This is a genomic window from Hydrobacter penzbergensis (assembly GCF_900106985.1).
Taxonomy (GTDB): Bacteria; Bacteroidota; Bacteroidia; order Chitinophagales; family Chitinophagaceae; genus Sediminibacterium; species Sediminibacterium magnilacihabitans.
The window spans coordinates 1-109,251 of sequence record NZ_FNNO01000013.1 but is presented as its reverse complement, the minus strand read 5'-3'; the positions used below and the strand labels follow the sequence as shown (position 1 = coordinate 109,251).

Sequence of the window (109,251 nt, the reverse complement as noted above, 5' to 3'; positions counted from 1 at the left end):
AGGTACTTCTCAGAAAATCTAATCCCAGCTTTAAATGCCCGCTCTCCTCTCAAAATGAAAAGCCGCCTCAATTATTGTATTGAGACGGCCTCTTTGCATTCACCCACTCATCACATTTCCAAAGTGCATAAAGTTGGGGGGCAGATTGTTTGAGTATCTTCGGACGCTTTCAAACCTCGACTAGATGAAAAAACTACTGCCGGCTATTGTCTGTCTTTGTGCTGTAACCGTTTATGCACAGAAAAAGCCATTGGATCATTCTGTGTATGACCAATGGCAATCCATCACCGAAAGAACCATTAGTAACGATGGAAAGTATGTAGCTTATACCATCAACCCGCAGGAAGGCGATGACGTGCTGGTGATCCAGGCTGTGAATGGTTCTTATAAGCAAGAAATAGCCCGGGGATACAGTGCAGTTGTTTCGAACGATAATCGCTTTGTGATCTGTCGCATTAAACCTCCATTCAAAGACACCCGCGACGCGCGCATTAAAAAGAAGAAGCCAGAAGACATGCCTAAGGATAGCCTTGGCATGATAGACCTGGTTACCGGCCGTGTTACGAAAATGGCCAGGGTGAAGAGTTTCAAAATGCCAGATGAAACAGGGACCTGGCTGGCCTACTTGCTGGAAAAAGCATTGCCGGAAACGAACAGACTGTTACCAGTCGATTCATTGACTCGTATCAACAACCTGCTGACCATGGCCGACAGCCTTGCACATGCAGCAGATAGCCTGCGCAACAAAGCCAATGCAGCCAAAGAAAAAGGCATGGGTGAGTTACAGGTAAAAGCTTCGCGTAACACAACAACTAAAACGCCGGACGAACCCATTGAAGAGGGCACCGACCTGGTCCTTACCAACCTGGCTACCGGGGAAACACGTACATTCCACCAGGTGAGTGAATATTTTTTTAACAGGAAAGGCAATGCGCTGGTGTTGGAAACCACCCGGAAAAACAATGATCCTTCACAGAAAGCATCCGTTATATATTTCAACCTCGATCAACGCACGCATCATACCATTCTTGTTGGTTTCAATGATGCCAAAGGATATCAATTCGATGAAGCAGGCAATCAACTTGCATTTGTAGCAGAGCGTGACAGCAGTAGCAAAGCCCTGCAGAAATTTTACCGGTTATATTATTACAAAACCGGCGCCGATAGTGCAGTAGTTGTGGCAGACAGGAAAACAAAAGGCATTCCCGCCAACTGGACGGTGAGTGAGAACAGCAATATCAGTTTCAGCAAAAACGGAGCAAGACTTTTCTTTGGAACTGCTCCCATATTGCCTGCAAAAGATACCAGCCTGCCTGAGTTTGAAAGGGTGAACGTAGATATATGGCATTATAAAGATGATTATATCCAGCCGGTGCAATTGAAAAACCTCGACAATGAACTGAAGCACAATTACCTCGCAAGGGCTGATCTGGTGAATAATGAAGTAATACAACTGGCTACAGATAAAATGCGCCAGGTAGTGTCAACAGGAGAGGGAGATGGCCAATGGTTTTACGGAACAGCAGATGATGGAAAACGCATCGCCACGCAATGGCAGGGCTTTAGTTTGAACGATGTATACCGCATCAACCCTGAGAGTGGTGTAGTTACGCTGATCAGGAAAGACCTGAAAGGAACGGCATTGTATCCTTCCTATTCCGGTAAATACCTGCTGTTCTTCGATGATCGCAAACAGCATTATTATGTGTACAGTGCTGTAAGCGGACAACTCCATCCTGTTGCTGCCGATATCACTTCCAAATTATACGACGAAGACAATGATGTGCCCGACGATCCCAATGCCTATGGTGTGGTGAAATGGATGGAGAACGACCAGTATGTGTTGGTGTATGATCGATATGATATCTGGAAAGTAGACGCTGAAGGAAAAGAAAAATCGATTCGCCTGACCAATGGCCGGAAAGATAAAATACAGTTACGTTATGTGAATACGGATCCCGACGAACGCATCATCAAAGATTCTCAACAACTGCTGCTGCGCCTTTATGATGAAAAAGATAAAAGCAGCGGCATTGCCCTGCTCAATCTGGCTAAACAGCAGGAAACAACAGTGCTGTTCAAGGAGCCGAAGAGCCTGGGCCTGGTTATCCAGAAAGCAAAAAATGCAGGGGTGATCAGTTACACCAAAGAATCATACACCGAATCGCCGAACCTTTATGTGCAACCTTTGCAGGTAACCACTGCGAGCAGGTTATCCAATATCAACCGTCAACAGGCAGACTATAACTGGGGAACAGTCGAGTTGTTCAAATGGAAAGCTTATACAGGAAAAGAAACGGAAGGTGTGTTGTATAAACCCGAAGGGTTCGATTCGCAGAAGAAATATCCCATGATCGTATATTTCTATGAGCGGAATAACAATACACTGAACAATTATATTGCACCGGCGCCTACGCCTTCACGATTGAACATTTCATTCTTTGTCAGCCGCGGTTATATTGTATTCGTACCCGATATCTGGTACAAAACAGGGTATCCCGGGCAAAGCGCTTACGATTATATAGTAAGCGGAACAAGGGCTGTGGTAAAACAGGGATTTGTTGACAGCACGCGCATCGGCTTACAGGGACAAAGCTGGGGCGGATACCAGATTGTATACCTGATTACCAAAACCAATTTATACGCAGCCGCCTGGGCCGGTGCACCGGTAGCCAACATGACCAGTGCTTATGGTGGCATTCGCTGGGGAACAGGACTCAACAGACAGTTCCAGTATGAAAAAACACAGAGTCGTATCGGCGCTACTTTATGGGAGAAGCCCGAACGCTATTTACAGAATTCAGCGCTGTTCTCTTTGCCCAAAGTAACCACACCACTGGTGATCATGGCCAATGATGCTGATGATGCTGTACCTTGGTATCAAGGCATTGAAATGTACACCGGCATGCGACGTTTAGGTAAGAAAGTGTGGATGCTGAATTACAACAATGAAGCCCATAACCTCATAGAAAGAAAGAACCGCAAAGACATACAGGTACGCGAACAGCAATTTTTCGATTATCTCCTCAAAGGAGAAAAACCTGCTAAGTGGATCAGCGAAGGTGTTCCTGCAGTGATTAAGGGTAGGGATTGGGGACTAGGATATTGAATAATTGTTAGATGTTAGTTGTCAGATGAATTTCTTTCTGACAACTAACATCTAACAACTACTCTTCGAGCGAAATAAACTTCACCAAGCTTCTCTTCGCTATGGGCAACAATGTCTCTTCCATTGGAATGGTGAGCGCAGTTTCTACCGAGTACACAGCAGGGTTGGGGAAGTCCGATCTGTTCTTGATCAGTTGTGCTTTGATACTTTGGTAAGAGTTGACGAAGTTCCGCTGCCATACATCTACGAACTCGGTCTTGATGCTGCGGTATTTCTCATCATGTTTTTCAAAAATACTGAGCCGGTACTGGTACACCCAGGTATTCTTACAAGCTCCTTCACAAAGCATGAAATATCCTTCTGTATGATCCATCGGCATAATACCGATGGGCTCGATGGTAAGGGTGCTTTCTACAAATTCATAAATCTGTGTGGCGCTGGTAATGGTACGTTTCATGTTGGAAGAAGCATAATTGATAATTTCTTCCAGTTCCTGCATCAATTCATCGTCCTGTACCAGCGATTCATACAGTAGCTGTAATTTTTCGATCTGGATGCCGGTCAGCTTCTTGGGAAACTGCTCCTGCAGGTATTTCTTGTTTTCCCGGAAAGCCACCAGGTTGTTATAATGGAAAATAAGATCGGCCAGTTGCGGGTAGAGTTTGTTCTGGTTGAAATAACCGTTGATCTCCTGTAAATAGGCTAGCAGGGTATATTTTTTCAGTTCGAAATCGATATACCCATCGGCAAACCAAGTCTGTGATAAGGTTTTCATATCCATTCATTTGGTTACTGAATTTACCAATAGGATGCAGGAATACCTGAATTGTTTACTAACACTATGTGAAAATCAGCCAGGTTCGCATTCTTTCTTTACCTTTGTCCTCCCTAAGCTGCCGCACAGTTTTAAAACTAATGACGCACATACGTAAGCCATTGATGAGACTTCTGACTTACCTGCCAGTGATGGTGGTGTACTGTGCTTTTTTTTGGGTAGAGAATACCTATAATTTCGATCTTATTTCCAGCTCCTTTTCTTTATTCAAAAAAGGGCATACAGCAGACACTGACAAAGCTTCCCGTCATTATACCAGTACAACGCCTAAAAAAGCCGGTGATCACAAACCCAGGCTGAACAAAAGATTCCAGCCGCAGGACATCATTGTTACTCCTTTTGTAACGGCTGAACTGCCTGTTATACATTACATCACATGTGTACATACCGGATACCAGGCGCCGGCCTATGATTTTAAACTGGTGCACTTACCACAGCACCGGGGCCCGCCTGCAATGGCCTGATTCCATTGCAATCATTCCCTTTTTTCATCTAAATAGTTTTTATGGGTTCTTTCTATAGCAGAAAGGGTTTTATGCTGTGCATAACACTCTTGTTTTTTCACACGCCGCAAGCACAACAACATTATACATTACAACAACTGATCGACAGCGCTACTGCGAACCTGCCCCTGATCTTACAAAAGAAGGCATTGGTCAACAGCAGTATGGCCGGGATCACAGAAGCACAGCACAGTTCGCTGCCCCAGATACGGTTGAGCGAACAACTGAATCTGAGCTCCGATAATTCGCTGGCAGGAAGCTACTTGCCACTGGGTGGCATACCTTCCACTTCGGGAGGTATCAGGAAAGACGGTAATTACCAGGCTGCCAGTGGTAATATGGCTGTATTATATGGAGAGTATGACCTGGTTGATTTCGGACTTCGTCAGGCAAGGATCAACCGGGCAAAATCAGACCTGGCGTTGAAACAATCTGATCTTGATCGCGACGCTTATATTGTACAACATGAAGTAGCCAGATTGTACCTGATCATTGGTAAGGACCAGTATCAACTCAAAGCCGATCAGCAGAACATAGACAGGTATGAAAATATTTTCAGAGTAATACAAGCGCTGGCTTTGAGCGGTATCAAGCCCGGAGCTGATTCTTCTCTTGCCAAAGCAGAACTGGCCAGAACAAAGATCAATTACAACCAGACGCTGGGCCGGCTCAACCAGTTGAAAGAACAATTGGGATATCTCACAGGTATACCGGGCAAAACGATCGGCATCGATTTCACGGCAGAAGAACTGCCCAACAAAATGATGTTGGATACCTTGGCCAACAATGACACCTCAGGTAACCCGTTGATCCAATATTATCTCCGCAAAAAAGAAGCGGTGGATGCAGAAGGCAAGCTCATCAGCAAGTCTTACCAGCCCAGGATATTACTGGCTGCAGGAGCCTGGGGGCGTGCATCGAGTATTGAATACAACGACCAGTATAAAGCACTGTCAGACGGATTCGCTTACCAGCGTTTCAATTACATGTTGGGAGTGGGCTTTACGTATAACCTGTTCAACAGTACATCCAAACACGATAAGCTCGCGATCAACCGCTTTCAGTCAGAAGCCAGTACACAGGAAACCAACCTGGCCATCGCCCAATTGCACAGCCAGGCAAGACAGGCTGACCTCGCTTTACAAACAACATCGCTGAACCTGGAACAGATACCGGTTCAGTTGCAATCGGCCGAAGCCACTTACCAGCAAAAACTGGCCCAATACAGGGCCGGTATGATTTCGCTGATAGATCTTACCAACGCCTCTTATGTATTGTATCGTTCACAAACGGATTATGCAACCACACTGAGCGACTGGTTCCTTTCCAGGTTGGATAAGGCAGCGGCAACAGGTTCTCTTCATTCATTCATCCAAACAATTCAATAAGCATGGTAAGAGCAGCATTAAAAAGACCCATTACAGTGCTGATACTGTTCATAGGTCTACTGCTGGCAGCCGTGCTGGCTGTCAGAAAAATACCGATCGATATATTTCCCAAGCTGAACCTACCCACGATCTATGTGATCGAATCTTATGGCGGTATGTCGCCACAGCAAATGGAAGGATTCTTTTCCACCCGTATGCAGGATCAGTTTCTATACGTGAACGGTATTAAAACTATTGAGAGCAAGAACATACAAGGACTTACCCTCATCAAACTCTCTTTCTACGAATCTACCGATATGGCCGAAGCATCGGCACAGGTAGCATTGCAAGTGAACCGGGCGTCGAAGTTCTTTCCCCCAGGTGCTTTGCCGCCACAGGTGGTTCGCTTCGACGCTTCCTCTTTGCCGGTAGGCCAGTTGATATTCAGCAGTAAAACAAAATCGCTGAAAGAAATTTACGACCTCGCGGCTACCCGTATACGACCCAGTTTTGCTGCGGTGGCCGGTTTATCGGCTCCGCCGCCTTTCGGCGCCAACGCTCGTTCAGTGGTAGTAAGTGTAGACCCGGAAAAACTCAGGCGATTTAATCTCTCGCCCGACCAGGTGGTGGAAGCGATATCCAAGAACAACGCTATGACGCCATCGGGCAACCTGCGGGTAGACAGCCTGATGTATGTAACCACCGTGAACTCTCTCGAAGAAAAAGTGCAGGAGTTTGAAGACATACCCATTGTTACCAATGGATCGGCAACAGTGGCCATACATGATATTGCTACAGTAGCCGATGCGATGGACGTAACGGTTGACTATGCGCTGATCAATGGTAAACGTTCTGTTTACCTGCCGGTAGTAAAAACAGCCGACGCTTCTACCTGGGGCGTGGTGCAGGACCTGAAATCAAAACTGCCCGAAATGCAGAACCTCTTACCCGATGATGTAAGGGTGAGTTACGAGTTCGATCAGTCGGTCTTTGTGATCAACGCGGTAAAAAGCCTCATGACGGAAGGTGTGCTGGGTGCTATTCTCACCGGGTTAATGGTACTGTTGTTCCTGCGGGACTGGCGCAGCAGTATCGTGGTGATCATTACCATTCCGGTATCGGTATTGAGTAGTGTGCTTTGTCTGCACCTGTTTGGACAAACAGTGAACATCATGACGCTGAGCGGACTGGCATTGGCCATCGGCGTACTGGTTGACCAGGCCACGGTAACCATTGAAAATATACACCAGCACCTGGAAATGGGTAAGAATAAACGACAGGCGATACTCGATGCCTGCCAGGAGATATCATTTCCATTGTTGCTGATCCTCTTGTGTATTCTCGCCGTTTTCGCGCCTTCCTTTGTGATGACGGGTGTACCCAAAGCCATGTTCCTGCCGCTTTCGCTGTCTATCGGCTTTGCCATGATCGTTTCCTTTATCGCCGCACAAACACTGGTGCCGGTTATTTCCAACTGGTTGTTGAAAGAAGAGATGTTCCAGTACCATGCGGGGCAGCCGCATGCACATGCGGGACTGGCGCTGGATAATGAGGAAATCAGGGAGATCGATGTACATACCAGTGAAGAAGAAAAGCAAGAAGCACACAACGATTTTTTCCAGCGTATTAAATTGAAATTAGCTTCCTGGCTCCGCAACAAAATGCCTGCACGTAAAAGAATCGTCAGTCTTTATTTGCTGTTGGGCTTCATCGCTGCGGGTATTTGCTTCTACATCATTGGTAAAGACCTGCTGCCCAAGATCAATAACGGGCAGTTGCAGATACGGATCAAAGAACCCGATGGTACACGATTGGAACAAACAGAAAGAACGGTGAAGGGGATACTCAATGTGATCGATAGTACGGTACAGGGACATGTATCGGTTAGTTCGGCTTATGTTGGATTGATCCCCAGTAGTTATGGTTCCAGCAACCTCTATGTTTTCAATAGCGGTACACACGAAGCGGTTTTGCAGGTGAATATCAGTGAAGAATACAAGATCGGGTTAGAAGATTTGAAGGATCAGTTGCGCAAGAATATTGGTAAAGCATATCCCCAAGTAAGGTTGTCTTTTGAGCCGGCCGAACTGACAGAGAAGATCATGGCGCAGGGCGCTTCTACGCCAATTGAGATACGCGTTGCAGGCAAGAATTTCGACCAGATCAAAACAGTTGCCGCACAGTTGACTACCAGGATGAAGGAGTTGCCTTACCTGCGCGATGTGCAGATTGCACAGCCTTTGCATTTTCCCACCATCCGGGTGAATATCGACAGGGCGAGGCTGGCGGAAATGGGACTCAGCCTTACAGAAGTAGCGAGAAGTATTACAGATGCCACTTCGTCGAGCCGTTTCACCGAGAAAGTACAATGGCTCGATCAGAATGCAGCTTATACTTACCAGGTGCAGGTGCAGATTCCCGAATACCTGATGAATTCAATGGAGCAGTTGCGATCCATTTCATTGGTAAAAGGAAAAGCGAGACCGCTTTTATCTGATGTGGCCGATATTTCTATTAATGAAGCGCCGGGAGAATACGATAGGGCAGGACCCAGGCGATTCCTGACGGTAAGTGCCAATATTTATAAGAAAGACCTGGGTACGGCTACTGCTGCAGTACAAAAGATCATCAAAGAGGCAGGAACACCACCCAAAGGCATTGTAGTGGAGCTCAAAGGGATGTCTTCCTTGTTAACAGAAACATTGGACTCATTGCAAACAGGTTTGCTGGCAGCGGTGGTAGTGATCTTGTTATTGCTGGCGGCCAATTATCAATCGTTCGGACTGGCCATTTCAGTATTGTCTACCGTGCCGGCTGTATTGTTGGGTGCTTTATTGTTGCTATTAGCAACAGGCTCTACACTGAACCTGCAGTCATATATGGGTATCATCATGTCGACCGGCGTTTCGGTGGCCAATGCGATCCTGATTGTTACCAATGCCGAAACATTACGACTCACGTATAAAGACCCGTTCAAAGCAGCCGTGATGGCGGCAAGTGTTAGGTTGCGACCCATTCTCATGACCAGTCTTGCTATGATTGCCGGTATGATACCGATGGCCAGCGGACTGGGAGAGGCGGGCGATCAATCGGCACCACTGGGCCGTGCGGTGATCGGTGGTCTCGCCGCTTCTACCTTTGCAGCGTTGTTCATTGTGCCGCTTGTTTACGCCTGGATACGCCAGCGGTCGGCATTTGAACCCGTTTCATTATTACCGGAAGATTCAACTACTAAATAATTTACAAAATGAAATACATACTCATATCCATTACTGCAAGTGTTGTGCTGGCTGCCTGCTCAACGAACCGTGCGGAAGAAAAACAGCAGGTTGCGAATATCCCTGCCCATTACCCGGTAGCCACTGTGAAGAAAGCAGGTGTTGCAAAAGAAGTGGAACTGCCTGCACAATTAAGCGCTTACCAGCAAGTAAGTATATTCCCTAAACTGAATGCTTATGTGCAGACAGTGAAAGTGGATATCGGCAGTGCTGTTAGCAAAGGTACTTTACTGATGACCCTTGAAGCGCCTGAACTGGAACAGGCTGTGGTGCAGGCAAAGGAAAAATATACGCGGGCACAGGCTGACTGGCTCATCGACAAAGAAAAATACCATCGTTTGCAGGAAGCAGCCCGCACAGCAGGTGCGGTATCTCCGCTTGACCTTTCTTCTGCCGCAGCTAAAGTGTCGGCAGACAGTGCCGTATGCAATGCACAAAAAGCCGAATGGCGTTTGCAGCAAACCATGATCGACTATTTACAGGTGAGAGCACCATTCGATGGCGTAATCACTGAACGAAATGTACACCCCGGCGCCCTGGTAAGTGCTGCTGTGAAAGACAAGCCGATGCTGGAACTGAAGCAGGTAGATCATTTGCGTTTGCAGATAGATGTGCCCGAAGAGATCGCCATATCGCTTCACGAAAAAGACACACTTTTCTTTTCAACCAGCACAGCGCCCGGCAAAAAGATAGCTGCCGTACTGAGCAGGAAATCGATGAACATGAATACCCAGTTCAGGTCTGAGCGTATTGAAGCAGATGTACAGAATAATGGCAACACGCTGGCCCCGGGTATGTATGCAGATGTATTGCTGGAATCGAAGGGTAATGAAACCGCTTTGTCTGTTCCGAGATCTGCAGTGGTTACTTCAACCGAAAGAAAATATGTTTGGGTGGTACGTAATGGTGCGCTTACGAAAGTAGATATCCGAACCGGTAATGAAACTACGAAAGAAGCCGAAATATTCGGTGATATCAAGGAAGGCGAGCAGGTGATACTGACGCCGGCAGATGATATGAAGGAAGGCGTTAAGTGGTGAGTTGTTAGATGCTAGTTGTTAGAAAGGGAGCTATATCACTCAACTCTAACAACTAGCATCCAACAATTATATGTAATGGAACCATTGCTTATTGACATCCCATTTCTCAAACTCTTTAGCCACTTCTGTTAGGAAGCTGGCGCCAATGCTGCCATCTACGATGCGGTGGTCATAGCTGAGTGAGAGGTACATCATGTGCCGGATGCCGATGGTATCGCCATTGGGCGACTCAATAACCATAGGACGTTTTTTGATGGCGCCAACGGCCAGTATGGCTACCTGCGGCTGGTTAATAATAGGTGTGCCCATGAGGCTGCCGAAAGTACCTACATTGGTGAGCGTAAAAGTGCCGCCATTGGTATCATCGGGCTTGAGCCGGTTATTGCGTGCAGCATCGGCCAGGTTATTTACGGCTTTACTCAATCCTACCACATTTAATTGATCGGCCCCTTTGATCACAGGTACGATCAGGTTGCCGCTGGGCAGTGCGGTAGCCATGCCAATATTGATATCTTTCTTGATGATGATCTTATCGCCTTCGAGCGAACAATTCACCAGCGGGAAACGTTTGATGACGTTTACAACGCACTCTATGAACATGGGAGTGAAAGTGAGTTTGGTACCTTCTCTTTGCTCGAAATCTTTCTTCACGCGCTCGCGCCACATTACCATATTGGTTACATCGGCTTCGGCAAAGCTGGTCACATGCGGACTGGTATGCTTGCTGTCAACCATGTGTTTGGCAATCAGCCTGCGCATTCTGTCCATCTCCATTATCTCGGTGCTGCCACTGAGTACCACCTGGGATGGGTCGGCCACCCTGCCGGAATAGCTAATAGCTACCGCTGGTACACTTGGAGCTGGTGTGATGGCAGTTTGTACAGGGACAGTGGTGGTTGTTTGCGGCGCCGTGTAAACAGGAATATGTCCTTCTTTTTTCTGCTGTATATATTGCAGGATATCTTTTTTGGTAACCCTTCCTTCGTTGCCGCTACCCTGTACACGTTCCAGTTCGCTCAGGCTGATGCCTTCACTGTTGGCAATATTCAACACCAGCGGGGAATAGAAACGGGCGCCGGAAGGCTTACTGGGTATTTCTACGGCATTGGGTACATAGGGTACTTCTTCGGCGGTCAGTTCCGCAACCGGTGCTTCCTGCTTCGCAGGTTGTTCTGTTGGCACAGGCGCTACAGCTTCCTGGCGCTCGACTGTAGGAGCAAAAACAGGCTCATGGTCAGCAGGCGCTTCAGCAACACCGGTTTCAATTTTAGCAATAACAGTGCCGATGGGTACTACTTCATTCACCTGGAACAATAATTCGGTAATAATCCCTTCAACGGTGGAAGGCACTTCACTGTCTACTTTATCGGTAGCAATCTCAAGTACCGTTTCATCCAACTGCACACGATCACCCACCTGTTTATGCCATTTGAGAATGGTGGCTTCCATGATGCTTTCGCCCAGTTTGGGCATCACCAGTTCCGCTATTGCCATACTATCGTACTGTTTTTAATGGTCTAAAAAAAAACGATCAAGTGTTAGTTTTGCGCAATGTTAAAACAAATCGGATAATCATCGGCCAAAACTTTTCCTGACTCGAAAAACAGGTATGCACAAGTGCTTATACCTCAACAAAAATAATGGTTCGGGTGCGATATTTAATCAACTCTTTTGCAGGATGAACTGGCGTAAAAGGTTCAGGGCATTGATAGCCGTTAATTCAATATTACGCATCCGGTCGAACCGGAAATGGAATTGCCGGGCAATGGTTTCAGAGTGGTCGCCCACAGCGATCCACACCATACCTACCGGCTTTTCCTTGCTGCCACCATCAGGCCCCATGATGCCGCTCACAGCAACAGCATAATCAGTCCGCATTACCTGCAAAATGCCCTGGATCATTTCGCGAACAGTCTCTTCGCTTACGGCTCCCTTGCTTTCGAGCGTAGCAGCCTTTACATCCAATACCCGTTGTTTGATGCTGTTGTCATAACTCACCACGCTTCCCATAAAATAAGCCGACGAGCCGGCATGGGAGGTAAGCTTATGGGCAATATAACCGCCGGTGCAACTCTCGGCAGTAGTCAATGTTTTTCCCCTTTCTTTGAGGAGATGTCCCACCACCAATTCCAGGGGAATATCATCATCGATCACCAGGTAATCTTTTACTGCTGTAACCAGCAAACCAAAATGATGGTCGATCTCCTTTTGTAATAGCTGCGAATCGTTACCAAAAGCCGTCAGGCGAAGCCGCACCATTCCATAATTGGGGAGATAAGCCAGTTTAATATGTGCGGGCAGTGCTTCTTCAATGTCTTTGATCATATCGGCCAGGGATGATTCGCCGATCCCTGCCGTAAGTAAAGTTCTGTGTTCAATATGACCGGTTTGGTACCAGGAAGATAATTGTGGTATCACCTGGTGTTCCATGATCCATTTCATTTCCTGGGGTACGCCGGGCATGGAAATAAAGCGGGTGTTCCCTTTTTTGAACAACATGCCGGGCGCAGTACCCAAAGCATTCCGCAACACCGTGCAAACATCGGGTACTTCTGCCTGTTTGCGGTTTCGCTCTGTGAGCGGTCTTTTAAAAACGCGCTCGAACAAATCTTGTACATGCAATAAGGTGGGCTCATGCAGGATCATCCTGCCTCCAAAGTAATCACAGAGCAACGACTTGGTAATATCATCGGCAGTAGGTCCCAATCCGCCTGTGATCAGCACCAGGGGCGCCTTTTCACTTTCTTCATCCAATGCTTTCCAGATATCATCCCGCACATCGCCAACCGCCACCCTGTTGCGAATCATGATCCCTGCTTTATTTAATTCCTGTGCTATCCAGGCGCTGTTGGTATCCACAACTTGTCCTATCAGTAACTCATCGCCAATCGTAATAATTGAGGCAAAAACTTTTTCCATAAATTAGCCCTGCTGAAATTTGGCACAAGGTAACAGGATAATCAATTGGATCATGAGAGGTATAATGAAAAAGCTTTTAGCAGGAACGGTCTGTTCATTGTGTATGATGGTCTTGCACGCTCAATCTGTTAAAACAAAACTGGAAACTGCAACCACTGCTTTGCTGGCCGACCCGCAAATGAAACACGCCATAATGGGTATGAAATTGGTGAATAGTGAGACGGGCGAACTGGTGTTTGAACTGAATCCGGAGACCGGGCTTGCTCCTGCCAGTTGCCAGAAGATCATTACCAGCGCTACTGCGATGGAATTACTGGGCCCCGGTTTCCGATATAAAACTGAAATCGGCTACGATGGCTACCTGATTAACAACAAGTTGAAAGGGAATATTCACATTACTGGTTATGGCGATCCCACCATGGGAAGCTGGCGTTATAAGAATACCCGAGATTCTGCCATCATGCGGCAATTGACGCAAACTTTGCAGGCGCGGGGCATCCGCCGGTTGAAAGGCGCTTTGATCGGGCATACGCAGAAATGGGAAACCAATACGGTGCCAGGCGGATGGCCCTGGGATGATATCGGCAATTACTATGGCGCTGGTACATCGGCATTGAATTGGCATGAAAACCAATTTGATATTATATTGAATTCAGGGTCACAAATTGGTGATTCTGTACATATTGTAAAATCAGATCCGGAATTGTATCAAGTACAGCTTGTCAGTGAGCTTACGGCTGCGGATAAAAGTTCCGGGGATAATTCCATTGTATACACTTCCCCTTTAAGTAACCGCGGATACCTGCGTGGAACGATCCCAGCGGGTGAGCAGGCTTTCGTAGTGGCAGCCTCCATGCCCGATCCGCCTATGCAATTATTGTCGGCTTTTGCGCAAGGGCTTGCTAAGGCTGACATGAAACCCACTTCATTCAATTATATTACGGAAGGGGTTGACACCGCCAACTACCAATCACTTTACACCTACCTGTCGCCCACGCTCGACAGCATCAACTATTGGTTCATGAAGAAGAGCATCAACTTTTATGGCGAAACATTGCTCAAAACCATCGCTTACGAAAAAACAGGGTTCGGCTCCACGGAAAAAGGATTGGAGATCGTTAAGCAGTTTTGGAAAGAACGGGGTATCGACCCAACAGGCCTGCGTATGATCGATGGAAGTGGTCTTTCTCCCCAAAATCATATTACTGTAGATGCTTTGGTAAAAGTATTGCAATATGCCCGCATAAGGCCTTGGTTTCCTTATTATTATGATGCATTACCTGTATATAATAACATGAAACTGAAAAGCGGAACCATTGGAGCGGTCAAGGGATTTGCCGGGTATCATAAAGCGAAAGACGGTACAACTTATACTGTAGCGCTGCTGATCAATAATTACAGCGGCTCTACCAACGATATCGTTAAGAAAATGTTTGTTGTGTTAGATGAATTGAAATAAAATTTGAATCATGATGTATTGGAAAAGAAAGGGGGTGTTTTTGTATTGTTTGTTGAATGGACTATTGAGCCAGGCGCAGGACAATTATGAAATACAGGTATATGGGTCGGAAACGGTGAAGCATCGTACTACCATGGTTGAGCTGCACAGCAATTATATTTTCGGCGGCACCAAACTGGTGGAGAACGGTGTGCTTCCCACGCACCATATCTTGCACGAAACCATTGAAATTACCCATGGGTTTACGCCCTGGTTGGAAGTGGGGTTTTACCTGTTCAATGCCATTGGTTCGGATAATAGAACCAGCTATGTAGGCAGCCATATACGGCCGAGGGTAAGGGTACCGGATAGCTGGGGTTGGCCATTGGGGGCCAGTCTTTCAATGGAGGTAGGTTATCAGAAACCGCAATACAGCGAAGACGACTGGAACTGGGAGATCAGACCCATTGTAGATAAGAAAATAGGGAAGACGTATCTCTCTTTCAATCCAACTTTCGAAAAGTCGCTCCATGGCCTCAACAGCAACAAGGGATTTATTTTCTCACCCAATTTCAAAGCCAGTTATGACCTGTTAAAAGTAGCCGCGGTGGGAATGGAATATTATGGCTCTGTGGGTAACCTGTTTCGTTTCGATCCCTATCCGCAGCAGCAACATCAGTTATTCGCTGTTACCGATCTCAATATATCATCCGACTGGGAATTGAATCTCGGGTATGGGTGGGGATTGACCAGCGTATCCGACCAACCCATCATCAAGCTGATTGTCGGTTACAGGATCAAACCTTCTTCGGGAAAATAAACAGCCAGCTTTGACCGGAGTTCGTGGGGGATCACCGTGCGCTTGCCTGTTTCAATACTGATGAAATACAGGGTTACTTCGCCGGTGGTGAGCAGTTTGTTTTTTTCGTTATATACTTCGTTAAAAAAAGTGATGGAATGCCCCTGGGGTAATTCTTTCAATATGGTCTTGATGGTAATGAGATCGTCGTAATGGGCCGGCCGCAGGTAGCGCGCCTTCAACTCCACCACAGGCATACGAACACCCATTGCTTCCATTTCTTTGTACGTAAAACCCAGATCGCGAATGCTTTCTGTACGGCCTACTTCGAAGTACTGGGCGTAATTGCCATAATATACAATGTCCATCTGATCGGTCTCTGCATAACGTACCCTTACCTGGCTAATGTGTTCGTACATAGAGTTATCCTGATTTGTTGACAAACTTACGGGAACTATCTGTTTTTCCACAAATCATGGAATGATGTTTGCTAAAGCAAAGCTCGTGCTACCTTTAAAACAGGTTTTAGCTTAAAGCACACCCCATTTGCTATGAATAAACTTCTCAAGATTGGTTTACTTGTCGTTGGCTGCAGTGTAGGACCATTGGTTCATGCACAAACCACGCAGGTTTTACAAGATCCGGATGCCGAATTCAAATCGGCCAAGGAATTGTACCAGAAGGAACAATTCAGCCTGGCTTATCCCGTGTTCAAAAAAATATACAGCAACGGCATTGGTAAAACCAACCTGCCTATGTCGGTACAGCTGGAAGCCGAATATTATTATATCATCTGCGGATTACAACTGAACGATGAAACAGCCGAACCCATGGCTGTGGCTTTCTCAGAATTGGAACACGATGTACCGCATGTGCAGATGATGAACTATCATCTTGCCGAATATTATTACCGTACCAAAAACCTGGGTAAAGCACAGGAATATTATCAGCAGGCTAATATTGCCAACCTGAGCAACAGTGAAATTGCCAACATGAAATTTCACCAGGGGTATGCCTATTTCAGCATGCAGCAATTCGATAAGGCCAAACCCTTGTTCAATGCTATCCGCCAGTTGCCGAAAGATCCTAATTATGTTGATGCCAACTATTATTATGGCTTCATCGTTTTCAGTGAGAAGAATTATAGCCAGGCGCTGGAGTGTTTTCGCATAGCACAGCAATCGCCCGCATACCAGAACATCGTTCCCTTTTATATTGCCGAGATCTATTATTTCAACGGTGAAAGAGACAAGGCCCTCGAATATGGAGAGCAAATGTTGTCGAAGCCCGGCCAATATTATGACCTGCAATTGAGGCAATTGGTTGGACATATCCTCTTTGAAAAGAAACAGTATGCGCGTGCACTGCCTTACCTGGAGCAGTATGTATCTAAAAAAGACAAAGTAAGGCGCGAAGATCTTTATGAATTATCCTATTGTTATTATGAAGCCGGTAACTGGCCAAAATCCATCGATGGATTCAAACAGTTGGGAGGAGGAGAAGACTCCCTGGCGCAGAACAGCATGTACCTGCTGGGCGATGCTTACCTGAAGACAAACGACAAACCGAATGCGCGCAATGCTTTCCTTTTCTGCGCTTCCAATAACAGCAATGCGGTGCAGAAAGAAGTATCGCAGTTCAACTACGCGAAACTGTCTTACGACCTGGGTTATATGGACGCAGCGCTGAAAGGTTTCCGGTCTTTCCTCACCGATCACCCTCAATCAAAATTTTCACAGGAAGCCAAAGAATTGTTGGTAAGCACATTGGCCAATACCAGCAATTATAAAGATGCGTTGAGCCTGTATGAAAGCCTCACGGGACAGAGTGAAAATACGGTGAAGCTGTACCCGCGTTTGTTGTATGGCCGTTCGGTAGAACTGATCAATGACCAGCAGATCACCAAGGCAGATGAATTGCTTACGCGGATCATACAGTCACCCTATAATAACCAGCAACTTCCTTATACCTATTTCTGGAAAGGGGAGATCGCTTACCGCAAAGGCGATCCGGACGCTGCGATCGGTTTCCTGAGCAATTACCTGCGCAATCCCCTGGTTAACGGAGAAGTGAATCCCACCAATGCGCGTTACAGTCTGGCCTACAGTGAACTGAAAACAGAGAATTACGAAGCGGCCCGCGGGCATTTTGAGCAGGTGGCAGGAAGCTATGTTTCCAGTGCATCTTCTGCCATTGAGCAGGATGCTTATTTGCGAGCGGCCGATTGTTATTTCATGACCCGTAATTACAAACAGGCTTTGCGTATGTACGAACAGGTGCTCAGTCAGCGTTTGCCGGGTGCGGATTATGCACTGCTGCAAAAAGCAGTCATAGCCGGCGCTTCAAGCAAGAACACGGAGAAAGTAGGTTTGCTGCAATCACTGGAACGGCAGTTCCCTGGGTCTGCTTATACAGCCGAAGCCAATATGGAGATTGCCAATACCTATATGGCCGATGAAAATTTCCAGGCTGCACTGGCGCCGTTGAAACTGGTGTTGGATAACAACAAAGCCACATCTCTGCATCCGCAGGCTTATTTGAAAATGGGCATTGCGTATTTCAACCTGGATAAGAACGCCGAATCGTTGGAACAGTTTAAAAAATTGGTGGCTTATTATCCCAATACACAGGAAAGCAGTGATGCAGTGGAATATATCCGGAGCATTTTTGTAGCCAATCAAAAGCCTGGCGATTTTGTGGCTTTCATGCGTCAACAGGGGAAACCGGTAACTTATAATGAAGAAGATTCACTCACTTTCCGTTCTGCCATGATGCGTTATGATGCAAAGGATGTGGCAGGAGCCAAAGCAGGGTTTGCCGATTACCTCTCTAAATTCCCCGATGGACGTTACAATATAGAAGTCAATTATTTCACCGCAGAATTGTACATCGCTGCTAAAGACTACAACAAAGCGCTTCCTTATTATACAGCAGTTGCTGCCAAAGGACAGAGCCAGTATGCCGAAAGAAGCCTGTTGCAGGCGGCACGCATTTATTATTTCGATTTGAAAGATTATGCTTCTGCAGAAAAATATTTCACCCAACTGAAAGAGCTGGCCAGGCAACAGGAAAACAAACTGGAAGCCATGCGAGGGCTTTTGCGTTGCCAGTTCAAAGCACAAAAATGGAAAGAAGCGGCGCCCAATGCGCAGGAGTTGTTGCAGGAGAAAGGCATTGCTACAGACGACAGGATGATGGCCAATATGGTGGTTGCTAAAAATCACCAGTTGAACAATGAACCCGATCTGGCGCTGGCTGCATACAAACAAGTAGTGGCTGCCGGTAAATCTGAATGGAGCGCCGAAGCGCAATACCGTTCTGCAGAAATACTGTTCGCAGAGAACAAATTACCCGAGGCGGAAAAAGGAGCTTTTGAAGTGATCAAGAAACTGGGTTCTTATGAATACTGGGTTGCCAAAAGCTATATACTGCTGGGTGATATCTATACCAAAGAAAAAGACTGGTTCAATGCCGAAGCAACTTTTAAGAGTATCGTTGAGAATGCTACGATCACCGAATTGAAAACAGAAGCACAGCAAAAACTGATACAGGTGCAGCAGGAGAAGAATAAAGTCAATAAAGTAGAACAACCCTAAAGTATTACATACATGCATTATTGTAAGAAAATATGTTGCTTTCTTTTGCTTGTATCGTTGACAACGGCAACGGTACAGGCCCAGCATAAAAAGAAGGGTAAGAAAAAAGTACAGACAGCGGCGCACAAAAAAGCGCCCGCGAAAACAAAAAAGTCTCACACGGCTGCTACGCCTGCGAAGAAAAAGACGGCCGTTTTCAGTGCGGCCGAATCTACGCCGGCAAAACTGAATCGCGAAGGCTTGGGAGACACTACCGCGCCCCGTGTAGTAACCGTGACTTCTGCATTCAAGCCTTCATTGAAGAATGCGGCCAAAGTGAATTTTACCGCTGCTTCGCCGGTGATAGACTCATCACGCGTACCTGTGCTGTATAATATTCCTGCGCAGAACCTCCTGTTCTCTTACCAGCCGGTACCCATCAAACCACTGGCCCTGCCGCAGGATAGTGGGTTGGCATGGGTGAATGACCATTACATAAAAGCAGGTATCGGTAATTATACTACAGGATTGGCCGAAGGCGCTTTCTCCTTTGGAGACGGTAAAAAATCCATCACCAACCTGCGCGCCAATTATTTAACCACCAAGGGCAACCTGCCGGCACAACAATATTCGAAATTCGGCATGAATGTGATCTCTATTCTGAATACCAATCACAACAACGAATGGACCACCAAAGCCTTTTATGAAAACACCACGCGCTATTTTTATGGTTATGAACCGGCTTCGCTGAATTATAAAAAAGACAGCTTGCTGAACCGCTTCAATACTGCAGGGATAGAAGTAGGATTGCAGAACAAGGCCCGCAACGATTTTAATATTACTTACCATCCACAGGTGCAGTTGCGCTATTTTGCCGATAACCGCGATAATAAAGAATACGCGCTGGTGGCCAAAGCAAACATCAATAAAGGTTTTGCAAAGATCTATGCGTTTGACCTGGGGCTCACAGCTGATATTTCCAAAGCCACTTTCTTCCCCTCCACGCCGAACCAGCGTACACTGAAGAACAACCTTTATTATGTAAGTCCTACCTTGCAATTCAACACCCCCAATTTCAAACTCTACCTGGGTATTCAACCTTCATGGGATAACCAGAACTTTTCAACCCTGCCCAATATCACGGCAGAAGCGAGGATCAAGGAGAGCGCCCTGGTGGTGGAAGGCGGATGGACAGGTTATTATAACAAGAATACTTACTATTCCCTCGCAGGATTCAATCCCTGGTTAGCAGCGCTTACAGACCTGCAGAATACCAAAGCGATAGAAACCTATGCAGGCATCAAAGGCTCAGCAGGAAATCATTTCACATACAAAGGACGCGTGTCGTTCATCAAGCTCAATAACCAACCGCTTTTTGTGAACGATCTGCTCGATGGAAAGACATTCAACGTACTGTATGAACCTAGTATGCAACTGATGAAGCTGCATGGAGAAGTAGGGTATAATGTACAGGAGAAATTCTCCTTCCTGGCCGGCGCTACTTTCCAAAAATTCTCTTCCCTGGTGGTGAATGAACAGGCATGGGGACAATTGCCTTTTGAAGTGACGGGCACCCTGAAATGGAAAGTGCTGAAAGACCTGCAGGTAAAAGCAGATGCATTCTTGTGGGACGGACCTTATTACCGCAGCAAATCGATGCAGGCCATGAAGCTGGATCCCGCTGCCGATCTCAACCTGGGAATAGAATTTGCAGTGATGCCCAAGCTCAACCTATGGTTCCAGGTGAACAACCTCCTCAATAACAAATACCAGCGGTGGAACCAATACCAGGTATTGGGACTGAATGTGTTGGGAGGAGTTGTATATTCGTTCCGGTAAAAAAGCAAGATGGACGAACACCTGTATAAATACCTGGTATTGCATCGCCGGTTAGATATCCCGGGCCTGGGCCGCTTCCTTATTGAAAACAGGCCTGCCCGGATGGAAGAAGGGGGTAAGCTGATACAGGCGCCGGTTCCCGTGATCAGTTTCCGTCAGCAGGCGGTACAGGCCGATAAACAGTTCTATGATTTTCTTGCATGGGAAATGGATACAGATGAAGTAGATGCCATTAACCGTTTCAGAGACTATACCGAAGAGCTGAAAACCAAAGTAACCAGTGAATCAGGAGTTGAATTGAAGGAAGTGGGCCATCTCTTTATACGGGAAGATGGAACAACTGAATTCCGCGCCGTTGCCAGTCCGCATGAGTTATTACCGCCTGTATCACTGCCGGATGGCATTGTTTTTGAGCATACAGCATCCATGCCACATGCACTCAAAACCAACGAAGCAGCTACCAGCAATGAATATGCAGAAGCTGAACCAACTTCAGCTTCCAATAATAAATGGTGGCTCTATGCCGCTATCTTGTTATTGATCGGTATAGGAATCATTCTTTTTTACTACGCATAATCTCTTTTCTTTGCATCCGGTTCGATCTATTTTCAGATGATCATGAGCGACAAAAATTTTATCAATCATACCCTGTGCCCTTTTTGCCAGAGTGCTGCAATACAACCCGTATTGGGAGTAAAAGACCATACGGTGAGCAAAGAGCTCTTCGAAATATGGCATTGCGACGGATGCGCTAACCGGTTTACACAACTGGTGCCCGATGCTGCATCTATTGGTCTCTATTACCAATCCGCCGCCTACATTTCCCATTCAGATACCAATAAAGGACTTATCAACCGTCTTTACCACCTGGTGCGTAATTACACGTTGCGCAGCAAAAGAAAATTGATACAGCGCGTTACAGGTAAAGAAAAAGGATTATTGTTGGATGTGGGCGCCGGCATCGGCGCTTTTGCAGATGCGATGCGCGAGGCAGGCTGGGAGGTAACGGCATTAGAGCCTGATGAAACGGCAAGGCAGCGGGCCAAAACGAAATACGGACTGGAGCTGCAAGCACCGGAAACATTGTATACACTGCCCGATGCCCGTTACGATGCGATCAGCCTCTGGCATGTGCTGGAACATGTGCACGACCTGCATGGGTACCTGCAAACATTTGCCCGCATACTGAAGCCGGGAGGGAAACTGGTTATTGCCGTACCTAATTATACCAGTTACGATGCTACGGTGTACCAACAGTATTGGGCGGCTTACGATGTGCCCAGGCACCTATATCATTTCTCTCCTGCAGGAATGGAATTACTCGCACAACAAAAAGGCTTCAGGCTGGAAACAACTTTACCTATGTGGTTCGATAGCCTGTATGTATCGATGCTTAGTGAACAATATAAGAATGGGAAATCCAATCTCCCCGGGGCGCTGCGTACAGGCATCTGGTCGAATGTCAAAGCATTCTCTAATGCAAAAAAATGCAGCTCGGTGATCTATGTTTTTTCAAAAACAGGCAGTGTTTAATTGAACTTCACTTCACAGAGGATAGGCCATCTTTTCCCGGTAATATAAAAGCTGTTTTTGGCAGCATCATAAGCAATGCCATTCAAAACATAACCAGCATCTACCTGTCGGGGATCATAAGTGGCACCTGCTTTTTGTAATAAACTCGACATATCGACCTTGCCATCCACATGGCCTGTTTCCGGGTTAATCTTGATAATATAGTCGGTTTCGTAAACGTTAGCATAAATACTACCATTAACATATTCCAACTCATTCAGGTTGGGTACATACCCATTATTATCACTTACGCCAACAGTTCTTTCGATGTGGAAGTTTTCAGGGTTTACGAAATACAGGTTGCTATCACCGGTTGAAATAATTAGTTGTTTACCATTTGTGGTGAGTCCCCATCCTTCGTAGGGCCACTCAAATTCCTGCAGTTTTTTGAAACTGGATAGATCGTAAACGTATACTTTGTGTTCTTGATAGGTAAGTTGATATATCTTGTTGTTTAATATAGCGATGCCTTCACCAAAAACGGTATCAGGCAGTGATATTTGCTTGATGGGTTTACCCGTATTGATATCTACAGTGCGCAGCTTACTAACCCCACGCCAGCCTGTTCCTTCGTACATGGTATTGTTCTGCCAGATCAGTCCCTGCGTATAAGAACTGGTATCATGCGGGTAAACTTTTACCAGACTGTAATTGATCACTGCCGGAGCAAGAATGGCAGGAGCCGATGCATCGTCGCTTTTGTTGGTATCACGACAGCCTGCTAATAAAGCAGTGGCAGCAATAAATGCAAGAAAGGTCTTTTTCATGGCTCCAATTTACACATTAAACCTGAAGTGCATGATGTCGCCATCTTTGACGAGATACTCTTTTCCTTCTATGCGCAACCTGCCGTTGTCGCGCGCTGCGGCTTCACTTCCGAATTTAACAAAATCATCATAAGCGATCACCTCAGCCTTGATGAATCCTTTTTCAAAATCGCTGTGGATCACACCGGCAGCCTGTGGCGCTTTCCATCCTTTGTGAATGGTCCATGCCCGTACTTCCTGTACGCCGGCGGTGAAATAAGTGTCGAGGTTGAGCAATTTATAGGCAGAGCGGATGAGGCGGTTCAAGGCGGGCTCAGTCATTTTGTACTCTTCCATGAACATCTGCTTGTCATCCGGCGATTCCATTTCGGCGATCTGTGCTTCAATATTGTTGCACATTACAATCACTTCGGCGCCTTCGCCTTTCACACCGTCGATCAGTATTTGAGAGAATTTGTTGCCGGTATGCATGGATGCTTCGTCGACATTGGCTACATACAACACGGGTTTATCGGTGAGCAGGAAAAGATCGGCTACGGCTGTCTTTTCTTCTTTACTCAATCCCAGTGAGAAGATGCCTTTCCCTTTTTCCAGGTGTTCTTTACAACGTGTCAGTACCTCGAATTCTGCTTTGGCCTTGGCATCGGTACCTACACGGGCCATTTTTTCTACGCGCTGCATTTTCTTTTCCACGCTCTCCAGGTCTTTCAGCTGTAGTTCCGTATCGATGATCTCTTTATCGCTCAAAGGGTTGATGGCGCCTTCTTCGCGCAATACGTTCTCGTCTTCAAAACAGCGTATCACATGAATGATGGCGTCCACTTCACGGATATTGCCCAGGAATTTATTACCCAAACCTTCACCTTTACTGGCGCCCTTTACGAGTCCGGCGATGTCCACGATCTCCATTTGGGTAGGTACGGTACGATTGGGTACTACCAGTTCGGTCAGCTTGTTCAGGCGTTCATCGGGCACGTCTACCAATCCAACATTGGGTTCAATGGTACAGAACCTGTAATTGCTTGCCTGCGCCTTGGCGCTGTTGCTCACGGCATTGAACAAAGTCGATTTTCCCACATTGGGTAGTCCCACGATTCCTGCTTGTAAAGCCATATTACTTCAAAATTTGAGCCGCAAATATAGCCCCATTCCTTATTTTCACCTCATTAATTGCAGGCTATGGCATTAAACTATGTTTGGATATTTTTCTTCCTGATCGGACTGGCGATCGCTTTGGTGAAACTGATCGTTTTCCAGGATTATGAAATATTCAAAAAACTGGTGGAGGGAATATTTGATGCCTCCAAGTCTTCAGTGATGGAAATAGGCCTTCCGCTGGCCGGCGCCATGATGTTTTTCATGGGATTGATGAATATTGGAGAGAAGGCCGGTGCCGTTAATTTCCTGGCGCGTTTGCTGAATCCTTTTATGAAGCGGTTGTTCCCGGAAGTACCTGAAAAGCACCCGGCTATGGGACAAATGGTGATGAATTTCAGCGCCAATATGTTGGGTTTGGATAATGCAGCCACCCCATTCGGACTGAAAGCCATGAACAGCCTGCAGGAACTGAATCCTGCCAAAGACACGGCCAGCAATGCACAGATCATGTTCCTGGTGCTGCACACGAGCGGACTCACCCTCATTCCTTTGTCGATCATTGCCTATCGCGCCGGGGCGGGCAGTGTCAATCCAACCAGTGTATTCGTGCCCCTGATGGTAGCTACCACTGTTGCAACGATGGCCAGCATCATCATCACCATTGCATACCAGCGCATCCGGATGGATAAGGTATTGCTGTTGTGGTTGGGTGGTATCATTGCCAGTGTATTATTATTTGCATGGTTTATAGATGGATTGCCTTCGAAAGCCGCTGCGGGCAGCTCCACGCTTTTTGCCAAAGAAACATTCACCAATGTGCTGGGTAACCTGATATTGTTTCTCATCGTGGCTTCTTTCCTCATCGGTGGCTGGGTGAAAAAGATCAATGTCTTTGAAGCGTTCATTGATGGGGCCAAGCAAGGTTGGGATGTGGTGATCAAAGTCATTCCATACTTAGTAGGGTTGCTGGTAGGCATTCGTGTATTCCGCGACAGTGGCGCTTTGGATGCGATCATCAACGCTATTACCTGGTGTTTTACGGCCAGCGGTATGCGGGGCGATTTTGTACCGGCCCTGCCGGTTGCCATCATGCGGCCTTTCAGCGGTGGCGGCGCCCGGGGGCTGATGCTGGATATCTTCAAAACGCATGGCCCTGATAGTTTCATTGGCCAGTTGGCTTCTACATTCCAGGGCAGCGCCGATACTACTTTTTATATTGTTGCGTTGTATTTCGGTAGCGTAGGCATCAAGAGAGTGCGTTATGCCATCTGGGCCGGTATGCTGGCCGATCTGATAGGAGTGATAGCAGCGGTATTCATCGGGTATATCTTTTTTAAATAATAAGTTGTAGCTTTATAGTAGCAGAAACACTTCAAGGAAAATAGAAAGTATATGTCTGTTCCTTATACACTCTGGATGCTGCGTTTTTTCGGCCCTGTTATTTTAATGGTGTTGTGGGTATGCTATCAACTTTTTATCAGAAAAAAACCGCTCAAATCATTGACCAATGATGCATTGGCTGCTTTTTTCTTTGTGGCAGTATGGATAACCCTTTCTTATTTCGGCTTGCATAGCTGATGACCGATTGAATACGGTTCTTCAATTGTATATTCCTGATCTGATTTATTGCTAAAAAAATCACGTACAAACTCCTGTTTTTTTGCAAGCTGCTTACAGTAAATTTGTAGTATGACTGATCAAGATATTAAAAGGTTAATAGACATGTTTAAGAAAAAACTGTCTGAAAAGCGTACAAAAGAACAAGCGTTTGCGTCTCTTGTTTCCGCAGGTATCCTGACGAAAAAAGGTAATTATACCAAACCATATCGGAATATTGGCAGGTTCATGAGAAAAGGGGTTACAAAGTAACCATGTACTATTCGAGGCCAGGGTTGATTATTGCTTTTCATGGATGCGAGGCCGCCATTCGGAACAAGCTGTTATCAAATCCGGATTTTATTAAAAAGAGTGAAAAACCTTATGACTGGCTGGGGCATGACATGTATTTCTGGGAAAACAACATTGATAGGGCTCTTGAATGGGCAAAAGATAAAAAACGAAGAGGTGAGATTGATACCCCTGCTGTAATCGGAGCAGTATTGGATTTAGGGTATTGTTTTGATCTTTCTGATTCGCGATTTATATCAATGATTAAGGGATCTTATTCATTACTGGCTCAAACCTATAAAGATGTTGGTGAAACACTCCCCCAAAATAGAGACATCAAAACAGATCACCATAAAGATAAAATCCTACGTGAACTGGATTGCAAGGTGATAGAATTTATGCATGATCAAATTACTAACTGGGTTGCTACAGATATACAACTGAAAGGGTATAGTAAATATAGAATATTCGATTCGGCAAGAGGGGTATTTACCGAAGGCGGCCCTGCATATACCGGGGCTGGGATCGCTGAAAAAACGCATATCCAACTTTCTATCAGAAACCCTAACTGCATCAAAGGTTTTTTTCTTCCACGACAAGAAATTGACTTTCTAAAATCTTCCCTACCTAAAAATTAGGCCAAATACTGAAGGTGTTATTTCATCTCAATCTCCTTTACTCCCAACACTGCATATAATTTATCCCGGAAAACTATTTTATACCTGCCTTTGCGTAGATAGAGGTAGTAATAACCGTTTGGTGCATTGATATAAGTTTGATCGGCTGGCACTACCAGGCCGGCGGTTTTATCATTGTATTCATTGGCATAATAAGCCTGTACAAAGAAGAGGGATTGAAATGCCGGAGGTACGGGCAGTTCTTTTTTCCATCCATCCATATTAATCCATTGCGGGCGGCCGTTATGAAATTTTGTTGCCGGATGGATCACGTAAACATCATACAACTTATTGCCAAAGGGATCGAATGCGGTATCACTTTGCAAAGGAACTACAGGAGCTGCAACGGGGCGAAGCTTGAGCCATGTTTCATAAAAACTGGCTTTGTCATTCGACGTGCTTCCTTCGCACAGAGAAGTCTGGTCAATGGTCAGCGGATCGATGCCGGAGATCACGCTAAAATATGCGGCCATAGGAATATAGTCTTCCGTAGCCACTTTCGATATATGCCCGTAACCGGCATGTACCAGTATTTTAGCAGTGCTGTCTTTTTTCAGGATCGCATTGATATTCGACGCCTGTATGTATTCGCGTTGATTGGGTCCGTGTTTGTACGCCAGAGAATCTTCATAAGCCACCAGTTTATAACCTATTTCCAGGGCCTTTCGCACCAATTCCCCACCCATAGGTTCGCAGGTATAATGACCGGTGTACATATTCAACCGGGTAAGCGGTGTGTTGCGATTCGTGTTCAGGGTTTCCATGGCCAGGTAGCGGAATCCCTGTTGGTACAGGCCTTCCAGCAAAGAAGCGGTGAAAACCCTGTGCAAGGGCTTGTCGTGTGCTTCATTGATCATCACAGCGCGGCTGGCAGCCGCCTTTTTCAAAATATACTGCCTGGCATCAGTGTACTGAATCGATTTTACTATTTCTGCTTGCTTGTTGGAAAACCCTATAGCCGTGTCACCCACAGGATCGTGTCCCAGTTTGCTCAATTGCAAAACGCTTGCATAATCACCCACAAAAGCAAGGGCCTGCGAAAGCTGGTCGTAATAACTAGCAGCATCCGTGGCCGCAAGGATTGTTTTTTCTTTTTGAAAAGCTTTATACAACGGGTAGAGGTAGTGCAGTTCTTTGTGATAATATGGATAAAGCGCCGTGCTGCTATCGGTTGGCAAATTGGTTTGCTTGCCCGTAAAAGTTTTGAGTTCCAGGTACTGTTCACTCAGTTGAGCAGTAGCGGAAAGTGCAATAAACCAGGAAACGAAAAGTAAACCAACCCTCATGCAATGAAATTTGTGCAAGATTATAACAGCCGATGTTAGCAAAAGTCTAAAGATACGCCGCCAGCTTGTTTTTTAACAATTGTACCCCTTCCGAAGCAGGAGCTTCGATAGCAGTTACATTGTATAACGATGGGGAAGAAGGGATATGTTTGTCGACAATGAATTTAGGTACGCCATAAGGCACATAATTGACAAGCCCTGCCGCGGGATAGACTACCAATGAAGTGCCGATGACTGCAAAGAGTTCTGCTGTCCGTGCTACTTGTATAGCCGCTTCGATCATAGGAACGGGTTCATCGAACCAAACGATATGGGGCCTGAGTTGCCCGCCATCGGGCGCTTTGTCGCCCAAACGGATATCCTCACGGATGGGATAAGTAATGTTTTCATCGAGCACACTGCGCATTTTGAATATCTCGCCATGCAAATGCAATACCTGCGTACTGCCTGCCCGTTCATGCAGGTCGTCGATATTCTGTGTGATGATGTGGACATCGAAATCCTGTTCCAACGCTGCCAATATTTTATGCGCAGCGTTAGGTTGTGCAAGAGCTACATCCCTGCGGCGCATATTGTAAAAATCGAGCACAACCTGTGGCGCCTGCTGCCATCCGCGCGGAGAAGCCACTTCATATATATCATATCCTTCCCATAAACCATCACTATCTCGGAAAGTTTTCAGTCCGCTTTCTGCACTGATGCCTGCGCCCGTCAACACCACCAATCTTTTTTTCATGCTTGAAGCGGTTTGATGAGGTAGTACACACAAGTGGTGAAGTAGTTGCGGATATAAGGGATATCACGCAAAACAGGCAACTGCGCTTTCGCGTGCCAGCCGAATTTCCATTCATAGATGGGATTGATAAGGTAATGTAACCTGTGATCAATCTTGTAACCTGCCTGCTTCGCTATACGCTCAAACCTTTCAATAGAAATGCGTGTATCCCTGATCTCCAGCAGATCGGCAACAGGTTCTTTGTAGCGCTGTAAGATGGCCCTGTAAACTGGAAGCGGCAATAAGTGATAGTAGGGGAGTTTCGACAGCCATTTATTTCTGCACAATTGCTGGTGACCGCCAAAAGGCATTTGCCATGGCGGGAAACCAAAAAAGATAGCGCCTTCTTTGGTAAGAAAATGTTTCATCCAGGCAATCAACCTGGGTTGATCGTGTATATGCTCAATAACATCCTTCAACACAATAAGGTCGAAACTGCCGCCCAATTCTGTTTCCACATCCACCTGGTAAATGTCTTTGGCTACAAACCGTATCCTGCCGGCAGCAGTATCATCGGCCAGCCAAACCACACCGTTGTCGATACGTGGTTTATCTAGTTCCACCCCTACACCTGTACATCCCTTATTGACGAACGCCTTCAATACACCTCCTTCTCCACAACCAATCTCCAAAACACGCATGCCAGGCTGAATAGGGAAGGTTTTTTCAATAAAGGGAATGACATATTTCTCAGTATTCCATACCTGAATATCGAAATATCTTTTTCTGTCCTTATGGAATTCGAACATGATGCCGGTTTTGCGAAGCTGCAATATATCTTATCTGATTTGAAAATGGCTCAATGTGCCATAGTGCAATGAAAAAGGCCATCCCGCCAGATGGCGAATGGCCTTTTGGATTACTTTATTTCTGCGTCTTAATAGCGTTCCAGCTTAGAAAAGAAGAAATCGCCTTCAATGACTGCATTTTCATCACTGTCGCTACCGTGTACAGCATTTTCTCCTACAGAAGCGGCAAATTGCTTACGGATAGTGCCTTCTTCTGCCTGGGCAGGATTGGTGGCTCCGATGAGCTTCCTGAAATCAGCTACAGCATTGTCTTTTTCGAGGATGGCCGCTACGATCGGACCACTGCTCATAAAATCAACCAGTTCACCGAAAAAAGGACGCTCGCGGTGAATATCATAAAAAAGACCGGCCTGTTCTGTGGTTAGACGGGTCCATTTCATAGCTTTTATACTGAAACCAGCTTTGATGATCTGGTCGAGAATAGCCCCTGTATGCCCCTTGGAAGTAGCATCGGGTTTGATCATGGTAAATGTTCTGTTGCTCATATATACTGATAAAATTTCGGCCGCAAAGCTAAGCATTCATCCCTTTTAATAGGGTATTGCGACCTGTTTTTTGTTAAAGTCCCCTAAATTGATTTGATAGAATAAGCCGGAAACTGCAATTTTGCCGCGACTCTATGCAAGCAATAGACCTGTTTTACCCCCGATTGAATACCCCTGCCAAAGTGGTCATTACCATGCACCAGAAACCCGATGGAGACGCTATGGGGTCGGCATTGGGACTGTACCATTTCCTCACGGCGCTGGGGCATGAAGCAGTCGTGATTTCCCCCACGAACTGGGCTAATTTTCTTGATTGGATGCCGGGTGTGGACCGGGTCATTGATTTTGAACGCTATCGCGACAAGGCAAAAAACCTGATCCAGTCGGCCGAAATTATTTTTTGTCTGGATTTTAACATCCTGCATCGCACCAAAAACATGGAGCAGCCGCTCACCGAAGCTACCTGTACCAAAATATTGATCGATCATCACCAACAACCTCAGGAAGAGGCTTTTGCCTATGGTATCAGTGATACCTCTAAGAGTTCTACCTGTGAAATGGTGTATGATTTCATCATCGCATCGGGTCATGCTGATAAACTGAACCTGGACATGGCAGCGTGTTTGTATACGGGGCTGATGACCGATACCGGCTCTTTCCGTTTTCCGTCTACTACTGCGGCCGTGCACCGTATGGCAGCCCACCTGAAAGAACTGGGCCTCAACCATACCCACGTGCATGAGATGATCTACGATAATTTTCTGGAGGGAAGGTTGCGCTTCATTGGCTATGCGCTCCTGAACAGGATGGAAATATTGTACGAATACAATACGGCGCTGATGCATATTACCCGGCAGGATCTGCAACGATTCGACATTAAAACGGGTGATACAGAGGGATTGGTCAACTATTTGCTAACGATACAAGGCATGCGGCTCGGTGCCCTGGTCATCGACCGCGATGAAGAACGGAAATGGAGTTTCAGGAGCAAGGGAAATTTTGATGTGAACCTTTTTGCCAGACAACATTTTGAGGGAGGCGGCCATCAGAACGCGGCCGGTGGAAGGAGCAGCGACAGCCTGGAAGCAACCGTACAAAAATTCAAAACGATCATAAAAACTTATCAACAACAATTACAATAACAACCATGATGAGAACAACAACCACCCTGTTGCTGGCAATTGTATTGCTGGCCAGTTGTAGCCAATACCAGAAAGCGCCTTCCGGTATGAAATACAAGATCACAAAAGGAGGCAGCAAAGAAACCCTGAAGCAGGGACAGTTTGTAAAATTCCATATTGAATACAAGCTTTCTCCGAAAGATACCGTACTGAATGTTTCATTTGGTCACGTTCCGGCTTATTTCGTAATCGATACAACCCGCCTGGGTAAATACAATTTCACAGAGTTCATTACCAAAATGGCGCCGGGCGATAAAGCTGAATTTGCACTGAGCATTGATACCCTGAAAAAAATGCAGATGATCGATCCCAACAGTCCTGATTTTCATAGCGGAGATATGATCAATGGCCGCATAGAGATTATCAAAACATTCCCCAACCAGGAAGCGATGATCGCCGACCACAAAAAGGAAGTAGAGGCAGAAAAAGAAAGGGAAGTGAAAGAGTTGGCTGACTATACCACCAAACAAGGCATCAAAACCCAAAAAACAGTTTCTGGTGTGCTGGTGGAAATACAGCGTGCGGGTGAAGGACAAAAAGCAGATTCCGGCTTCCAGGCTTCTGTGATGTACAAAGGATATTTTACCGATGCAAAACGCAAGTCTTTTGATTCCAATAACGAAACGGCCAGTCTTCACAAAGATCCGCTCCAGGTAATCATTGGTTCCCCCGGCATGATCCCCGGAATGGACGAAGGTCTGCGCCTGTTTGCCAAAGGTGGTAAAGGAAGGCTGTTTATCCCCTGTATGCTGGCTTATGGCGAGAGAGGTATGCCCCCGGCCATCAGACCCTGGGATAACCTGGTGTTCGATGTGGAAGTGACAGATGTTGCCAAGCCCGCACCAGCTCCTGCTGCCGTTGCGCCTGCTCCGGCACCGAATGCCGCTGCTGCCGCCCAGCCCAAAAAATAAGATTGGATATATAACATTACTCTTTGCCTTTTGCCCCGGGCTTAAGCCCGGGGCAAAAGGCAAAGTTTTATTGTGTAACAAGCTGTAGGGCCTGCACAGCTTCTTTCACATCGTGCACCCGTAAAATATTGGCGCCATTGAGCAACCCCATGGTATTGAGAACCGTAGTGCCATTCAGGGACTCTTCGGGTGTAATGCCCAGCGTACGGTAAATGGTAGACTTACGCGATACCCCCAGCAACAAAGGACATTGCAGCATTTTCAAAAGCCCCAGCTCTTTCACCAGTTGAAAATTCTGCGCAGTGGTTTTGCTGAAGCCAAAACCAGGGTCAATGATCACATCGGTAATGCCTGCATCGCGACAGGCCGCAATGCGTTGAATGAAATGATCGAGCAGGTACTGCATTAATGAAGGATAGTCTGCTTTTTGGTGCATGGTCTGCGGTGTTCCTTCCAGGTGCATGCATACATAGGGTACTTTGAGTGCGGCTATGGTTTGTAACATACCGGTATCAAAACTGCCGCCGCTGATATCGTTCACCATGCAGGCACCCGCTTCAATTGCACCCTGTGCTACCTCTGCATAATAAGTATCAATAGAAATATAAGCCTGCGGAAACGCTTTGGCTATCGCTTCTATAACCGGCGCTACCCGTTGCAGTTCTGCTGCTGCTCCTAACTGTTCACCGCCGGGTCTTGTACTCTGACCGCCGATGTCCAGTATGGCAGCGCCTTCTTCCAGCATCAGCGCGGCTTGCTTTAAGGCGCCATCAATGGTCTGTTGCCTGCTGCCGCTGTAAAATGAATCGGGTGTGCTGTTGATGATACCCATGACAACAGGTTTGTCGAGCGCCAGCAGCCTTCCCTTGCAGTTAAGTGTGAACATTCTGTCTATTGATTTATATTGCATCCGCATCAAAGATATTCAAAGCCTTTAACCTTTGTTCCGATAATGAACCAGACCGACCAGCAATTCAACCAGGCCATCGCACAGTGCAGGGATATTTTTCTCAAGAAGACAAAAGATTATGGCACAGCCTGGCGTGTATTGCGCACCATTTCCGTGGTTGACCAGATCTTCATCAAAGCGCTGCGCATACGCAACCTGCAGGAATTGGAAACGCAGAAAGTGCAGGATGATATTCCATCTGAATTTATGGGCATCGTGAACTATGCGGTCATTGGGTTGATACAACTGGAACTGAACGATGCCATGGTGGAGGAATTACCCCTGGAGCGGGTAGAAAAACTATATGCGCACGCTGTGGGCATGGCCCGTCAAACCATGCAGGATAAAAACCACGATTATGGCGAAGCCTGGAGAGAAATGAGCCAGGAAAGCTTTGCCGACCTCATTCTCATGAAACTCATGCGCATCAGGCAGATACTGAACAACGAAGGAAAAACACTGATCAGCGAAGGCATCGATGCCAATTATGTAGACATTGTGAACTATGCTGTTTTTGCCCTCATCCTGATAGCTGAAGGGAAGCACTAACCAAAACCATAAAACCAACAGATGAAACGAGTATTGACCATTATCCGCTGGCTGGTGGGACTGCTGTTCATTTTCTCCGGCCTGGTAAAAGCCAACGACCCGCTCGGACTCAGTTACAAAATGCAGGAATTTTTTGAAGTGTGGGGGTGGAATGGTTTTCACGATTATACACTGAGCCTTTCCCTCATCATGAATACATTCGAAATAGGAGCTGGTGTTGCGGTGATCGTAGGATGGCAGCAAAAACTGGTGAACTGGTTATTATTGTTGCTCATTATTTTCTTCAGCTTCCTCACGGGCTATGCATTGCTCTCGGGCAAGATCAAAACCTGCGGATGTTTTGGTGATTGTATTCCGCTTACACCTGCACAATCTTTCGGGAAAGACCTGGTCTTGTTGTTATTGATCCTTGTACTCTTTTTTTCTACTGTTGCCGGTGGCCGCAACAAGGTAGCAGGATTTGCGGTGTTCGTAGCGGTGTTGTTTACTTCGGCTTTGCAATGGTATGTGTTGAAGCATTTGCCATTGGTTGATTGTCTGCCTTATAAAGCAGGGAATAATATTGCGGAACAAATGAAACAACCAGCAGGCGCTGTGCCCGATAGTATGTCCATCGTATTCACTTACCGGAAGAATGGAAAAGAACGCACATTCGACCAGGATCATTTTCCGCCCGATTTCGACTCTACCTACCAGTATGTTGGCAGACAGGATAAAATAGCCAGAAAAGGGAATGGCCTTCAACCGGCGATCCCAGAGTTCGCCATACAAACCATCACTGGCATGGATACCACTTCCGCCTTGTTTGCTTCCTCCGGCAATTACCTGCTGGTAATGACCAAAGACATGAATGGGGTAGATCAATGGAAGGCAGCGCTTGAAACAGTAGCCGGCAAAGCTTTACAGCAAAAAATACCGCTGTTCCTGGTTACAGCGGAACCCGAAAAAGCAACGGTACTCTTCCCACAATATCACATTTTAAAATGCGATGCCATTGTGCTGAAAACAGCGGCGAGGGTAAGACCTACCTTCTTTTTAATGAAAGGAGCTACCATTGTTAAAAAACTGGCTTATAGCGATGTAGGTAAAATTTGGTAACACAACTCCGGCTTTTGGTTAAATTTACAGGCTGTCGCCCCAACTAAAACCCACGGAGTATGACTTCAACATTAACTGCCCAGGTAAAAAATAAACGCGTTGAATCGATCGATCTGCTGAGAGGCTTTGTCATGCTGGTCATGGCCCTGGACCATGTAAGGGATTATTTTCACCAGGGAGCTTATCTCTTCGATCCCACGGACCTTACACACACCACGCCCGCATTATTTTTTACAAGATGGATCACACATTTCTGTGCACCCATCTTTACTTTTCTCGCAGGCACGGCTGCATACCTGAGCAAGAGCCGCAAAACAACCAAAGAACTTTCTTTTTTCCTTTTTACAAGAGGCCTTTGGCTGGTAGTACTGGAAATGCTGGTGGTAACACCGGGATGGACCTTCCATCCTTATGTAATACTGATCTGGCAAGTGATCTGGTCCATCGGCATCAGTATGATCTGCTTGTCGCTACTCATTTATTTTCCCATGCCGTTGATACTGGTTATAGGCTTGCTGTGCATGACAGCCCACAACCTGCTCGACAATGTGCATGTTCCCGGAGAAGGGGGGAATGCATTCTTCTGGGCCTTCCTGCACGAGCAACGCCTGTTCAGTTTTTCGTACATCGATATATTTGTCGGCTATCCGATCATACCCTGGATAGGAACCATGGCCACGGGCTATTGTTTCGGCAGATTGTATGCCAGTGATGTAGACCCCGCACGAAGAAAGAAAGCGCTGATCAGGCTGGGCGTTGGGGTTACCATGCTGTTCATCATCGTACGCACGCTGAACATTTACGGCGATCCCCACGCATGGGCGCCGCAACACAATTCTGTGTTTACCCTGCTTTCATTTTTAAATACCACCAAGTACCCGCCTTCCTTCCTGTACCTGCTCATGACATTGGGACCTGCCTTCCTGTTCCTGGCCTACGCAGAGCGGCCGTTGAACGGATTCTCTAAGAAAGTATTGGTATTCGGAAGGGTGCCGCTGTTCTTTTACATCATCCATATTTACTTCATACACCTGCTGGCCATCGTTGGCGCTCAAATATGCGGATACAAATGGACCGACATGATCATCTCTACATGGGTAACGTTAAGTCCGGGTTTGAAAGGATATGGCTTCAGCCTGGGCATCGTATACCTCATTTGGATAGGCGTATTGGTTGTGATGTATCCCCTGTGTAAATGGTATGATCGGTATAAAAGCAACCACAAAGAAAAGAAATGGCTGAGCTACTTGTAAGCTTTGTTGTTACATTTGGATCATGCTGTTGCTCATTGCCCGTAAAATGTTGTATGGCCTGCTGGTACTCGCCGGTGTGATCGTGGTGGTGTTCTTTTTGTTCCAGGGCTTTGGCGATCCGGCAAGGCTGGTACTCGGACAAACCGGCGATAAAGCCACTATTGAAAACATCCGCAAAGAACTGGCGCTGGACAAACCCAGGTGGCAACAATTCCTGCTTTATTTGAATGATGTGTCGCCAGTGGGCATACACACAGAAGAAGAGATCAGGGCCAAGGGTCTGAAAGGTTTTTTTATCGGGGGAGAAACCAAACTGGGCTTGAAAATACCTTACCTGCGGCGCTCTTACCAGACTAAAAAAAATGTGGGTGAAGTATTGATGGATGCCCTGCCGGGTACGCTGATCCTGGCTGTTGCCGCCATGCTCATGGCAACGATCGTGGGTATCCTGTTGGGCATACTGGCTGCCGTGAAGCAAAATACCTGGATGGATACCGGCTCTGTATTTGCGAGTGTGCTGGGTATTTCGGCGCCTTCTTTTTTCATGGGCATTGTACTGGCTTATGTGTTTGGTTTTGTGCTCAGTCGTTATACGGGTTTGCACATGACGGGTAGCCTGTTCAATATAGATCCGTTTACCGGTAAATCATTACAATTGAAAAACCTGGTATTGCCTGCACTCACTTTAGGTATTCGTCCGTTGGCTATCATCACCCAGTTAACGCGCAGCGCCATGCTCGATGTGCTGGACCAGGATTTTATCAGAACGGCTTATGCAAAAGGATTGAGCAAAAAAAGTGTGATCTTCCGGCATGCTCTGCGCAACGCGCTCAATCCCGTGATCACTGCCGTTACCGGCTGGTTTGCCGAATTGCTGGCCGGCGCTTTTTTTGTGGAATATATTTTCGGATGGAAGGGGATCGGTAAGGTAACAGTGGATGCACTGGAGAAACTCGATTTTCCCGTGGTTATGGGAAGCGTGTTGGTAACGGCCAGTTTTTTTATACTGGTAAACCTGATGGCCGATATACTCTATGGTATAATAGACCCGCGTGTCTCGTCATCCTGAGCGAGCGAAGCGAGTCGAAGGAGCCCCTCGAATATTCAGGCAGATCCCTCGGCTGCGCTCGGGATGACGATCGACGGGTTACTCACTGTACTATCACTTCCGTAATCACTTTCTCCCCAAACGCTTCATTCACTCTTTGTATGATCTGCTCTTTCTGGTAGATTAACTCATTTTTCAGCGGACCAACAGCGGTATGGATGAATAGTTTGTGGTTGATGATCTGTATTTTGTCGGTGTATTTGGCAATGGTTTTACCCATCAGATTCTCCCATATCTCTTCTATCTGCACAGCACGTATACCGTTGCGCAGTGGACTCTTCTTCAAAAATCCTTTCAGTGCATCGCCGATGTGAAATTCACCCATGGTATAAAGGTAGCAATTAATTCTGAACGTCATCCTGAGCGAGCGAAGCGAGTCGAAGGAGCTGTCCGAATATTCAAGCAGATCCCTGGGCTGCCCCTTCGACTCGCTTCGCTCGCTCAGGGTGACGTTGCTCGGGATGACGATTAAAAATACTTGGGATGACGGTTAAACTAGTTGAATGATTTGATAAGGCGTCCTTGTTTTATTCAAGTGCTCTTTCAATCTTTCCTCGTGTGTATCTGAAATGAACACCTGCCCGTCGTTCTCAGCACAAACCCAATGCAGCAACTGCTGCATGCGCTGGGCGTCGAGCTTTTCAAATACATCATCGAGCAAAAGAATGGGCGTGAAGCCTTTTTTTTCTTTCAGTACCTGCCATTCGGCCAGCTTGAGTGCGAAGAGCAGGCTCTTTCTTTGCCCTTGTGATGCTTCGGTCTTGAAAGCCGCATGATCCATCAGGAATACCAACTCGTCGCGGTGAATGCCTACCGTGGTTCTTTGTAAAGCAAGGTCTTTGTGATAAGCCGTTTTGAGCAGGCTTTTCATATCGGCATGCAGTAACTGGCTTTCGTAGCGTATCTGCAAGCCATCGGCTTTGCCGGCAATACGTGTATAGACCGCTTGAATGGCTGGAAAAAATGTTTCCAGGAAAGTTTTTCTTTCTTCAAAAATGAATTGCGCCCTCGAAATCAATTGTTCATCCAGTACCTGCATCAATGCCGTATCGGTACTGCCTGTTTCGGACATTTGTTTGAGCAGGCTATTCCTTTGCTGGATGATCTTGTTGTAATCGATCAGTTGCTGCATATAAGGCTGACTCAATTGCGAGAGCAGCGTGTCGGTAAATTTTCTTCTTTCTTCACTTCCACCGGTGATCAGCACAAGATCATCGGGAGCGATCATCACACAGGGAAAACGGCTGATGTGGTCGGATACTTTTTTATACGCTTCGTTGTCGAGAATGATCTCTTTGCGGTTGGTTTCCCGGAGAATGCAGGCGAGCCGGTGGTCTTTTTCGTTCAGTTGATAGTCGCCATCTATGCGCATGCCGATGCTGCCATGGTGTACGTTCTGCGAATCGGGCCGGGAAAAATAACTCCTGGAAAAACTGAGGTAATAGATGGCATCGAGCAGGTTGGTCTTGCCCGATCCGTTGAGACCGGAAATGCCCACCACACGTTCGTTGAAATCGAACTGCGCTTGCGGATAATTGCGAAACTGTAACAGGGTTATGGATCGGAGCCTCAACATCGGGGGCAAATTAAAGCACTGCGGGCCGAATTATTCGCATGTTCTCGGGGAAAGCATTTATTTTTATTCTAAAATTCAGGTTTGAAGACGATCTTATCCGAACAACAACTGGCACTGACCGTTAAAAGGCTGGCCCACCAGATACTGGAAAATAACTTGCAACTGTCGAATACCGTCATCATCGGACTGCAGCCCCGCGGCGTGTTCCTGAGCAACCGCATCGTAGCCGAACTGAAAAAGATCGTTGGGGAGGCCGCCATCCATTACGGGAAACTGGACATCACTTTTTATCGCGATGATGTGCGGAAAAGCCTGCACATTGCCAATGCCACCGATATTCCTTTCAGCATCGAAAACAAACACGTGGTGCTGATCGATGATGTGCTGTACACCGGCCGCACCATCCGCGCAGCGCTGGATGCCCTGCTCGATTTCGGCCGTCCATCCAAAGTATCGCTCTGTGTGCTGATAGATCGCCGCTTCAACCGGGAATTACCCATACAACCCGATTACACCGGCAAGACCATCGACACCATCGTATCTGAAAAAGTGAAAGTGTGCTGGAAAGAAAGAGACGAACGGGAAGAAGTAGTGTTGTTATAGGATTTCCTCAAAACGCTTTATCTTTGCCCTTTAATGAAACTATCTACCAAACACCTACTTGGTATCAAAGACCTGAATAAGGAAGATATTCAGTTGATTCTCTCCACCGCCCAGCAGTTCAAAGAAGTTTTACAAAGACCTGTAAAGAAAGTTCCCTCACTCAGGGATGTGACGATTGTGAATCTCTTTTACGAAAATTCCACCCGCACGCGCATGTCTTTTGAGTTGGCGGAAAGACGCCTCTCGGCCGATGTGCTCAATTTTACGGCCAGCAGTTCTTCTGCAGCGAAAGGAGAGACCTTGCTCGACACAGTGAACAATATCCTGAGCATGAAGGTAGATATGGTGGTGATGCGGCACAGCGCTTCCGGTGCGCCGCATTTTCTGGCGCAACATATTCCCGCTGCGATTGTGAATGCAGGAGACGGTATCAATGAACATCCCACGCAAGCGCTGCTCGATGCCTTTTCGATGCAGGAAAGATTGGGTAAACTGGAGGGACTTAAAGTGGCCATCATCGGCGATATCATGCACAGCCGCGTGGCTTTGAGTAATATGTACCTGCTGAAGAAAATGGGAGCCGAGATCATGGTAGCGGGGCCGCCTACACTGATACCCAAATACATTACCGAAGCCCTGGATGTGCGGGTGGAGTATAATGTGCAACGAGCCCTGGAATGGTGCGATGTGGCGAATGTGCTGCGCATACAACTCGAAAGACAGAACCAACCCCTGTTCTCATCGCTCAGGGAATACAACCTGGCCTATGGTATCAAAAGAAAATTACTCGACGGCCTGAAAAAAGAGATCGTGATCATGCACCCGGGCCCCATCAACAGGGGTGTGGAGCTGGACAGCGATGTGGCCGACGGACCACATTCGATTGTGCTGAACCAGGTGGAGAATGGGGTAGCAGTGCGTATGGCGGTACTCTATCTGCTGGCCGGCAGGGAAAATTAAACCATGCTTATGAAAAGAATCTGCCTGTTTCCCGGAACCTTCGATCCTGTTACATTAGGACATATCGATATCATCAACCGTGCGTTGCCGCTCTTCGATAAAATTTATATCGGTATTGGTATCAATGCGGCTAAAACGCCCATGTTCAGTCCCGAACAACGCCAGGAATGGTTCAAAGAAATTTACAACGGAGACTCTCGCGTGGAAAGTGTGATCTATGAAGGGCTCACGATAAATTATTGCAAATCGATCGGAGCGGGGTTCATACTCAGGGGTATCCGTTACGTGAGTGATTTTGAATACGAAAAAACCATTGCCGACGCCAACCGTACGCTCGACAAAAACATCGAAACAATTTTCCTTACCGGTGAGCCTAAGTACACATCAGTAGCTTCCACCATTGTGCGCGATATCCTGCGCAATGGCGGCGACGCTTCTCCTTTCCTTCCCGACGTTGTGATCCGATCGATACATCATCGATAATAGCATCAGCAGTAAAAATAAACCCCGCGTGGATACGCGGGGTGTTAACCAAAACCAACTGCTTATGAAACAAAATCTGTTGGCTCTGTGCCAATGATTTTTGTAATAGGATTATGAAATAGTAATTTGCTTGGGAGCTGTTTTCACTTCCTCTTTTTTAGGAAGCAACAGTTTCAACACGCCGTTCTCATATTTGGCCTGGATAGCATTGGCATCGATGTTTTCATCGAGGTTGAAGCTGCGTTTAAAGCCCTGGTAGCTGAATTCTTTGCGGATGGTTTTATACTCCTTGTTCTCAGTTTCGGTTTTCTTTTCGTAACTGATAGTGAGCAAACCATTTTCCACATCGATCTTAAAATCTTCTTTGTTGCGGCCCGGCGCATTCAGTTCTACATGATAGGCATCGGCAGTTTCATGGATATTCACTTTGGGGTTACCGAAAGCGGCTTGTATATCCTTTCCCCAGTTAACGGGGTAATTGCCAAAGAACTCATCGAATAAGTTGCTGAAATGGGCGGGGCGATGTTTTACAAGTGTCATGGTATTCAATTTTTGAGTTTTCAATTGTTTCTATAACCCGTTCAAACCCTGTACCACCCGATTTTTACGAGCAAAACATGCCAGTAAGGAGGGAATTGCCCATTTTTAAACGACAAAATGTCTATTATTGGAGTTATCAAGCGTCACTTTGTCGTTTTTAATGCTTCTTTAGTGTTCCAACTTTATCGTATCTTTGCATTCTAATAATGAAATGACATGTACCCAGCAGAAATAGTGTTACCCATGAAGGCCGAACTGACCGATCATGGTTTTGATGAGCTGGTATCGGCCCGGGAAGTGGACGATACCCTGAAGCAGAGTGGCACCACCCTGGTGGTGATCAATTCGGTTTGTGGTTGTGCAGCAGGCGCTTGCAGGCCCGGTGTGCTGATGGCTATTCAGAATGCCGGAAAGCGTCCGGACAGGCTGACCACCAGCTTTGCAGGTTTTGATGTAGAGGCTGTGAACCAGGTTCGCCAGCATTTACTGCCTTATCCGCCCTCTTCACCCGCTATTGCCCTGTTCAAAGACGGGCAGTTGGTGAGCATGGTGGAACGGCACCAGATCGAGGGTCGCCCGGCGCAAATGATCGCCCAGCACCTGATCGCTGTTTTTGATGAGTATTGTAACTGATTTTACCTTAGTTTTGTTTAGAGATGGGTTAGTAAGTATGGGCTCCGCTTCTGCGGAGCCTTACTTTTTTACAGCAATTTCACTGCTAAATATTTAACCATTATCTTGCTGCCATGTATCCCAATCTCTACTACGCATTCAAAGATATTTTCGGAATCGACATAGCTGGACTGAAGCTGGTAAACACCTTCGGTTTTTTTGTGGCCCTGTCTTTCATCGCTTCGGCCTGGATCCTTACCATGGAATTCCGCAGGAAAGAAAACCTGGGTCAGTTTGTGTATACAGAAGAGACCATCACCATTGGTGCACCTGCAAGCTTGCAGGAGTTGCTGGCGAATTTTATACTGGGATTTGTGTTTGGCTTTAAGATCATCGGCGCTTTTGTAACCAGCAATGCGTTGAACGATCCGCAATCATTCATTCTTTCCACGCAAGGGAGCTGGCCGCTGGGAATATTGCTGGGACTGGTTTTCGCAGGATTGAAGTGGTGGGAGAAAAAACGCCATCAACTCGCGAAACCCGAAAACAGAGTGGTAAGAATATGGCCGCACGACAGGGTAGGAGACCTGGTGATCTATGCTGCGGCATTTGGTTTTGTAGGCGCCAAGATCTTCCATAACCTTGAAAACTGGAACGACTTTGTAAAAGATCCTGTTGGCGCACTGATATCTTTCAGCGGACTTACTTTTTACGGCGGACTGATCTGCGCCGGCATCGCCTTTATTGTGTATGCAAGAAAACATAAGATCGGTATTGCACACCTCTGCGATACGATGGCGCCTGTGATGATGTTCGCTTATGCGGCCGGAAGAATTGGTTGCCATATGAGCGGCGATGGCGATTGGGGCATTGTGAATACCCATCCCAAACCTTTTAGTTGGATGCCCGGCTGGTTGTGGGCTTACAATTATCCTCACAACGTGGTAGGTGAGGGCGTACCCATCCCGGGATGCAGCGGCCCCTATTGCAGCCAACTGGTACCGCCGGTATTTCCCACACCTTTATACGAAATCATCGTTTGTTTTATCCTCTTCCTCATATTGTGGTCGGTACGCAAAAAGATCAAAGTACCCGGCCAACTCTTCGGGCTATACCTGGTGATGAACGGTGTGGAGCGATTTTTCATTGAACTGATCCGCGTGAATACCCGTTATGAGACCCTTCCCTTTAAACCTACCCAGGCAGAGCTGATCGCCAGTTTGCTGGTCATTGCCGGCATCGTTGTGATGGCAAAGTCCAAAAAATGGACCGCAGCTACCGCTAAGTAATCCCTGAACCCCCGGTTTTCCGTTCATCCATTCCAGGAACCGCCCATGTTAAAACTATGTACTTGGTTTTGCATAGTACATAGTTTTGTTCTGTAATTAGTAACAACTGGAACTAAGTCAATCACTATAAAACTAATTGTATGAACAAATTTCTATCTATGTTGCTGGCGACGGCACTGGTTGCCTCCAGCCTCGCAGCTCAGGCGCCAGACCCGGCGGGTTCGGTGAGCGGGAGACTGTCTTCCGCTCAAAAAACGGTGGAAGCGGCATCCATTGGCCTGCTGCGCATAAAAGATTCTGCCGTAGTGAAAAGATCCGTGACCGATAAGAACGGCGACTTCTCTATGGAAAAGATCCCGGCGGGTAAATACCTGGTAGCGGTACAGGCAGCAGGTTATGCAAAATATTACAGCGATGCTTTTGAATTGTCTGCCAACCACCAGGCTCATCACCTGAACATCACTGCACTTAAACCGGTAGCCAATGAATTGGCGAGTGTATCGGTTACTTCCAAAAAACCTTTTATCGAACAGCGACTGGATAAGACGGTGATCAATGTAGATGCTTCTCCATCCAATGCAGGTACAACCGTGATGGATATACTGGAAAAATCGCCGGGTATCAGTGTTGATAAAGATGGCAATATCAGCCTGAAGGGCAAGCAGGGTGTGATGATCCTGATAGATGGAAGACCTACTTATTTAAGCGGACAGGACCTGGCCAATATGCTCCGCAATATGTCGAGCAGTCACCTCGACCAGATAGAGCTCATGACCAACCCGCCGGCCAAATTTGATGCATCGGGTAATGCCGGTGTTATCAACATCAAAACAAAAAAGAACAAAGCGCAGGGCTTCAATGGAAGTTTAACAACAGGATATGGTCAGGGTGTATATCCTAAAGCCAATAACAGCCTCAATTTAAATTACCGTACTGGCAAGTTCAATCTTTTCGGTAATGCCAGTCATTATTATTCGCAAAATTTCAATGAAATCAACCTCACCCGTATTTTCAGGAATAAATCTTCCGACACTATCTCATCTATTTTTGATCAGCGTACCTTGAGTAACCGTGAGTACCGTGGTTATAATTTCAAAACCGGGTTCGATTATTTCGCTTCCCAAAAAACAACATTGGGACTGGTTGTAACAGGTTTTGGTAATAATGGCACTGAGTACATGAGGAACAATACGCTGATCAAAGACAATAGTGGTGTACTGAATACACGCACACAATCTGCTAATGATGGCAGGAATGAATTTAAAAATGTTGGTTTCAATTTCAACCTGCGCCATGTATTCGATACAACCGGAACGGAACTGACCAGTGATGTGGATTATATCCATTATGCATCGAACAATTCGCAGTTGCTCAACAGCCTGTTTTATGATAATGCTGGCAATAAAAAAGGACCCGATGAAACCATGAGGGGACTTGTGCCTTCCGATATCGATATATACAGCGCCAAAGTAGATTTTTCCAAGACCCTGCGCGGCGATATCAAATTTGAAGCGGGTATTAAAAGCAGTTATGTAACAACAGACAACAATGCACAGTACAGCAATTTGCAAAACGGGCAATATGTAATCGATTCGGGCAGGACCAATCATTTTTTATACAAAGAAAATGTCAATGCGGCTTATGTCAATTTTGGGAAGCAGTTCAATAAAAAATGGAGCGGACAATTCGGATTGCGTACAGAGAATACAGTCATGAAAGGTAATCAACTTACAACGGGGCAAACCTTCAACCGTCATTACACGCAGTTATTCCCCACAGTGTATATTGGATATACCCTGAACGACAAGAACCAGTTCTCTTTGAATTATGGACGCCGTATCAACCGGCCCAATTACCAGGACCTGAACCCGTTCTTTTATTTTCTTGATAAGTACACTTACCAGGTGGGTAATCCTTACCTGAACCCGCAGTTCAGTCACAATATAGAACTCAGCCACATATATGGCGGCATGCTTACCACTACCATCAATTATAGTTATACTACCGATATTATCCAGGATGTTTTGGAGCAGATAGACAGTACCACTACTACCTATGTGAAGAAGAGCAATATCGCCAGCCGCTGGAACCTGGGCGCATCGATGAGTTTGGGTATGCCGCTGGCTAAATGGTGGCGTACCAATGTTTATCTCCTGTATTATTACAATCAATACAAGGGCACGGTGAACGGAGGCCCCATTTCAATCGGCGGAAATAATTTCATGGCCAACATGAACAACCAATTCACTTTTAAAAAAGGATGGGGTGCAGAGCTCAGTGGTTTTTATCGCGGAAACAGTTTGGAAGGTGTATTGGTTATTCAACCGATGGGTAGTATGAACATTGGGTTGAGCAAGCAAATACTGAATAGTAAAGGAACAATTAAGATGAACCTGAGTGATGTGTTTTATACACAACAATTCAATGGTTATAGTAAGTACCAGAATGTAGACGTAACCATTCACCAGGTACGCGACAGCCGTGTATTCAATGTCAGTTTCTCGTACAGGTTTGGTAAAGGAAAACCTGTGCAACAACAACGCAGAAGAGGTAGTGCAACCGATGAACAAAACAGGGTACAACAAGGAGGTAATGGCTCTTAATTAAGAGGAATGATCCATTTGAATAGGCGTATGTCCGTTCATCATCTTTTAGCAATTTTATCTGGTTGATTCCATCCACATTCGCAACATTAAATTTGTTTTTTCTCATGTGCATTATATAGACGGCGGCCCCGATTTCCATCGGGGCCTTTTTTATGGCTATATTTGTTAAAATTTTGTTTATGCCGTCATTTGATATTGCCAGCAAAGTAGACCTGCAAACACTCGATAATGCCATCAATACAGTTAAGAAAGAAATAAGCGGCCGTTTCGATTTCCGCGATTCGCCGGTGGTGGTGGAACTGAACAAAAAAGATTTTGTGGTATCCCTGGAAGTCGAAAGTGATATGAAGATGAAACAGCTCATCGATGTGCTCATCAGTCGCGCTATGAAGCAGGGTATTGATGCCAGTGCTTTCGATTTTGATAAAGACGCTTATCCCAGCGGGAAAGTGGTGAAGAAGGAGGTACCCGTGCGGAATGGCCTGAAGCAGGACGACGCCAAAAAGATCGTCAAAATGATCAAAGACAGCGGCCTGAAGGTGCAGGCGGCCATTATGGACGATATTATCCGGGTTACCGCCAAGAAAATCGATGATCTTCAAGATGTTATAGCCAAATGCAAGGCCGGCAATTTCGGCATCCCGCTACAGTTCATAAACATGAAAAGCTGATGCACCCAATCATTGGCAAATTTTCAAATTGGCCAATTGCCTAATTGTACTTACCTTTGCCAGCTCTTAAATAATCGTACGGCCAAATCCGTACCACCTTAAAATAGAAACCATGAAACAAGGTATCCATCCTGAAAGTTATCGTTTTGTTGTCTTCAAGGACATGAGTAACGGTTATGCATTCCTGAGCCGCTCTACTGCTGCTACCAGAGAAACCATCCAATGGGAAGATGGCAAAGAATATCCCCTGGTAAAACTGGAGATTTCCAACATGTCACATCCTTTCTATACTGGTAAGAATGTGCTGGTAGATACTGCAGGTCGTATCGACAAGTTCAAGAAGCGTTACGAGAAAAAGAAATAAACTTATCACTAGTTCTGATAATGAAATCCCGCTCTGCAGAGCGGGATTTTTTGTTAAAAACCTTATCTTGTAACGGCAAAATTGTTTACCACAAGGGTCTACATTGTTTTGAGGGTATAAAATATGAGACGGAAAATCAGGTATTACAGGTTAGTATGGCTTAAGTATGATCTGCCGGCCGGTTTATCCGTCTTCCTCGTAGCATTGCCACTTTGCCTGGGCATTGCACTGGCTTCAGGCGCCCCGCTTTATGCAGGGCTTTTATCAGGTATCATAGGCGGACTGGTAGTTGCACTAGTAAGTGGTTCACAACTGGCGGTATCAGGGCCCGCGGCGGGTCTCACCACCCTGGTGGCGGCCTCTATTATTTCGCTGGGTAACTATAAAATCTTTCTGCTGACGGTTATCATAGCAGGTCTTTTCCAGGTGCTGCTCGGGGTTTTGAAATTAGGAACCATTGCCAGTTATTTTCCATCGGCTGTCATCAAGGGAATGTTGGCAGCCATTGGCATCATCCTCATTTCCAAACAAGTGCCCATTGCATTGGGTTATGACCAGCCCGACTTCTGGACCAGCGGGTTCCTCGGACTATTCTCTTCCAAAAAACTGGCTGCCAGCTTCCGGAATTTCGGACATCATACTACAGCCGGCGTGGTGCTCCTTTCGTTTATTTCCCTGGCTTTGTTGATCGTATTGCAACAACCTTTTGCCAAAAAGATAAAGATTGTGCCAACCCCCTTACTGATTGTTGTGGTGGGTATCCTCGCCAGCATCCTGTTCAGCAAAATCGGTTCGCACCTGGCATTCAAGCCATCTCAACTGGTGAATATTCCTGCCAATATTTTTTCAAACATCTCTTTTCCCGATCTGTCGCAGGTTTTAACAAGTACGGAAATATGGAAAGATGGCATTACCATCGGACTACTCGCCACACTGGAAACACTGCTTTGCATAGAAGCCATTGACAAATTAGATATCCGCAACAGGATCACACCTCCTAACCGTGAGCTTATTGCACAGGGAATAGGTAATATAACCTGTGGTTTCCTGGGGGCCATTCCCATTACAGCAGTGGTGGTAAGAGGTTCTGCCAATGTAGATGCCGGCGCCAGAACAAAGTTATCTGCTTTCACACATGGACTTTTTTTATTGCTCTCCGTTTTACTGGTTCCCTTTGTGTTGAATGCCATTCCCTATGCCTCGCTTTCCGCCATCCTGCTGATAACAGGCTACAACCTCACCAAACCCAAACTGTACAGGAACGTGTGGAGCCTGGGTTGGAAACAGTTCCTGCCATTCATCATTACCATAGTGGTGATCCTCGCAACAGACTTGTTAATAGGTGTAAGCATTGGCCTGCTGGTTTCCACATACTTCATTATCCGTAACAACTTCAAAGCAGAATACCGGGTCATGCATTCCCAAACAAGTGGAACAGGCAGCTACCTGATTAAACTGAACTCCAACGTAAGCTTCCTCAATAAAGTGAATTTACAAAGGTCGTTGGACCAGATTCCGGAAGATACATTGCTGACCATCGACGGCAGCGAGTGTAATTTTATTGATTATGATATCCTGGAGATCATCAGTGAATACGCCAACAAAGCAGCAGACCGCAATATTTCGCTGACATTGAAAGGGATTGCCAAAGTGGATGTAACCGCTGTTCATTAACGACCTGTCTGAGGTAGTTAATGAATAACGTAGAATAGCCAGAACACCATTTGTGAAAGTTCCAAACACGGTTAGCGCCAAGTTTACACGACGTAAGTGCAAATATTTTGCTGACTGAGTGGCGAATTTTTACTAACTCAGCGGTGAATTTTCACTCATTAAGCGGCATATTCCCACTGAACAAACGACATATTTCCATCGAACAAGCGGTAATCTTTCACCAATTAGGTGGAGGCGTGTTGCCTGTTGTGCGGAGAATCTTCACTTACCATGCGAAGCTTGTTCATTGAACAGGCCAGGGGCTGCTGCTTACTATGCCGCCTGTTTCCATTAGCAATGAGCCGTATAGATGCGTACCAATTGGCACTTCCTCACCCGGTGTGCAGCGAATATCTGTTCAACAGGTGATGGTCCTTCACTTGCTAAGCGGCAGATCCCCACTTAAGTTCCAGCATATTTCTATTTGCTATGCGAAACTAAAATCACCTGCCACGCGGCGAATCTCTGCTTGCCGTACGACACATTTCTACCTGTTATGTTGTAAACTTCCACTTAACATGCAGCAGATTGCTGCCGACGGACTTATTGCGTTTCAGCCGCCTTTTCGGGCTATTTTATATACTTTTATTTCATTTTTCTAAATTATTTCATTTTCTTAAATTTGCATAAATGGTCATCATTTCCAAAACTACTATTGAACGCTATGCGAAAAAGTACCCAACAGCGGCCGACCCATTGAATACGTGGTATGATATAACGAAACGAGTGGACTGGAAAAACTTTGCCGACGTAAAAAAGTACTTCAATAGTGTAGATGCAGTGGGAAATGACAGGTACTGTTTTAATATTAAGGGGAATGACTTCAGGTTAATAACGTTGATAATATTCAAAGCCCGCACTGTTTTTATTCTTTGGTTCGGTACGCATAAAGAGTATGACAGGGTTAATAAAACTATTGGAGCGGGAAATATTACGTATAAATAAAGGGTTATGAAAATTACGAACAACAAAGAATACAAGAAGGCCTTACATGAAGTGTATGCCCTTATGAATAAGGGTGAAAAAAATATTACAACCAGGGACGCCACTAAGATTGAAGAACTGTCAAAAGCTATTGAATATTACGAAGATCACGTTTTAGAAATTATGCCTTTGCCTGTAACCGTTAATTCCATTGTTCAGAAGAAGATAGATGAAATGAATATTACGCAAGCCAAGCTTGCGGAAATGCTGAATATGGGAACGGCAAAACTTTCCCAAATACTCAATGGCAAACGAAAGCCTGATATTCCTTTCCTGAAAGCGGTACACGAGAAATTGGGAGTGGATGGAAATTTTATTTTGGAAAATGTATAAATATCTTTGCGGCCTACAATCATACTATCAATGAAATTAGATATACTGGCTTTTGGTGTTCACCCCGATGATATAGAATTGGGCTGCTCCGGCACCCTCATGGCAGCTATTGCAGAAGGCAAAAAAGTGGGGGCCATTGACCTCACCAGGGGAGAACTGGGTACCCGCGGCACTGCCGACACCCGTAAAACCGAGGCAGCAGCGGCTGCAAAGGTCATGGGCCTGCACATCCGGGAGAACCTGGGCATGGCCGACGGCTTTTTCCTGAACGACGAAGCCCACCTGCGCAAAGTGATTGCCGCCATCCGTCAATACCAACCAGAGATCGTACTGGCCAACGCACCCGAAGACCGCCATCCCGATCACGGTCGCAGCGCCAAATTGGTGGCTGATGCCGCATTCCTGGCCGGACTGCGTAAGATAGAAACAACAGACAGCAAGGGCCAGCCACAGGAAGCCTGGCGCCCCAAATATGTGTTCCATTATATCCAGGACCGCTTCATACAGCCTTCTTTTGTGATAGATATTTCGGCCTTCATGGAGAAAAAGATAGAAGCGGTGCTGGCCTATACCACACAGTTCAACAGTCCGGGTACCGATGAACCCCAAACCTATATCTCCACTCCGCAATTCATGGAAACAGTAAAAGCGCGCGCCATGATGCTGGGTAAAAGAATAGGCGTTGCTTATGCAGAAGGATATATTTCTGAGAAAGTATTAGGATTGAGGAGTTTCGATTCGATTATTCAACAAACAACCTGAATATAATTAGCCAATTCGGCAATTCGGCAATTTGATAATGTATATATTACTCAAACAAGTTGTAGAATTGGTTAATTATCTCATTGTCGAATTGCCGAATTGTCAAATTGTCAAATTGACTAATTGAAAGAATATGTCAAAAGTAAAAATAGGCCTGGTGCAAACCAGTTGTACCGCCAACAAAGCGGAGAACCTTGCCAAAGCCATTGTAAAGATCAGGGAAGCGGCGGCCAAAGGCGCACAGATCGTTTGTTTGCAGGAATTGTTCACTTCGCTGTATTTCTGCGATGTGGAAGATTATGAGAACTTCCAGTTGGCCGAACCCATACCCGGCGATTCTACCAATGCATTGAGCAAAGTAGCTGCCGAGCTGAACGTGGTGATCATTGCTTCGCTTTTTGAAAAGAGGGCGCAGGGACTTTACCACAATACAACAGCCGTGCTTGACGCCGATGGCACGTACTTAGGTAAGTATCGTAAAATGCATATCCCCGATGACCCGGCTTACTATGAAAAATTCTATTTCACGCCCGGCGATCTCGGCTATAAAATATTCAAAACAAAATATGCCACACTGGGTGTGTTGATCTGCTGGGATCAATGGTATCCCGAAGCTGCGCGCATCACTTCGCTCATGGGTGCGGAAATATTATTTTATCCCACAGCCATTGGCTGGGCTACTTCGCAGGATGAAGCCACCAATACAGAACAATACAATGCCTGGCAAACCATCCAGCGCAGCCATGCAGTGGCCAATGGTGTACACGTAGTGAGCGTAAACAGGGTAGGACTCGAGCAAAACGGCGCCATGAAATTCTGGGGCGGTTCTTTTGTGAGCAATCCCTTCGGCAGCTTATTGTACAAAGCATCGCATGATGCAGAAGAAGTGGCCGTTGTTGAGATCGATACCACTGCCACCGATCGTTACAGAACACACTGGCCCTTCATGCGCGACAGGCGTATCGATTCTTACCAGCCCGTTACCAAAAGATACATCGACGAAGACTGATTAAACTGCATCATTTGAAATCACCGAAAGAAGCCGGTTATTATTTCCCGGCAGAATTTGAACCGCACGAAGCCACCTGGCTCAGCTGGCCGCACAAAGAAGCCAGTTGGCCCGGTAAGATCCATACCATCTATCCGAACTATTCATTGTTTGTGAAATACCTCGCATTGAGCGAGAAAGTGCGTATCAATGTAACAGATGAAGCCATGAAGGCTTTTGCTGTTGAACAGTTGCAAAAAGCGGGTGTTGATATGCGGCAGGTTGAATTTTTCCTGCACCCCACCAATGATGCCTGGTGCAGGGATCATGGCCCTGCTTTCCTCGTCAACCCTCATGCCGCACAAAGAAAAGTAATCGTTGACTGGAACTACAATGCCTGGGGCAACAAATACCCTCCTTATGAGCTGGACGATGTGATACCCACATTAATTGGCAAACATTTCAACATCCCGGTATATCATCCTGGTATTGTAATGGAAGGCGGGTCAGTAGAATTCAATGGTAAAGGAACGATACTCACTTCTACTTGTTGCCTGCTCAATCCCAACCGTAACCCGCATCTCAACCAGGCGCAGGTAGAAAAATACCTCTGCGATTATTATGGTATGGAACAGGTATTATGGGTAGATGAAGGGATCGTAGGCGATGATACCGACGGACATATCGATGATACCATCCGTTTTGTGAACGAAGACACGGTACTAACCGTAGTGGAAACCGATAAGCAGGATGAAAACTACGAATTGCTGCAAACCAACCTCAAACAGTTAAAACAAATGCGCTTACTCAGCGGTAAGCAACTCAACATCATAGAATTGCCCATGCCCGATGCGGTGATCTATGAAGACCAGCGTTTACCTGCATCGTATGCCAATTTTTATATCAGCAACAAACACGTGATCGTTCCTACTTACCAGTGCAGGAAAGACGACGAGGCGTTGTCCATCATTGCAGCAACTTTTCCAAGCAGGGAAGTAGTAGGTATTGATTCCACAGACATCATTTGGGGATTGGGGAGTTTTCACTGTCTCAGCCAGCAGGAACCGAAATAATTCGACAATTTGGTAATTCGGCAATTCGACAATGGGGAATTAATAATTTAACATCCCTCAATCATTATTTAATTGTCGAATTAGCAAATTGTCGAATTGCCGAATTGAAAAATTATCCGGTTATTGTCATAGTAGAGCCGTTGATGGCTATGTTATACACTTTAAGGGCGGTGGCAGTTCCACCGTTATCAGGACCACTGATCACAGTGCCATTAGTGTTGAACTGGGAATGATGCAAAGGGCAAATAAACTTGTTTCCGCTGCTACTATAATTGATAGGAGTACCCTGGTGTGTACAGGCAACCTGCACGGCTGCGAAAGAAGAAACAGCATTTCCAGCAGCTACTCTTGCTACAATTACACCGCTCTGTACCAGTGCATCACCCACATTCGGCAATTGCGAATTAAGGTTGACAGCAAAGTTAACACCACCGCCACCACCTGGATTGCCGTTGGAGGGGGAATTACCGCCTTTACTGCAAGCGCCCAAACATACTGCACAAACAGCCAATACCGGAGAACCAAGATCGCCAATGAATTTTCTTCTGTCCATAAGAAAGGTTTTAAGGATATACGATCCTCATAAGCAACCGGTTGCTTCCTGGCGGTAATTTTATTTTTCGGCTACCAAAGCCTGGCGGGGTATAATGAATTGGATCAAATCATCGAGCTGTATAGCGGCTCTTTCACAGGCGTCCGCAATATCCTCCCTGGACACATTCGCTGCGAAAGATTTTTCTTTCAGTCTTTTTTTAACACCTTTCAGATCCATACCCTCGTAACCGCCTGGACGCATCAATGAATAGGCATGTATCAACCCTGATAACTCATCTAATGCATACAATAACTTATCCATCTGTGTTTCGGGTATCACCCCGAAATGCAAGTGACCATGAGAAGCAATAGCCCGTATGATTTCAGAATCTATCTGGCGTTGTTCCAGTTCTTCGATGATTTTTTTACAGTGCAGATCGGGCCACTGGTCCCAGTCAGCATCATGCAATAATCCTGCCAGTTCCCAACGCCATTGACCCGCTTCATCGAGCTGCTCTTTTTCGGCTGCCCAGCTACGCATCAATGCGGCTACCTGTAACATGTGCAGTTTCAATTTTGGGTTCAGTACCCAACTATTGAACAGTTCCAATGCGTCTTCACGCGACAATACCCGGCCTTTGTTGGCAGGATCTCCAAATACGGTTCTTCCCAATTGCAATGACATGGTATGCATTTTGTTTCAAAGATATCAGTACTTTTCATTTTAATACATGTTTTGATTATGAAACTGATACTGAAATCTATCACTCTTTACTTTTTACCCGTTTTTGTTGTTGCCTGTTCGCGCAATCCTTATGCTGCTACCAACAGGTCGTACAGACAACAATCAAAAGATTATGCCAGTACCCTGAACGCGATGCCGGTTGAAACGGCTTTTTCCGATTCCATGCGTGTGCCACCGTTCTGGGTAGGTACCACCAACTTCAATATGCGCAAGCCCGGTTTTGTGATCATCCATCATACCGCACAAAATTCCTGTCAGCAAACATTGCGAACGTTTACGTTGCCCCGTACGGCTGTCAGCGCACACTATGTGATCTGCAAAGACGGAACCATCCACCACATGCTCAACGATTACCTGCGTGCCTGGCATGCAGGCATTAGTAAATGGGGCAATTACAGTGATATCAATTCAGCCTCTATCGGAATTGAACTCGATAACAACGGCTTTGAGCCCTTCGACAGTTTACAGATCAACAGCCTGCTCAGTTTGCTTTCCCGTCTCAAAAAGAATTATGGTATCCCCTCTGCCAATTTTATTGGTCATGGTGATATTGCGCCCACCCGTAAGAACGATCCCAATTACCGTTTTCCCTGGAAAAAACTGGCTGAACAAGGTTTCGGATTGTGGCAGGATGAGGCGCTCGTGCCCGCGCCGGCCGACTTCAACCATATCGGGGCGCTGCGTATCATTGGTTATGATATAAGGGACACTTCCGCAGCCATACAGGCTTTCAAACGGCATTTCCTGCAGGATACCACTAAAACGATGAACGATAAAGACAGAAGCGTCTTATACAACCTGGAAAAAAAATATATGTAGCACTCATGCTAACAATTGTTAGGTTTGTGAGCGTCAATCCTTATTTTTGGGCCCTCAAATGAAAACCATGCAATTCCAGTTAAGTGAAGAACACCTGATGATCCAGAAAGCGGCCCGCGATTTTGCAAGGACCGAATGTTTGCCTGGCGTTATTGAAAGGGATGAAAAACAACAATTTCCCCGTGAGCAGGTTTTAAAACTGGCCGAACTGGGTTTTATGGGTATGATGGTAGATCCGCAGTATGGCGGCGCCGGCATGGATACGGTGAGTTATGTGCTGGCCATGGAAGAGATCAGCAAGGTAGATGCCAGCGTGAGCGTTTGCATGAGCGTGAACAACAGCCTGGTGTGCTGGGGACTCGAAGCATACGGTACCGAAGAACAGAAACAAAAATACCTCACACCGCTTGCGCAGGGCCGTAAGGATGGTGAATTATACATCGGCGCTTTCCTGCTGAGCGAGCCGGAAGCCGGAAGTGATGCCACCAGTCAGCGTACCATTGCAGAAGACAAAGGCGATCATTACCTGTTGAGTGGAACCAAGAACTGGATCACCAATGGATCTTCCGCATCTGTGTACCTGGTGATGGCACAAACCGATGCATCGAAAGGAAGCAAAGGCATCGATGCTTTCATCGTAGAAAAAAAATGGCCGGGCGTAACGGTGGCCGCCAAAGAAAACAAATTGGGTATCCGCGGAAGCGACACCCATACCATATTGCTTACCGATGTAAAAGTGCCCAAAGAGAACAGGATAGGAGCGAACGGATTCGGATTCACTTTTGCCATGAAAACACTGGCCGGCGGACGAATCGGCATCGCTTCACAAGCATTGGGCATTGCCAGCGGCGCCTATGAATTAGCATTGGCTTATAGTAAACAACGAAAAGCTTTTGGTAAAGAGATCATGCATCACCAGGCCATCCAGTTCAAGCTGGCCGATATGGCCACACGCATAGAAGCCGCCAGGCTGTTGTGTTTGAAAGCCGCGTGGGAAAAAGACCAGAACCTCGACTACAGCTTAAGTTCATCTATGGCCAAAGTGTATGCGAGTGAAACGGCTATGTGGACAGCCACTGAAGCGGTACAGATACACGGCGGATACGGTTTCGTAAAAGAATACCATGTAGAGCGCCTCATGCGCGATGCCAAAATCACGCAGATATATGAAGGTACCAGCGAGGTACAACGCATTGTGATCAGTCGCAGCATACTCAAATAATCAATCGTCGCTTCTTATATCGTCATCCTGAGCGAGCGAAGCGAGTCGAAGGACCTGCTGAGCATTCGTGCAGATCCCTCGGCTGCGCTCGGGATGACGTTCAAGGGGACTGGATGACGATCGAACAGTATTTGTTATTATTGCGTCATGTATCGATGGCCATTGATAGTGTGCTGCTGCATGTTTTTGCAAGCAACTGCAGCAGGGCAGGATAGTCTCTTTGTACAAAAGCTGCTGCAACGCATAGAGCAGTTGCAGGTGAAAGAGAATGGCATATTTCCGGGCGGATCTTTTCCTTCTTACCGTTTGTATGCATGGAATAAAGACAGGTACAAGGCCGATGTGAATCCTTTTTTTACCGGGCTCATCGCCATGACACTGCGCGACATAAAACCATGGTTGGATACAACGCAACAAAGGATTGCCGGTCGCATCATTGATCGCACCATACCGGCTTATGCCAAATTCCGCAACCGCAGTGGAAGACCTACTTATAATTTCTGGCCTACAGATACGCCTGCCATTTTTCCTCATTCGGGATGGATCAATCACTTCAATAAAAGCCAGGCATTGCCCGATGATCTTGACGATACCGGGATTATTCTCCTGGCCATGGGCGCTGCCGATTCAACCGTTAAGCAGGTACACCAATTGATGCAGTCATTCACGAACAACGATGCCGGCAAGGTGAAGAATACATTCAAAGCATACAGGAATATGGGCGCTTATTCTACCTGGTTTGGCAAGAAAATGCCGGTGGATTTTGACATCTGCGTATTGTCGAATGTGCTGTATATGATGCAATCGTACAACATCTCATGGACAGCGGCCGATTCTGCCAGCCTCGATCTGATCGTTCGCATACTGAAAGATCGCCAGCACCTCGATGCAGCTTCGTATGTGGCTCCGCATTATCGAAAACTATCCATTATCCTGTATCACTTGTCACGGTTGATGTCGGTAAAACCCATACCTGCATTGGAACAATACAAACCTCAACTGGTTGCTGATGCACAGAAAGAACTGGCAACGAATCAACAGTTTCTTGAACAAATATTATTGAGCACGGCCCTGATGCGCTGGGGCGTGCAGCCTCCCGAAATAACATTGCCGCTCAATGGAACACTGAACGAACTGGCCGAAGATGAATCTTTTTCTTTCTTTATCGCCAATATCGCTTCGATGTTTCCCGATCTGTTGAAACGATGGGCCGGCGCTTCCGGTATCACCCGGTTCTATTATTATTGTCCGGCTTATAATGACCTGTTGTTATTGGAAAACCTGGTATGGAGAAAACGGATGGACTTACATTTGCATTAAACTATACCATTTCATGCCGGTGGATATTGCCCAATACCAATCTGTTTTACAAACCCTATCATCCAGTCATACTACACTGGTAGCAGTGAGCAAGACCAAGCCCGCAGCCGATATTCAAATACTGTACGATTTGGGACAGCGTGATTTCGGTGAAAATTATGTGCAGGAACTGACCGAGAAAGAAGCGATACTTCCCAAAGATATCCGCTGGCATTTCATTGGCCACCTGCAAAGCAATAAAGTAAAATACATAGCGCCTTTTGTGCACCTGATACATGGTGTAGATAGTTTCAAGTTGCTGAAAGAGATCGATAAGCAGGCCGCTAAATGTAATAGAAAGATCAATTGTTTATTGCAAGTTCATATTGCGCAGGAGGAAACCAAGTTCGGACTCGATGAACAGGAATTAAGCGAAGTAGTAGCTGCATTGGATACCTTGCAACACGTGCTGGTAAAAGGATTGATGGGCATGGCCAGTTTCAGCAACGACACTTCCAAATTGCGTGAAGAATTCCGCACCCTCAAATCATTGTTCGATCGGTATAAAAATACACAACAACCCTGGTCGGTATTGAGCATGGGCATGAGCAGTGATTATACCATTGCCATCGAAGAAGGCAGTACACTGGTGAGGATCGGCAGTCTGTTATTCGGCGCCCGTTGATGCAGTTATTTTGTTTTGGCGTAATCGAAAACCAATTGGCAGAATGCTTTTACGCCTACATCAAAACCGCTTTCATCAATATAGAAATCGGCTGTATGATGTGAAGGCGCTGTTTTCGGATCCTTGCCTTTGGGCAATGCACCCAGGTCGAAAAAGAAGGAAGGTACTTTCTCTCCGTAATAGGAAAAATCTTCAGAGCCGGTGATCCAGTTCATTTCTTTTGTCTTATCTGCACCGGCGGCAGTTACCAAAGAAGAAAGGGTTTTCTTCACCAATGCAGGATCGTTATAAGTAACCAGTGTTTTCGTTTCGATGCTTACTTCAGCAGTAGCGCCACAACTGGCGGCAATATGTTCTGCCGTGTTTTTAATACGTTCATGCACTTCTTTCTGCATTTTGCTGTCGAGCGTACGAATGGTGCCGATCATTTCACATGTTTCAGGAATGATGTTGCTGCGCACTCCCGAATGAATAGCGCCTACGCTGACCACAACGGGCGCCTTCGTAATATCTGACTCGCGGCTCACAATATGCTGCAAGCCTTCGATGATCTGAGCAGCAGTGGTAATTGGATCAATGCCCATCCAGGGTGCAGAACCATGCGCACCACGGCCTTTCACTTTGATGGTAAACCAGTCTGAGGAAGCCATGAAAGCGCCGGATTTATACCAGATTTCCCCTACGGGTATGCTGGCAGCGATGTGCAATCCGAATACCGCTTCTACTTTGGGATTGTCCAGCGCCCCTTCTTTGATCATCAGGGGCGCACCGCCTTCTTCGGTACCGGGAGTGCCCTCTTCGGCAGGCTGGAACAGGAATACCACAGTGCCCGGTACCTGTTGCTGCATTTGTTTCAGAACGGTAGCAGTACCCATCAGCATAGCAATATGTGAATCATGACCGCACGCATGCATAACGCCTACGGTTTGTCCGCCGTAAGAAGTGGTTACTTTAGAAGCAAAGGGAACAGGGGTACGTTCTGTTACCGGCAAGGCATCAATATCGGCGCGCAATGCCACCACCGGACCCGGGCGGCCGCCTTTTAAAACAGCTACTACACCGGTACGGGCAATAGGGGACTTCACTTCCAATCCCAACGATTTTAAATAACTGGCTATATAGGCACCTGTATTGACTTCCCGGTTGGATAATTCGGGATGTTCATGAAAATAACGGCGCCATTCAACAACTTTGGGCGTCACATCTGTCACTAATTTGGAGTAATTCGCGGGCATCTGTTGCGCAGAAACGGCAGATGCAAAAAACAGGAAAATAACCAAGGTCTTTTTTCTCATGCGGAACATTTTATGGGGGTCTGATAATAAAAGATGAATGTAACACTAATATAATCAGAATTCATTTTGAATATCATGGGTTTTGCTTATATTAGTGAAGCTTTATTTAGCATCTCTAAAACCAATCTTATGAAAAGAATGCTCCTCTGCACATTTCTTATTGCTCAATTAGGTCTTACCAGCAGTTATGCTGCCGCTGTTGTAGCTACAACGGATCCGGAAAAAACAACAAAAGACGCTGCCGCTGCTCCCGACAAAGAAATCAAGTTCAACGATGTGGTCGTTACCGATGCGATCCGTGAATTCAAAAGTTTATCAAGGGTTGACAGGAAAGCGCGTGTTGCCGAAGCCAAAATGATGATCAAGGAGTACAAAGCAGCTAAAAAGGCGAGCGGGGAACCCAGCACGAATACAGTGTTGCTTGCCATCCTGGCTGTATTGTTGCCTCCATTGGCTGTTTACCTGAAAGAAGGGGTTATCAACGGCAAATTCTGGTTAAGCCTGGTGCTTACTTTGCTGTTCTGGATCCCCGGCGTGATCTATGCATTGATCGTGGTACTCAGCTGATATTATTTATACTCTCCAAAGACCTTACGCAGGGTGTCTGCAATTTCACCCAGTGTACAATCATGTTCCACGGCTTCAATTACCCATGGCAGCAGGTTATCGCTGCCATGGGCAGCCGTATGGATGTTGGCCAGGCAGGCCTGTACTTTTTCGTTATCCCGCTTTGCTTTTAAACGTTTCAGCTTTTCTGTCTGAACAGTGCGGATGGTATCGTCGATCTTGAAACCGGGAACGGGTTCTTCTTTATCAACAGTGAATTTGTTTACACCTACAATGATCTTTTCGCCGCTTTCAATATGCCGCTGGTATTCATAAGCGCTCCGCGCAATCTCATCCTGCATGAATCCCTGTTCAATGGCGTGCACGCTTCCGCCGAGCGCATCGATCTTGTGCACCAATTCCCAGGCTTTGGCTTCTACTTCTGCTGTAAGTGATTCCATAAAATAACTGCCGGCCAGCGGATCCACCGTATCAGGAGCGCCGCTTTCAAACGCAACGATCTGCTGTGTTCGCAACGCAATGCGGGCCGCTTCTTCGGTAGGGAGGCTGAGGGCTTCGTCGTACCCGTTTGTATGCAGACTTTGTGTACCACCCAATACAGCTGCAAGGGTTTGTATGGTTACCCGGCTGATGTTGTTGAGAGGCTGCTGGGCTGTTAGGGTAGCGCCGCCGGTTTGGGTATGGAAGCGGAGCATCATGGCTTTTTCATCGGTAGCGCCGAGTTCTTTCATCATTTTCGCCCACATCCTGCGGGCAGCCCTGAATTTGGCCACTTCCTCGAACAAGTGGTTATGGGCATTGAAGAAGAAAGACAATCGTTTTCCAAACACATTGATATCCAGTCCTTTTTCAAGTGCTGCCTGAACATAAGCTTTACCATTGCTGAGGGTAAAAGCGATCTCCTGAACGGCGGTACTCCCGGCTTCCCTGATATGATAACCTGATATGGAGATGGTATTCCAGCGGGGCAGTTCCCGGCTGCACCATTCAAAAATATCGGTGATGATGCGCATGGATGGTTGAGGCGGGTAGATATAAGTGCCCCTGGCTGCATACTCTTTCAGGATATCATTCTGGATAGTGCCGGTAATCTTTTTCAGATCGGCTCCCTGTTTTTTAGCGAGTGCAACATAAAATGCCAACAATATAAAACCGGTGGCATTGATGGTCATGGAAGTACTCACATCTTCCAGCCGGATACCTTTGAACAAAGTTTCCATGTCTTCCAGGCTGTCGATGGCAACACCCACTTTCCCTACTTCGCCTTCGGCAAGCGGATGATCACTGTCGTACCCGATCTGTGTGGGGAGATCAAAAGCAACGCTTAATCCCATCACACCTTGCGACAACAGGTAATGATATCTTTTATTACTTTCTTCAGCGGTGGAAAAACCTGCATACTGTCGCATGGTCCACAGCTTGCCCCGGTACATATCGGCCTGCACGCCGCGGGTATAGGGATACTCACCAGGATGCTCATTCGCTTCTCCCTGCGGCAGATCAGAAGGGTAATAGACTTTCTGTATGGCTATGCCGCTATCGGTGGTTAATTTTTTTTCACTCATAACAACTTTTTGGCTTCATAACTCAGCGCTTCGCTTACGATCTCGTGAAAATCTGCTTTAGGGTCTTGCATCAGGTATTGCAACAATGACCGGTTCAGTTCCTGTCCCGTTGCGTTGGCAGGAAGCGCATTGGCCACCTGGTTGATGAGCAGCAGGTTCTTTTCTTTTAATTGCTTCACCGCATTCCATGCCTCCCGGCTCACGTAAATCTGTTGCGTTACATTATAATCAAATTCATCACGAATGGTTTTAATCAGTATCAGTTGCATTTCCTGCGCGGTAAGTCCGCCGGTATTGGTACGGCTCACCAGGTTGGGAATGGCAATACGGTCAACCAGCAGGGTCAGGCGTTCATAAGCCTGCAAGGGCAGGGAACTGCTGTTGGATTTATTTTTCAGCTCTTCTCTTTTGTTCTTTCGTTGCAGGTAGAACAGCCAGGCCAGGAATGCAGCGATCATGAGGGCGATGATCACGGTAAAAAGGATGGTGGTATCGAGCATCGGTTGTTTTTGGCAAAAGTAAGGTTGTATGGCGGTAGTTGGAGAATAGAAGGTTTCGTATATTTGCATATACAAAAGATGAGTATGGAAACGATAGCAACAATACCTCCGGTGACCTTAACAGAAGGCGCCATTGAAGAATTGAAACGTTTAATGGGAGAAGCCGGGTTTGACCACAGCCAACAATTGCGTATTGGCGTAAAAGGCGGCGGATGCAGTGGCATGACTTATGTGCTGGGTTTTGACCACCCCGATGCCAATGATATGTCATTTGAACTCGGAGGCATTCCCTGCATCATGAACAAGAGTCACCAGTTGTACCTGCACGGAATGGAGGTGGACTGGCAAGGCGGACTCAACAGCCGAGGATTCACTTTCAGCAATCCCAATGCCAGCAAAACCTGTGGCTGCGGCACTTCCTTCGCAGTATAATCCTTTCTTAATGAAATAAAAAAAAGGAGGCGACTGGCCTCCTTTTTTTATTAAAAACATCCTCCTAACTTTGCCCCATGTTTCAACATGGGGATGAGGATTAATTTATAGGGGTTGTTCCATTTGTAGTTTCTGCAGGATCCACATGTTTGGTGTCTACATTTTTGTAGGCCAATCTGAAGATCAGCGGGAATACCCACAGCGAGAAGATCATGGCGCAGAGGATACCTCCGATCACCACCCTGGCCAGCGGCCTGGAGCTTTCCGAACCGATGCCATGAGAAATGGCAGCAGGGAAGAGACCGATCGCCGCCATCAGCGCCGTCATCATTACAGGTCGTATCCGCGAATTCACTCCCAGCTTAATAGCATTGTACAGCGATGCCGTTTGCCCTTTGATGTGATCGAGGTTCTGTTTGAATACTGTGATCAGCAACACACCATCCTGTATACAAATACCGAACAGGGCAATGAAACCGATACCCGCAGAGATACTGAAGTTCGTATTCGTAAGGTGCAGGGCGAATATACCTCCTACAATCGCAAAGGGTACGTTGAGGAAGACCAGTCCTGCGTCTTTGAAGTTCCCGAACATGGTAAACAATAACAGGAATATCAGCAACAAGCTGATGGGCACTACCATGGCCAGTCTTTTTGAAGCACGCTGTTCGTTCTCAAAATCACCCTGCCATGCCATGCGATAACCTCTTTTCACCTGCACTTTGGCGTTCACTTTTTCCTGGCTTTCGGCAATGGTGCTTCCCATATCTCTTCCGCGTATAGAGAACTTGAGCGCAGAATAGCGTTCGTTGTCGTCGCGGAAGATCAGGCAGGGACCGGTTTTTTCTGAGATGGAGGCGATCTCTTTGATCGGCACTTTGGAGCCCGATTGCGTGGGCACCAACAGGTTGCCGATATCATCCGGTGTTTTCCTGAATGCTTCCGGCAGGCGTAAACGGATATCAAAGGTTTTGATGCCTTCATAAAGAGTAGAAGCGGTTTGTCCGCCGATGGCCATGGCAATGACGGCGTTGGCATCGGCCGTAGCCACACCATAGAGCGCCATCTTCTGTTGATCGAGGTTGATGTCCAGCTCCGGCTGGCCAATGTTACGGATAACGCCGAGGTCTTCAATACCTTTTACTTTCTTTAAGATATTGTACACATCGTTGATCTTTTCCTCCATATAATCCAGCGAATCGCCGTACACTTTCACACAGATAGATCCTTTCACACCCGATACCGCTTCTTCCACATTATCCATGATGGGTTGCGAGAAGTTGAGGTTGACTCCTGGGATCACCGATAGTTTGGCATTCATCTGGTCTATCAATTCTTCTTTGGAAATTTTCGGCTTCCAGTCTTCGCTGGGATACAATATCACATCGAATTCATTGTTGTAAAATCCGGTTACATCGGTACCATCATCCGGACGGCCCGTTTGCGATACAGCGTGTTTCACCTGCGGGAATGATATCAATATATCCCTAACCTGTTTGGATATTTCTACCGATTTGTCGAGCGATACACTATAAGGTAACTGCACCCTGAGCCAGATCGATCCTTCGTTCAGCTCGGGAAGGAATTCAGTACCCAGGTGTCTGAAAGAATAGAGGCCGAAACACATCACTAAAAAAGCCAGCGGAATGACCAGTTTTCTTCTCTTGAATGCCAGTGCAAAACCATTCAGCATGAAGCCGGTGAGATGATGCACGATGGGATTGTGTTTTTCGTGCACGTTCTTGCGCAGCAGCATATTGATGAGCACCGGCACCAGTGTAAGCGTGGTGATCAGCGCACCCAACAAAGCGAAGCCAAGGGTATAGGCCAGGGGTGAGAACATCTTACCTTCCACTTTCTGAAAAGCGAAAATGGGCAGCAGTCCTGTGATGATGATCACTTTGGCATAGAAAATAGCTTTGGCCAGTTGCCCGCCGCTGTTTTTGATGATGCCCATTTTGGTGATCTTATTGAAACGTTCCATGCCCATGTCCCGCGCTTTATGATCGAGTATCACGAACATGCCTTCCACCATCACCACCGCACCGTCGATGATGATACCAAAGTCCACAGCGCCGAGCGACAGGAGGTTGGCGCTCATACCCATCAACCGCAGGCAGATAAAGGCAAACAGCAAGGCCATCGGAATGATGATCGATACGATCAAAGTGGTGCGCCAGTTGAACATGAACAACGACACCAACAGGGTAACCAGCAGTATACCTTCTGTAAGGTTGTGCAATACTGTATGCGTGGCATAGGAGATCAGGTCGGCACGATCGTAATAGGGAACAATTTTCGTATCCTGCGGCAATACAGTAGTATTCAGTTTTTTGATCTGCGCTTTCACCGCATCTACTACTTTCGAAGGATTCTCTCCTTTGCGCATCAGGATAATGGCTTCTACCACATCGGCCTCATCGGTACTGGTGCGGTGACCGGCCGAATCAACAATAGCGTCGGAACGGCTCACGTGTCCCAGGCGGGGCATATTGGATATCTCCACAGTAGCTACATCCTTCACCAATACGGGTACTCCATTATTGGTTTCAACGATGATGTTCTTGATCTCGTTGATATTGTCGAGCAACCCAATACCTCTTACTACATAGGCCTGGTTGTTCTGTATGATCACATCACCGCCGATATTGATATTGCTTTTTTGAACGGCGTTGAACACATCCAGAGGCGTGATACCGAGATTGTATAATTTACCGGGATCCACCTGTATTTCATAGGTTTTGGTACGGCCGCCAAAGCTCACGATATCGGCTACACCAGGTACAGCCCGCAGGCGCCTGTCGATGACCCAGTCCTGCATGGTTTTCAGTTCGCGCTCATCGCGGAGGTCACTGCGCAGGGTGTAACGGTAGATCTCTCCGGTGGGACCGGTAGGCGGTTGCACTGAAGGGGAAATACCATTGGGCAGGTTGGCATTACCCAGCAGGTTCATTACTTGCTGGCGCGCCTCGGGGTCTTTTACGCCGTCTTCAAAGATCAGCTTAACAAAAGACAGTCCGAATATACTGCTGGAACGCAGGCTCATTTTTCGTTGAACCGGATTCATGGCAATTTCTACAGGGATGGTAATAAATTTTTCCACCTCCTCAGCACTTCTGCCCGGCCATTGTGTAATGATACTGATCTCGGTATTGGTAACATCGGGGAATGCTTCAATGGGCATATCACGGAACGTGATCACACCCACGATCACCAGCAACACCGAAACAAATAAAATGAAGTATTTATTCTTCAGTGAAAAAGCTATGACGCCTTTCAGAAATTTATTCATCTCAACTGATTTTAATGTTAGTTATTTAAAGACCCATAGATCAACAAAGCCTGAGACGCAATGATCTTGTCGCCTTTGTCAACGCCTGAAGAGATGAAGGTTTTATCGCCTACTGTATTGATGAATTTAACAGGAGTGATCCGTACATCCGATTTGCTGTGGTACACCAGCACATAATACTGACTGTGATCGAATATCAGGGCGCTGGTAGGGATGGTGATGTTTTCTTTGTTTTCCCTATTGGTAAGGGTAACACTCGCAAACATTTCCGGCTTCAGCATATAATCCTGGTTGGCTAATACCACGCGCACTTTCATTACTTTGTTGTTAGGGTCGAGCACGTTCAGCATCTTATCTACCTTGCCTTTGAACACTTTCTTGGGGTAGGCGAGGGTAGTAACGTCTACGTTCTCACCCAGGTGAATAAGGCTGATATTGGATTCATACACATTGGCTTGTACCCAAACATTTTTCAGGTCTGAAATAGTAAACATGTTGCCGCCGTTGTCAGACCGGATGGCCATATTGTTGGTGGCAAACTTCTCCACGATGAAACCGCTGATCGGCGCTTTTACCACGTATTCGCCTTGTGTATTTCCGCCATTGATCTTCAGCACACGGTTGATACGGGCCAGTTCCGATTTGGCCTGCTCATGTGCCGCTTCGGCCGCCAGCAGGTCTTTCTGCGATGCGAGTCCGCTTGTAAACATATCCTGCGTGGCATCGAGGTTCTTTTTGGCTACCCGCAGGTTGGTTTCAGCATTCACCAGGTCATTGCTGAAGCCGGCCATTTCAGAACTTTTGATAACAGCCAGCGTTTGTCCGGCCTGCACATAATCGCCCAGCGCCACTTTGATGTCTTGTACATTACCACTCACCATGGGATAGATCTTCACTACATTGTCTTCATTGAACGACACTTTACCTGTTAAAGTAAGTGAGTTCACAAACGGAGCAGTCGAAACCGTATCTACCACCAGTGTTTTAAAAATAGAATCGGGTATCACATATTTTTCCCTTTCATCGGCCTTGCCTTCATTGTTGGATTTGCATGACTGCATTCCGAGCGCGGCGGCTAATATCAGGATACCGGTGGTGATAAAAGATGATTGCATTTTCTTTTGCATAAAAAATATTTCTGGTAGTAGGTGATCTAGTTATAAAAATTAGTTCCTGTATAAAAGTTGATGTCTTCAAACGCGCTTATCCTGTTGAACTGGATGGAATTGATCTGGAGGATATTCGATTTATAGGCATCGTAAAAATCCAGGAAATCCAGCAGGCCAATGTTGCGGCGCTGGTAGTTGATCAGCACTTCATTCAGCAGCCTGTCGAAATCGCCGGAGAATTTTGGGTCGATGTTCTTATACAGTTTGTTGTTGTCATACGCTTTTTGCAGCGCCCTGTATAGCTGTTCTTCCACCGAAGCCTCCACGCTTTTTTCAGTAGTCTGGTTCACCTGGATCATCGCTTTGGCCGATTTGATATTGCCCTGGTTCCTGTTGAAAATGGGCAGGTCCATGGAAACGCCTACCGAATGGAAATTCTGTACATAACTACCTAACCGGTCGTACCCTAATGAAGCCGTTAAATCAGGCACTGCCAGTGCTTTTTGGTAATTGTAGTTCAGCTTGCTGATCTGGGTATTGGCGCGTGCGATCTTCAGGTCAGTACGGCTTTTGAAAGCAGTATCTACCAACGTAGTCAGACTGTACGCGGCCGGGTCGAGCGCGGCGTTTTTTTGTGTATCAACGATGGGCGATATATACAGGTTTTTAACCTGCATCACCAGTCTCAGTTCGCTTTGCGTATCATTGATCTGGTTAATGAGGTCGTTGTACTCGCTTTGCAGGCTGTAAAGCTGCGCTTTGATACGCACTACTTCTTTCTCTGCAATGTATCCCTTGCCTTGTTGCGATTCAAAAGCGGTTACTACCTGCTGCATAGCGCTGATCTCTTTGTTGTACACTTTGGCCGATTGCTGCAGGTAATAGATATTGAAGAAATCGGTACGCAAAGTGTATTTCAGTGTGCGCAGCAGGTCGTAGAACTGGTATTCAGCGAGTTTGGCATTGGCTTCAGCAAGCTTGATCTGCTTATTCCTTTTGCCGGCCAGTAAGATCAGTTGCGATATGGCTGCGGTGTTTTCGGCATAATTGAAAAAACCGGCGTTCACCACATTGGAAAATTGATCGTGAATGCCGAATATGGGTCCGCGCGCATAAGCGAGGTTGGGATTGGGCCAAAGCTTCGCCTGGATGATCAACGCCTTCTGTGCGTCGATATTATAGCGTTGCGCCAGCAACAGCAGGTTATTTCTTAAAAAAATCTGCTCGGCAGAATCCAGGGAGATAGCTGTGCTGTCTACCTTAACGGGAGAAATGAGGGGTTGATTCTGCGCCTGTGAGCAGAAGGCGGCACTTGTAAGGCATATAATGAATGCTATCCGATACAAAACAGTCGTCATCATTAATATTTGTTTTATCAATCCGGGCGTCAATTGCTATACAAGAACTCATTGGTAAATGATCATTACCTGTTATGCAATGTATTACCTGAACCTTCGACCGGATTGTTAAAGTTCTGGATTATAATTTATCTGCAATTTTAATTGTATAAATAATGTACTCAAAATACGGCCGTCAGCATTTGGGAGGGGGTGGATTGATTTCCTTAAAGAAAAGATAACCATATACATCTGCAACATGATTTGCATGTGTAATAACGCTTTCCTCTTTTTCAGGTTGAACAGCAAAGGCATTGGGAATGCCCAGTTTGAAGCTGACGTGTTTTTCGAATGATGCCTGGGTGTTGGAAGCAGGCTTTTCGGGTTCGGGAAAGCTGTTTTTATAGTCTAAAAGGATTTCCGAGATATACTCAATGACAGTGTCCAGGTCATTGAATTCCTCGTAAAGACTGGCGCTGGCGTAAATAGGTTGAAAATCAATCACGCTGACACTCAGATTGAATATTTGCAGCGCCAGCAGCAATACCAGGCCCTTTTTAGCGATGTATAATATTTTTATAAGTAAAAATTAAGCTATTGCGCCGCAATTTAACTGGTATCGCTTAAAAAACAATAACAAAAGGGCCGCCTCGTATGTTTTGAGGCAGCCCTTTTCGCTGTTGAATCTTATTTATATCAAGCTACTTCACCTTCTTCAGAAGGGTTTCTGTGTTTGGTATCTACTTTTTTATAGGCCAGCCGGAAGATCAGCGGGAATACCCACAATGAAAAGAGCATGGCACAAAGGATACCGCCAATAACTACCCTCGCCAGCGGTCTTGAACTTTCAGAGCCGATACCAAAGGATATCGCAGCAGGGAAAAGACCAATCGCCGCCATCAGCGCCGTCATCATCACGGGTCGTATCCTTGTATTCACACCCAGCTTAATGGAGTTGTACAGGATATCTTCACCCCGGAACTCCAGCAGGTTTTCTTTGAATCGGGTGATCAGGATGATGCCATCTTGTATACAGATACCAAAGAGGGCGATGAAACCGATACCGGCCGAAATACTGAAATCGGTGCCGGTAATGTGAAGGGCCATGATGCCTCCCACAATAGCAAAGGGCACATTGGTGAATACCAGTAATGCATCTTTAAAATTACCGAACATGCTCAGCAGCAACAAGAAGATGAGGATGAGACTGATGGGTACCACCAGTGCCAGGCGATGCTGGGCACGTATCAGGTTTTCAAAATCGCCCTGGAATTCCATGGTATACCCTCTGCGCAGGTGCACTAGTTTGTTCACTTTTTCCTGCGCTTCCCGGATGGTGCTGCCCATATCTCTTCCACGAACAGAAAATTTCAGTGCTGCGTACCGCTGGTTATCGTCGCGGAAGATCAGGCTGGCGCCGGTTCGTTGGGCAATAGTGGCGATGGATTTGATGGGCACTTTACTGCCGTTCATCGTGGGCACCAGCAATTCTCCGATCTGTTCCGGTGTTTGCCGGTATTGTTCCGGTAACCTCACCCGTATACCGAAGATCTTGATGTCTTCATACAAAGAACTCGCCGGAACGCCGCCGGGCCCGAGACCTCCGATGGCCATACTGATGACCGCGTTGGCCTGGGCTGTGGTAACACCGTAGAGCGCCATTTTTTGCTGGTCGAGGTTGATGTCGAGCTCAGGCTGACCGGTATTATGTATGATACCCAGGTCTTCGATGCCCCGCACTTGTTTCAGCACGCTGAAACATTTGTCTATTTCTCTTTCCATGTAGGGGATCGAATCGCCATAGATTTTCAAACAGATACTGCCCTTGACACCGGAAACGGCTTCTTCCACATTATCCATGATCGGTTGTGAAAAGTTCAGGTTAACACCCGGTATCACCGACAAGGCTTTGTTCATCCGGTCTATCAGCTCTTCTTTGGAAATCTTGGGTTCCCATTCCGACTGTGGGTACATCAAAATATCGAACTCATTGTTGTAATACCCGGTTACATCCGTACCATCGTCGGGCCTTCCCGTTTGTGAAACACAATACTGCACTTGCGGGAAACCGGTGATGATGTCCCGGGCCTGTTTCGCTATTTCAACGGATTTGTTTAGTCCTGTGCTATAGTTCGTTTGAATGCGTAACCAGATGCTTCCTTCATTCAACTGTGGCAGGAATTCAGAACCCAGGTATTTGAAAGAGTATAGTCCGGCTATCATCGCGATAAAAGCAACGGGTAATACCAGCTTCCGGTTCTTGTACGATTTGATAAAGCCCATGAGCATGAAGCCCATCATGTGGTGCACAATGGGATTGTGTTTTTCTTTTACATTCTTGCGCATGAGTATGCTGATCAGGACCGGCACCAGTGTGAGGGTAGTGATCAACGAGCCTAACAAAGCAAAGCCAAGGGTATAGGCCAGCGGAGAAAACATTTTGCCTTCTACTTTCTGGAAAGCAAAAATGGGAAGGAGGGCAGTAATGATGATCACATTCAGGTAGAAGGGGCGCTTACCAATTTCCGCTGCATTTTTGCGTATCAATCCCAGCTTGCTCAGCTTGTTAAACCGTTCCATCCCCACTTCCTTGGCTTTATGATCGAGTATCACAAATATTCCTTCCACCATCACAATGGTTCCGTCGAGGATGATCCCGAAGTCTACGGCACCCAATGACAAAAGGTTCGCACTCATACCCATGATATGCAAACAAATGAATGCAAACAACAATGAAATGGGTATGATCACCGCTACTACAACGGTAGCTCTCCAGTCGAACAGGAACAAGGAGATCAGTACTACTACTAATAACACGCCTTCTACGAGGTTATGCAACACCGTATGAGTGGCATATTCGATCAGGTCACTTCGGTCATAATAAGGAACGATCTTCGTGTCAGCCGGCAGTACGGTTTCGTTCAGGTATTTGATCTTTTGCTCGATGTTTTTCACTACTTCGGAAGGGTTCTCGCCCTTACGCATCAGGATGATAGCTTCTACCACATCGTCTTCTTTTGTAACAACCCTTTTGCCGTTTTTATCGGTCAATCCGTCGGCCCTCGTTACCCATCCAAGCCGCGGCACATTGGATATTTCCACTGTAGCAACATCTTTTACCAGCAGGGGCACACCATTGTTGTTCTGTACAATGATATTCTTGATCTCTTCGATATCGTTCAACAAACCGATGCCTCTTACTACGAACGCCTGGTTGTTCTGGAAGATCATATCGCCCCCCACATTGATATTGGTGTTTTGCACGGCCGTGAAAACATCCAGGGGTGTGAGCCCGAGGTTGGCCAGCTTGCCAGGGTCTACCTGTATCTCATAGGTTTTGGTTTTTCCTCCGAAGGCGGCAACATCTGCCACACCGGAAATACTGCGCAAACGACGATCGATCACCCAGTCCTGCATGGTCTTTAGTTCTCTTACATCCCGGAAACTGCTTCGCAGAGTATAACGGAACAATTCCCCGGTAGGTCCGGTTGGTGGTTGTACACTGGGTTGCACATTGGGTGGTAGTACCGCATTGCCCAGCAGGTTCATGACCTGTTGCCGCGCCTGCGGGTCTTTCACACCATCTTCGAAAATCAGTTTGATGAATGACAAACCGAAAATGCTGGTAGAACGCATGTGTATTTTGCGTTGTACCGGGTTCATAGCGATCTCAATGGGGATGCTGATGAATTTTTCCACTTCTTCCGCGCTGCGGCCGGGCCATTGTGTGATGATGCTGATCTCGGTATTGGTTACATCCGGGAATGCCTCTACGGGCATATCAATGAACGTCATCACACCGGAAACGATGAGCAGTGAGGTAAGGAATAAAATAAAATATTTATTTTTAAGCGAGAACCCGATGATTCTCTTAAGAAACTTCGTCATAAGATGAAATTTAGGTCTGGTTAATTGTTCAACTGGTCATAGATCTGCAAGGCGTTGGATCCAATGAGCCTGTCTCCCGGTTTCACTCCACCTGTCAGGTATACCTTATCGCCAATAGCGCTCAGCTTTTGAACGGGAACAATATCGGCATTGCCTTCTCCATGGTATACCAATACAAAGTATTGGCTATGGTCAAAGATCAATGCGCGGAGAGGCACATACATGCTGTTCTTGTTCTCTGAATTGGTAACCGTTACACTGGCAAACATTTCCGGTTTGAGCAGGTAACCTTCGTTTGGCAATACCACACGCATTTTCATCACTTTATTAGAGGGGTCCAACACGTTCATGATCTTGTCTATCTTGCCCTTGAACACTTTATTGGGATAGGCAAGCGTGGTAACATTAACCGGATCTCCCGTATGCACAAGTTCAATATTGGATTCGTACACATTGGCCTGGACCCATACATTCTTCAAATCGGAAATGGTAAACAGGTTGGTGCTGTTGTCGGCACGGATAGCCATGTTATTGGTAACAAATTTCTCTACGATGAAGCCGCTGATGGGCGCTTTCACAATGAACTCTCCCTGTGTATTACCGCCGTTGATTTTTAATACGCGGTTAATGCGCGATAATTCCGATTTGGCTTGCTCATAAGCAGCCTGAGCAGCCAGCAGGTCTTTCTGAGATGCGAGTCCGCTGGTAAACATATCCTGTGTAGCATCCATGTTCTTTTTCGCCACTCGCAGGTTGGTTTCTGCATTCACCAGATCGTTGCTGAAGCCGGCCATTTCAGAACTTTTAATCACGGCCAGTACTTGTCCCTCTTGTACATAATCGCCCAGCATCACTTTGATGTCCTGGATATTGCCGCTCACCATGGGGTATAGTTTTACTACATGGTCGTCATTAAAAGCCACTTTGCCTGTGAGGGTAAGCGAGTTTTCGAGCTTGCCAACCGATACGGTATCGATTACCAGGGTTTTCCGTATGGAATCGGGTATAACATATTTTACTTTCCCCTCTGTCTGTTTGTTCTCATTTTGAGATTTGCAGGATTGAAAAAAAGCTCCTGTCACGATCAGCAAGCAGGCGGAAAGAAATGAGGTAGTTACTTTTTTTTGCATAAAAAATAGTGTTATCAGGTCTTCAATAATTTAGTTGTAGAATTGATTTCCGGTATAGAAGTTTAGGTCTTCAAATGCGCTCACACGGTTGAATTGGATGGAATTGATCTGCAACGTGTTTTGCTTATAAGAATCATAAAAATCCAGGAAGTCGAGTAAGCCAATGTTCCTGCGCTGGTAATTGATCAACACTTCATTCAGTAACCTATCGAAATCAGACACAAATTTTGGATCAATGTGCTGGAAAAGCTTGTGGTTGTCATAAGCCTTTTGTAAGGCCCTGTATATCTGTTCTTCTACGGTTGCTTCCACAGATTGCTGGGTAACCTGGTTCACTTTGATCATGGCCCTGGCCGATTTGATATTGCCCTGGTTACGATTGAAGATGGGCAGGTCCATAGAAATGCCTGCTGAATGAAAATTCTGCACATAACTACCCAGCCGGTCGTACGATATAGAAGCAGTAAGATCGGGAACCGCCAATGCTTTCTGGTAATTGTAGTTCAGTTTGCTGATCAGGGTATTGGTACGGGCAATTTGCAGATCGGTACGGCTTTTGAATGCCGTATCTACCAATGATGTCAAATTGTATTTTGCCGGATCGAAGGAACTAGCTTTCTGCAGATCCACATCCGGAATAATATAATTCTTCTTCACTTGCAACACCTGCCGCAATTCACTTTGTGTATCATTGATCTGGTTGATCAGGTCGTTGTATTCACTTTGCAGGCTGTATAATTGCGCTTTGATCCGCACTACTTCTTTTTCTGCGATATATCCTTTGCCCTGTTGCGATTCAAACGCTTTCACCACCTGCTGCAAGGCACTGATTTCCTTATCGTACACTTTGGCCGACTGCTGCATGTAATAGATATTGAAGAAATCAGTACGCAAAGTGTATTTTAACGTACGCAGGAGATCATAGAATTGATATTCCGCCAGCTTTGCATTGGCTTCAGCAATTTTGATCTGCTTATTTCTTTTCCCTGCGAGTAAAATCAACTGTGAGATGGTGGCGGCATTCTCGGCATAATTGAAGAAGCCGGCGTTCACCACATTGGAGGCCTCATCGTGGATACCGAAGATCGGGCCACGTGCATACGAAAGGTTGGGATTCGGCCATAGTTTCGCCTGTATGATCAGTGCTTTCTGCGCGTCGATATTATAGCGTTGCGCCAGCAATAAAAAGTTATTCCTTAAAAAAAGCTGTTCCGCACTGTCCAGGGTGAGCCTGGTACTGTCTGCCTTGACAGGATTGTCAGGCGGCAGGTTCTGTGCTCCTGCATATGCGTTTGCTTCCAGCAAACAAAGGAGCAGGCATATCTTGTAAAAGACTTTCATTTATGGAGGATAGGTTTGGTGACAGAAAATAATAATTCATCAATGCCATCATATTGATATGGCAGGTTTAAGTCAATTCAGACATCATCGATTGCCTGCGCTTGCTGGTTACCTGATCCTCATAGCATGGAGGAAACAACTATTGCAAGCCAGGGGAATACCTGTATGCCAGTTTATTCAACTACAATAATGGTAACGTGATGCTGATATCAGCATTTGGGAGGAGGAGGATTGATTTCCTTGAAAAAAAGATAGCGGTAAGTATCCTTTATTGTATCGCTGTATTGAATGGATGCCTGTTCTTTTTTAACCAGCAACGTGAAGGGGCTGGGAACAGAAAGTTTGAAGCTGATGTGTTTTTCTACCTGCGACTTGGAAGAGGGTTGCTGGCCGAATTCGGGAAAGGCATTGTAGTGTTTTAATACAACCTCTGTAACATATTCCGCAATACTGTTGAGGTCGTTAAACTCGTACAAGTTGCTGGTATGAAAGGGCTGAAATTCAATAGCATTGGTACTCAGGTTCAATACCTGCAGCGCCAACAGTAACAATAGTGCGTTTCTGCTAATATGTGTAAACTTTGCCAACAAGGGTTTTCAGATCAGTCGCAAGTTACGTTGAATAATTGTTAAACAAAATCCATAACCTTAAGATCAATATAAAATCCCGTTCCGCAATGCATGCAGAACGGGATTTTTCTCATTTTGAGAAATATAGATTATTTTTTTGTTTCGTCTTTACCCAGGGGCTTATTCTTCGCAAAGTCAACCAGTATTGGCGCTGCCACGAAGATAGACGAATAGGTACCGGTTACCACACCAATCAGCATCGCAAACGCAAATCCGCGGGTTACTTCTCCTCCAAAAATAAAGAGGATCAGGATGGTGAGGAATACCGTGAGCGAAGTCATGACGGTACGGCTCAGCGTATCATTGATGGCCCTGTTGATGATGGCTGCATTGCTGGAGCCTTTCAGCAGTTTGCTGTCTTCACGGATACGGTCGTACACGATCACGGTATCGTTCATCGAGAAACCTATCACCGTTAGGATGGCTGCGATGAAGTGCTGGTCGATCTCTAGCGGGAAGGGCACAATTTTCCGTGCGAAGCTGAACACGATCAGGGTTACGAACACGTCGTGCAGCAAAGAGAAAATGGTACCCAATGAATATCGCCAGTCGCGGAAACGGATGAAGATATACAAACAGATAGCGATGATGGCGAATATAGTGGCTTTGGTAGCGCCGGCCTTCAGGTCATCCGAGATAGTAGGCAACACCGTTTGCGAGCTTTGCTTGTACTTGGTTTCAAATTCGTTGAACGTGATGTTCTGCGGCAGGTGTTTGTGCAGGCCATTGAACAGCATTTGCTCTACCAGCGAATCTACGTGGTTGCCGGTTTCGTGTATCTTGTAAGAAGTTGTGATGTTCAACTGGTGAGTAGAGTTCACCGTTTTGATAATGGGCGCTTCGCCGAATACTTTTTTCAGTTCATCGGTAATCTCAGACTGACTCACAGCGTGGTCAAATTTGATGGTATAGCTGCGTCCTCCGGAGAATTCCACGCCTTCATCGAATCCGTTGAAGAACGTACTAACACCCAATATGAGTATCACAACAGAAATACCATAAGCAATCTTCCTGTATTCGATGAATTTGAAAGCGGCATGCTTGAAAATGCGCTTTGAAATACCAGTAAAATATTCAAAGTGGCGGTTCTTGTTGGTATAGAAATCAGTGATCAGTCTCGATACCAGGATACCGCAGAACAGCGACAACAGGATACCTATGATCTGTGTGGTGGCGAAGCCCAGTACCGGACCCAGACCAAAATAAGCGAGGATAATAGCGGTGAGCAATGTGGTCACGTGCGCATCGAGTACGGGCGACAATGAACGCTTGTAACCATCGTTCACAGCCAGTTGATAAGATTTACCCCTGCTCAGTTCTTCCTTAATACGCTCGAAGATGATTACGTTCGTATCTACCGCCATACCAATTGTGAGTACCAGACCCGCGATACCAGGCGCGGTAAGGGTGAAGCCGAGTGCGCTCAGCACACCAATGGTGAAGAGCAGGTTCAGTATCAGCGCGATATTGGCTACCCAACCTGCAGTATTGAAGTACAGCAGCATCAGGGCGAAGATCACGATGAATGCAATGAGGAACGACAGTCCGCCGCCGGTAATGGATTCTTTACCGAGGGTAGGACCTACCTGCTGCTCCTGTACGATCTTGGCAGGTGCAGGCAGTTTACCGCTTTCCAATATTTCAGAAAGGTCTTGCGCTTCTTTGATGGTATAGCTTCCGGATATCTGCGAACTACCGGTGGTAATTGGATCGTTCACATTCGGAGCAGAGTATACAAAGTTATCGAGCACAATGGCAATGGGCTTGCCCACGTTGCGCGTGGTCATCTTCGCCCATATATTGGTGCCGATCTTGTCCATGTTCATCTTGATGGCAATGCGTCCGCGCTCATCGTAATCCTGTGCAGCATTGGTAATATGATCACCTTCGAGCTCGGCCTGTCCATTGTCGAGGGTCTTGATGGCATAGAGCATCAGAATGTTTTTCATCTTCGGATCGCCCGATTCGGTTTTGCCGTACATGAATACCAGGTTGGAAGGGAACTTATTCTTCACCAGGTCCATCCGCAGGTAATCATTGAGCGTGCCGGTATCTTTTGCCTGGATATAACCCAGTGCAGCAGGATAGATGGGTTTGCCACCTTTGTCCTGGTAAGGCTGTGTAAACTGCAATAAGCGCGCAATCGGATTCTTATTAGAATTGATCTTGTTTGAATCGGCTTTGGCAGTTTGGCCATGTGTGTTGCCTAATCCTGAAAGCGTGGCAGTTTTGTTGGTATCTGCCTTGGCAGTAGCCGTGGTTGTTTCAACAGCAGCTTTTTTAGCAGTATCTTTTGGAGCGCTGCCGTTGAGATAATCTTCTACTGCTTTATCGGCCGCCACGATGCCATTCTGCAGGTCGCGGCTCTCAAAAGTGTACACTTCAAAGAACTGCAGGTTGGCAGTAGACTGGAGGTAATTCCTTACCCTTTCTTTATCGTTGATACCTGCCAGTTCAATACTGATAATGCCTTTGGCAGGATCGGGGTTGATATTGGGTGATGCTACGCCAAAACGGTCGATCCTGGTACGCAGGATACGGTAAGTATTGTTGAAGGCAGCAGTAGCCTGTTCTTTCAGGTAGCTGGATACCGCGTCATCGCTGGCATCGAATTTAACCTTGCCGTTGCTGCGGGCCGCAAAGAAAGGAGCCAGCTTACCGGTAGGGTTCAGCTTGGAATATTCATCACGGAAAAGGGTGATGAGGTCGGCCCCGCCATTGGCTTTGCGCAATACGGCCGCATCGAGCGCTTTATTAAACTGTGCGTCTTTGGTAAAGTTGGCCAGTGATTTGATCAAACCGTCGAGACCCACTTCCATGGTCACGCTCATACCGCCCTGGAGATCCAGGCCCAGCATCAGCTCTTTTTCTTTGGCGCTGCTGTAAGTAGTAAGACCAAAAGCGAGTTTGGTGTCTTTGGTACTGTCGAGCAAACGTTGCAACCTTTCTTTTTTCAGTTCAGCGAGACTGTCTGCATACAGCGCCTGTAATTCCTTATTGCCGGGATATTTAACTTCGGGTGAAGGGAAATGTTTAACCCAGGCTTCGGCTTTTGCATCCTGGGCATTTTCATGGCTGTGGACGAACCAGGTAAAAGATAATTGGTACAAGCAGATCACAATCAGTGCAATCGCAAAAAATCGCACTAAACCTTTCAGTTGCATATTCGTAACGGTTTAATCAGTTTTTTTAGAGTGGGCAAAGATAGGGGAAAGGGGGTAATATATAGAAGCTATTTGGATTTGACGCCGGTAAGGGTTACATCGAAAAAAAGAGGTGAATTAGGGGGGATGGCACCCGAGCCCATGCAGCTATATGCCAGCGAAGAAGGCAATACCATTTTGATCCTGCCGCCTTTTTGCAGCAGTGGGACAGCGATTTTCCAGCCCTCGATAACACCAGACAGGCTGAAAGTGACAGGATTGGCCGAAGCGTCGAAAGTGGTATTATTCATCAGCTTACCCGTATATACCACACTGATGATGGAATCCACGGTAGGCCTGGAGCCGGAACCGGGGCTGACGATCTCGTATAATATGCCGCTGCTATGCTCGGTGTAGTGAATGTTGTTGGCCGTACAATAGGCCACCATCTGGCTTTTTTCCGAAGCAACAGAAGCTGGCTGGCAGGCGCCTGAATCGGTCTTGCCACAGGAAATGATCAATAAAGAGGAGAGGGAGAGGAAAAGAACCGAAGCAAACAATAGCTTTTTCATTGGGAGAGCAGTCAGTTTTATTTTATGATCAAATAATTAAATGCGTTTCTGTAATTAAGACCCTTTTTCAGGCCCGTTGGCTGCATGCCGCCTGTTTCTTTTTGCCATAAGTTCCTGGTAACGTTGCTCTTGCATTTCCCACCTGAACTTGCGATAGAAAAACGCCAGGAAAAAAGAAAGCAACAAAATGGCCAGGATAAATACCACCGAACTGAAGCTCGCATTGGCCACCATTTCGGCACGCAGGTACCAGCCGGAGGATAAACTAACCAAAATGAGTATGCCTATCATGAAACCGGAGGACATGCCTACCAGGAGGGGTCGGATACTTGTTTTCTGTTTCTCCCTGTTTTCAGCCCAATACTTCACAAAATCATCATCGTGCTGCATTGGACAAATATAGGAGGAATCGGTGCATAATAAAAATCCCCGTAACGGTTGTGTTACAGGGATTTTATTCATAGTGAGGTATTGATTAGTATCCACCCATTCCACCCATATCAGGTGCACCATGAGGCATCGGCGCTTCAGGCTTGGGTTTGTCGGCGATCACACACTCAGTGGTCAGCAGCATAGAAGCGATAGAAGCAGCGTTTTCCAGTGCTACGCGGGTTACTTTGGTAGGATCGATCACACCTGCTTTGAACAGATTCTCGTATACTTCAGTACGGGCGTTGAAACCGAAATCGGCTTTTCCTTCTTTGATCTTCTGTACCACGATGGAACCTTCGATACCGCTGTTGGCAACGATCTGGCGAAGGGGCTCTTCAATGGCGCGTTTAACGATCTGGATACCGGTGATCTCGTCTTCGTTACCACCTTTCAGTTTTTCCAGGGCTTCTACGGCACGGATATAAGCCACACCACCGCCCGGTACAATGCCTTCTTCAACAGCAGCGCGTGTTGCGTGCAGGGCGTCGTCTACGCGGTCTTTCTTTTCTTTCATTTCTACTTCAGTAGCAGCACCTACATACAGTACAGCTACACCACCACTCAATTTAGCCAGGCGTTCCTGGAGTTTTTCGCGGTCGTAGTCAGAAGTAGTATTTTCAATTTGTGCTTTGATCTGGTTTACACGGGCAACGATATCGGCTTTTTTACCTTTACCGCCAACGATAGTAGTATTGTCTTTATCGATCGTAATAGAAGCAGCCTGACCCAGGTAGCTGAGGTCGGCGTTCTCCAGTTTGAAGCCTTGCTCTTCGCTTACTACAGTACCTGCAGTGAGGATAGCGATATCGGTGAGCATTTCTTTTCTGCGGTCGCCAAAGCCGGGAGCTTTAACAGCAGCCACTTTGATGGTACCACGCAGTTTGTTCACTACCAGGGTAGCGAGTGCTTCACCTTCGAGATCTTCGGCGATGATCACCAGCGGACGGCCGCTCTGTGCTACTTTCTCCAGGATGTGGAGGATATCTTTCATGGCGCTGATCTTCTTGTCGTAGATCAGGATGAAGGGGTTCTGCAGTTCAGCTTCCATTTTTTCGCTGTTGGTAACGAAATAAGGAGAGATATAACCACGATCGAACTGCATACCTTCTACTACGTCAACGGTAGTGTCGGTACCTTTCGCTTCTTCAACAGTAATTACACCTTCTTTGCCTACTTTGCTCATGGCCTGGGCAATCAGCTTGCCGATTTCCATATCGCTGTTGGCAGAGATAGCAGCTACTTGTTCAATTTTTTTGGTATCGTTACCTACGGTCTGTGATTGCGCTTTCAGGCTCTCCACCACTTTGGCAACGGCTTTGTCGATACCGCGCTTCAGGTCCATCGGGTTAGCGCCTGCTGCTACGTTCTTCAAACCTTCGCTGATGATAGACTGGGCCAGTACGGTAGCGGTAGTGGTACCATCACCTGCAATATCAGCAGTTTTGGAAGCCACTTCTTTTACCATCTGGGCGCCCATGTTCTCAATGGCGTCTTCCAGTTCAATTTCTTTTGCTACGGTAACACCATCTTTAGTAATAGAAGGAGCACCGAATTTTTTCTCGATAACCACGTTACGTCCTTTAGGACCCAGGGTTACTTTTACAGCGTTGGCCAGGGTGTCAACGCCTTTTTTCATTTTATTCCTTGCTTCGATATCGAAGAATATCTGCTTTGCCATGTTATGTTAATTTGACAATTTGATAATTAGATAATTTGACAATGTATTATTTCGGCCCATTGTCGAATTGCCGAATTGTTTCATTAAATAATTGCAAGGATGTCGCTTTCACGCATGATCAGCAGATCCTGCCCTTCGATCTGGATTTCCGTTCCTGCATACTTACCATATAAAACGGTGTCGCCGGTTTTAACGGTCATCGGGTCATCTTTTTTACCGGCTCCGGCAGCTACAATAGTACCACGTTGGGGTTTTTCTTTAGCGGTGTCGGGGATGATGATACCGCCTGCAGTTTTTTCTTCGGCAGCGGCAGGCTTAACGATTACCCTGTCGTGCAAAGGTGTAACGTTGAGTTTCTTAGCCATACGTTATTGGTTTTTTAATAATTGAGTGAATAATATGCTTCTGCCCATCGATTTCCATGCCATCGCCATCAGTTAAGCCAAAATTTCAGTCGGCTTCATTTGTGGGTGCCCGGTAAAGTCCCTTTGTCAGAAACGCCCGCAAATATGCACCAAGTTTCGCTAACCCTGTCAATTTTTCATTTTCCGGGGCATAAATATACATATTACATTTTGCATGGCCCCATTTATACAATACCTTTGCCGCTCCCAAACAGAGTTCTTAGAAAATATGATCAGCAGAAGAAATATCCGGGTAAAAGTAATGCAGCTCCTGTATATGATTGAAGCGGCAGACGGTACACCGGCTTTTAAACAACCGGTAGGGGAGTTGCAAAAGCAGCTCGACAAGAGCCGGGAGCTTTTTGTCTACCTCCTTTATTTCCTGACAGAAGTGGCGCGTTATGCCGAGGTCAATGCCCGGAAAAGGGCTTCCCGCAACCTGCCCACCGAGGCCGACCTCAATGTAAACACCAAAATTGCCGGTAACCAGCTCCTCTGGCAGATACTGGAAGACGATTCTTTTAAAAAGGCAGTCGAAAAAGATATGCCCCAGAAACTGATCGACAGGGAACTGGTGAAAAAGATATACGAAGACCTCACCGGAACCGAACAATACCAGACTTATATTGCCACGCCTTCCCGCGACAAGAACAACGAAAAAGAGATCCTGAAACTGATCTTCACCCATCTTATGTTACCCAATGAATATTTCATCACGCACGTGGAAGAATTATTCAACAACTGGGACGATGACGCCGAGATGATTGACCAGCTGATGATGAGTTATTTGCAAAAGCCCGCATCTTTCCATCTCTCGCAAATGCTGAGCGAAGAAAAATGGATCTTTGCGAAGACCCTGCTGGAAACTGTTTTAGAAAAGAAAGAATATACCACCAGTCTTATTACACCCAAATTGAAGAACTGGGATGCAGAGCGTATTGCCATACTGGATATGATTTTGATGCGTATGGGCGTTTGCGAATTGCTCTACTTCGAAACCATTCCTACCAAAGTAACCATCAACGAATACATCGACCTGGCCAAGGAATACAGTACGGCGCAAAGCGGACAGTTTGTCAATGGTATCTTGGATAATATCCATAAAGAACTCACCGAAGCCGGGAAGATCAATAAGATACAATACAAAAACAAAATATAAGTCTTATGAAATGGATATTGACAGGTATGCTGTTCTGTGCAACCTTGGCGGTTTTTTTGCCTGCCTGCAATAATACCGTGAAAGTAAACCAGCAGCCGGCTGCTGATACATCTCATTATACAACTGTACAGTGGCTGGATTCTGTGGTAAATTTCGGCAGCATCAAAATGGGAGAACAGATCGAGATCCGTTTCCGCGTCAGGAACAGCGGCCACCAGCCACTTTACCTCACCGATGTGAAAGCGGTCTGCGGTTGTACGGTTGCCGATTATACCAGGCAAGCCATCTCCCCGGGCGATACCGGCATCGTGGTGGGATCCTTCGATAGCAAAAAAGCGCACGTGGGCACCGTTCGGAAAAGTATACTGGCCACCACAAATTCACGCAATGGTTACAATCACGACCTTATCTTTACGGGCGATATTCAAGAATAATAAAAAAAGAACAACATGTTTTATCTGAATTCTGTTTTAATGGCTGGAAACCCTCAACAGGGTGGCGGCATGATGCAATTGGTATTGATGGGTGGTATCATCCTTGTTTTCTGGCTGTTCATGATTCGCCCGCAGGCGAAAAAAGCAAAAGACCAGAAAAAGTTCATCGACAATATGCAGAAAGGCGATAAAGTGGTAACCATTGCAGGTATCCACGGTACGGTGAACAAGATCAATGAAGACAATACCATCCAGCTGGAAGTAACCCCCGGCAGTTACCTGAAGATCGAAAAATCTTCTATCAGCATGGAATGGACAGCTGCCATCAACAAAGCTGCTGCAGCTGACAAAAAATAATAGTAGCAAAAACTGCAACCAAGCATTAATTTAGACCTGGAATCGTACCTGCAGTTCCAGGTTTTTTTATTCTACCCACTTCGAAATAATATGCTCAGGATCGGTTTAACAGGAGGCATCGGCAGCGGGAAAAGCACCGTATCCAATATCTTCAGGATACTGGGTATTCCTGTATTTGATGCCGACAGCGCCGCCCGGAAACTAATGGAAGAAGATCCTGCATTGCGTAAAGGGCTGATCCATTTATTTGGCTCAGCCGCTTTTGACAATGACCGTCTCGACAGAAAATACATTGCCCATATCGTCTTCAACGATCCTTACCGGTTGGAACAGCTCAATGCATTGGTACATCCGGTTACCATTGCAGCAGCCGAAAAATGGGCCGATGCACAACCCACTGCTTATACCATCAAAGAAGCCGCTTTATTTTTCGAAGCAGGATCCACTACGGGTCTTGATTATATCATCGGGGTCTATGCTCCACGCCATGTGCGTATCAACCGTGTGATGAAAAGAGATGGTGTTTCGCGGGAGGAAGTGCTCAGCCGCATGAACAGGCAGATTAACGAAGAGATCAAAATGCGCCTCTGCGATTTTGTGATCCTGAACGATGAGCAGGAATTGCTGATACCACAGGTATTGAAATTGCACGACAAATTCCTGCAAGAGAAGGGAGACTGATATTCAAACGTCATCCCGAGGATTGAATGCTGTTATAGGATCGTTATAATTTGTAACCCTATGTTGCTTTTGCCCACTTTTTGCATCTAATTCAATGTAAAACAGGGTTATGAAAAAGTTGTTTATCATATTGTTACTCATGAGTTCATTTGTAACAGTGACTTCAGCTTCGGCACAGTTCCATGGTTATGTGAGGGGTGGATATTACCGGCCTTATATTGTACATCGTTATTATTATTACGACCCGTTCTTTTCGCCGTATTGGTATGGGTATCCATACTATATGTATCCTTATGGTTATCCGCCTTCACCGAGAGCTTCTAAACTTGACCAGGAAATAGCCGACCTGGAACATGATTATTCGCAAAAAATTGCTTCCGTTCGTATGAACCATTCCCTGAGCCGTCCTGAAAGAAGGTCACGCATCAGGGAACTGCGCCATCAAAGGAATGAAGCAATTGAAAATGCGAAAAGAGACTATTATAAGTCTTAAATGTCATTTCCAGGGACAAGGAATCGCATGCGCCACTTTCTGAGGCGAACGGAGGATGAGTGAAAACTCGAATGTTTTCATCGATCCCAGTGAGTTCTTGGAAGAGGAGAGGGTTACGTCGTAAGTCAACCCCAATTGCAAGCTCCTGTACATTAACCCCAGGTAGGGAATCACCGCATCATTACTCCTGTACCATAGGCCCGTATTGAAAACGGTAGGTGTTTCCGAATCGTCGAGGATATGCCCCAGGTTCACGCCCAATGAATAAAAATTCTGGCTGTTCTGAACAATGTACACGGCATTGGCATTGAATGCCAGCCTGTCGCTCAGAAAGGCCTGGTAATCGGCATGAAAATTATAATGCGGCGGATCGAGCTGCGTGGAATCATTCAATGCAGAGCGGCGCGTTTTCATGAACCGGTATCCTGCAACACCCACATCAAAATTGGAACTTTCATCGGTATAAGTATAGGTGATGCCTGCGGCCATTGAAACATAGGGTTTGACAGTAGACAGGTACGCTTCATTGGTAGGCAGCGCCCTGTTGAAACCGGAAGAAGCGAGCTGACTCGAAAAACTGAGTTGCGTATAATCGATGATGAGATTGGTATAAGTTGCAGCCAGTCCTATCGACAAGCCATGGTAATCATTTTCATCGATGGCCACATGCGAACTCAGGATACCGTGAAAAGAATTGTTCTTATAGGCGCCCGACATGCCATAATCCTGCATGAACATGAGCCCCCCGCCAATGTAATTCGTTTCTTTGTCTTTCTGTTTGAACAGTTTACCATCAAAAGAAACAGAAGTGGTATTGAACGGGTCAACGCCGCTGGCAAACCACTGGCTCCTGCGATTGATGATGAGGCGCCAGTCGGCACTGCCATTGCCCGCCAACGCAGGATTCACACTCAGCGGTGATGAATAGAACTGCGAAAAAACAGGGTCTTGCGCCTGTAATGCACCAGTGAAAATTGCCAGCAATAACAATAAACAAAAAGATCGTTTTAATAGTATGATCATAGTCATTTTCATCAGCGTAATAAAAGTGTTTCCCCGGTTTTTCTAACCAGGCTGCCATCTACTGCAAGGCCTTCAGCAATCCATATATAAATACCCATCGGCTGCGCCGTTCCCCCTGCTGTGCCATTCCAGCCTGCATCGGGGTCACGGGTTTCAAACATCAATTGTCCGTACCGGTTGTATATTTTGAAATAATGAAACTCCTTCAGCCCTGCATGATAGGAATACAATATGTCGTTGACACCATCGCCATTGGGTGTGAAAGATCGCGGAACCAGGATATCTACCATGTTGTTGTCGAAGACCCGCACCAATAAAGTATCAGGTGTATAACATCCTCCCGAAGAAATCAAATTTACCAGGTATTGCTGTGTTTGCGAATGGTTGAAAATGGTGCTGTCGCTGTTGGGTGAAGTGATGCCCCTGGTAGGATTCCACTGGTAAGTATAACCTGGCAGGTATCTTCCCGCGATCATAGTAGGTACACTCTTGTAAGCACTGATCGATGGCAATCGCACTGCCGCAATCGGTACCTGTATGGTGAAGGTAGTATCTAGCGATACACTATACGAAGCGCAGTTGGCTTGGGTAGCTGTGAGCCGTATATGCCTGTCGCCTCCCGTGAGATAAGTATCCGTGGCATGATAGGTATTGGCCGATGTACTATCACCCAGATTCCATAACCATTGAACGGTGCCGGTGAAAGTAGTATCGGTGAGGTTGGTAAAATGTATCAACTTGTTGATGCAATAAGAGTCGTAACTGAATTTGAGGATGGGTTTATTGATCAATATCAATCCCAGGTTGGATGCTGCCGTATCTACGCAACCGAACTGGTTGGTGAGTCTTGCATTGTACTTACCGGGTGTGAGCGTGCCGATGGAATCGGTGGTGGCTCCGGTAATTGGCACTCCGTTCAGCAACCACTGGTAACTGACGGTATCGGAAGGCAGTGAAACAACATACAAGGTATCCAGGATATTATTGCAGATATAATTACCGTGCAACGAAACGATCTTACCAACAGGCAGGTGATTGATCCTTTGGGAGAAATAGAAAGTATCGGTGAGGTTGCTGCAAGCCATTTCTTTTACACCACTGATGGCGAAAGTCTGGCTGGTAGCATTGCGCAAAGAAGGCGTGATCCAGGTATAGGGCGATGTTTTGATACCCGAAACAGTACGCGATACACCGGTGGTATCGGTATAGTTGAAACTCCAGGGTGCGTTACCGGTAAAGCTGATAGACAGCGTGTCTTGCGGATAAGCACAGATCACTGCTTTGCCGGTGATATTGGCTTTGGGTGATGGCATTACGCGAACAGTAGCAGTGAAAATATTACCCTGGCAACCGGTATTGTAAGGCCGCACAAAATACACCACGGTATCGTTGACATTGATGAGGTTGGTAAGGGTTTGACTGATGATGGTCTGTGGAGTAACAGCAGCACTTAATCCCAATACACTGCCGGCGGGACTCACCACCGGCACACTCCAGGTATATGTGGTACCGGGCGGCACAGTAGCCGGCGTCATATTGAAGCTGGTACCGCTACAGATAATGGTTGATTGGTTGGCAATGGGTGGCAGCGGTACACCTACTACAGCCGTTAGTGTAAAAGGTGCGCCTGTGCAGCCGGTAGCTACCGGCGTAATGGTATATACAACCTGGCCGGTGGCGGCGGTAGTGTTCACAAGGGTTTGCGAAATAGTGGGCACCGGCGTGGTTTGCTGGCCGCCGTTGATCACTGAACCAAATGGAAATACTACCGGTGTAGGCCAGGTGTATGTTGTGTTGGCCGGTACCGGTGAAGGCAGTATACTGAACGGCGTACCGGAACAAATGGTGTCGGTCATGCTGAAAAGGATCGGTACCGGTTTAACCGGTACGGTAACAGTGAAGGTATTACCTGCACATCCATTGGTAGCAGGCGTTACGGTATAAGTGGCCGTATCCATGATATTATTGACGCTGCTGAGCGATTGTCCGATGGAAGTCTGGCTGATCGGCTGTGCACTGCCGCCTGTTAAACCGCTCGCAGGCGCCAGCAACGGATTGCTCCAGGTATAAGTAGTTCCTGCCGGCATGCTGGCGGGGGTATAACTAAACGCGTTACCGCTGCATATAGCTGCCAGCAACTGGTTGGCAGCAGCAGGAACAGGGTTGAGGGTAACCGTGGCTGTAAATGATGCGCCGGTACATCCTGCCGCAGTGGGAGTAACCGTATAGGTAGCCGTAGCGGAGTTGATGGTTTGGTTGGTGAGCAACTGGCTGATGCTGGCTTGCCCGGTTGTTTGTGCAGATCCACCAGAAATTGCGCCAACAGGTGCAATCACAGGCGCCGTCCAGGTATAAGTGGTGTTGGATGGAACGCTGACAGGTATAAGATTGAATACAGTATTGCTGCAAGCCGCCAGTGTTTGATTGGCAATATTGGGTACCGGGTTAATGGGAACGGTAACAATAGCCGTACTGGAACAGTTATTAGCGCTGATGGTATAGGTATAAGGTACATTCACCGGGTTGAGGCTGGTATTGACCAGTATCTCTGCCGGGTTATAAGTACCGTTGCCCGCTCCGTTGCTGATGGAAGTAACTACTGCTCTGTTCCAGCTAAAAGTAGCGCCCGCTGTAGCGGATGTGGGTATATAATTGAACGTGCTGCCACTGCATACAGCATTGGGAGTTTGTGTACTACTCAGCGTAGGCGTTGGATTGATATTTACCACCACCGATTGGTTATTGGTACAACCATTGGGTGTAATAAGATTATAGGTGTACGTAACAGCAATGGACCCGCTGGTAGTATTGATCAGTGTTTCATTGGGATTGCTGGTTCCACTGGCCGCTGCATTACTGATGCCGTTCACAGCAGCCCTGGTCCAGTTAAAAGAAGTGTTGGCTGTGAAGCTGAAAGGCGTGTAGCTGAATACCGTATTGCTGCATACAGCAGGCGGTGTAAGCGAAGTGCTTAATGCGGTAGACGGATTGACATTCACTGCAATATCCTGTGTATTGGAGCAGCCGTTGGATGTGGTAGTGATGGCGTACTTGACAGTAACCGGCAGATAAGTGGTATTGGTCAGTACTTCATTGATATCGCCACTGCCTGTTGTTACAGCTTGGCTGATGCCCGCTACTGCGAAGCGGGTCCAGCTAAAGCTGGGGCCTGCAGCGGCTGAAGTAGGATGATAAAAGAACGATGTGCTACTACATATATCGGGTGGTGTAAGGCTGCTGCTGAGCGTTGCAACCGAACCACCCGGGTTTACGGTAACAGTGGCGGTAAAATTTGTTCCAACACATCCATAGGAACTTGGTGTAACCGTATAAGTAGCAGTAGCGGAAGCTCCGCTGTTGTTGGTAAGTGCTTGCCCAATATAGTTCTGTCCAATGGTATTGGTACCACCTCCTGTAATAGCGCCAGCAGGCGAAATCACGGGAGCCTGCCATGTATACGATGTTCCTGCCGGTGCAGGTGAAGGAGAGATCATGAATACGTTGCCACTACAGGAAGTAACAGATTGTGCAGCTATAGATGGAACGGGGTTTACTGTTAAAGACACATTTTGGTTGTTGGAACAACCATAGGTATTGGCGGTTAATGTGTACACATAAGTAACAGTCCTGGGCAGGAGCGTGGTATTGTTGAGTTGTTCATTGACATTAGGTCCTCCGCTTCCAGGCCCTGCGCTGATGCCGCTTACCACCGCTCTCGTCCAACTGAAACTGGTATTGGCAAGGCTGGAAGCAGGTGTATACACAGCTGTTCCGCCACTGCAAATGGAAGGTGCTACCAGGGAAGTAGTCAGTGTGGGTAAAGGCTTTACAGTAACAGTAACTGCCTGGTTATTGGTACAGCCATTCGCAGTTAATGTATAATTGTAAGTAACATCAATGGGATTGGTAGTGGTATTATAAAGGATTTCATTCGGATTGCCCGTGCCCTGGCTCGAAACATTGTTGATACCGGCGATTGCAGGCCGGCTCCAGTTGAAGCTGGTACCCGATACCGTGCTGTTGGGTGTATAGGTAACCAGGCTGCCACTACAGATGGATCCTGCATTGGTGGGGGTTGACAATTGCGGCTGTGGATTCACTGTTACCACCAATGTAAAGTTGGTATTGTTGGAAGTTGTAACGAGATAAGTAGCCGTTGCCTGTGATGTGGTGTTATTGGTGAGGGATTGCACTACCATGTTCTGCGGTGTGGCAGCCGCAGTAGCATTGCTGATGGCGCCAGCCGGGCTGATAGCAGGGGTTCCCCAGGTATAAGTAGTGCCGGTGGGGGCGCCGGGTTGAACAAAACTGAAAGTGCTTCCGCTACAACTGTATACGCTATAAGTTTGCTGTGCACTGGAACAGAAAGAAAAAACAAGCAGGGCAACAACAAGCAGGTTACATTTTCTCAGCGTAGAAATGGACATCGGATAAAACATTTGAGTATCAAATATTAATAAAATAATACTATGAGCAAATAAAATTTGCTTTATTTTTTCCCAGATACTGAATACAGGATATTTGTTGCTTAAAACAATCATTATAATAGCCAGCATACCGCCCCACCTTATTATGCTGTTGTTCTTTGCTTGAGAAAGATCGGAAACCAATGAAGCTTAGGAGTAATTGCCGATAAAATGACAAAACTTGCCCGCTAACAACCAGGTTTTTTGGCGCGATGGGATTGCCGATGAGCATCCCCCTTTCGATAGGGGGTTAAAAATAGATTAAAGTTAACATTCTGTTAATCTCAACCCGGTTTTCTTTTTTACTTTTCATTAAGATTCTGTTCGTCATAGAATCAAACGTCTAAAACTTAAAAAGCATGAGAAAAACACTATTAATGGGTTTTTGTGCGCTGTTCTTTGTTAGTATGACAGCTATCGCACAAAAAAGCACGGTAACAGGAAAAGTGACCGACGACAAGGGGAGGCCGATTGATGGGGCGTCCGTTGTTGAAAAAAAATCCAAGAACGGTACTGCAACAGATGCCAATGGCGCATTTAAACTTTCGGTCAGCCCCGGTGCAGTACTAGTTGTTTCAGGTACCGGATATGAAAGAAAAGAGATTGCTACCTCTTCCGGTGTAGCGCTGACCATTTCCCTGAAGAATATAGATGAAAGCCTGAGTGAGGTGGTAGTAACCGCGCTTGGTATCAAGCGCGAGAAAAAAGCGCTTGGTTATGCAGTTACTTCGGTAGCAAAGAAGGATATTGAATTAAGACCGGAAGGCGATATAGGACGTGTGCTGGCAGGTAAGGCCCCGGGTGTTGATATCCTTGGAACCAGTGGTATTTCAGGTTCGGGTACAAACATCGTTATTCGGGGGGTAAGTACAATTACAGGTGGTTCTGTTCCCCCGCTTTTCATTGTAGATGGTGTTCCTTTCGACGGTAGCACCAATATGCCTTCGGGCTTCACCTTCGGCGGACAAACTTCCAGCCGTTTCCTCGATATTGATCCGAATAATATTGAGAACATTACGGTATTAAAAGGGTTGAGCGCAGCCATTCAGTATGGCGACCTTGCCCGGAATGGGGTTGTGCTGATTACAACCAAGAATGGTTCTGCTAATAATAAGCAGAATAAGAAAACTGAAATTACAGTTTCTCAATCCTTATTTGCCAATAAAGTAGCCAACCTGCCCGATTATCAGGATACTTATGGTGGTGGTTTTAACTTAGCGCCATCTCTTGCCTTCAGTAACTGGGGTGCTGCTTTTAAAAACCCACCTGATTCTTTCAATCACCCATACAGCCGTTCCGCGCTGAATGTAGCTTTCCCGGAATACAAAGGAAAAAAATACGCGTACAAAGCTTACAACAGTGTACCAGCTTTCTTCCGCACCGGTTGGGTAAGCAATACTGCAGTCAACGTATCTGGTGGTAATGCTGTTACCCGTTTCAGCGGTAACTATTCCTATACCAGCGATCAGGGCTTTTTGCCAGGTAACAGTGTAATCAAAAACAACTTTGGTTTCGGCGGATTAACCAAACTCTCCAACAACTTTACTTTGAGTGGCACCATTAACTTTGCTACAACTGATTATATCACGCCCACTACCAGTACGAGTTTTGGTAGTAGCGCTGATAATCCTTCTGTTTACGGAGACCTTATCTATACGCCCCGTAGTATTGATCTGATGGGATGGCCTTATAAAAACCCCATTGACGGATCAAGTGTTTACTATCGTGCAAACAACGGTATTCAAAACCCGCGCTGGACTGTAGAAAACTCCCTCATACGGGAAAAAATCTACCGCACATTCGGTAATATACAAATGAAGTACGATATCATGAAAGGACTGAGTGTACTGTATCGCCTGGGTATCGACGTGTACAATACACTGAATGAACTCACCGTGAATAAAGGCGGCACCACCGGCGGATTGCAATATACCACTGGTATGTATCGTACCCTTAATTCTACCAACTCCATTTTAGATCATAATATCCTGGTGAACTATGTGAAGGACCTCAATGAGGACTGGAACCTGACCTTGGATGGTGGTCTGAGCCTTCGTAATGATAATTATACGCAAAATGGCATGAAGAGTACCCAGCAATTGGTATTCGGCCTGTTCAACCATGGCAACTTTGTAAACCATGAAGCGGTAGGTGAGGATGGAGGTAACCTGAACTTTGAGTCACAACAAAAACGCTTTGGAGCGTTTCTGTCTGCCTCAGGTGGTTACAGGAATTACCTGTATCTGAACGTAGGTGGCCGTGAGAGCTGGGTTTCCACACTGGAAGAGAGCAATCGTAAAATATTCTATCCAAGTGCCAGCATTTCTATGATACCCACGGCAGCGATCAACGGATTAAAAAACAACAAATGGGTGAACTTTCTTAAAGTTCGTGTAGGTTATTCTACCAGCGCCCGTTTCCCAGATCCTTATACAACCAGGACTGCTTTAAATATCCAGACCAATGCTTTTGTTGACAGGAACGGAAATGTGATCAACCAGAATGCGATTCCCAACAGGCTTGCTAATCCAGACTTAAAACCCGAGCTCCTGAAGGAATATGAAGCTGGACTGGAAGGCACTTTCATCAACCACAGGCTGACAGTAGATCTTACTTTCTATAAAAGGATTTCCAGTAACCAGATACTGGACCGTTCATTGGATCCCTCTACCGGTTATACCGTTACCTCTGTGAATGCGGGAGATGTTCGTAATGAAGGTATCGAATTAGGACTGGGCTACAATGTGGTCAAGGCGCGCGACTGGAACTGGCAGTTGAATGCCAACTGGACCATCAACAAAAGTCTGGTGTATGACCTGCCCAGTTATATCAAGCAGATCAATTTTGCCGGCTACAGCAACTTAGGAAACTTTGCCATCAACGGGCAGCCACTAGGTATTCTGCAGGGTAGTGTTACCTCTGTTGATCCTAAAACCGGACAGAAATTGCTTGATGACAATGGTTATTATGTCCAGGACCCCAATATTGGCATTCTGGGTAGCCCGCTGCCTCAATACAAACTGACAGGTATCAGCGAGTTGACCTGGAAGTCACTGACTTTCCGTGCGCAAATGGATTACTCTGTTGGCGGAAAAATGATATCACTCACCACTGCATCTTTGCTGGCCCGCGGTTTGACAAAGGATATGGACTTCGACAGGACCATTCCGATCACTTTGCCTGGTATACGCCAGTCAACCGGAAAACCCAATGATATTCAAACCGGCGCTACCAGTGCATACTTCAATACTTATTTTGGTCCGAACGATTTCCAGGTATGGGATGCAACGCTGATCAGGCTGAGAGAAGTTTCATTGAGTTATTCATTGCCTTCCAAGTGGCTGGCCAAAACACCTTTCGGAAGCGTATCTGTCGTAGCATCTGGCCAGAACCTGTTCTACCTGGCTCCGAACTTCCCTAAATATGTTCGTTTCGATCCTGAAACTTCCAGTTTGGGTGTAGGTACCGGCCGTGGTCTTGAGTTATTGACTGGTCCATCTTCCCGTCGTTTTGGTGCGAGCATTCGCGTAACTTTTTAAACTTCAATAACCAAATAGAATTAAAAAATGAAAAAGTTAATGATATATTGTTCAGTTGTTTTATTGCTGGCTTCCTGCAATAAGCTGAACAGCGATTTTAACGGGTTATTGAATAACCCCAATCAACCCAATACTGCGTCTGCGGATGTAGACCTTTACCTGAACTCCATACAGCTGAATTTTGCCAACTTTTATTCCGGGTTGTCAAATTTGGGTGCACAGTTGACCAGGATGGAGACTATGTTTGGCCCCACTTACAATGCAGCTTACCAGCCGCAGACAACAGATGGAACCTGGACAACCGCATATGCTGCACTGTTTACTAATGTGAATGCCATGATCCCGGTTGCTTATTCCCAGAAAAAAAACATACATGTTGGCATCGGTAAGGTGTTAAAAGCATATACGCTGATGACCCTGGTGGATTATTTTGGAGATGTGCCTTACAGCCAGGCCAACAAGGGTATTGCCAATACCAATCCCGCCCTGGATAAAGGCAAAGCTGTATACGATAGTGCAGTTGCACTTTTAAACAGCGCCATTACTGACCTGAGTAGTAACGGTCCCACTCCAACCAACGATATCTTTTATGGAGGTAACCGTGCCAATTGGAGCACATTGGCAAAAACATTAAAGCTGAAGGCTTACATGAACTATCGTTTGGCAGATGCAGCTACTGCTACTACGAACATTACAGCCTTGTTGAGTGAGAATGACCTGGTGAATAGCACGTCGCAGGATTTTCAGTACCAGTATGGTTCTAAATCCCTGGCACCGGATAGCCGTCATCCTAAATATGCAGGTAATTACACACCTACCGGTTCGAGCGATTATCTGGGTAATTATTTCATGTGGACAATGGTAACAGAGAAAGGGTTGATTGATCCCCGTACGCGTTACTATTTTTATCGCCAGACCACTGATATCACAGCAGCCATTACCGATCCGGTTACCTTGCAGTTTACCCAGCCCTGCCGTTTCCAGGCTTATCCGTCTAATTATCCTTCAGGTACCGTTTTCTGTATGGTGTCGAACGGTTATTTTGGACGTGACCATGGCGATAATTCAGGTACACCGCCAGATAACCAGCTCAAAACTACATGGGGGGTGTACCCGGCCGGCGGCCAGTTCGATGCTAACCAGAATGTTGCTGTGAAACCAGGTATCGGAGGCTTGGGACAGGGTATCCTGCCGATATGGATTTCAGCTTTCACAGACTTCCTTAAAGCAGAAGCAGTACTTACGTTGAATGCTTCCGGTGACGGGCGCGCGCTGACTTTATCGGGTATTAACAAATCGATCTCAAAAGTGATGGCATTCCCTTCCTCGGTAGGAGTAACACCAACAGCCAGTTTTGTACCTTCTCAGTCTACCATCAACAACTATACAAGTTTTGTGGGCAATGCATATGATGGAGCTGCTACCCTCAATGATAAGCTGGCAGTGGTAGCCAAAGAATTTTACATCAGTGCTTGGGGCAATGGCATCGAATCTTATAACCTTTACAGGAGGCTTGGATCACAAGCCATCAAAATGCAACCGGCGTTGCAGCCCAATCCTGGTTCGTTTATCCGTTCCTTTTTCTATCCGGCGGTATATGTGAACTATAACAATACGGCAAAACAGAAGACTGATTTAACCACCCAGGTATTCTGGGATACTAATCCTAAAACTGGCTGGGTTTATTAATCTAAAAAATCACGAACATGAAAAAACTAATCATACCATTTATATGTATTTCAGCTGTTTTGCTCGTGTTTTCCTGTAGCAAGAAAGATGATGCTTCTGTTAACTTGCGGTTCGGCGTAGCAAATGGCGGATTCCTGCAATGGAATCAGAAGGTACCTACCACACCACTTAAATTCGATCCTAATAACCTGGCAGCTTCTACCGTTTCCATTAAAGTGAAAAGGTACCCCGGTGGGTTGGCTATGTCAAGCGTAAACATATATGTAGGAAACAGTGGTAGCAAATCAACCTGGAAGCTCATCAAAAACGTACCGATGACAGATAGTGGCACTTTAAGTGTGACTGGTGCGGAAGTAGCCAAAGCCATGGGCACAAGTACCGGCACTTTCCAGATTGGTCAACAGTTTACTTTTTATAATGAGTTTGTTGCAAGCAATGGTAATTTGTATTCACTGGACAATACCAATTCGGCAGATTTTGAAAGCCAGGCTCCTTATAATGCCAGTTTTCGATGGAATGCAGTGATATTCTGTAATTACGATCCATCAGTTTTTAATAACGCCACTTATACGGTTGTTCAGGATGACTGGGCTGATTATCCAACAGCTAATGCTTCCCCCATTACCAGTACGTCTTCCGCTACTGCTAATGCAGATGGCACTTATAGCATTACCTTGCTTTGTTATCCGAATATGGATCCTGTAAACGGCGGTGCCAACCGGCACCCGGTTACCTTGTATGTGAGTCCGTCAGACAATTCTGTTACAGTGCCTAAACAAATTTATGGAGACTATCCTCCTGTTACAGATGTATCGCATGCGGGAACAGGTAGTGTAAACTCTTGTAAAGGAACCATTAAACTTACCTTAACCCATTATTATGGAGTGAACTCTTATCCCGGCCAAGTATTGATTCTTCAGAAAAAGTAGAAGACTTTCCCTGCATAATGGTTATTGAAAAAGGGGCTGCCTCGAAAGAAGCAGCCCCTTTTGTTGCGTTTATATCGGGTAATCAGGGATGTTTCAATTTGTTTTTGAAAACCTTTTCAAATTTCTCCAGTTTGGGTCTGATCACGAACCGGCAATAGCCTTGTTCCTGGTTGTTGTTGTAATAGTCCTGATGATAATTTTCGGCGGGGTAGAAATTTTTAAACGGCTCAATGGCTGTAATAATGGGCTTTGTCCAGGCCCCGCTTTTGTCGAGCAATGCTTTGTAATGTTCTGCTTTTTGTTTCTGCTCATCATTGTGGTAAAAGATCACGCTTCGGTATTGAGGGCCTACATCATTCCCCTGCTGGTTGAGCGTAGTGGGATCGTGTGTTTTCCAGAATACCTCCAGTAATTCATCATAAGTTATCTTAGAAGGATCATAAATGATCCTGGCTAGTTCTGCATGGCCGGTGGTTTTATCGCAAACTTGCTCATAGCTGGGATTTTCCACGTGCCCGCCTCCGTATCCGCTTACAACTTTTAATACACCATTCAGCCTTTGAAAAAAGGCTTCTGTACACCAGAAACACCCCTCACCGAAAGTGGCTGTATCTGTCTTCAATCCTGTAGGAATGGGGTCGTTATTCATATCTGTCAGTTTTTGCTGTTGTTGCGCACAGGACGAAAGTGTAATCATTAAAAATGTACTAAAAAAGAATAATGCTCTCATGTCCTGTTTTTTTATGGATAGTTAAAATTACGGATTTTAACCTTCGACTTCCCATTACCTTTGCCCTTGTAAAACAAGTTACCTTACATGCGTTTGTATCCCGATTCTGCGCTGGTTCAGCTGGAATTTGATAAAGTCAGGTCTTTACTGGAAGCTCATTGTAAAACAGTATATGCACAGCAAAAAGCTTCCCATCTTCGCATACATACACGTAAAGAATATATTGAGCTGGAGCTGAGACAAAGCTTTGAATACAAACAGCTTTTCCTTCAAAGCCAGTATTTCCCCAATGATTTTACATTGCCTATTGCCAAGGATCTCAAGTTATTGGGCATTCCGGGCGCTACGCTCAATGCCGAGCAATGGGTGCATATCCGCAAACTCTGTGAGAACACCGCCTCTATCTTTCGTTGGTTTGATTCGGAGCGAAGGCTGGCTTTCCCCTCTATGGCAGCTGTCATTGCCGGTACCCACTACGAAAAACAGATCGTAGAGAAGATCGACGAAGTGCTGGATGAAAATGGCAATGTACTGGACACCGCCTCCCCGGAATTGCAACATATCCGTATGAGCCTTTACCGCAAACGCAATGAACTGCGCCGGGTATTCGAAAAAGTGATCGGCAAACTGGCTAAAGCAGGCTATACGGCCGATATCGATGAAAGCTTCAGCAACGGCAGGAGGGTGGTAGCTGTTTTTTCTGAACACAAGCGTCAGGTAAAAGGTATTCTTCATGGCGAAAGCGACAGCCGGAAAACGGCATTCATTGAACCCGAAGAAACCATTGAACTGAATAACGAGGTCTTTGCGCTGGAACACGAAGAAGGCCGAGAGATCCAGAGAATATTACGTGCACTGACGGCTGCTTTATCCGTTCATGCACCATTGTTACAGCAGTACCTGGTCATTGCGGGTGAATTCGACTTCATTCGCGCCAAAGCCAAACTGGCGCTGGATATGAACGGTGAACTTCCCAACCTGTCCGATAAAGCGCAGGTACACCTGATCAACGCCTATCATCCGCTGTTGTTGCTGTACAACAAATCATCGAAAAAATCTACCATCCCGCTCACACTCACGCTCGATGAGCGCAACCGGATACTGGTCATCAGTGGTCCCAATGCCGGCGGCAAAACCGTTGCCATGAAAACCCTGGGCCTGAACCAATTGATGCTGCAGAGCGGCCTGCTGGTGCCGGTGCATCCTACTTCGGAGATGGGTATTTTTAAACAACTGTTCATCCATATTGGTGATACGCAGAACCTGGAATTCGAGCTGAGTACCTATTCCAGCCACCTGCTGCACATGAAATATTTCATTGAAACAGCCAACGGCAAAACACTTTTCTTCATCGACGAGTTGGGCAGTGGCAGTGATCCCAATCTCGGGGGCGCTTTTGCAGAAGTGATCATGGAAGAATTATCACGCAGGCACGCATTCGGTATTGTAACTACCCATTACCTGAACCTGAAAGTGATGGCCAACCATACCCAGGGCATCATCAACGGCGCCATGCAATTCGATGAAGTAAATCTCCAGCCCTTGTATAAACTGGTGGTGGGCAAGCCGGGCAGCTCTTATACTTTTGCCATTGCAGAACGCATCGGATTGCCGCAGCACCTCATTAGCAAAGCCAGGAAACTGGTAGAAGAAGATCATTTCAAGCTGGACAGGTTGCTCAACAGGACAGAGCAGGATTTGCAGGAATTAGACAAAGAGAAAAAACAACTGCAGAAACTGCTGAAAGAAAATGAGCGCCTGAAAAAAGAAATGGAACTGGTGATGGATAAAGAACGCCATCGGCAGCAGGTAGAATTATTGAAGAACCAGAACCGCATCACCGAAGAACGACTGGCCTACCTGAAAGACATGGAGCGAAAGCTCAAACAAATTGTACTCGACTGGAAAAAATCGGAGAACAAGAACGAGGTGATCAAGAACCTCCAAAACCTGTTGTTCAAACGAAAAGAAGAAATTGTGGTGAATAAGCTGGCGAAAAAAGTAGACCAGAAATACAAAGAACTCACGCAGCATATTTCCGTTGGCTCCCTCGTAAAACTGAAGAAAAACTACCAGGTGGGTGAAGTCAAGGAAATACGTGGTAAACGCGCCATTGTTCAGATTGGCGTATTACCTATGAACGTAGACTTGTCAGACCTGGTATCGGTAGAGAAATTGCCCGACGAAGAGAAAAAATCATAACCGCTTTTTCAGCGCTTCCGATAGTGCCGCAATATGATCGGTATTGATGTAGTCAACCCCCATACGCATCAATATTTTCCAGGCATTCAATGTATCGGGTGCTCCCCAGAAACGTACCGGCTTATTCAATGCGTGTGCTTTGTGGATAACGGTGCTCAATACGATACTGTCTTGTGCAGGCAGCGGCCCTATGCCTTTCCAGGCAGTATAGTTTTTCAGATCGGCGCTCATCAGGTTCACTTTCTGCAATGCCTGTCCGTCGTAATCTTTTTTCAACTCAGCATCGAATACAATATAGGAAGGATACAACCGGAAAGAATCCGATGCAGGCCGGTTACCAGAGATAGAAAAACATACCAAGGGGTTATGCGTTAACTCGGGGTACCGCTCCAATGTTTCAACCAGCTTTTGCAAAGCAGGGGCTGGCGTGGTTTTGATATCAATGAGCAATTGCAGTTTCCTGGTTGTATCGGCAAAGGGATAGCCGTTGTGTTTGCGGATGCATTGTACGAGAGGGAGCAGGTAAAGAGAATCCAGTCTTCTTTTTTTGATGGTGATCTCTTCCATGCTGTGTGCCACCACTAACTCCGGCTCGCCATCCAACAGAAAAATATCTGCTTCAATGCTGCCAAACCCATGCTGGTAAGCTTCCCAGAAAGGATGGCGTTGCTCATAATCGTTGTGCGAATGGGCATTGGCCGTAGTATAAACAGCAGGCTGGGCTGTTGCCAACCCAGCACTGCTGCACAATAAGAAGATAACGATCAGTTGTTTCAACATAACGTTAGAAATTGTAGCGCACACCCAATTGAATGGTATAAGGAACGGTATTTTTGAAAAGGGTACCGGCATTGGTATTGATCACCGATCTGTATCCACCCCATTCGTGATTCAACAGGTTGAGCACGTTAAAGATATCTGCCCTGAAATTAAGCTTTTGCTTTTTATCGATGCTGATACTTTTAGCGATGCTCATATTCCACATAAAACGCCAGGGCATTCGTATTGCCATCTCCGTTCACATCGGTATTAACCAGGGCAGAGAAACGATCGCCCTGGTAATAAGTCATGGAAGAACTTACTGTAAATCCATAATAAGCAGGTGTAAGCGCTACCAACACCAATTTATGTTTCAGGTCTTCATTGCTGTACCGGTAGCTTTTCCGCGGGTATATGAAAACGAAACCGTTCCGCCTTTACCAAAAGTGACTGCTGCATCCAGCACGAATGCGCAGAAGCTGGAGCCCCAGGGTGTATTGGTGAACATCCTTACCTGGTTGAAATCGGTAGTGATCCTGGCTTTGTTGTAATCGGCCATGGTACTGGTTGCACTCAAAGAGCTGGCTGGCACATAGATATCTCTTCCTTCACTGGTATAAAATTCAGGCGTACGCTTCACGTTCTGATCCATCAGGTAGAAGTTGGCGCCTACCCTTAACCAGCTGGTAAGGTATCTGTAATAGCTCAGGTTTGTTTTGAAAATAGAAGGCGTTTTCAGGTTTTTATCCATCATGGTAATCGTAGCGGCCGGTGCACGTGCATCTACCTGCCTGAAGTCGATACCATTGTCGATATGTGAGAAAGTGATGGCCTGTGTTGTAAACTGTGAAGCAAAGAGGCCTGCTCGGAATTTAACGATATCAGTTCCTTACTCAGGTTCTTATTGATATCGGAACGAAGACTGAGGTAAACCGCTTTATCCCACTGATCACCGATGTATTCGGTTGATAACAGTCCACCACCAACTCATTTTTATATTTACCACCAATGCCTGTCAGGAACATGGAATAATACCTGCGGGGTGAAAAAGTGCGGGTAGCCGTATCGATATTGGTATTGTTGCTGAAATCATACGCCACCACTGTACGGGTTCCGGAATAAATATTTACATAAGCACCGGTATATCCCGCAAATGGCAAAGGATTATAAGTAAGACTGTTCCCTGAAAGTAAAAAACCGGCAGCAGGTTTATCAGGCGCCAGGTTGAAGGCCATCAATAAAGCGGTCTGCGCTGTATCGTGATTATTGAGTGATTTTGTACAGGACGATGCAGTCATTCCAATCACAAACAGGGTAACAATCGGCAGGTAAATACGTGAAAACGAAAAATTCTTCATGTGTTACAGTTTTTGGTCATAGCCAAGGTTAGCTGTTATCACAGAAAATTTGATGCCAAAAAAGAAATGGCTGGTTGAAAGGCAGCTAAAATTTTGTCAATTCATTGAACTGCAATACAGCTTGCATAAGTCTATACGATGAACAGCACTTGCAGTGGAACCCTAAACCAGCGATAGAAGTGGGTAGCTGTTATTTTAAAAAAGTATTGATCATACTAACAACAAGTTTTGGCAATGCCGTATTCGCGCTGCAAATCTCACCAATGCATTCACCATGTGCGCCGGGCAGGATGTTCAACTGTGCATGAGGCAGCGTGCGCGACAATTCCATTGCGTGTTCGGGTAACACCACATCCTTATCGCCATTGATGACCGATGCAGGCGCTGTGATGGATTTGATATCAGCATCACTGATGTCTTTGAATGCCACCATCCGGGCAACATCACGGTTGAACATGGCTTGCAGTCCTTTGGTGTTACCGGGACTGGCTTTCAAGTAAGCATCCTGCAAAGGCTGCGGCATGTTGGCAAGTGTTGCATTGGGGAAACCTTCAAAAAAACCGGGCGGCATACCGCTTCGTTTGTATGTTGCAGAAGCCAGTACCAGCTTATGCACCAACGCCGGATGACGGATGGCAATCTGCAGACAGGTGGTTCCGCCATTGCCGAAACCCATGAAATCCGCTTTCTCAACATGCAATTGATGCAGCAATGCTGCCACATCATCCGCGTCCTGTTCAAAACTCAGGGAACGGTCAATATCTGGTGTGTGGCCATGTGCCTGTAACTCTATGGCAATGACCTGCTGGTGATGGTTGTGCATTCATGTGTAGAGAAGCATTAAAAATGAATTTGATCATGCATGCTGTGCAGGCCATCCTTTACCTGTAACGATCAGATCGCGTAAACTTTGAGTAATATAACCAGTCCATGCATTAGAACAAGCACCGAAACATTCAATCTGCGGAACTAAGCCCCAGTGAGTAAACCGGACATACGTTTTGCCATCTTTTTCTGTGATCTCGAAGCTGATCTTTGTGCCGTTCCACTCGTTTTTATCTGTAAAAGAATTCAGGTTGCTGTCCGTAATCAACCAAACGATTTTTTTATCGGGAACAACTTCGATCAGCTTGTGCTTGCTGTAATGAAAGTCTTTGTATCGATAACTGAATTCATCATTAAGTTCATGTGTAGGGCCTTCAATTTGTCCGGACCACCATCCACGAACATTATTGATGGCATTGAATACTTCCCGGGGAGTCTGATCAACCACCAGGGTAGTGGTGAAATCCTGGGTAGACATGGTTTTGAATTTTAGGGATATACAAGATAACAAAAATATAGTCAATTGCCACCTGTAACAGTTAATCCGGCCATTGCCCCTTCTTGATTTTTTGGATTTTGAGTTGAGAAGGATCCATCTTTACGTATTTTATTTTTTCACGCCTCCAGGTGTATACAATATGCACCATTCCATCTTGCGATTGAATAACAGATGGATAAGAATACTCACTGACTGGGGAATCTTCGAGCACCAACGTTGCGTACCATTGTTCCCCGTTTTTTGATACCGCTACATTCAAAGGCGTTCTTACGCCCCTGCCTTCAGATGCGGTTTCCGGTGGCTTTACGTGGTTATACACCAATAGCTGCCTGCCATCTTTTAGCGAGACCGCATCTGTTCCTGAATTGTTGTTGGGTAGCTCTGTTGCTGTTATGTTGCTCCATGTTCTTCCGTTGTCATAACTCCACGATTGGTTAATGGTAGTATTTTGACTTCTGCATAAAACCTGCAGGCTTCCGTCTTTATATTGCAATATGCTTGGCTGAATGGCCGACAGGGTTTTGCCGTCGTTGATATCGGGCGACTTTGCCCATGTCTTTCCCATATCCTGGGTGTATTCAAAATGGGCTTTCCATCCGTTTTTCTCTGTACTGGAAGGACAAATCAAGATTCCCGCTACCTCTACAGGCTTATTTTTGATCGGTCCCAGGTACCCATTGGGTAAGGGCTCGCGTTTGCTCCAGGTGCGGCCATTGTCTTTTGAACGGATCATCCAACCCGTCCATCCTGCTACATTAGGACCTATTTTGTAAAACAGCAACAATTCACCATCCGGTACCTGGCACAATACCGGATTATAACAAGCATAACGGAGCGTATCATTGATCACACCATCCGCAACCTGCACAGGATCTGTCCAACGATCATTTTCCATCCTGCTGGTATAAATACATACATCATTACTGCCTTCATAACTGCCGCCAAACCATGCTGCAATCAATCCCTCTTTCGTTTCAGCAATCGTAGCGGCATGGCATTGCGGAAATGAGGCTTTTTGATAGATGAATTCATCTCTTAATATCCCGGTCTTCCATTTTTTTGCCTGGGCAAAGCTGTGCCAGGAAAAAAACAGGAACAGTATATTCAAAATAAGATATCTTTTCTTCATAAAATGAAATGGCTTCCAGTGTCCGGTTGAGGTATTACCGTTTAAGCGAAGATACAAGACCTGGTACTGAAAGATGCCAATCTATATTAATCATAATCGATTCAAGACATGAGAAAAAAACTATTCCTGCCCTTATTGTTGCTCAACACGGGTTTATTGGGTTCAGCTCAAAACAAACCATTGACAGGTTTCAGCGCAACCACTTCATCAAAACAGGTAGCCGCAGAACAGCAGTTCGACAGCTATCTATTGGCCAAAAATGTAGATCATTATATCAAAGATCTTTCTGCAAGACCGCACCATGTAGGATCGCCCGGAGGTGAGGCCGTGACCCAGTACATCTTAAACCATTTTAAAAACTGTGGTTTCGATGCGCATGTTGAGACATTTTATGTGCTGTTTCCTACACCCAAAGAAAGATTGCTGGAAATGACCGGTCCTGTTAAATACAAGGCTGTATTAGCGGAACCGCCGTTGAAAGAAGATGCTACATCGGGACAAACAGCAGAGCAATTACCTGTCTATAATGCTTTCAGCGCCGATGGAGATGTAACCGGTAAGCTGGTATTTGTGAACTATGGTGTTCCTGCCGATTACGAGCGACTGGAGCGAATGGGTATAGATGTGAAAGGGAAAATCGTGATTGCAAAATATGGCCGGTCCTGGCGTGGCATTAAACCGAAAGTGGCCCAGGAACACGGCGCTATCGGATGTATCATTTATTCCGATCCGAAAGATGATGGCTATTACCAGGGAGATGTGTATCCTAAAGGCGCATTCAGGAATGAATATGGAGCGCAACGCGGATCGGTGATGGATATGCCTGTTTATCCGGGCGATCCTCTGACACCCGGAACAGGCGCTACCAAAGACGCTAAAAGACTGGAACGAAGCGCTGCCGGCAATCTTTTAAAGATACCTGTATTGCCCATCAGCTACCACGACGCAGCTCCGTTGCTGCAATCGCTCGAAGGACCGGTAGCACCGGAAGAATGGCGCGGTGGCCTTCCTTTTACTTATCATGTAGGACCCGGTAATACAACAGTACACCTTAAATTAGCTTTCAACTGGGATATCAAACCAATACACGATGTGATCGCTGTGATGAAGGGCAGTGAATTGCCCGATGAGTGGGTGATGCGCGGCAACCACCACGATGCCTGGGTTAATGGTGCAGAAGATCCTATCAGCGGACAGGCAGCTATGATGGAAGAAGCAAGGGCCATCGGCGAGCTGGCAAAAACGGGCTGGCGTCCTAAACGTACCATCGTATATGGCGCCTGGGATGGGGAAGAGCCCAGTCTGCTCGGTTCTACCGAATGGGCCGAAGAGCATGCAGCAGAACTTCAACAGAAACTCGTATTGTACATCAATTCAGACGGTAATGGCCGTGGATTTCTTTTTGCAGAAGGCTCGCATGCATTGGAGCCCTGGATGAACGAAATTGCCGCGGATGTCCGCGATCCGCAAACAGGCATCAGTGTACTGGAAAGAAGGCGGGCATTTGATATCATCAGCGCCGGAAATAACATCAAAAGCAAAAAAGAGCTGCTGGCGAAAAAAACAATTGCATTGGGCGCACTGGGTTCCGGTTCAGATTATAGTCCTTTTATCCAACATCTGGGCATTCCTTCACTCAACCTTGGCTATGGTGGTGAAGATGCCGGCGGTGAATACCATTCTGTATATGATTCTTATGACAACTACCGGCGCTTCAAAGACTCCAGTTTCGAATATGGTGTAGCCCTTGCTAAAACTGCAGGCCGTAGCACATTGCGCATGGCCGATGCCGATATATTGCCCTTCGATTTTACCACACTTTATAAAAACATTGGAACCTATGTGAAGGAAGTGATTGCGCTTGCCGACCAGTCGCGCGAGACCACTGAAGTGGAAAATCAACTGCTGAAAGAAAAACAATATGCCTATGCAGCCGACCCGCTGCACAAAGAATTGCCTCCTGCCGCAAAAGATGAAGTGCCGTTCTTGAATTTTGCAGCGTTACAGAATGCGATGACCGGCCTGGAGAATGCCAGTAAACAACTGGAGACTTTGATTACAAAAGGCGGACTTACCAAAGAGCAGCAAAATAAACTGAATCGCCGGCTCTACCAGGCCGAACAGCAATTGCTGATGGAAAAAGGACTTCCCCGCAGAGGCTGGTACCGTCATGCCATTTATGCGCCGGGTTTTTATACCGGCTATGGTGTTAAAACATTGCCCGGCATCCGTGAAGGTATTGAGCAACGTAATTGGAAAGAGGCGCAGGAGCAGATCGATATTGATGCAAACGTCATAAAGACTTTTGCCACTTGGTTGAATGCAGCAGCGAATGGTGCTGAATAAATTTGAAACTAAAAATCCGCTTACTGTGTTCAGTTAAGCGGATTTTTAGTTTAACCCTTATTAGTTTCCAACCGCCTGGTTAAAAAATAGGCAACGATCATATTGGGTATCCAACAAAGCCATGCTACAATTAAATAAGCCTTGATAAAGTCGTTGAATAACATCGTTAACAAAGGAAGATATATTCTTAATGTTACCGCTGCAAAACAAGCAGCATAACTATATGTCATCATTTTTTGGTGCTCAATAATCTGCAAGTTTCTTATAGCAAAGTAAGCCCTCAAAGTAGTGTAGAACCAGATGACTCCTAAACTGATAAATCCCAACGAAGCTATTATTCCACCATTGGCATATAATGCGATGTACACAGCTGCTAATGCACTCAAACAAGCAGCTATAATATAGACTTTACCAACATTTCTATGTAACATCAGCCTGTTTTCCCGCAGTCTGGGATTGAATTGCATCCAACCAATCAATAGAGCAAGCGCCCCTGAGCTGATGTGCGTATAAAAACCAATATTCCAAAAAACGTTATGGAGTGTGGTGTCACTTTTGGATAGTAATAATCCAAATTTTTGATGCACAAAAAGATACGTAGAAGGGTAGAGTCCGATTGCTATTGCTAAAATAGCAACAATGAGCCGGTATACTTTTGGAGTCATGGTTGATGGTATAAATTAATGAAAACTATGACACTTCAATACCTTTTTTCTCCAGGTAATTGTAAATTGCTTCTCGGGCTGCGGCACTAGTGGCGGAAGATGAACCAACGTCTGTACACCAGAAACTCACTTTCAACCGCACTGCTTTGGAAGTCACGTGTTCAATGGCCAGTTCCGGTTCCTTGCGCAGAAATATGCCCGGTATTGTTTTAACCAATTCTTTTATGTCAGGTTGTATCGCATCTGTGTAGGTTGTCTTGTCGAGGTTGAAGGACAACGTTGCGCGCACCTGGTTATTACTCAATGTCCAGTTGATGATATTATGCGAAAGCACATCTCCATTGGGAATGATCACTTCTGCTCCTTCATCGGTAAGGATGGTGCTTGACCGGATGCTGATTTCCTTGACCCTGCCTTTTTTGCCGCCTACCTCAACAGTGTCGCCTAAACGGATCGGCCTGTCGAAAATAATGATGATGCCCGATACAAAATTATTAATGATACCCTGCAGGCCAAGACCAATACCCACACCAAGAGCGCCGAGTACAAAAGTGATTTTATCTATCGGCAATCCGGAAGCCGCCACAGCCAGGAAGAACCCGGCAATTAACAAGACAAGCCGTGTAACCAACAACCTGGAACGCTGGTTTCGGTCGTCTATCGAAGCATCGTCGCCGGTATCGCCAAAAAAATAAGCGATGTATTTCTGGAAGAAGTTGGCTATCCAGATAATACCCAGGAACAGGAGGATACCATTGAATGTAAAACTGATTTTGCCCACGCTTCGAGGGGTATTGAACAGGCCTGAAAGTGTATCACCCAGCATATCATATACATTGAGGCTGTTGGTAACTACAATCAGCCATACAATGGCAGCCACAATGCCCATGAGTTTCGTGATCGAGCGGGCAATACCCACAAATTCAAATGAATCCGGGTAATTCTTCCGCATCCGGCTGCTTTGAATTTGCAGTAAAAATGTTTCTGTGATCAGTTGCACAAAAACCATGAGCCCGATAGCCGACGAAAGTGAGAAAGCCGCGGTCGAGCCCGCTATTTGTGATAATGTTACCCTTCCTAGCAGGTTGCAAACGATAGCAGTAAGGTGCAAGGCAAGATAGATGATTACAGCAAAACGCACCAGCCACGAACGGCCGGGTTTTTCTTTAGAGGTGAAAAAGAAATACACTGCCAGTGCTGCAGAAACAGCATTCAGCATCAGCCTTACCCATCGCCCGGAATAAGTAGCGAGTAAGTGACCCGATTCGGCAAAATATAACGTGAACGACAATACAATGAAAATGCACCACAGCATAAAATAATGCTTTGGCAATCGCCGGTAGAAAAGAATACCCAATGCCAGCACCAACAACAACTGGCTATATTCAATATAAACGGCAGGTGCACGCGGATCGAAAAGCGGGGCAAGGTTCAGTGTAAATACCAGGCAGGCAATAACCGGCAGGGGACTGATATAATGGAAATGAAATTCATTTATGGATGACAATTTACCCAACCGCCTGAGGCTACGGAAATTAAACCAGACCCAGTAAAAATAAATGGCAAGGGTAATAGCCAGCAAAAAACGGATATTACTGGTATTCATAAAATAATAACGGGCCAATTTCTTTTCGCCGGTATATCTCCTGCTTCTGTTATCCTGTTCGACCGCTCCACTATCAACCGAAAAGGAGGGGGGCTCCCACAAATACGATTGTTCTTTGCCGAAGGCATTATATCGCAAATCGTCGGAAATAGCATCTACCTGGAACAGGAGATCGGCAATAGTAATATTGTTTGCAGCAACACGGGATTTGAGGTTATTGATAACATTGGTACTGGATTTTAGCAGGCTGTCGGCCTCGCGCCACTTACTGCGCAACCGCTTCAACTGTGGTGTAAAGACAGTATGCAGCGCCGTATCTTTAAATATTTGCCCGATCAGGGTATCTTTTCTCAGCCCGAGTATTTCTTTTTTCAGTCCTTCTAATTTTGTACGATACTCATCCAGGTTATCTTCGTAACGCTTCATGGTTACTGCCAGCTTATCCAACAACGTATTATATACCTGCAGGCTGCGAATATTCAGGGAATGAGTATACGCCATTCTTTCTTTAAGGATGGCTACAGCAGAATCATTCTGCCCAAGGTCATGTTCGATGTCATCCAGGTTCAGGAAGCTTGAAGTCACGATCGGCACTTTATTCAACACCTGGAACACCTGTTCGAGGCTTTCCAGGTAATCACTTTGCTGCGGACCTGCGTTTTCAGTAAAAAAAGTGGAGTCTGTCCGGTGGTGGACGTGTTTGATCATATCCTGGGCTAAACTCATCCTGCAAAACAGCAGCAGGACAAAAATAAGCTGGCACCTGGTCATTAAGATATTGCTTGACGGTTGATACCGAAAGATAGATCATTTTTTGGTGATGATAAGTTTTGTACAACCAATTGTGCAGCAACGATTTTCAAGATTTTTTTTGCTGTTTGGATTCAAAACGTACTTTTGCGCCGGAGAGATGGCAGAGCGGTCGAATGCGGCGGTCTTGAAAACCGTTGACTGTTACAGGTCCGGGGGTTCGAATCCCTCTCTCTCCGCTGAGCGGGGGAACTTCAAAATTCCCCCATTTTTTTTCATACACAAGTAGCTCTTTCTCCTTCATAATGTGGGCATTATGAGCAAGTAAAT

The 109,251-nt window shown here is 46.2% G+C and carries 96 protein-coding genes and 1 tRNA gene; 52 read left to right on the top strand and 45 right to left on the bottom strand.

The genetic code is table 11. From position 1 onward, the window contains the following. Nucleotides 1-184 precede the first annotated feature (184 nt). A complete protein-coding gene (locus BLU98_RS13610; RefSeq protein WP_092725566.1) occupies nt 185-3,109 on the top strand; it encodes a S9 family peptidase in 2,925 nt (974 codons plus the stop codon). Between the two features lie 58 nt (nt 3,110-3,167). On the opposite strand, the gene BLU98_RS13605 is transcribed toward BLU98_RS13610, so the two are convergent. After that, nucleotides 3,168-3,884: a hypothetical protein gene (locus BLU98_RS13605; protein ID WP_092725590.1), complete on the bottom strand. Its 717-nt coding sequence runs from the start codon at nt 3,882-3,884 to the stop codon at nt 3,168-3,170. A gap of 161 nt (nt 3,885-4,045) precedes the next feature. Between BLU98_RS13605 and BLU98_RS13600 the strand changes: the two genes are divergently transcribed. From BLU98_RS13600 to BLU98_RS13585, 4 genes are read left to right on the top strand one after another with little or no spacing between them, the layout of a single operon-like run. Further along, entirely contained in the window at nt 4,046-4,408 is a 363-nt protein-coding gene (locus BLU98_RS13600; RefSeq protein ID WP_257574994.1) for a hypothetical protein, read from the top strand. Nucleotides 4,409-4,449: 41 nt separating this feature from the next. Then, nucleotides 4,450-5,835 (top strand): TolC family protein, encoded by a 1,386-nt coding sequence (locus BLU98_RS13595; protein ID WP_092725504.1) that lies wholly within the window; start codon nt 4,450-4,452, stop codon nt 5,833-5,835. A gap of 2 nt (nt 5,836-5,837) precedes the next feature. After that, nucleotides 5,838-9,053, top strand: coding sequence for an efflux RND transporter permease subunit (locus BLU98_RS13590; protein WP_257574993.1), 3,216 nt, complete (start codon nt 5,838-5,840; stop codon nt 9,051-9,053). A gap of 8 nt (nt 9,054-9,061) precedes the next feature. Further along, a complete protein-coding gene (locus BLU98_RS13585; protein WP_092725499.1) occupies nt 9,062-10,132 on the top strand; it encodes an efflux RND transporter periplasmic adaptor subunit in 1,071 nt (356 codons plus the stop codon). Nucleotides 10,133-10,198: 66 nt separating this feature from the next. Here the strand turns inward: BLU98_RS13585 and BLU98_RS13580 are convergent, their stop codons facing one another. Both BLU98_RS13580 and BLU98_RS13575 read right to left on the bottom strand, forming a co-directional pair. Then, entirely contained in the window at nt 10,199-11,626 is a 1,428-nt protein-coding gene (locus BLU98_RS13580; RefSeq protein WP_092725497.1) for a dihydrolipoamide acetyltransferase family protein, read from the bottom strand. A 168-nt stretch (nt 11,627-11,794) separates the two neighbouring features. Further along, nucleotides 11,795-13,051 carry a competence/damage-inducible protein A gene (locus BLU98_RS13575; protein WP_092725494.1) on the bottom strand — a complete coding sequence of 419 codons (1,257 nt, stop codon included), beginning with the start codon at nt 13,049-13,051 and terminating at the stop codon, nt 11,795-11,797. Between the two features lie 64 nt (nt 13,052-13,115). Here BLU98_RS13575 and dacB point away from each other — a divergent pair, with 64 nt between their 5' ends. Together dacB and BLU98_RS18190 are read left to right on the top strand one after the other, a co-directional pair. Further along, nucleotides 13,116-14,510 carry a D-alanyl-D-alanine carboxypeptidase/D-alanyl-D-alanine endopeptidase gene (gene dacB / locus BLU98_RS13570; RefSeq protein WP_257574992.1) on the top strand — a complete coding sequence of 465 codons (1,395 nt, stop codon included), beginning with the start codon at nt 13,116-13,118 and terminating at the stop codon, nt 14,508-14,510. A gap of 10 nt (nt 14,511-14,520) precedes the next feature. Beyond that, complete coding sequence (locus tag BLU98_RS18190) at nt 14,521-15,309, top strand: hypothetical protein (protein WP_257574991.1); 789 nt, start codon at nt 14,521-14,523, stop codon at nt 15,307-15,309. Here the strand turns inward: BLU98_RS18190 and BLU98_RS13560 are convergent. Beyond that, the gene (locus BLU98_RS13560; protein ID WP_092725490.1) at nt 15,279-15,707 is read right to left on the bottom strand and encodes an acyl-CoA thioesterase; all 429 of its coding nucleotides are present in this window, start codon (nt 15,705-15,707) and stop codon (nt 15,279-15,281) included. The genes BLU98_RS18190 and BLU98_RS13560 overlap by 31 nt on opposite strands. 132 nt (nt 15,708-15,839) lie before the next feature. Here BLU98_RS13560 and BLU98_RS13555 point away from each other — a divergent pair, with 132 nt between their 5' ends. Genes BLU98_RS13555 through BLU98_RS13540 form a run of 4 tightly spaced genes read left to right on the top strand, consistent with a single transcriptional unit; the run spans nt 15,840 to nt 22,235 of the window. Beyond that, a complete protein-coding gene (locus BLU98_RS13555; RefSeq protein ID WP_092725487.1) occupies nt 15,840-18,884 on the top strand; it encodes a tetratricopeptide repeat protein in 3,045 nt (1,014 codons plus the stop codon). Nucleotides 18,885-18,929: 45 nt separating this feature from the next. Next, nucleotides 18,930-20,702, top strand: a complete 1,773-nt coding sequence (locus BLU98_RS13550; RefSeq protein WP_139173926.1) for a TonB-dependent receptor — start codon at nt 18,930-18,932, stop codon at nt 20,700-20,702. Between the two features lie 9 nt (nt 20,703-20,711). Continuing rightward, nucleotides 20,712-21,278, top strand: a complete 567-nt coding sequence (locus BLU98_RS13545; protein ID WP_092725480.1) for a hypothetical protein — start codon at nt 20,712-20,714, stop codon at nt 21,276-21,278. A gap of 42 nt (nt 21,279-21,320) precedes the next feature. After that, the gene (locus BLU98_RS13540) at nt 21,321-22,235 is read left to right on the top strand and encodes a class I SAM-dependent methyltransferase (protein ID WP_092725586.1); all 915 of its coding nucleotides are present in this window, start codon (nt 21,321-21,323) and stop codon (nt 22,233-22,235) included. Here the strand turns inward: BLU98_RS13540 and BLU98_RS13535 are convergent. Together BLU98_RS13535 and ychF are read right to left on the bottom strand one after the other, a co-directional pair. Further along, the gene (locus BLU98_RS13535; protein ID WP_092725477.1) at nt 22,232-23,041 is read right to left on the bottom strand and encodes a glutaminyl-peptide cyclotransferase; all 810 of its coding nucleotides are present in this window, start codon (nt 23,039-23,041) and stop codon (nt 22,232-22,234) included. The two genes, BLU98_RS13540 and BLU98_RS13535, sit on opposite strands and share 4 nt — an antisense overlap. Nucleotides 23,042-23,050: 9 nt before the next feature. Then, nucleotides 23,051-24,154, bottom strand: coding sequence for a redox-regulated ATPase YchF (gene ychF / locus BLU98_RS13530; protein WP_092725474.1), 1,104 nt, complete (start codon nt 24,152-24,154; stop codon nt 23,051-23,053). 66 nt (nt 24,155-24,220) lie between these two features. On the opposite strand from ychF, the gene BLU98_RS13525 reads away from it, so the two are divergent. The 4 genes from BLU98_RS13525 to BLU98_RS13510 all read left to right on the top strand — a co-directional run bounded on the left by BLU98_RS13525 (nt 24,221) and on the right by BLU98_RS13510 (nt 26,664). Further along, the gene (locus BLU98_RS13525; RefSeq protein WP_092725584.1) at nt 24,221-25,480 is read left to right on the top strand and encodes a spore maturation protein; all 1,260 of its coding nucleotides are present in this window, start codon (nt 24,221-24,223) and stop codon (nt 25,478-25,480) included. Between the two features lie 51 nt (nt 25,481-25,531). Further along, entirely contained in the window at nt 25,532-25,717 is a 186-nt protein-coding gene (locus tag BLU98_RS13520) for a hypothetical protein (RefSeq protein ID WP_092725470.1), read from the top strand. 111 nt (nt 25,718-25,828) lie between these two features. Further along, nucleotides 25,829-26,008 (top strand): hypothetical protein, encoded by a 180-nt coding sequence (locus BLU98_RS13515; RefSeq protein WP_092725466.1) that lies wholly within the window; start codon nt 25,829-25,831, stop codon nt 26,006-26,008. A gap of 2 nt (nt 26,009-26,010) precedes the next feature. Then, nucleotides 26,011-26,664, top strand: a complete 654-nt coding sequence (locus BLU98_RS13510) for a hypothetical protein (protein WP_092725463.1) — start codon at nt 26,011-26,013, stop codon at nt 26,662-26,664. A gap of 17 nt (nt 26,665-26,681) precedes the next feature. Here BLU98_RS13510 and BLU98_RS13505 read toward each other — a convergent pair whose 3' ends face one another. The 4 genes from BLU98_RS13505 to BLU98_RS13490 all read right to left on the bottom strand — a co-directional run bounded on the left by BLU98_RS13505 (nt 26,682) and on the right by BLU98_RS13490 (nt 30,058). Beyond that, a complete protein-coding gene (locus tag BLU98_RS13505) occupies nt 26,682-27,989 on the bottom strand; it encodes a hypothetical protein (RefSeq protein WP_092725461.1) in 1,308 nt (435 codons plus the stop codon). Between the two features lie 46 nt (nt 27,990-28,035). After that, nucleotides 28,036-28,725, bottom strand: a complete 690-nt coding sequence (locus BLU98_RS13500) for an SIR2 family NAD-dependent protein deacylase (protein WP_092725457.1) — start codon at nt 28,723-28,725, stop codon at nt 28,036-28,038. Continuing rightward, a complete protein-coding gene (locus BLU98_RS13495; RefSeq protein ID WP_092725453.1) occupies nt 28,722-29,513 on the bottom strand; it encodes a class I SAM-dependent methyltransferase in 792 nt (263 codons plus the stop codon). The genes BLU98_RS13500 and BLU98_RS13495 overlap by 4 nt, the downstream gene beginning before the upstream one ends. A 128-nt stretch (nt 29,514-29,641) precedes the next feature. Continuing rightward, on the bottom strand, nt 29,642-30,058 hold the full coding sequence (locus tag BLU98_RS13490) for a nucleoside-diphosphate kinase (RefSeq protein WP_092725581.1): 417 nt from the start codon (nt 30,056-30,058) through the stop codon (nt 29,642-29,644). 134 nt (nt 30,059-30,192) lie between these two features. Here BLU98_RS13490 and BLU98_RS13485 point away from each other — a divergent pair, with 134 nt between their 5' ends. Further along, a complete protein-coding gene (locus BLU98_RS13485) occupies nt 30,193-31,200 on the top strand; it encodes a DHH family phosphoesterase (protein WP_092725449.1) in 1,008 nt (335 codons plus the stop codon). A 5-nt stretch (nt 31,201-31,205) separates the two neighbouring features. Further along, entirely contained in the window at nt 31,206-32,150 is a 945-nt protein-coding gene (locus BLU98_RS13480) for an FKBP-type peptidyl-prolyl cis-trans isomerase (protein ID WP_092725447.1), read from the top strand. 67 nt (nt 32,151-32,217) lie between these two features. Here BLU98_RS13480 and folP read toward each other — a convergent pair whose 3' ends face one another. Further along, nucleotides 32,218-33,036, bottom strand: coding sequence for a dihydropteroate synthase (folP, locus tag BLU98_RS13475; RefSeq protein WP_092725445.1), 819 nt, complete (start codon nt 33,034-33,036; stop codon nt 32,218-32,220). Between the two features lie 66 nt (nt 33,037-33,102). Between folP and BLU98_RS13470 the strand changes: the two genes are divergently transcribed. From BLU98_RS13470 to BLU98_RS13455, 4 genes are read left to right on the top strand one after another with little or no spacing between them, the layout of a single operon-like run. Beyond that, the gene (locus BLU98_RS13470; protein WP_092725443.1) at nt 33,103-33,648 is read left to right on the top strand and encodes a DUF1599 domain-containing protein; all 546 of its coding nucleotides are present in this window, start codon (nt 33,103-33,105) and stop codon (nt 33,646-33,648) included. Nucleotides 33,649-33,669: 21 nt separating this feature from the next. After that, nucleotides 33,670-34,746 (top strand): BT_3928 family protein, encoded by a 1,077-nt coding sequence (locus BLU98_RS13465; protein WP_092725441.1) that lies wholly within the window; start codon nt 33,670-33,672, stop codon nt 34,744-34,746. Nucleotides 34,747-34,805: 59 nt separating this feature from the next. Beyond that, entirely contained in the window at nt 34,806-35,999 is a 1,194-nt protein-coding gene (locus BLU98_RS13460; RefSeq protein WP_092725440.1) for an acetyltransferase domain-containing protein, read from the top strand. A 22-nt stretch (nt 36,000-36,021) separates the two neighbouring features. Continuing rightward, nucleotides 36,022-37,068, top strand: coding sequence for an ABC transporter permease (locus BLU98_RS13455; RefSeq protein ID WP_092725437.1), 1,047 nt, complete (start codon nt 36,022-36,024; stop codon nt 37,066-37,068). Between the two features lie 82 nt (nt 37,069-37,150). Here the strand turns inward: BLU98_RS13455 and BLU98_RS13450 are convergent, their stop codons facing one another. Continuing rightward, on the bottom strand, nt 37,151-37,432 hold the full coding sequence (locus tag BLU98_RS13450) for a DciA family protein (RefSeq protein ID WP_092725434.1): 282 nt from the start codon (nt 37,430-37,432) through the stop codon (nt 37,151-37,153). 165 nt (nt 37,433-37,597) lie between these two features. Further along, nucleotides 37,598-38,683, bottom strand: coding sequence for a DNA replication/repair protein RecF (gene recF, locus BLU98_RS13445; RefSeq protein ID WP_092725432.1), 1,086 nt, complete (start codon nt 38,681-38,683; stop codon nt 37,598-37,600). Nucleotides 38,684-38,764: 81 nt separating this feature from the next. Here recF and pyrR point away from each other — a divergent pair, with 81 nt between their 5' ends. The 3 genes from pyrR to coaD are packed head-to-tail and all read left to right on the top strand — an operon-like array spanning nt 38,765 to nt 40,729. Continuing rightward, a complete protein-coding gene (pyrR, locus tag BLU98_RS13440; RefSeq protein ID WP_026770026.1) occupies nt 38,765-39,286 on the top strand; it encodes a bifunctional pyr operon transcriptional regulator/uracil phosphoribosyltransferase PyrR in 522 nt (173 codons plus the stop codon). Nucleotides 39,287-39,319: 33 nt separating this feature from the next. Further along, on the top strand, nt 39,320-40,246 hold the full coding sequence (locus tag BLU98_RS13435) for an aspartate carbamoyltransferase catalytic subunit (RefSeq protein WP_026773296.1): 927 nt from the start codon (nt 39,320-39,322) through the stop codon (nt 40,244-40,246). Nucleotides 40,247-40,255: 9 nt separating this feature from the next. After that, nucleotides 40,256-40,729, top strand: coding sequence for a pantetheine-phosphate adenylyltransferase (gene coaD / locus BLU98_RS13430; protein WP_092725579.1), 474 nt, complete (start codon nt 40,256-40,258; stop codon nt 40,727-40,729). 111 nt (nt 40,730-40,840) lie between these two features. Here the strand turns inward: coaD and BLU98_RS13425 are convergent, their stop codons facing one another. Next, nucleotides 40,841-41,269, bottom strand: coding sequence for an Hsp20/alpha crystallin family protein (locus BLU98_RS13425; RefSeq protein ID WP_092725431.1), 429 nt, complete (start codon nt 41,267-41,269; stop codon nt 40,841-40,843). 216 nt (nt 41,270-41,485) lie between these two features. Here BLU98_RS13425 and BLU98_RS13420 point away from each other — a divergent pair, with 216 nt between their 5' ends. From BLU98_RS13420 to BLU98_RS13370, 11 genes are all read left to right on the top strand, one after another. Next, nucleotides 41,486-41,902: a BrxA/BrxB family bacilliredoxin gene (locus tag BLU98_RS13420; RefSeq protein WP_092725428.1), complete on the top strand. Its 417-nt coding sequence runs from the start codon at nt 41,486-41,488 to the stop codon at nt 41,900-41,902. Nucleotides 41,903-42,015: 113 nt separating this feature from the next. After that, nucleotides 42,016-43,170, top strand: coding sequence for a prolipoprotein diacylglyceryl transferase (locus tag BLU98_RS13415; RefSeq protein ID WP_092725425.1), 1,155 nt, complete (start codon nt 42,016-42,018; stop codon nt 43,168-43,170). A 140-nt stretch (nt 43,171-43,310) separates the two neighbouring features. Further along, entirely contained in the window at nt 43,311-45,773 is a 2,463-nt protein-coding gene (locus BLU98_RS13410; protein WP_092725422.1) for a TonB-dependent receptor, read from the top strand. Between the two features lie 182 nt (nt 45,774-45,955). Then, on the top strand, nt 45,956-46,447 hold the full coding sequence (locus tag BLU98_RS13405) for a YajQ family cyclic di-GMP-binding protein (protein ID WP_092725419.1): 492 nt from the start codon (nt 45,956-45,958) through the stop codon (nt 46,445-46,447). Nucleotides 46,448-46,559: 112 nt separating this feature from the next. Next, nucleotides 46,560-46,811, top strand: coding sequence for a type B 50S ribosomal protein L31 (locus BLU98_RS13400; protein WP_092725416.1), 252 nt, complete (start codon nt 46,560-46,562; stop codon nt 46,809-46,811). A 123-nt stretch (nt 46,812-46,934) separates the two neighbouring features. Next, complete coding sequence (locus BLU98_RS13395; protein ID WP_092725414.1) at nt 46,935-48,485, top strand: SulP family inorganic anion transporter; 1,551 nt, start codon at nt 46,935-46,937, stop codon at nt 48,483-48,485. 669 nt (nt 48,486-49,154) lie between these two features. Continuing rightward, nucleotides 49,155-49,469 carry a type II toxin-antitoxin system HigB family toxin gene (locus BLU98_RS13390; RefSeq protein WP_092725412.1) on the top strand — a complete coding sequence of 105 codons (315 nt, stop codon included), beginning with the start codon at nt 49,155-49,157 and terminating at the stop codon, nt 49,467-49,469. 6 nt (nt 49,470-49,475) lie between these two features. After that, the gene (locus BLU98_RS13385; protein WP_092725410.1) at nt 49,476-49,841 is read left to right on the top strand and encodes a helix-turn-helix domain-containing protein; all 366 of its coding nucleotides are present in this window, start codon (nt 49,476-49,478) and stop codon (nt 49,839-49,841) included. Nucleotides 49,842-49,871: 30 nt separating this feature from the next. Further along, a complete protein-coding gene (gene bshB1 / locus BLU98_RS13380) occupies nt 49,872-50,603 on the top strand; it encodes a bacillithiol biosynthesis deacetylase BshB1 (protein WP_092725408.1) in 732 nt (243 codons plus the stop codon). A 133-nt stretch (nt 50,604-50,736) separates the two neighbouring features. Beyond that, nucleotides 50,737-51,612 carry a carbon-nitrogen hydrolase gene (locus BLU98_RS13375; RefSeq protein ID WP_092725406.1) on the top strand — a complete coding sequence of 292 codons (876 nt, stop codon included), beginning with the start codon at nt 50,737-50,739 and terminating at the stop codon, nt 51,610-51,612. A 14-nt stretch (nt 51,613-51,626) separates the two neighbouring features. Next, nucleotides 51,627-52,664, top strand: coding sequence for an agmatine deiminase family protein (locus BLU98_RS13370; RefSeq protein ID WP_092725404.1), 1,038 nt, complete (start codon nt 51,627-51,629; stop codon nt 52,662-52,664). A 112-nt stretch (nt 52,665-52,776) separates the two neighbouring features. Here BLU98_RS13370 and BLU98_RS13365 read toward each other — a convergent pair whose 3' ends face one another. Then, nucleotides 52,777-53,217, bottom strand: coding sequence for a QcrA and Rieske domain-containing protein (locus tag BLU98_RS13365; protein WP_092725402.1), 441 nt, complete (start codon nt 53,215-53,217; stop codon nt 52,777-52,779). 60 nt (nt 53,218-53,277) lie between these two features. Further along, nucleotides 53,278-53,883 (bottom strand): HD domain-containing protein, encoded by a 606-nt coding sequence (locus tag BLU98_RS13360; protein ID WP_257574988.1) that lies wholly within the window; start codon nt 53,881-53,883, stop codon nt 53,278-53,280. A gap of 57 nt (nt 53,884-53,940) precedes the next feature. Between BLU98_RS13360 and BLU98_RS13355 the strand changes: the two genes are divergently transcribed. The 4 genes from BLU98_RS13355 (at nt 53,941) to BLU98_RS13340 (ending at nt 57,968) form a co-directional block, all read left to right on the top strand. Continuing rightward, nucleotides 53,941-54,762 (top strand): N-acetylmuramoyl-L-alanine amidase, encoded by an 822-nt coding sequence (locus BLU98_RS13355; RefSeq protein WP_092725577.1) that lies wholly within the window; start codon nt 53,941-53,943, stop codon nt 54,760-54,762. A 67-nt stretch (nt 54,763-54,829) separates the two neighbouring features. Then, on the top strand, nt 54,830-55,984 hold the full coding sequence (locus BLU98_RS13350; RefSeq protein ID WP_092725575.1) for an acyl-CoA dehydrogenase family protein: 1,155 nt from the start codon (nt 54,830-54,832) through the stop codon (nt 55,982-55,984). Between the two features lie 180 nt (nt 55,985-56,164). Next, complete coding sequence (locus BLU98_RS13345) at nt 56,165-57,304, top strand: hypothetical protein (protein ID WP_092725397.1); 1,140 nt, start codon at nt 56,165-56,167, stop codon at nt 57,302-57,304. Between the two features lie 13 nt (nt 57,305-57,317). Next, a complete protein-coding gene (locus BLU98_RS13340) occupies nt 57,318-57,968 on the top strand; it encodes a YggS family pyridoxal phosphate-dependent enzyme (RefSeq protein ID WP_092725395.1) in 651 nt (216 codons plus the stop codon). A 5-nt stretch (nt 57,969-57,973) separates the two neighbouring features. On the opposite strand, the gene BLU98_RS13335 is transcribed toward BLU98_RS13340, so the two are convergent. Next, entirely contained in the window at nt 57,974-59,263 is a 1,290-nt protein-coding gene (locus BLU98_RS13335; RefSeq protein ID WP_092725393.1) for an amidohydrolase, read from the bottom strand. A gap of 129 nt (nt 59,264-59,392) precedes the next feature. Between BLU98_RS13335 and BLU98_RS17895 the strand changes: the two genes are divergently transcribed. After that, complete coding sequence (locus BLU98_RS17895) at nt 59,393-59,830, top strand: YqaE/Pmp3 family membrane protein (protein ID WP_257574987.1); 438 nt, start codon at nt 59,393-59,395, stop codon at nt 59,828-59,830. A gap of 2 nt (nt 59,831-59,832) precedes the next feature. On the opposite strand, the gene BLU98_RS13325 is transcribed toward BLU98_RS17895, so the two are convergent. Beyond that, nucleotides 59,833-61,395 carry an acyl-CoA mutase large subunit family protein gene (locus tag BLU98_RS13325; RefSeq protein WP_092725391.1) on the bottom strand — a complete coding sequence of 521 codons (1,563 nt, stop codon included), beginning with the start codon at nt 61,393-61,395 and terminating at the stop codon, nt 59,833-59,835. Then, entirely contained in the window at nt 61,392-61,964 is a 573-nt protein-coding gene (locus BLU98_RS13320) for a DUF7935 family protein (protein ID WP_257574986.1), read from the bottom strand. Before BLU98_RS13320 ends, BLU98_RS13325 begins: the two co-directional genes overlap by 4 nt. A 15-nt stretch (nt 61,965-61,979) precedes the next feature. On the opposite strand from BLU98_RS13320, the gene BLU98_RS13315 reads away from it, so the two are divergent. Continuing rightward, nucleotides 61,980-62,327, top strand: coding sequence for a HesB/IscA family protein (locus BLU98_RS13315; RefSeq protein WP_257574985.1), 348 nt, complete (start codon nt 61,980-61,982; stop codon nt 62,325-62,327). Nucleotides 62,328-62,427: 100 nt separating this feature from the next. Here the strand turns inward: BLU98_RS13315 and BLU98_RS13310 are convergent, their stop codons facing one another. The 13 genes from BLU98_RS13310 to BLU98_RS13250 form a co-directional block, all read right to left on the bottom strand. Continuing rightward, nucleotides 62,428-65,619 carry an efflux RND transporter permease subunit gene (locus tag BLU98_RS13310; RefSeq protein ID WP_092725387.1) on the bottom strand — a complete coding sequence of 1,064 codons (3,192 nt, stop codon included), beginning with the start codon at nt 65,617-65,619 and terminating at the stop codon, nt 62,428-62,430. Nucleotides 65,620-65,636: 17 nt separating this feature from the next. Then, the gene (locus tag BLU98_RS13305) at nt 65,637-66,746 is read right to left on the bottom strand and encodes an efflux RND transporter periplasmic adaptor subunit (protein ID WP_092725385.1); all 1,110 of its coding nucleotides are present in this window, start codon (nt 66,744-66,746) and stop codon (nt 65,637-65,639) included. A gap of 26 nt (nt 66,747-66,772) precedes the next feature. Continuing rightward, nucleotides 66,773-68,089: a TolC family protein gene (locus BLU98_RS13300; RefSeq protein ID WP_092725383.1), complete on the bottom strand. Its 1,317-nt coding sequence runs from the start codon at nt 68,087-68,089 to the stop codon at nt 66,773-66,775. A 172-nt stretch (nt 68,090-68,261) separates the two neighbouring features. Continuing rightward, nucleotides 68,262-68,570, bottom strand: coding sequence for a hypothetical protein (locus tag BLU98_RS13295; RefSeq protein WP_139173924.1), 309 nt, complete (start codon nt 68,568-68,570; stop codon nt 68,262-68,264). Nucleotides 68,571-68,761: 191 nt separating this feature from the next. After that, a complete protein-coding gene (locus BLU98_RS13290) occupies nt 68,762-71,953 on the bottom strand; it encodes an efflux RND transporter permease subunit (RefSeq protein ID WP_092725379.1) in 3,192 nt (1,063 codons plus the stop codon). A 20-nt stretch (nt 71,954-71,973) separates the two neighbouring features. Further along, complete coding sequence (locus BLU98_RS13285; RefSeq protein ID WP_092725377.1) at nt 71,974-73,083, bottom strand: efflux RND transporter periplasmic adaptor subunit; 1,110 nt, start codon at nt 73,081-73,083, stop codon at nt 71,974-71,976. A 30-nt stretch (nt 73,084-73,113) separates the two neighbouring features. After that, nucleotides 73,114-74,424 carry a TolC family protein gene (locus BLU98_RS13280; protein ID WP_092725375.1) on the bottom strand — a complete coding sequence of 437 codons (1,311 nt, stop codon included), beginning with the start codon at nt 74,422-74,424 and terminating at the stop codon, nt 73,114-73,116. 209 nt (nt 74,425-74,633) lie between these two features. Further along, nucleotides 74,634-75,011 (bottom strand): hypothetical protein, encoded by a 378-nt coding sequence (locus BLU98_RS13275; protein WP_139173922.1) that lies wholly within the window; start codon nt 75,009-75,011, stop codon nt 74,634-74,636. Between the two features lie 131 nt (nt 75,012-75,142). Next, complete coding sequence (secDF, locus tag BLU98_RS13270; RefSeq protein ID WP_092725371.1) at nt 75,143-78,217, bottom strand: protein translocase subunit SecDF; 3,075 nt, start codon at nt 78,215-78,217, stop codon at nt 75,143-75,145. A gap of 68 nt (nt 78,218-78,285) precedes the next feature. Continuing rightward, the gene (locus BLU98_RS13265) at nt 78,286-78,768 is read right to left on the bottom strand and encodes an FKBP-type peptidyl-prolyl cis-trans isomerase (RefSeq protein ID WP_092725370.1); all 483 of its coding nucleotides are present in this window, start codon (nt 78,766-78,768) and stop codon (nt 78,286-78,288) included. 54 nt (nt 78,769-78,822) lie between these two features. Further along, nucleotides 78,823-79,230 carry a hypothetical protein gene (locus BLU98_RS13260; RefSeq protein WP_139173920.1) on the bottom strand — a complete coding sequence of 136 codons (408 nt, stop codon included), beginning with the start codon at nt 79,228-79,230 and terminating at the stop codon, nt 78,823-78,825. Between the two features lie 13 nt (nt 79,231-79,243). Beyond that, complete coding sequence (groL, locus tag BLU98_RS13255; protein ID WP_092725364.1) at nt 79,244-80,878, bottom strand: chaperonin GroEL; 1,635 nt, start codon at nt 80,876-80,878, stop codon at nt 79,244-79,246. Nucleotides 80,879-80,961: 83 nt separating this feature from the next. Further along, on the bottom strand, nt 80,962-81,243 hold the full coding sequence (locus tag BLU98_RS13250) for a co-chaperone GroES (RefSeq protein WP_092725362.1): 282 nt from the start codon (nt 81,241-81,243) through the stop codon (nt 80,962-80,964). A gap of 268 nt (nt 81,244-81,511) precedes the next feature. Here BLU98_RS13250 and nusB point away from each other — a divergent pair, with 268 nt between their 5' ends. The 5 genes from nusB (at nt 81,512) to BLU98_RS13225 (ending at nt 84,406) form a co-directional block, all read left to right on the top strand. Then, nucleotides 81,512-82,441, top strand: coding sequence for a transcription antitermination factor NusB (gene nusB, locus BLU98_RS13245; protein WP_092725360.1), 930 nt, complete (start codon nt 81,512-81,514; stop codon nt 82,439-82,441). Nucleotides 82,442-82,446: 5 nt separating this feature from the next. After that, entirely contained in the window at nt 82,447-82,875 is a 429-nt protein-coding gene (locus BLU98_RS13240) for a DUF1573 domain-containing protein (protein ID WP_092725358.1), read from the top strand. A gap of 15 nt (nt 82,876-82,890) precedes the next feature. Then, complete coding sequence (gene yajC / locus BLU98_RS13235) at nt 82,891-83,232, top strand: preprotein translocase subunit YajC (protein WP_257574982.1); 342 nt, start codon at nt 82,891-82,893, stop codon at nt 83,230-83,232. A gap of 90 nt (nt 83,233-83,322) precedes the next feature. Further along, nucleotides 83,323-83,913 (top strand): dephospho-CoA kinase, encoded by a 591-nt coding sequence (coaE, locus tag BLU98_RS13230; RefSeq protein ID WP_092725356.1) that lies wholly within the window; start codon nt 83,323-83,325, stop codon nt 83,911-83,913. 109 nt (nt 83,914-84,022) lie between these two features. Next, nucleotides 84,023-84,406 carry a hypothetical protein gene (locus BLU98_RS13225; RefSeq protein ID WP_026773258.1) on the top strand — a complete coding sequence of 128 codons (384 nt, stop codon included), beginning with the start codon at nt 84,023-84,025 and terminating at the stop codon, nt 84,404-84,406. Nucleotides 84,407-84,409: 3 nt separating this feature from the next. On the opposite strand, the gene BLU98_RS13220 is transcribed toward BLU98_RS13225, so the two are convergent. Both BLU98_RS13220 and BLU98_RS13215 read right to left on the bottom strand, forming a co-directional pair. After that, entirely contained in the window at nt 84,410-85,429 is a 1,020-nt protein-coding gene (locus BLU98_RS13220; protein ID WP_257574980.1) for a PorP/SprF family type IX secretion system membrane protein, read from the bottom strand. 11 nt (nt 85,430-85,440) lie between these two features. Beyond that, on the bottom strand, nt 85,441-89,856 hold the full coding sequence (locus BLU98_RS13215; protein ID WP_257574979.1) for a PKD-like domain-containing protein: 4,416 nt from the start codon (nt 89,854-89,856) through the stop codon (nt 85,441-85,443). Nucleotides 89,857-90,254: 398 nt separating this feature from the next. Here BLU98_RS13215 and BLU98_RS13210 point away from each other — a divergent pair, with 398 nt between their 5' ends. The 3 genes from BLU98_RS13210 to BLU98_RS13200 are packed head-to-tail and all read left to right on the top strand — an operon-like array spanning nt 90,255 to nt 96,052. Next, nucleotides 90,255-93,434 (top strand): SusC/RagA family TonB-linked outer membrane protein, encoded by a 3,180-nt coding sequence (locus BLU98_RS13210; RefSeq protein ID WP_092725349.1) that lies wholly within the window; start codon nt 90,255-90,257, stop codon nt 93,432-93,434. A 27-nt stretch (nt 93,435-93,461) separates the two neighbouring features. Further along, complete coding sequence (locus BLU98_RS13205; protein ID WP_092725347.1) at nt 93,462-95,123, top strand: SusD/RagB family nutrient-binding outer membrane lipoprotein; 1,662 nt, start codon at nt 93,462-93,464, stop codon at nt 95,121-95,123. Nucleotides 95,124-95,140: 17 nt separating this feature from the next. Beyond that, on the top strand, nt 95,141-96,052 hold the full coding sequence (locus tag BLU98_RS13200) for a hypothetical protein (protein WP_092725343.1): 912 nt from the start codon (nt 95,141-95,143) through the stop codon (nt 96,050-96,052). An 82-nt stretch (nt 96,053-96,134) separates the two neighbouring features. Here the strand turns inward: BLU98_RS13200 and msrA are convergent, their stop codons facing one another. Continuing rightward, complete coding sequence (msrA, locus tag BLU98_RS13195) at nt 96,135-96,782, bottom strand: peptide-methionine (S)-S-oxide reductase MsrA (protein ID WP_092725341.1); 648 nt, start codon at nt 96,780-96,782, stop codon at nt 96,135-96,137. Between the two features lie 87 nt (nt 96,783-96,869). On the opposite strand from msrA, the gene BLU98_RS13190 reads away from it, so the two are divergent. Further along, nucleotides 96,870-98,984: an endonuclease MutS2 gene (locus BLU98_RS13190; protein ID WP_092725339.1), complete on the top strand. Its 2,115-nt coding sequence runs from the start codon at nt 96,870-96,872 to the stop codon at nt 98,982-98,984. Here BLU98_RS13190 and BLU98_RS13185 read toward each other — a convergent pair. The 8 genes from BLU98_RS13185 to BLU98_RS13155 all read right to left on the bottom strand — a co-directional run bounded on the left by BLU98_RS13185 (nt 98,979) and on the right by BLU98_RS13155 (nt 103,554). Continuing rightward, nucleotides 98,979-99,764: a phosphatidylinositol-specific phospholipase C/glycerophosphodiester phosphodiesterase family protein gene (locus BLU98_RS13185; RefSeq protein WP_257574978.1), complete on the bottom strand. Its 786-nt coding sequence runs from the start codon at nt 99,762-99,764 to the stop codon at nt 98,979-98,981. The two genes, BLU98_RS13190 and BLU98_RS13185, sit on opposite strands and share 6 nt — an antisense overlap. Nucleotides 99,765-99,768: 4 nt before the next feature. After that, nucleotides 99,769-99,960: a hypothetical protein gene (locus BLU98_RS13180; RefSeq protein WP_092725335.1), complete on the bottom strand. Its 192-nt coding sequence runs from the start codon at nt 99,958-99,960 to the stop codon at nt 99,769-99,771. Beyond that, on the bottom strand, nt 99,947-100,105 hold the full coding sequence (locus BLU98_RS17890) for a hypothetical protein (protein ID WP_257574977.1): 159 nt from the start codon (nt 100,103-100,105) through the stop codon (nt 99,947-99,949). Before BLU98_RS17890 ends, BLU98_RS13180 begins: the two co-directional genes overlap by 14 nt. Nucleotides 100,106-100,116: 11 nt before the next feature. Next, a complete protein-coding gene (locus BLU98_RS13175) occupies nt 100,117-100,497 on the bottom strand; it encodes a hypothetical protein (protein WP_092725333.1) in 381 nt (126 codons plus the stop codon). Between the two features lie 139 nt (nt 100,498-100,636). Next, nucleotides 100,637-101,101 (bottom strand): DUF4397 domain-containing protein, encoded by a 465-nt coding sequence (locus BLU98_RS13170; protein WP_092725330.1) that lies wholly within the window; start codon nt 101,099-101,101, stop codon nt 100,637-100,639. A gap of 190 nt (nt 101,102-101,291) precedes the next feature. Then, complete coding sequence (locus BLU98_RS13165) at nt 101,292-101,924, bottom strand: alpha/beta fold hydrolase (protein WP_092725328.1); 633 nt, start codon at nt 101,922-101,924, stop codon at nt 101,292-101,294. A 33-nt stretch (nt 101,925-101,957) separates the two neighbouring features. After that, nucleotides 101,958-102,404, bottom strand: coding sequence for an SRPBCC family protein (locus tag BLU98_RS13160; protein ID WP_092725326.1), 447 nt, complete (start codon nt 102,402-102,404; stop codon nt 101,958-101,960). 61 nt (nt 102,405-102,465) lie between these two features. After that, the gene (locus BLU98_RS13155) at nt 102,466-103,554 is read right to left on the bottom strand and encodes a sialidase family protein (RefSeq protein WP_092725324.1); all 1,089 of its coding nucleotides are present in this window, start codon (nt 103,552-103,554) and stop codon (nt 102,466-102,468) included. A 108-nt stretch (nt 103,555-103,662) separates the two neighbouring features. On the opposite strand from BLU98_RS13155, the gene BLU98_RS13150 reads away from it, so the two are divergent. Then, complete coding sequence (locus BLU98_RS13150; protein ID WP_092725321.1) at nt 103,663-105,900, top strand: transferrin receptor-like dimerization domain-containing protein; 2,238 nt, start codon at nt 103,663-103,665, stop codon at nt 105,898-105,900. A gap of 50 nt (nt 105,901-105,950) precedes the next feature. Here BLU98_RS13150 and BLU98_RS13145 read toward each other — a convergent pair whose 3' ends face one another. Together BLU98_RS13145 and BLU98_RS13140 are read right to left on the bottom strand one after the other, a co-directional pair. Next, nucleotides 105,951-106,565 (bottom strand): DUF2306 domain-containing protein, encoded by a 615-nt coding sequence (locus BLU98_RS13145; protein WP_092725318.1) that lies wholly within the window; start codon nt 106,563-106,565, stop codon nt 105,951-105,953. 25 nt (nt 106,566-106,590) lie between these two features. After that, nucleotides 106,591-108,879 carry a mechanosensitive ion channel family protein gene (locus tag BLU98_RS13140; RefSeq protein WP_257574976.1) on the bottom strand — a complete coding sequence of 763 codons (2,289 nt, stop codon included), beginning with the start codon at nt 108,877-108,879 and terminating at the stop codon, nt 106,591-106,593. A gap of 196 nt (nt 108,880-109,075) precedes the next feature. On the opposite strand from BLU98_RS13140, the gene BLU98_RS13135 reads away from it, so the two are divergent. Then, nucleotides 109,076-109,160, top strand: a tRNA-Ser gene (locus BLU98_RS13135). Nucleotides 109,161-109,251: the final 91 nt, after the last annotated feature.

What these genes read in the sequence shown, in the direction of transcription:
- BLU98_RS13180 (WP_092725335.1), bottom strand. Translation starts at nt 99,960, where the DNA reads ATGAGCATCGCTAAAAGTATCAGCATCGATAAAAAGCAAAAGCTTAAT.
- BLU98_RS13590 (WP_257574993.1), top strand. Translation starts at nt 5,838, where the DNA reads ATGGTAAGAGCAGCATTAAAAAGACCCATTACAGTGCTGATACTGTTC.
- yajC (WP_257574982.1), top strand. Translation starts at nt 82,891, where the DNA reads ATGTTTTATCTGAATTCTGTTTTAATGGCTGGAAACCCTCAACAGGGT.
- BLU98_RS13340 (WP_092725395.1), top strand. Translation starts at nt 57,318, where the DNA reads ATGCCGGTGGATATTGCCCAATACCAATCTGTTTTACAAACCCTATCA.
- BLU98_RS13400 (WP_092725416.1), top strand. Translation starts at nt 46,560, where the DNA reads ATGAAACAAGGTATCCATCCTGAAAGTTATCGTTTTGTTGTCTTCAAG.
- BLU98_RS13575 (WP_092725494.1), bottom strand. Translation starts at nt 13,051, where the DNA reads ATGGAAAAAGTTTTTGCCTCAATTATTACGATTGGCGATGAGTTACTG.
- BLU98_RS13170 (WP_092725330.1), bottom strand. Translation starts at nt 101,101, where the DNA reads ATGAAGAATTTTTCGTTTTCACGTATTTACCTGCCGATTGTTACCCTG.
- BLU98_RS13315 (WP_257574985.1), top strand. Translation starts at nt 61,980, where the DNA reads ATGGAAACGATAGCAACAATACCTCCGGTGACCTTAACAGAAGGCGCC.
- BLU98_RS13510 (WP_092725463.1), top strand. Translation starts at nt 26,011, where the DNA reads ATGTACTATTCGAGGCCAGGGTTGATTATTGCTTTTCATGGATGCGAG.
- BLU98_RS13580 (WP_092725497.1), bottom strand. Translation starts at nt 11,626, where the DNA reads ATGGCAATAGCGGAACTGGTGATGCCCAAACTGGGCGAAAGCATCATG.
- BLU98_RS13585 (WP_092725499.1), top strand. Translation starts at nt 9,062, where the DNA reads ATGAAATACATACTCATATCCATTACTGCAAGTGTTGTGCTGGCTGCC.
- BLU98_RS13410 (WP_092725422.1), top strand. Translation starts at nt 43,311, where the DNA reads ATGAACAAATTTCTATCTATGTTGCTGGCGACGGCACTGGTTGCCTCC.
- BLU98_RS13265 (WP_092725370.1), bottom strand. Translation starts at nt 78,768, where the DNA reads ATGAAAAAGCTATTGTTTGCTTCGGTTCTTTTCCTCTCCCTCTCCTCT.
- BLU98_RS13385 (WP_092725410.1), top strand. Translation starts at nt 49,476, where the DNA reads ATGAAAATTACGAACAACAAAGAATACAAGAAGGCCTTACATGAAGTG.
- groL (WP_092725364.1), bottom strand. Translation starts at nt 80,878, where the DNA reads ATGGCAAAGCAGATATTCTTCGATATCGAAGCAAGGAATAAAATGAAA.
- BLU98_RS13435 (WP_026773296.1), top strand. Translation starts at nt 39,320, where the DNA reads ATGAAACTATCTACCAAACACCTACTTGGTATCAAAGACCTGAATAAG.
- BLU98_RS13335 (WP_092725393.1), bottom strand. Translation starts at nt 59,263, where the DNA reads ATGAGAAAAAAGACCTTGGTTATTTTCCTGTTTTTTGCATCTGCCGTT.
- BLU98_RS13525 (WP_092725584.1), top strand. Translation starts at nt 24,221, where the DNA reads ATGGCATTAAACTATGTTTGGATATTTTTCTTCCTGATCGGACTGGCG.
- BLU98_RS13500 (WP_092725457.1), bottom strand. Translation starts at nt 28,725, where the DNA reads ATGAAAAAAAGATTGGTGGTGTTGACGGGCGCAGGCATCAGTGCAGAA.
- BLU98_RS13305 (WP_092725385.1), bottom strand. Translation starts at nt 66,746, where the DNA reads ATGCAAAAGAAAATGCAATCATCTTTTATCACCACCGGTATCCTGATA.
- BLU98_RS13495 (WP_092725453.1), bottom strand. Translation starts at nt 29,513, where the DNA reads ATGTTCGAATTCCATAAGGACAGAAAAAGATATTTCGATATTCAGGTA.
- BLU98_RS13220 (WP_257574980.1), bottom strand. Translation starts at nt 85,429, where the DNA reads ATGATCATACTATTAAAACGATCTTTTTGTTTATTGTTATTGCTGGCA.
- BLU98_RS13360 (WP_257574988.1), bottom strand. Translation starts at nt 53,883, where the DNA reads ATGTCATTGCAATTGGGAAGAACCGTATTTGGAGATCCTGCCAACAAA.
- BLU98_RS13610 (WP_092725566.1), top strand. Translation starts at nt 185, where the DNA reads ATGAAAAAACTACTGCCGGCTATTGTCTGTCTTTGTGCTGTAACCGTT.
- BLU98_RS13290 (WP_092725379.1), bottom strand. Translation starts at nt 71,953, where the DNA reads ATGACGAAGTTTCTTAAGAGAATCATCGGGTTCTCGCTTAAAAATAAA.
- BLU98_RS13280 (WP_092725375.1), bottom strand. Translation starts at nt 74,424, where the DNA reads ATGAAAGTCTTTTACAAGATATGCCTGCTCCTTTGTTTGCTGGAAGCA.
- BLU98_RS13355 (WP_092725577.1), top strand. Translation starts at nt 53,941, where the DNA reads ATGAAACTGATACTGAAATCTATCACTCTTTACTTTTTACCCGTTTTT.
- BLU98_RS13375 (WP_092725406.1), top strand. Translation starts at nt 50,737, where the DNA reads ATGTCAAAAGTAAAAATAGGCCTGGTGCAAACCAGTTGTACCGCCAAC.
- BLU98_RS13200 (WP_092725343.1), top strand. Translation starts at nt 95,141, where the DNA reads ATGAAAAAACTAATCATACCATTTATATGTATTTCAGCTGTTTTGCTC.
- BLU98_RS13420 (WP_092725428.1), top strand. Translation starts at nt 41,486, where the DNA reads ATGTACCCAGCAGAAATAGTGTTACCCATGAAGGCCGAACTGACCGAT.
- BLU98_RS13190 (WP_092725339.1), top strand. Translation starts at nt 96,870, where the DNA reads ATGCGTTTGTATCCCGATTCTGCGCTGGTTCAGCTGGAATTTGATAAA.
- BLU98_RS13365 (WP_092725402.1), bottom strand. Translation starts at nt 53,217, where the DNA reads ATGGACAGAAGAAAATTCATTGGCGATCTTGGTTCTCCGGTATTGGCT.
- BLU98_RS13515 (WP_092725466.1), top strand. Translation starts at nt 25,829, where the DNA reads ATGACTGATCAAGATATTAAAAGGTTAATAGACATGTTTAAGAAAAAA.
- BLU98_RS13390 (WP_092725412.1), top strand. Translation starts at nt 49,155, where the DNA reads ATGGTCATCATTTCCAAAACTACTATTGAACGCTATGCGAAAAAGTAC.
- BLU98_RS13425 (WP_092725431.1), bottom strand. Translation starts at nt 41,269, where the DNA reads ATGACACTTGTAAAACATCGCCCCGCCCATTTCAGCAACTTATTCGAT.
- BLU98_RS13480 (WP_092725447.1), top strand. Translation starts at nt 31,206, where the DNA reads ATGATGAGAACAACAACCACCCTGTTGCTGGCAATTGTATTGCTGGCC.
- BLU98_RS13595 (WP_092725504.1), top strand. Translation starts at nt 4,450, where the DNA reads ATGGGTTCTTTCTATAGCAGAAAGGGTTTTATGCTGTGCATAACACTC.
- msrA (WP_092725341.1), bottom strand. Translation starts at nt 96,782, where the DNA reads ATGAGAGCATTATTCTTTTTTAGTACATTTTTAATGATTACACTTTCG.
- nusB (WP_092725360.1), top strand. Translation starts at nt 81,512, where the DNA reads ATGATCAGCAGAAGAAATATCCGGGTAAAAGTAATGCAGCTCCTGTAT.
- BLU98_RS13560 (WP_092725490.1), bottom strand. Translation starts at nt 15,707, where the DNA reads ATGTACGAACACATTAGCCAGGTAAGGGTACGTTATGCAGAGACCGAT.
- BLU98_RS13415 (WP_092725425.1), top strand. Translation starts at nt 42,016, where the DNA reads ATGTATCCCAATCTCTACTACGCATTCAAAGATATTTTCGGAATCGAC.
- BLU98_RS13140 (WP_257574976.1), bottom strand. Translation starts at nt 108,879, where the DNA reads ATGATCAAACACGTCCACCACCGGACAGACTCCACTTTTTTTACTGAA.
- BLU98_RS13205 (WP_092725347.1), top strand. Translation starts at nt 93,462, where the DNA reads ATGAAAAAGTTAATGATATATTGTTCAGTTGTTTTATTGCTGGCTTCC.
- BLU98_RS13155 (WP_092725324.1), bottom strand. Translation starts at nt 103,554, where the DNA reads ATGAAGAAAAGATATCTTATTTTGAATATACTGTTCCTGTTTTTTTCC.
- BLU98_RS13405 (WP_092725419.1), top strand. Translation starts at nt 45,956, where the DNA reads ATGCCGTCATTTGATATTGCCAGCAAAGTAGACCTGCAAACACTCGAT.
- BLU98_RS13160 (WP_092725326.1), bottom strand. Translation starts at nt 102,404, where the DNA reads ATGTCTACCCAGGATTTCACCACTACCCTGGTGGTTGATCAGACTCCC.
- BLU98_RS13175 (WP_092725333.1), bottom strand. Translation starts at nt 100,497, where the DNA reads ATGATGGATAAAAACCTGAAAACGCCTTCTATTTTCAAAACAAACCTG.
- BLU98_RS13145 (WP_092725318.1), bottom strand. Translation starts at nt 106,565, where the DNA reads ATGACTCCAAAAGTATACCGGCTCATTGTTGCTATTTTAGCAATAGCA.
- BLU98_RS13185 (WP_257574978.1), bottom strand. Translation starts at nt 99,764, where the DNA reads ATGTTGAAACAACTGATCGTTATCTTCTTATTGTGCAGCAGTGCTGGG.
- BLU98_RS17895 (WP_257574987.1), top strand. Translation starts at nt 59,393, where the DNA reads ATGAAAAGAATGCTCCTCTGCACATTTCTTATTGCTCAATTAGGTCTT.
- BLU98_RS13350 (WP_092725575.1), top strand. Translation starts at nt 54,830, where the DNA reads ATGCAATTCCAGTTAAGTGAAGAACACCTGATGATCCAGAAAGCGGCC.
- BLU98_RS13520 (WP_092725470.1), top strand. Translation starts at nt 25,532, where the DNA reads ATGTCTGTTCCTTATACACTCTGGATGCTGCGTTTTTTCGGCCCTGTT.
- BLU98_RS13285 (WP_092725377.1), bottom strand. Translation starts at nt 73,083, where the DNA reads ATGCAAAAAAAAGTAACTACCTCATTTCTTTCCGCCTGCTTGCTGATC.
- BLU98_RS13555 (WP_092725487.1), top strand. Translation starts at nt 15,840, where the DNA reads ATGAATAAACTTCTCAAGATTGGTTTACTTGTCGTTGGCTGCAGTGTA.
- BLU98_RS13250 (WP_092725362.1), bottom strand. Translation starts at nt 81,243, where the DNA reads ATGGCTAAGAAACTCAACGTTACACCTTTGCACGACAGGGTAATCGTT.
- BLU98_RS13490 (WP_092725581.1), bottom strand. Translation starts at nt 30,058, where the DNA reads ATGAGCAACAGAACATTTACCATGATCAAACCCGATGCTACTTCCAAG.
- coaD (WP_092725579.1), top strand. Translation starts at nt 40,256, where the DNA reads ATGAAAAGAATCTGCCTGTTTCCCGGAACCTTCGATCCTGTTACATTA.
- folP (WP_092725445.1), bottom strand. Translation starts at nt 33,036, where the DNA reads ATGTTCACACTTAACTGCAAGGGAAGGCTGCTGGCGCTCGACAAACCT.
- BLU98_RS13395 (WP_092725414.1), top strand. Translation starts at nt 46,935, where the DNA reads ATGAGACGGAAAATCAGGTATTACAGGTTAGTATGGCTTAAGTATGAT.
- dacB (WP_257574992.1), top strand. Translation starts at nt 13,116, where the DNA reads ATGAAAAAGCTTTTAGCAGGAACGGTCTGTTCATTGTGTATGATGGTC.
- BLU98_RS13225 (WP_026773258.1), top strand. Translation starts at nt 84,023, where the DNA reads ATGAAAAAGTTGTTTATCATATTGTTACTCATGAGTTCATTTGTAACA.
- BLU98_RS13505 (WP_092725461.1), bottom strand. Translation starts at nt 27,989, where the DNA reads ATGAGGGTTGGTTTACTTTTCGTTTCCTGGTTTATTGCACTTTCCGCT.
- BLU98_RS13470 (WP_092725443.1), top strand. Translation starts at nt 33,103, where the DNA reads ATGAACCAGACCGACCAGCAATTCAACCAGGCCATCGCACAGTGCAGG.
- BLU98_RS13465 (WP_092725441.1), top strand. Translation starts at nt 33,670, where the DNA reads ATGAAACGAGTATTGACCATTATCCGCTGGCTGGTGGGACTGCTGTTC.
- BLU98_RS13605 (WP_092725590.1), bottom strand. Translation starts at nt 3,884, where the DNA reads ATGAAAACCTTATCACAGACTTGGTTTGCCGATGGGTATATCGATTTC.
- BLU98_RS13165 (WP_092725328.1), bottom strand. Translation starts at nt 101,924, where the DNA reads ATGCACAACCATCACCAGCAGGTCATTGCCATAGAGTTACAGGCACAT.
- BLU98_RS13535 (WP_092725477.1), bottom strand. Translation starts at nt 23,041, where the DNA reads ATGAAAAAGACCTTTCTTGCATTTATTGCTGCCACTGCTTTATTAGCA.
- BLU98_RS13260 (WP_139173920.1), bottom strand. Translation starts at nt 79,230, where the DNA reads ATGAATAAAATCCCTGTAACACAACCGTTACGGGGATTTTTATTATGC.
- BLU98_RS13310 (WP_092725387.1), bottom strand. Translation starts at nt 65,619, where the DNA reads ATGAATAAATTTCTGAAAGGCGTCATAGCTTTTTCACTGAAGAATAAA.
- BLU98_RS13540 (WP_092725586.1), top strand. Translation starts at nt 21,321, where the DNA reads ATGAGCGACAAAAATTTTATCAATCATACCCTGTGCCCTTTTTGCCAG.
- BLU98_RS13240 (WP_092725358.1), top strand. Translation starts at nt 82,447, where the DNA reads ATGAAATGGATATTGACAGGTATGCTGTTCTGTGCAACCTTGGCGGTT.
- bshB1 (WP_092725408.1), top strand. Translation starts at nt 49,872, where the DNA reads ATGAAATTAGATATACTGGCTTTTGGTGTTCACCCCGATGATATAGAA.
- BLU98_RS13450 (WP_092725434.1), bottom strand. Translation starts at nt 37,432, where the DNA reads ATGGGTGAATTTCACATCGGCGATGCACTGAAAGGATTTTTGAAGAAG.
- ychF (WP_092725474.1), bottom strand. Translation starts at nt 24,154, where the DNA reads ATGGCTTTACAAGCAGGAATCGTGGGACTACCCAATGTGGGAAAATCG.
- BLU98_RS13150 (WP_092725321.1), top strand. Translation starts at nt 103,663, where the DNA reads ATGAGAAAAAAACTATTCCTGCCCTTATTGTTGCTCAACACGGGTTTA.
- BLU98_RS13325 (WP_092725391.1), bottom strand. Translation starts at nt 61,395, where the DNA reads ATGAGTGAAAAAAAATTAACCACCGATAGCGGCATAGCCATACAGAAA.
- recF (WP_092725432.1), bottom strand. Translation starts at nt 38,683, where the DNA reads ATGTTGAGGCTCCGATCCATAACCCTGTTACAGTTTCGCAATTATCCG.
- BLU98_RS13345 (WP_092725397.1), top strand. Translation starts at nt 56,165, where the DNA reads ATGTTTTTGCAAGCAACTGCAGCAGGGCAGGATAGTCTCTTTGTACAA.
- secDF (WP_092725371.1), bottom strand. Translation starts at nt 78,217, where the DNA reads ATGCAACTGAAAGGTTTAGTGCGATTTTTTGCGATTGCACTGATTGTG.
- BLU98_RS13455 (WP_092725437.1), top strand. Translation starts at nt 36,022, where the DNA reads ATGCTGTTGCTCATTGCCCGTAAAATGTTGTATGGCCTGCTGGTACTC.
- BLU98_RS13300 (WP_092725383.1), bottom strand. Translation starts at nt 68,089, where the DNA reads ATGATGACGACTGTTTTGTATCGGATAGCATTCATTATATGCCTTACA.
- coaE (WP_092725356.1), top strand. Translation starts at nt 83,323, where the DNA reads ATGCTCAGGATCGGTTTAACAGGAGGCATCGGCAGCGGGAAAAGCACC.
- BLU98_RS13485 (WP_092725449.1), top strand. Translation starts at nt 30,193, where the DNA reads ATGCAAGCAATAGACCTGTTTTACCCCCGATTGAATACCCCTGCCAAA.
- BLU98_RS13210 (WP_092725349.1), top strand. Translation starts at nt 90,255, where the DNA reads ATGAGAAAAACACTATTAATGGGTTTTTGTGCGCTGTTCTTTGTTAGT.
- BLU98_RS13215 (WP_257574979.1), bottom strand. Translation starts at nt 89,856, where the DNA reads ATGTCCATTTCTACGCTGAGAAAATGTAACCTGCTTGTTGTTGCCCTG.
- BLU98_RS13545 (WP_092725480.1), top strand. Translation starts at nt 20,712, where the DNA reads ATGGACGAACACCTGTATAAATACCTGGTATTGCATCGCCGGTTAGAT.
- BLU98_RS13320 (WP_257574986.1), bottom strand. Translation starts at nt 61,964, where the DNA reads ATGCAAATATACGAAACCTTCTATTCTCCAACTACCGCCATACAACCT.
- BLU98_RS18190 (WP_257574991.1), top strand. Translation starts at nt 14,521, where the DNA reads ATGATGTATTGGAAAAGAAAGGGGGTGTTTTTGTATTGTTTGTTGAAT.
- BLU98_RS13460 (WP_092725440.1), top strand. Translation starts at nt 34,806, where the DNA reads ATGACTTCAACATTAACTGCCCAGGTAAAAAATAAACGCGTTGAATCG.